Annotated in this window: 90 protein-coding genes, 1 tRNA gene and 2 pseudogenes; 39 read left to right on the top strand and 54 right to left on the bottom strand. The window is 61.7% G+C overall.

What is annotated here, in order from left to right; translation table 11 throughout:
• The first annotated feature begins 223 nt into the window (after nucleotides 1-223).
• The 6 genes from BX592_RS35305 to BX592_RS28270 all read left to right on the top strand — a co-directional run bounded on the left by BX592_RS35305 (nucleotide 224) and on the right by BX592_RS28270 (nucleotide 2,660).
• Nucleotides 224-454, top strand: coding sequence for a colicin E5-related ribonuclease (locus BX592_RS35305; protein WP_166676491.1), 231 nt, complete (start codon nucleotides 224-226; stop codon nucleotides 452-454).
• Nucleotides 455-461: 7 nt separating this feature from the next.
• On the top strand, nucleotides 462-818 hold the full coding sequence (locus tag BX592_RS35310; protein WP_134196589.1) for a hypothetical protein: 357 nt from the start codon (nucleotides 462-464) through the stop codon (nucleotides 816-818).
• Nucleotides 802-1,029 (top strand): hypothetical protein, encoded by a 228-nt coding sequence (locus BX592_RS28255; protein WP_134196590.1) that lies wholly within the window; start codon nucleotides 802-804, stop codon nucleotides 1,027-1,029. The genes BX592_RS35310 and BX592_RS28255 overlap by 17 nt, the downstream gene beginning before the upstream one ends.
• 375 nt (nucleotides 1,030-1,404) lie before the next feature.
• Entirely contained in the window at nucleotides 1,405-1,926 is a 522-nt protein-coding gene (locus BX592_RS28260) for a hypothetical protein (protein WP_134196591.1), read from the top strand.
• Between the two features lie 23 nt (nucleotides 1,927-1,949).
• Nucleotides 1,950-2,186 carry a hypothetical protein gene (locus BX592_RS28265; protein ID WP_134196592.1) on the top strand — a complete coding sequence of 79 codons (237 nt, stop codon included), beginning with the start codon at nucleotides 1,950-1,952 and terminating at the stop codon, nucleotides 2,184-2,186.
• A gap of 63 nt (nucleotides 2,187-2,249) precedes the next feature.
• Entirely contained in the window at nucleotides 2,250-2,660 is a 411-nt protein-coding gene (locus BX592_RS28270) for a hypothetical protein (RefSeq protein ID WP_134196593.1), read from the top strand.
• Here BX592_RS28270 and BX592_RS28275 read toward each other — a convergent pair.
• The gene (locus BX592_RS28275; protein WP_134196594.1) at nucleotides 2,657-3,544 is read right to left on the bottom strand and encodes a LysR family transcriptional regulator; all 888 of its coding nucleotides are present in this window, start codon (nucleotides 3,542-3,544) and stop codon (nucleotides 2,657-2,659) included. The two genes, BX592_RS28270 and BX592_RS28275, sit on opposite strands and share 4 nt — an antisense overlap.
• A 104-nt stretch (nucleotides 3,545-3,648) precedes the next feature.
• Here BX592_RS28275 and BX592_RS28280 point away from each other — a divergent pair, with 104 nt between their 5' ends.
• Nucleotides 3,649-4,563, top strand: coding sequence for an NAD-dependent epimerase/dehydratase family protein (locus BX592_RS28280; protein WP_134196595.1), 915 nt, complete (start codon nucleotides 3,649-3,651; stop codon nucleotides 4,561-4,563).
• 98 nt (nucleotides 4,564-4,661) lie between these two features.
• Nucleotides 4,662-4,844: a hypothetical protein gene (locus tag BX592_RS28285; RefSeq protein WP_134196596.1), complete on the top strand. Its 183-nt coding sequence runs from the start codon at nucleotides 4,662-4,664 to the stop codon at nucleotides 4,842-4,844.
• Between the two features lie 43 nt (nucleotides 4,845-4,887).
• Here the strand turns inward: BX592_RS28285 and BX592_RS28290 are convergent, their stop codons facing one another.
• From BX592_RS28290 to BX592_RS28305, 4 genes are all read right to left on the bottom strand, one after another.
• Entirely contained in the window at nucleotides 4,888-5,625 is a 738-nt protein-coding gene (locus BX592_RS28290; RefSeq protein ID WP_134196597.1) for a DUF899 domain-containing protein, read from the bottom strand.
• Nucleotides 5,626-5,710: 85 nt separating this feature from the next.
• On the bottom strand, nucleotides 5,711-6,139 hold the full coding sequence (locus tag BX592_RS28295; protein WP_134196598.1) for an SRPBCC family protein: 429 nt from the start codon (nucleotides 6,137-6,139) through the stop codon (nucleotides 5,711-5,713).
• Nucleotides 6,046-6,615: an ArsR/SmtB family transcription factor gene (locus tag BX592_RS28300; RefSeq protein ID WP_243849767.1), complete on the bottom strand. Its 570-nt coding sequence runs from the start codon at nucleotides 6,613-6,615 to the stop codon at nucleotides 6,046-6,048. The genes BX592_RS28295 and BX592_RS28300 overlap by 94 nt, the downstream gene beginning before the upstream one ends.
• 14 nt (nucleotides 6,616-6,629) lie before the next feature.
• On the bottom strand, nucleotides 6,630-8,036 hold the full coding sequence (locus tag BX592_RS28305) for an NCS2 family permease (RefSeq protein ID WP_377681536.1): 1,407 nt from the start codon (nucleotides 8,034-8,036) through the stop codon (nucleotides 6,630-6,632).
• A 445-nt stretch (nucleotides 8,037-8,481) separates the two neighbouring features.
• Between BX592_RS28305 and BX592_RS28310 the strand changes: the two genes are divergently transcribed.
• Together BX592_RS28310 and BX592_RS28315 are read left to right on the top strand one after the other, a co-directional pair.
• Nucleotides 8,482-9,579 (top strand): PRC-barrel domain containing protein, encoded by a 1,098-nt coding sequence (locus BX592_RS28310; RefSeq protein ID WP_134196599.1) that lies wholly within the window; start codon nucleotides 8,482-8,484, stop codon nucleotides 9,577-9,579.
• Nucleotides 9,576-10,880 carry an MFS transporter gene (locus tag BX592_RS28315; RefSeq protein WP_208327992.1) on the top strand — a complete coding sequence of 435 codons (1,305 nt, stop codon included), beginning with the start codon at nucleotides 9,576-9,578 and terminating at the stop codon, nucleotides 10,878-10,880. The genes BX592_RS28310 and BX592_RS28315 overlap by 4 nt, the downstream gene beginning before the upstream one ends.
• 46 nt (nucleotides 10,881-10,926) lie before the next feature.
• Here BX592_RS28315 and BX592_RS28320 read toward each other — a convergent pair whose 3' ends face one another.
• Together BX592_RS28320 and BX592_RS28325 are read right to left on the bottom strand one after the other, a co-directional pair.
• A complete protein-coding gene (locus tag BX592_RS28320) occupies nucleotides 10,927-11,154 on the bottom strand; it encodes a hypothetical protein (protein ID WP_134196601.1) in 228 nt (75 codons plus the stop codon).
• An 80-nt stretch (nucleotides 11,155-11,234) separates the two neighbouring features.
• Nucleotides 11,235-12,128 (bottom strand): LysR family transcriptional regulator ArgP, encoded by an 894-nt coding sequence (locus tag BX592_RS28325; protein ID WP_134196602.1) that lies wholly within the window; start codon nucleotides 12,126-12,128, stop codon nucleotides 11,235-11,237.
• 97 nt (nucleotides 12,129-12,225) lie between these two features.
• Between BX592_RS28325 and BX592_RS28330 the strand changes: the two genes are divergently transcribed.
• On the top strand, nucleotides 12,226-12,846 hold the full coding sequence (locus tag BX592_RS28330) for a LysE/ArgO family amino acid transporter (RefSeq protein ID WP_134196603.1): 621 nt from the start codon (nucleotides 12,226-12,228) through the stop codon (nucleotides 12,844-12,846).
• Between the two features lie 72 nt (nucleotides 12,847-12,918).
• Here the strand turns inward: BX592_RS28330 and BX592_RS28335 are convergent, their stop codons facing one another.
• The 8 genes from BX592_RS28335 to BX592_RS28370 all read right to left on the bottom strand — a co-directional run bounded on the left by BX592_RS28335 (nucleotide 12,919) and on the right by BX592_RS28370 (nucleotide 26,925).
• Nucleotides 12,919-13,884, bottom strand: a complete 966-nt coding sequence (locus BX592_RS28335; protein WP_134196604.1) for an endo alpha-1,4 polygalactosaminidase — start codon at nucleotides 13,882-13,884, stop codon at nucleotides 12,919-12,921.
• A gap of 2 nt (nucleotides 13,885-13,886) precedes the next feature.
• A complete protein-coding gene (gene pelG, locus BX592_RS28340; RefSeq protein ID WP_134196605.1) occupies nucleotides 13,887-15,260 on the bottom strand; it encodes an exopolysaccharide Pel transporter PelG in 1,374 nt (457 codons plus the stop codon).
• The gene (gene pelF, locus BX592_RS28345) at nucleotides 15,260-16,933 is read right to left on the bottom strand and encodes a GT4 family glycosyltransferase PelF (RefSeq protein WP_134196606.1); all 1,674 of its coding nucleotides are present in this window, start codon (nucleotides 16,931-16,933) and stop codon (nucleotides 15,260-15,262) included. The genes pelG and pelF overlap by 1 nt, the downstream gene beginning before the upstream one ends.
• Nucleotides 16,930-17,973 (bottom strand): tetratricopeptide repeat protein, encoded by a 1,044-nt coding sequence (locus BX592_RS28350; RefSeq protein ID WP_134196607.1) that lies wholly within the window; start codon nucleotides 17,971-17,973, stop codon nucleotides 16,930-16,932. Before BX592_RS28350 ends, pelF begins: the two co-directional genes overlap by 4 nt.
• Nucleotides 17,966-19,384 (bottom strand): PelD GGDEF domain-containing protein, encoded by a 1,419-nt coding sequence (locus tag BX592_RS28355; RefSeq protein WP_134196608.1) that lies wholly within the window; start codon nucleotides 19,382-19,384, stop codon nucleotides 17,966-17,968. The genes BX592_RS28350 and BX592_RS28355 overlap by 8 nt, the downstream gene beginning before the upstream one ends.
• Before the next feature lie 49 nt (nucleotides 19,385-19,433).
• Entirely contained in the window at nucleotides 19,434-20,009 is a 576-nt protein-coding gene (locus tag BX592_RS28360; protein ID WP_134196609.1) for a penicillin-binding protein activator LpoB, read from the bottom strand.
• 96 nt (nucleotides 20,010-20,105) lie between these two features.
• Nucleotides 20,106-24,098 (bottom strand): tetratricopeptide repeat protein, encoded by a 3,993-nt coding sequence (locus BX592_RS28365; protein ID WP_134196610.1) that lies wholly within the window; start codon nucleotides 24,096-24,098, stop codon nucleotides 20,106-20,108.
• A complete protein-coding gene (locus tag BX592_RS28370; RefSeq protein WP_377681535.1) occupies nucleotides 24,091-26,925 on the bottom strand; it encodes a polysaccharide deacetylase family protein in 2,835 nt (944 codons plus the stop codon). The genes BX592_RS28365 and BX592_RS28370 overlap by 8 nt, the downstream gene beginning before the upstream one ends.
• Nucleotides 26,926-27,549: 624 nt before the next feature.
• Here BX592_RS28370 and BX592_RS28375 point away from each other — a divergent pair.
• Entirely contained in the window at nucleotides 27,550-27,711 is a 162-nt protein-coding gene (locus BX592_RS28375) for a DUF1328 domain-containing protein (RefSeq protein ID WP_134196673.1), read from the top strand.
• A gap of 147 nt (nucleotides 27,712-27,858) precedes the next feature.
• Here the strand turns inward: BX592_RS28375 and BX592_RS28380 are convergent, their stop codons facing one another.
• Together BX592_RS28380 and BX592_RS28385 are read right to left on the bottom strand one after the other, a co-directional pair.
• On the bottom strand, nucleotides 27,859-28,062 hold the full coding sequence (locus BX592_RS28380; protein WP_134196611.1) for a hypothetical protein: 204 nt from the start codon (nucleotides 28,060-28,062) through the stop codon (nucleotides 27,859-27,861).
• Between the two features lie 212 nt (nucleotides 28,063-28,274).
• Nucleotides 28,275-28,967 (bottom strand): TetR/AcrR family transcriptional regulator, encoded by a 693-nt coding sequence (locus BX592_RS28385; protein ID WP_134196612.1) that lies wholly within the window; start codon nucleotides 28,965-28,967, stop codon nucleotides 28,275-28,277.
• 186 nt (nucleotides 28,968-29,153) lie between these two features.
• Here BX592_RS28385 and BX592_RS28390 point away from each other — a divergent pair, with 186 nt between their 5' ends.
• Nucleotides 29,154-29,540, top strand: coding sequence for a YybH family protein (locus BX592_RS28390; protein WP_134196613.1), 387 nt, complete (start codon nucleotides 29,154-29,156; stop codon nucleotides 29,538-29,540).
• 157 nt (nucleotides 29,541-29,697) lie between these two features.
• A complete protein-coding gene (locus tag BX592_RS28395; protein ID WP_166676492.1) occupies nucleotides 29,698-30,405 on the top strand; it encodes a TetR/AcrR family transcriptional regulator in 708 nt (235 codons plus the stop codon).
• Between the two features lie 61 nt (nucleotides 30,406-30,466).
• Here the strand turns inward: BX592_RS28395 and BX592_RS28400 are convergent, their stop codons facing one another.
• Nucleotides 30,467-30,961 (bottom strand): Lrp/AsnC family transcriptional regulator, encoded by a 495-nt coding sequence (locus tag BX592_RS28400; protein ID WP_134196615.1) that lies wholly within the window; start codon nucleotides 30,959-30,961, stop codon nucleotides 30,467-30,469.
• A gap of 194 nt (nucleotides 30,962-31,155) precedes the next feature.
• Complete coding sequence (locus tag BX592_RS28405; RefSeq protein WP_134196616.1) at nucleotides 31,156-32,907, bottom strand: acyl-CoA synthetase; 1,752 nt, start codon at nucleotides 32,905-32,907, stop codon at nucleotides 31,156-31,158.
• 434 nt (nucleotides 32,908-33,341) lie between these two features.
• On the opposite strand from BX592_RS28405, the gene BX592_RS28410 reads away from it, so the two are divergent.
• Nucleotides 33,342-33,614, top strand: a complete 273-nt coding sequence (locus BX592_RS28410) for a hypothetical protein (protein ID WP_134196617.1) — start codon at nucleotides 33,342-33,344, stop codon at nucleotides 33,612-33,614.
• A gap of 12 nt (nucleotides 33,615-33,626) precedes the next feature.
• Here the strand turns inward: BX592_RS28410 and BX592_RS28415 are convergent, their stop codons facing one another.
• The 12 genes from BX592_RS28415 to BX592_RS28470 form a co-directional block, all read right to left on the bottom strand.
• Nucleotides 33,627-34,181: a cupin domain-containing protein gene (locus tag BX592_RS28415; RefSeq protein WP_134196618.1), complete on the bottom strand. Its 555-nt coding sequence runs from the start codon at nucleotides 34,179-34,181 to the stop codon at nucleotides 33,627-33,629.
• Nucleotides 34,182-34,205: 24 nt separating this feature from the next.
• Nucleotides 34,206-34,529, bottom strand: a complete 324-nt coding sequence (locus BX592_RS28420; RefSeq protein ID WP_134196619.1) for a hypothetical protein — start codon at nucleotides 34,527-34,529, stop codon at nucleotides 34,206-34,208.
• 118 nt (nucleotides 34,530-34,647) lie between these two features.
• Nucleotides 34,648-35,973 carry a chloride channel protein gene (locus tag BX592_RS28425; protein ID WP_134196620.1) on the bottom strand — a complete coding sequence of 442 codons (1,326 nt, stop codon included), beginning with the start codon at nucleotides 35,971-35,973 and terminating at the stop codon, nucleotides 34,648-34,650.
• Between the two features lie 183 nt (nucleotides 35,974-36,156).
• Nucleotides 36,157-36,792, bottom strand: a complete 636-nt coding sequence (locus tag BX592_RS28430; protein ID WP_134196621.1) for a DAK2 domain-containing protein — start codon at nucleotides 36,790-36,792, stop codon at nucleotides 36,157-36,159.
• A 14-nt stretch (nucleotides 36,793-36,806) separates the two neighbouring features.
• Entirely contained in the window at nucleotides 36,807-37,817 is a 1,011-nt protein-coding gene (locus tag BX592_RS28435; RefSeq protein WP_134196622.1) for a dihydroxyacetone kinase subunit DhaK, read from the bottom strand.
• Between the two features lie 37 nt (nucleotides 37,818-37,854).
• On the bottom strand, nucleotides 37,855-38,856 hold the full coding sequence (locus BX592_RS28440) for an ABC transporter permease (RefSeq protein WP_134196623.1): 1,002 nt from the start codon (nucleotides 38,854-38,856) through the stop codon (nucleotides 37,855-37,857).
• The gene (locus BX592_RS28445) at nucleotides 38,853-40,406 is read right to left on the bottom strand and encodes a sugar ABC transporter ATP-binding protein (RefSeq protein ID WP_134196624.1); all 1,554 of its coding nucleotides are present in this window, start codon (nucleotides 40,404-40,406) and stop codon (nucleotides 38,853-38,855) included. The genes BX592_RS28440 and BX592_RS28445 overlap by 4 nt, the downstream gene beginning before the upstream one ends.
• 103 nt (nucleotides 40,407-40,509) lie before the next feature.
• Nucleotides 40,510-41,655, bottom strand: a complete 1,146-nt coding sequence (locus tag BX592_RS28450; protein WP_134196625.1) for a sugar ABC transporter substrate-binding protein — start codon at nucleotides 41,653-41,655, stop codon at nucleotides 40,510-40,512.
• Nucleotides 41,656-41,818: 163 nt separating this feature from the next.
• Nucleotides 41,819-42,529 carry a class II aldolase/adducin family protein gene (locus BX592_RS28455; RefSeq protein WP_279589211.1) on the bottom strand — a complete coding sequence of 237 codons (711 nt, stop codon included), beginning with the start codon at nucleotides 42,527-42,529 and terminating at the stop codon, nucleotides 41,819-41,821.
• The gene (gene mtnA / locus BX592_RS28460; protein WP_134196626.1) at nucleotides 42,526-43,596 is read right to left on the bottom strand and encodes an S-methyl-5-thioribose-1-phosphate isomerase; all 1,071 of its coding nucleotides are present in this window, start codon (nucleotides 43,594-43,596) and stop codon (nucleotides 42,526-42,528) included. The genes BX592_RS28455 and mtnA overlap by 4 nt, the downstream gene beginning before the upstream one ends.
• 59 nt (nucleotides 43,597-43,655) lie before the next feature.
• Complete coding sequence (mtnK, locus tag BX592_RS28465) at nucleotides 43,656-44,927, bottom strand: S-methyl-5-thioribose kinase (RefSeq protein WP_134196627.1); 1,272 nt, start codon at nucleotides 44,925-44,927, stop codon at nucleotides 43,656-43,658.
• A 72-nt stretch (nucleotides 44,928-44,999) separates the two neighbouring features.
• Nucleotides 45,000-45,695 (bottom strand): GntR family transcriptional regulator, encoded by a 696-nt coding sequence (locus BX592_RS28470; protein WP_243849770.1) that lies wholly within the window; start codon nucleotides 45,693-45,695, stop codon nucleotides 45,000-45,002.
• 217 nt (nucleotides 45,696-45,912) lie between these two features.
• Here BX592_RS28470 and BX592_RS28475 point away from each other — a divergent pair, with 217 nt between their 5' ends.
• On the top strand, nucleotides 45,913-46,332 hold the full coding sequence (locus BX592_RS28475; protein WP_134196629.1) for a secondary thiamine-phosphate synthase enzyme YjbQ: 420 nt from the start codon (nucleotides 45,913-45,915) through the stop codon (nucleotides 46,330-46,332).
• Nucleotides 46,333-46,346: 14 nt separating this feature from the next.
• On the opposite strand, the gene BX592_RS28480 is transcribed toward BX592_RS28475, so the two are convergent.
• The gene (locus tag BX592_RS28480) at nucleotides 46,347-46,541 is read right to left on the bottom strand and encodes a hypothetical protein (protein ID WP_134196630.1); all 195 of its coding nucleotides are present in this window, start codon (nucleotides 46,539-46,541) and stop codon (nucleotides 46,347-46,349) included.
• Between the two features lie 229 nt (nucleotides 46,542-46,770).
• Complete coding sequence (locus tag BX592_RS28485; RefSeq protein WP_134196631.1) at nucleotides 46,771-47,037, bottom strand: hypothetical protein; 267 nt, start codon at nucleotides 47,035-47,037, stop codon at nucleotides 46,771-46,773.
• Nucleotides 47,038-47,445: 408 nt separating this feature from the next.
• Between BX592_RS28485 and BX592_RS28490 the strand changes: the two genes are divergently transcribed.
• The 3 genes and pseudogenes from BX592_RS28490 to BX592_RS28500 all read left to right on the top strand — a co-directional run bounded on the left by BX592_RS28490 (nucleotide 47,446) and on the right by BX592_RS28500 (nucleotide 52,273).
• The gene (locus tag BX592_RS28490; protein ID WP_134196632.1) at nucleotides 47,446-49,416 is read left to right on the top strand and encodes a phospholipase D-like domain-containing protein; all 1,971 of its coding nucleotides are present in this window, start codon (nucleotides 47,446-47,448) and stop codon (nucleotides 49,414-49,416) included.
• 3 nt (nucleotides 49,417-49,419) lie between these two features.
• Nucleotides 49,420-50,697: an SEL1-like repeat protein gene (locus BX592_RS28495; RefSeq protein ID WP_134196633.1), complete on the top strand. Its 1,278-nt coding sequence runs from the start codon at nucleotides 49,420-49,422 to the stop codon at nucleotides 50,695-50,697.
• A gap of 299 nt (nucleotides 50,698-50,996) precedes the next feature.
• A pseudogene (locus tag BX592_RS28500) lies at nucleotides 50,997-52,273 on the top strand (SEL1-like repeat protein).
• A gap of 185 nt (nucleotides 52,274-52,458) precedes the next feature.
• On the opposite strand, the gene BX592_RS28505 reads toward BX592_RS28500, so the two are convergent.
• The 4 genes from BX592_RS28505 to acs form a co-directional block, all read right to left on the bottom strand.
• Nucleotides 52,459-52,549 (bottom strand) — tRNA-Ser (locus BX592_RS28505).
• 83 nt (nucleotides 52,550-52,632) lie between these two features.
• Nucleotides 52,633-54,651, bottom strand: coding sequence for a sodium:solute symporter family protein (locus BX592_RS28510; protein WP_134196634.1), 2,019 nt, complete (start codon nucleotides 54,649-54,651; stop codon nucleotides 52,633-52,635).
• Nucleotides 54,648-55,001: a DUF4212 domain-containing protein gene (locus tag BX592_RS28515; protein ID WP_134196635.1), complete on the bottom strand. Its 354-nt coding sequence runs from the start codon at nucleotides 54,999-55,001 to the stop codon at nucleotides 54,648-54,650. Before BX592_RS28515 ends, BX592_RS28510 begins: the two co-directional genes overlap by 4 nt.
• Before the next feature lie 153 nt (nucleotides 55,002-55,154).
• Nucleotides 55,155-57,137 carry an acetate--CoA ligase gene (gene acs / locus BX592_RS28520; protein ID WP_134196636.1) on the bottom strand — a complete coding sequence of 661 codons (1,983 nt, stop codon included), beginning with the start codon at nucleotides 57,135-57,137 and terminating at the stop codon, nucleotides 55,155-55,157.
• Nucleotides 57,138-58,033: 896 nt separating this feature from the next.
• Between acs and BX592_RS28525 the strand changes: the two genes are divergently transcribed.
• The 9 genes from BX592_RS28525 (at nucleotide 58,034) to BX592_RS28565 (ending at nucleotide 64,890) form a co-directional block, all read left to right on the top strand.
• On the top strand, nucleotides 58,034-58,588 hold the full coding sequence (locus tag BX592_RS28525) for a TIGR00645 family protein (protein ID WP_377681534.1): 555 nt from the start codon (nucleotides 58,034-58,036) through the stop codon (nucleotides 58,586-58,588).
• Nucleotides 58,589-58,644: 56 nt separating this feature from the next.
• Entirely contained in the window at nucleotides 58,645-60,168 is a 1,524-nt protein-coding gene (locus BX592_RS28530; protein ID WP_134196638.1) for a fumarate hydratase, read from the top strand.
• Nucleotides 60,126-60,404, top strand: a complete 279-nt coding sequence (locus BX592_RS28535; protein ID WP_134196639.1) for a hypothetical protein — start codon at nucleotides 60,126-60,128, stop codon at nucleotides 60,402-60,404. Before BX592_RS28530 ends, BX592_RS28535 begins: the two co-directional genes overlap by 43 nt.
• A complete protein-coding gene (gene bfr / locus BX592_RS28540) occupies nucleotides 60,379-60,861 on the top strand; it encodes a bacterioferritin (protein WP_134196640.1) in 483 nt (160 codons plus the stop codon). The genes BX592_RS28535 and bfr overlap by 26 nt, the downstream gene beginning before the upstream one ends.
• 279 nt (nucleotides 60,862-61,140) lie before the next feature.
• The gene (gene murI, locus BX592_RS28545; protein ID WP_134196641.1) at nucleotides 61,141-62,136 is read left to right on the top strand and encodes a glutamate racemase; all 996 of its coding nucleotides are present in this window, start codon (nucleotides 61,141-61,143) and stop codon (nucleotides 62,134-62,136) included.
• A 303-nt stretch (nucleotides 62,137-62,439) separates the two neighbouring features.
• The gene (locus BX592_RS28550; RefSeq protein WP_134196642.1) at nucleotides 62,440-62,676 is read left to right on the top strand and encodes a (2Fe-2S)-binding protein; all 237 of its coding nucleotides are present in this window, start codon (nucleotides 62,440-62,442) and stop codon (nucleotides 62,674-62,676) included.
• A gap of 207 nt (nucleotides 62,677-62,883) precedes the next feature.
• Nucleotides 62,884-63,636, top strand: a complete 753-nt coding sequence (locus BX592_RS28555; RefSeq protein WP_134196643.1) for an energy transducer TonB — start codon at nucleotides 62,884-62,886, stop codon at nucleotides 63,634-63,636.
• A gap of 62 nt (nucleotides 63,637-63,698) precedes the next feature.
• Nucleotides 63,699-64,457 carry a MotA/TolQ/ExbB proton channel family protein gene (locus tag BX592_RS28560; protein WP_134196644.1) on the top strand — a complete coding sequence of 253 codons (759 nt, stop codon included), beginning with the start codon at nucleotides 63,699-63,701 and terminating at the stop codon, nucleotides 64,455-64,457.
• A gap of 16 nt (nucleotides 64,458-64,473) precedes the next feature.
• Complete coding sequence (locus tag BX592_RS28565) at nucleotides 64,474-64,890, top strand: ExbD/TolR family protein (RefSeq protein WP_134196645.1); 417 nt, start codon at nucleotides 64,474-64,476, stop codon at nucleotides 64,888-64,890.
• Between the two features lie 479 nt (nucleotides 64,891-65,369).
• Here BX592_RS28565 and BX592_RS28570 read toward each other — a convergent pair whose 3' ends face one another.
• Nucleotides 65,370-66,347: a LysR family transcriptional regulator gene (locus BX592_RS28570; protein ID WP_134196646.1), complete on the bottom strand. Its 978-nt coding sequence runs from the start codon at nucleotides 66,345-66,347 to the stop codon at nucleotides 65,370-65,372.
• A gap of 123 nt (nucleotides 66,348-66,470) precedes the next feature.
• Between BX592_RS28570 and BX592_RS28575 the strand changes: the two genes are divergently transcribed.
• From BX592_RS28575 to hemP, 4 genes are all read left to right on the top strand, one after another.
• Nucleotides 66,471-67,343 (top strand): pirin family protein, encoded by an 873-nt coding sequence (locus BX592_RS28575; RefSeq protein ID WP_134196647.1) that lies wholly within the window; start codon nucleotides 66,471-66,473, stop codon nucleotides 67,341-67,343.
• Between the two features lie 181 nt (nucleotides 67,344-67,524).
• A complete protein-coding gene (locus BX592_RS28580; protein WP_134196648.1) occupies nucleotides 67,525-67,923 on the top strand; it encodes an OsmC family protein in 399 nt (132 codons plus the stop codon).
• Nucleotides 67,924-67,953: 30 nt separating this feature from the next.
• Nucleotides 67,954-68,448, top strand: a complete 495-nt coding sequence (locus BX592_RS28585) for an SRPBCC family protein (RefSeq protein ID WP_134196649.1) — start codon at nucleotides 67,954-67,956, stop codon at nucleotides 68,446-68,448.
• A gap of 237 nt (nucleotides 68,449-68,685) precedes the next feature.
• The gene (gene hemP, locus BX592_RS28590; RefSeq protein ID WP_134196650.1) at nucleotides 68,686-68,964 is read left to right on the top strand and encodes a hemin uptake protein HemP; all 279 of its coding nucleotides are present in this window, start codon (nucleotides 68,686-68,688) and stop codon (nucleotides 68,962-68,964) included.
• A 368-nt stretch (nucleotides 68,965-69,332) separates the two neighbouring features.
• Here hemP and BX592_RS28595 read toward each other — a convergent pair whose 3' ends face one another.
• The 6 genes from BX592_RS28595 to uvrB all read right to left on the bottom strand — a co-directional run bounded on the left by BX592_RS28595 (nucleotide 69,333) and on the right by uvrB (nucleotide 75,518).
• Nucleotides 69,333-69,749 carry a GlcG/HbpS family heme-binding protein gene (locus BX592_RS28595; protein WP_134196651.1) on the bottom strand — a complete coding sequence of 139 codons (417 nt, stop codon included), beginning with the start codon at nucleotides 69,747-69,749 and terminating at the stop codon, nucleotides 69,333-69,335.
• A gap of 31 nt (nucleotides 69,750-69,780) precedes the next feature.
• Nucleotides 69,781-71,187, bottom strand: a complete 1,407-nt coding sequence (locus tag BX592_RS28600) for a 4Fe-4S binding protein (RefSeq protein ID WP_134196652.1) — start codon at nucleotides 71,185-71,187, stop codon at nucleotides 69,781-69,783.
• A complete protein-coding gene (locus BX592_RS28605; protein ID WP_134196653.1) occupies nucleotides 71,184-72,029 on the bottom strand; it encodes an FTR1 family iron permease in 846 nt (281 codons plus the stop codon). Before BX592_RS28605 ends, BX592_RS28600 begins: the two co-directional genes overlap by 4 nt.
• A gap of 90 nt (nucleotides 72,030-72,119) precedes the next feature.
• Entirely contained in the window at nucleotides 72,120-72,437 is a 318-nt protein-coding gene (locus BX592_RS28610) for a cupredoxin domain-containing protein (protein ID WP_134196675.1), read from the bottom strand.
• Between the two features lie 143 nt (nucleotides 72,438-72,580).
• On the bottom strand, nucleotides 72,581-73,129 hold the full coding sequence (locus tag BX592_RS28615; protein WP_134196654.1) for an iron transporter: 549 nt from the start codon (nucleotides 73,127-73,129) through the stop codon (nucleotides 72,581-72,583).
• A gap of 295 nt (nucleotides 73,130-73,424) precedes the next feature.
• Nucleotides 73,425-75,518 (bottom strand): excinuclease ABC subunit UvrB, encoded by a 2,094-nt coding sequence (gene uvrB, locus BX592_RS28620; protein ID WP_134196655.1) that lies wholly within the window; start codon nucleotides 75,516-75,518, stop codon nucleotides 73,425-73,427.
• Nucleotides 75,519-75,937: 419 nt separating this feature from the next.
• On the opposite strand from uvrB, the gene BX592_RS28625 reads away from it, so the two are divergent.
• The gene (locus BX592_RS28625) at nucleotides 75,938-77,137 is read left to right on the top strand and encodes an amino acid aminotransferase (RefSeq protein ID WP_134196656.1); all 1,200 of its coding nucleotides are present in this window, start codon (nucleotides 75,938-75,940) and stop codon (nucleotides 77,135-77,137) included.
• A gap of 121 nt (nucleotides 77,138-77,258) precedes the next feature.
• Here the strand turns inward: BX592_RS28625 and BX592_RS28630 are convergent, their stop codons facing one another.
• Together BX592_RS28630 and BX592_RS28635 are read right to left on the bottom strand one after the other, a co-directional pair.
• Nucleotides 77,259-78,503, bottom strand: a complete 1,245-nt coding sequence (locus tag BX592_RS28630) for a DUF3734 domain-containing protein (protein ID WP_134196657.1) — start codon at nucleotides 78,501-78,503, stop codon at nucleotides 77,259-77,261.
• Nucleotides 78,504-78,518: 15 nt separating this feature from the next.
• Nucleotides 78,519-79,316, bottom strand: a complete 798-nt coding sequence (locus BX592_RS28635; protein WP_134196658.1) for a 3-hydroxybutyrate dehydrogenase — start codon at nucleotides 79,314-79,316, stop codon at nucleotides 78,519-78,521.
• 217 nt (nucleotides 79,317-79,533) lie between these two features.
• On the opposite strand from BX592_RS28635, the gene BX592_RS28640 reads away from it, so the two are divergent.
• Entirely contained in the window at nucleotides 79,534-80,505 is a 972-nt protein-coding gene (locus tag BX592_RS28640) for a potassium channel beta subunit family protein (protein WP_134196659.1), read from the top strand.
• 206 nt (nucleotides 80,506-80,711) lie between these two features.
• On the top strand, nucleotides 80,712-81,557 hold the full coding sequence (locus BX592_RS28645; protein WP_134196660.1) for a 23S rRNA (adenine(2030)-N(6))-methyltransferase RlmJ: 846 nt from the start codon (nucleotides 80,712-80,714) through the stop codon (nucleotides 81,555-81,557).
• Between the two features lie 121 nt (nucleotides 81,558-81,678).
• On the opposite strand, the gene BX592_RS28650 is transcribed toward BX592_RS28645, so the two are convergent.
• The 3 genes from BX592_RS28650 to cueR form a co-directional block, all read right to left on the bottom strand.
• Complete coding sequence (locus tag BX592_RS28650; protein ID WP_134196676.1) at nucleotides 81,679-82,032, bottom strand: hypothetical protein; 354 nt, start codon at nucleotides 82,030-82,032, stop codon at nucleotides 81,679-81,681.
• A gap of 183 nt (nucleotides 82,033-82,215) precedes the next feature.
• Entirely contained in the window at nucleotides 82,216-82,362 is a 147-nt protein-coding gene (locus tag BX592_RS28655) for a DUF3563 family protein (protein WP_134196661.1), read from the bottom strand.
• A 274-nt stretch (nucleotides 82,363-82,636) separates the two neighbouring features.
• Entirely contained in the window at nucleotides 82,637-83,071 is a 435-nt protein-coding gene (gene cueR / locus BX592_RS28660; protein ID WP_134196662.1) for a Cu(I)-responsive transcriptional regulator, read from the bottom strand.
• Nucleotides 83,072-83,199: 128 nt separating this feature from the next.
• Here cueR and BX592_RS28665 point away from each other — a divergent pair, with 128 nt between their 5' ends.
• Both BX592_RS28665 and BX592_RS28670 read left to right on the top strand, forming a co-directional pair.
• Nucleotides 83,200-83,409, top strand: a complete 210-nt coding sequence (locus tag BX592_RS28665; RefSeq protein WP_134196663.1) for a cation transporter — start codon at nucleotides 83,200-83,202, stop codon at nucleotides 83,407-83,409.
• Nucleotides 83,410-83,423: 14 nt separating this feature from the next.
• A complete protein-coding gene (locus BX592_RS28670) occupies nucleotides 83,424-84,422 on the top strand; it encodes a dTDP-4-dehydrorhamnose reductase family protein (protein ID WP_134196664.1) in 999 nt (332 codons plus the stop codon).
• Between the two features lie 112 nt (nucleotides 84,423-84,534).
• On the opposite strand, the gene BX592_RS28675 is transcribed toward BX592_RS28670, so the two are convergent.
• A complete protein-coding gene (locus tag BX592_RS28675) occupies nucleotides 84,535-87,684 on the bottom strand; it encodes an error-prone DNA polymerase (protein ID WP_134196665.1) in 3,150 nt (1,049 codons plus the stop codon).
• Between the two features lie 570 nt (nucleotides 87,685-88,254).
• Here BX592_RS28675 and BX592_RS35060 point away from each other — a divergent pair.
• Nucleotides 88,255-88,880: pseudogene (locus BX592_RS35060) on the top strand (AEC family transporter).
• A gap of 377 nt (nucleotides 88,881-89,257) precedes the next feature.
• On the top strand, nucleotides 89,258-90,286 hold the full coding sequence (locus BX592_RS28685; RefSeq protein WP_134196667.1) for a bile acid:sodium symporter family protein: 1,029 nt from the start codon (nucleotides 89,258-89,260) through the stop codon (nucleotides 90,284-90,286).
• 318 nt (nucleotides 90,287-90,604) lie between these two features.
• Here BX592_RS28685 and BX592_RS28690 read toward each other — a convergent pair whose 3' ends face one another.
• The 4 genes from BX592_RS28690 to imuA form a co-directional block, all read right to left on the bottom strand.
• On the bottom strand, nucleotides 90,605-91,537 hold the full coding sequence (locus BX592_RS28690; protein ID WP_134196668.1) for a LysR family transcriptional regulator: 933 nt from the start codon (nucleotides 91,535-91,537) through the stop codon (nucleotides 90,605-90,607).
• A gap of 159 nt (nucleotides 91,538-91,696) precedes the next feature.
• Nucleotides 91,697-91,819, bottom strand: coding sequence for a hypothetical protein (locus tag BX592_RS34945; protein WP_279589212.1), 123 nt, complete (start codon nucleotides 91,817-91,819; stop codon nucleotides 91,697-91,699).
• Nucleotides 91,820-91,906: 87 nt separating this feature from the next.
• Nucleotides 91,907-93,400, bottom strand: coding sequence for a Y-family DNA polymerase (locus BX592_RS28695; RefSeq protein WP_134196669.1), 1,494 nt, complete (start codon nucleotides 93,398-93,400; stop codon nucleotides 91,907-91,909).
• The gene (imuA, locus tag BX592_RS28700; protein ID WP_134196670.1) at nucleotides 93,330-94,037 is read right to left on the bottom strand and encodes a translesion DNA synthesis-associated protein ImuA; all 708 of its coding nucleotides are present in this window, start codon (nucleotides 94,035-94,037) and stop codon (nucleotides 93,330-93,332) included. The genes BX592_RS28695 and imuA overlap by 71 nt, the downstream gene beginning before the upstream one ends.
• Nucleotides 94,038-94,377: the final 340 nt, after the last annotated feature.

The raw sequence follows: 94,377 nt of genomic DNA on the forward strand, positions 1-94,377 counted from the left end.
GCCTGAGACGCCACCGTGCGTTTCTTCTTCATTGGCATATCCATGATTTTTATCGCTCATGATATGCCTCGCCCACGAAATCACGGATAGGTCCATCTTTCCCATACGGTGGGCTAACGTAGCGTTTGACGCTGGTACGTCTATCTTTGGAAAAGGTGGAACCCGCTGCAAAGCTAACAACGAAGTTCTGGTTTCGACGTACGAAACCAAGATACTGGGGCAAATGAAAAATCGAGGATGGACGCAGGAAAGTGTCGAACAAACTATTCAACACCCAGTGCGCGTTGTTCGAGTACGTGACATCCGATGGAAGAAAGACAGATCCGGAAGACGCGACGACCCTGCGACCGCATATGTTCGCGACGACGGACACTACGTCGTTAGAAACGACATTGACGGAACAATCGTTCAAGTGTCCGATCGCGCGAAGGCTGAATGGAAACCACCGTACTAAAGTAACCATGATCAACGAGTGTGAAATCTATAAGCATTACCTCGCTCGCGCGGTGACTGCCGATGGCGGTGAGACCTACTTGCACGCTTACGACGCGCCTAACTTCATTGCAGATTGCGAAACGTGGAACATTGCAATACTTGGCTTCGATACTTTTTGGATCGACGAGACAGGCATTCTGCCGTTCCTGGACGGCATAGCCGACTTTTCCCCGCGAGAAAAAGAGCCTTGGGCAGAGTACCGATCAACATGCAATCGCTTGTCGGCTGAGATCGTCAACCAACTCATCGAAGAAAAGGGCCGGGAGAAAACGTACTTTTCCTTCGTCCTTTTGGACGAGACGGAATATGAAAAACTCCCTTGAGATAGTGTGGTCATCCGCGATGGACGAATACGAAAATCTAACCCTCGAAATTCTGCTAGACGGCTATCCCGTAGTCCGGGTGAATGAAGAGCGCGGTCGGGATAACCTTGAAGCAGAACTCGGTGGTCCAGAACTGGACGGCCGAATGGCTCGGAAAGTATCGCTCGATGATCTCATCGACATCCGAAAGACGATGACCACTGGGAAATAGACCTTTCCTGCGAGCGCGACTACGTCGCGAACTCGATCGGACGGTGAATTTTATAAAAGACATCGACTACTACACCATGTTCTACACGAGCGAGTATCCGTTCTTTCCGCTCTCGCGATCTTGAACCAGGCGGCCGAACGGCTCGCAAAGTGTCTGTGGATCCACTCATAGACGCGCTCATCGACATCCGGAAAACAATGACCTCGGAAAAACAGGCCATCGCAAAAACGAGGACTTGTCGACCACTTGCGCAACATAAGCGCGTACGGCTCATAGGGAACCTTGTGAACACCCGATCGATACGAACCCGCACTTCTGACTTTCGCCGGGGAACCGGCCCAACCCACGTCAAAATTCGTCTTAAGTGAGCATGCAATGGCAATCGTCCGAGACTATCAAACGTTCGATCAGTTACAACGGATCTCCGATCAAATCGCGAACTGGAAAATTCACGACGCCCGTCGATATGGCGAAAAGGTCGAGTACGGTGACTGGCTGGAATTCCGAGTCGCCGGCTTTATAGATTTTGTCAACGCGTTGTCGCATGAAAACGGTGATTCCGAATACTATTTCGTCGACGTCCGGGCGCTGGCTCGCGACGACTTCATCCCGACTGCTGGAGACTTCCCCGCGATGAAGCTCGATACTCGCGTCAATGAGCGCGAGTATTTCAACGAACTCTACAGCTCCGTCAACTTCATCGAACACGTCGACTACGCGATGGGCTACACGAACGAGTATGCGTTCTTCCCGCTGTCGATGAACTGGCACATCTATGGACTCTACGATATTGAACTCGCTCGCATTCAGAGCCGGGCGTCATTCCCTGCGACGCCGTTCCCGCACGATTTCATTCCTCCGGACGAAGCGCACCGACTCATTCGGCTTCTTGATTAACGAAGGCATCACCGGACACGGACTTGGACAAACTTGAAATCGTGTGGTCATCCGCAATGCACGAATACGAAAAGCTCACGCTCGAAATTCTGCTGGACGGATACCCTGTGGTCCGCGTGAACGAAGAGCGCGGACGCGACAATCTTGAAGCAGAACTCGGTGGGCCGGAACGCAATGGTCGGATGGCTCGCAAGGTGTCTCTAGATCAACTGATCGAAGCACTCGTCGACATCCGGAAAACAATGACCCTCAAAAAATAGGCCTTCGCGAAAATGAGGACTTGCCGACCACTTGCGCAACATGAACACGCACTGCTCCGTTTCGTGATCTCGACGAACGCGCAGCTTTATCCCCGGCTCGCTGATCGATGGCTCGCCCAGGTCGATTCATGCAGCGTATTCGAAATCGACTCTCCCTACTTTCTCGCCATATGCCATGACGAAGCGACGGAAAGCAGTGGTTGCGATGCGTACACGCTGAGACGCGAATTTGTCGGCATCGACGAAGGAGTTGCGGTGCTTGTGTACGTCCAGATCATGAAAACACCTACCAACGATCTGATCGATATCTTCTCCGTCGATCGTCTGGACGGACAATCGCTCAAGCAGTATCCAAGACCAGGGCCCGAATTGATGATCATGGAACTCGGCAAAAGAATCGGCGGCGCCGATTGGCGTAGTGTCTACAAGGAGTCGGAATTTCCCTTTGGCGACCAGGCAGATAAGCAAACCTAAAGCCTCACCCTCCCCTGAATAAAATCCAGAAAACACTTCACCCGCCCCGCAAGCGAAGCGCTCTGGTAATACACCGCATGAATCGGCTGCCGCCGATCCAGCAGCGCATTGTCCAGCACCGCGACCAGCCTCCCTTCCCGCACATCCGCAGCAATCATAAAATCCGCGAGACACGCGATCCCCCACCCTTCAAGCGCAAGCTTACGCAACGTCTCCCCGCTCGACGCCGCAATCCCCGGCTCGATCTTCAATGAATCCCGCTCGCCATCCGGCAACGGCCAACGGTTCAGAAATTCCGGCGCAGTGAACCCGATCAACCGATGCTCACCCAACGCATCCACCGTTTTCGGCGCGCCCCGCTCCGCCACATAACCCGGACTCGCAACGATCCGCAACTTGCTGCTGCCCAACGCGCGCGCATGTAGCGTCGAGTCCTGCAGCTCGCCAATGCGGATTGCGATATCCACCCGCTGCTTCAACAGATCAACCGTCCGCTCGTTACTCGTCAACTCAAGCGAGATATCCGGATACATCGCCGAAAACGCCTTCATATGCGGCGCAATGCAATGCAGCATGAACGGCGACGCCGCGTCCACCCGCAGCCGCCCCGATGGCCGCTTGCGACGTCGCGCAACCGATTCCTCCGCCTCCTCCATCGCATCGAGTATCGCGCGCGCCTTCACGAGGTACAGTTCCCCTTCCTCGGTCAATTGCAGCCGCCGTGTCGTGCGCCGCACCAGCGCCGTATCCAGCTTCTTCTCCAGCCGCGATAGCGCGCGGCTCACGCCGGACACCGTCTGCTGCAGCTTCTCCGCGGCCGCCGTGATCGACCCGCTGTCGATCACCGTCACGAACACCAGCAATTCATCGGTCGAAGTCTTCATTGTTGATTTCAAATCAAGTTTGATTTGAGACTAACACGCTTTTTGCGAGAATCGCCGCGCCCCATACTGTGCTCATACCGTCTTTCCCTTTACTGGAGAACGTCTTGAACATCTTTATCACTGGCGCAAGCGGCTTTATTGGCGGCTCCATCGCCGCAGGCCTCGTCCGCGCGGGTCATCGCGTAACCGGCCTGATCCGCAAACCCGAACAGGCGTCCGAGCTCGAACGCCTCGGCATCGTCCCGGTCATCGGTTCACTCGACGATCGCGCGCTGCTGATCGCACAAGCGCAGGCCGCCGACGCGGTGATCAACGCCGCAAGCAGCGACCATCGCGGCGCCGTCGAAGCATTGATCGAAGGCCTCGCCGGTTCGAACAAGCCGTTCCTGCATACCAGCGGCTCGAGCATCGTCGGCGACGCGTCGGGCGGCGAAGCCGGCGCGGCTGCGATCTACCACGAAGACAAGCTGCCGGAACCGACCGCGGACAAAGCCGCACGCGTCGCGATCGATCGCCTCGTGCTCGACGCCGCGCAACGCGGCATCCGCTCCGCCGTGCTGTGCAATACGCTGATCTATGGTCACGGCGCGGTCAAAGGCAGCGCAAGCGTGCAGCTGCCGCGCCTGGTCCGGCAGGCGCAAAAAAGCGGCGTCGTGCGGCACGTCGGCAGCGGCGGCAATATCTGGTCGAACGTGCATATCGACGATGTCGTCGATCTTTATCGTCTCGCGCTCGATAAAACGCCTGCCGATACGTTCTATTTCGTTGAAAGCGGCGAAGCGTCGTTCCACGATATGAGCAAAGCGATCGCCGATGCGCTCGGCCTCGGCGCGCCGCAAGACTGGCCGCTCGAAGACGCGAAGCACGAATGGGGCTATGAAATGGCGTCGTACGGCCTCGGTTCGAACAGCCGCGTGCGCGGCACCCGCGCGCGTGAACTGCTTGGCTGGAAGCCGCGGCGCACGTCGGTGCTCGACTGGATCAGGCGCGACATGATGCAGTCGGAATCGCCTGTATAACAGCTTACGTCGCATCCGCGCGACGCGTTGCTGATTCGTAAGGTCACCTCGATAGAATCCTGATCAATCGATTCTCCCGGGCGGGCCCCGATTAGCCAATGCTGCTCGCGCTTAACTTCGACTGGCTGACCAATCTGCTTGCGATTCTCTTTCTCGTCGCTTGTCTTTACGACATGCGCTACGACGAGTATGGGACGCTCACGCTCGCGGCCGCCGCGATGGGCCTGATCGTGATGGCCATCCATCTGTTTCTGCGGCCCGCTTTCGAAATGTCGTTATAGCGTGGCGGCGCTTCACTGCGCCGCCGCGCCCGCGTTTCGGCATTCAGTGGCAACCACCATCCACACTGTGGTGCTCAGGCTGTTCGTCGTAACGGTCATGATGACGCATCCAGTCCATCATGCCGTGCGTTTCGTCGCGCCCCTTCGGCGTCAGGTCCAGCCAGGTGTAAGTGCCGATCATCGGTTCGCCACCTCGGCCATACGACGAGTACGTGTGGAAAATATCGCCGGTTTCGTCTTTATAGAACACACTCATACCCGGCAATTCGTCCATCTCCGAGTCGATTGTCGTGAAGTTATAAAACAGCTTGCCTTTCGCCCGTTGTTCAGGCGTAAACGACACGAAGTAGTCGTAGTTGAAATCGCTGCCCAATGACGATACCCAGCGAAACTTCCATCCCATCCGCTTTTTGAATGCATCGATCTTCTCGAGCGGCGCACGCGATACAGCCACATACGCGACGTCCCGCTGCGCAAGATGCACGAGCGCACCGTCGACATGATCGGAAAGGAATGAGCAGCCGGGGCAACCCTCCGCCCAATCGGGTCCCATCATGAAGTGGTAAACAATCAACTGGCTGCGTCCGTCGAACAGATCGGAGAGCGTTTTGCGCCCTTGCGCAGTATCGAACGTATAGGTCTTGTCGACCTTGACCCACGGCAATTCGCGCCGTTTCCTGCTGAGCGCGTCGCGTGCGTGGGTCAACGCCTTCTCTTCCGCCAGATGCGCGCGATGCGCGGCTAACCACTCTTCCTGCGAAACGATCTTATGCGGTTCCATCTGCTCCTCCATCGGAACGCGGCATACGCCGCTGTGTGAAATTCACCCGGCTCCTGTCGAGTAGCTTGCATGCATGTGATCCATATCACGCGAAGTACTGTTCGAGCACATCGAGCGCGCTGCTCCAGCCGCCGTGATGACTGTCGCGCGCCGCCTCGTCGAAGAACTGTTCATGTTTGAGCGTCAGCAGCGTGCCGTTGCCGTCGGGCCGTAAAGTCAATGTGACGAGCGACTCATGTTCCGGCGTGCCGCTCCACGCCCACGTGTACACCAGCTTCGCGTGCGGCTCGACTTCGCGAAACGTGCCGCTCACTTCGGGCTCTTCGCCTTCGGTCGTGCGCAACGCGATCCGGAAGCGCCCACCGACCTTCACGTCCATTTCCGCGAGCAATACGTTGCATCCATACGGGTGCATCCACTTCACGATATGCGCCGGCTCCGTCCACGCGGCGTAGACTTTCGCGGGCGCCGCGTTGATCCGGCGTTGGAGCGTAACGGCGGGTTGGTCGGCCATGAACTGTCCTCCACGTAGGCGGCGAGTTGCTCGAGCTGTTCGGACCAGAAGCGCTGGTATCGGCTTAGCCACTGCATCGCATCTTCCATCGGCCCCGCCGTCAGCCGGCACGCAACGCTGCGGCCGGTCTTGGTGCGCGCGATGAGACCGGCATCCGACAATACGTCGAGATGCTTCATCACCGCCGGTAACGACATCGCGAACGGCTGCGCGAGTTCACTGACCGTGAGGTCGTGCTGGCTCGACAGCCGCGCGAGCAGCGCGCGCCGCGTCGGATCGGCAAGCGCCGCAAAGGTGCGATCGAGCATCGGTTCGTCAAACTTAACCATGAGGTTAAGTATAGAAACGCATTGATCGATGTCAAGGGTGGGCTTCGGGGCCCGTCGCTGAGCTCTGGAGCATTGCGCATGCCCACTGATGGCGCTTTGAAATGAAGCGCGGTGCTGTTTCAGGAGTTGTTCCGATACCGCGCGCATAAAACAGCGGGCCGTCAGATCGCCCAGCCGCCCAGGTAGAACACCGCCAGAACGGTTGCGATCGCAACCGTCCCGACATTCAGTTTCCTGTATTCACCGCTGACGATCCGGCCGATCACGAGCGTGCAGAAGCCGAGCATGATGCCGGTCACGATATTCGCAGTCAGCACGATAAACACCGCGCAGACAAGGCCGGACATCGCATCGACCAGATCGTCCATATGCAGCTTGCTGACGCTCGATAGCATCAGCAGCCCGACGTACATCAGCGCGGGCGCGGTCGCATACGAAGGCACGAGCGCCGCGAGCGGCGAAAAGAACATTACGCCAAGAAACAGCAGACCGACCACCGCGGCCGCAAGGCCGGTCTTCGCACCGGCGGCGACGCCGACCGTCGATTCGATATACGCGGCGGCAGGCGCGCCGCCCATAAAGCCCGAGAAGATCGAACTCAGCGAGTCCGCGGTCAGCGCGCGGCCACCGTTGATGATGCGCCCGTTCTCGTCGAGCTGGCCGGCTTGACCCGCCACGGCGCGTATCGTGCCGGTCGCGTCGAACACCGCGGTCATCACGAGCGCGAGCACACTGGGCAGCACCGCGAGCGACAATGCGCCCTTCAGGTCCATCGCATCGATTAGCGACGCATGCCCCGGCGCGCTCAGCGACGGCACCGCGAACACGCCGCGAAACACGACCGCCGGGTCGAGCAGCATCGCGAGCGCCGAGATCGCGACGATCACAATCAGAATCGCGCCCGGCACGCGCCGGCGCACGAGCCCGAAAATCGCCGCGAGCCCGATCACCGACATCAGCACCGGCAGCGACGTGATGTGGCCGAGCGACACCGGCAATCCAGGCCCGGGGTTTTTCGTGACCAGCCCCACGTCATTGGCCGCGATCAACAGCAGGAACAGACCAATGCCAATGCCCGTGCCGTGCGCGACACCCGACGGCAGGTTGCGCAGAATCCACGAGCGCACGCCGGTCACCGAAATCGCGGTGAATACAATCCCCATCAGAAACACCGCGCCTAACGCGACAGTCGGATGCAACCCTTTGCCGAGCACCAGTCCGAACGCGGTAAACGCAGTCAGCGAGATCGCGCAGCCAATGGCAATCGGCAGGCGCGCCCAGACGCCCATCAGCAATGAGCCGAACGCCGTCGTCAGGCAAACGGCAACGAATACCGCACTGGTGTCGAAACCCGCCTTGCCGAACATGCCGGGCACCACGAACACCGAATACACCATCGCCAGAAAGGTCGTGATGCCGGCAACGATTTCACGGCGCTGCGTGCTACCGCGCGCGGACACGCCAAAGTAGCGATCGACGATGCCTTGTCCCGGCACAAACTCGCGAGCGGCGTCGCCGCTTTCAATGTCGGTGGCCGGCAAGGCCTGTGTCGCGGCCTGTGATTCCATCATCTGAGTGCCTCCTTTATCAGCAAGCTGAAACGGCCATGCGGGTAGCCGTCGTCAGGTTGGTCTCGTTGAGTTTTGTCGCGGGTCATGCGCAGGGCTGAAATACGCTGCCGCTCTCGTTCTGGTGTTGCGAAGGGTAGGTGAAGACAAATATGTCTCCTATCGCGACGAAGGCATGCCGGGCATGTCGCGACGCTTATATCGCCGAACCCGTGGGACGCCGGCGAGCGGCCCCGGTGTTTACACCTACGTGCGAAAAATGCGCAAAAAGTACGCGCCCAGGTCGCGTGCGCTTCCCGGTAAAGGCGGCCTTGCGCGCTGCGCGGGTTACACTCTGTCCGCGGCGCGCCTTTGACCTTGCATCCGGCGCGCCGCTTGCACGCTAACTGCACCGATCGCGGCGAGGCCCTCGAGCATCCCGCATCTCGCCATGGAGTCCTTGTTGATGAGCGGCGGTTTCCTACGTCCGGCTTTCCGTCTTCTGTTGCTGCTTGTCGCCGTGCTGGCGGCCGTCACGCTTTCGGGCTGCGCGTTGTTTGGCCCCACGGAGCAGGCGCCCGCGCCAATCACCGAGGCCGTGGCCAATCCCGTCGAGGCGCCTTCACCGCCGGTTGTCGAGACGGAGCCCGAGGAAACCGAGCCGACCGAGCCAGCGCAGCCGAAGAAGCCCAAGCGCGTGATCGTGCGTCCGCACAAGGTCGAACCGCCGCCGCCTCCACCGCCGCCGCCACCGCCGCCGCCGCCTCCTCCTCCGCCGCCGCTCATCGTGACGCACACGATCGACCGCGCGACGGTGCGTGGCCTGCTCGACAGCGAAGTGCAGCGGCCCGACGGCAAGGTGGTCGGACGCGCGGTCGATCTGACCGTCGACGCGCATAGCGCGCCGCGCGAGCTCGTCGTCAATTTGCAGGGCTTCATGGGCGTCGGCGACCGCAAGGCCAGCTTCCCGTGGAACGCGTTCCACTTCAATCCGACCGCGAAGCCCGCGCCGATCACGATCACGATGCCGCCGAACCAGATGGCGTCGGTCGGCCGCGCGAAGCCGTCGACGTCGCTCGCGACGCCGCTCGCCGGCGTGCCGCCTGCGCCTCCGGTGCCCGATGGTCAACTGCTACTGCTCGACGCCACGGTCGAGCGGCCGAACGGCGCGCAGGTCGGCCGCGTGATCGACGTGCTGATCGACGGTCATGCACAGCCGCAGGCGGTGGTGATCGACGTAAGCGGGATCATCAATCTCGACAGGCGTTCGATCGCCGCGAGTTGGTCCGCGCTGCACTTCGCACCGAAGGACAAATCGCTGCGTGCGCTGATCGATCTGAACGAAGCACAGATCAAGGCATCGCCATCTTACGAGAACGGCAAACCGATTGTTGCCGTGTCGCCGGCGCCGCCGGCGGCTCCCGCGACGGCTGCATCGGCGCCTGCCGCAAGTGGCGCCACGCCGGCGCCAGCGGCCTCGGGTGCACCGACTAATGTGCCCACCGCCGCGCCGCCCACCGCGTCATCCGCTGCGGGGGCCTCTCCCGCTCGCACTTCACGATGACGAGCCGGCTCATGGTCAACGCACGCAGTCTCCGCGCCCTCGACTGGCTGAATTTCTTCGTCGCGAACGTGCAGACGGGATTTGGGCCGTTCATCGCGTCGTACCTCGCGACGCACAAGTGGACCCAGGGCGAAATCGGCCTTGCGCTATCGGTCGGCACGATCAGCGCGATGGTGAGCCAGGTGCCGGGCGGCGCCGCCGTCGACGCGCTACGCAACAAGAAGGCCGCCGCCGCGTGGGCGATTATCGCGATCATCGTCAGCGCGGTGTTGCTGGCCTCGAGCCCGACCGTGCTGCCGGTGATGGCCGCCGAGGTGTTTCACGGCTTCGCCAGCTGCATGCTGGTGCCGGCCATGGCGGCGATCTCGTTTGCGCTGGTCGGGCGTGCGGATCTCGGTGACCGGCTCGGCCGCAACGCGCGCTGGGCTTCGATCGGCAGCGCGGTCGCAGCCGGGCTGATGGGGCTCACAGGCGAGTATTTTTCCGCACGCGCGGTGTTCTGGCTCACCGCGGCGCTCGCGCTGCCCGCGCTCGTCGCGCTCGCGATGATTCACCTGCCGAACGCGCCGCCGCGCGTTCCTCGTACACCGAGACCGCCGCGCCGCGATGCGGCGCAGCCAGCGCTGTCGCCAGCGCCAGCGCCGAGTGAAACGACCGTCGAACCCATCCAACGCGAGTCGATCTTCGATCTGCTGCGTGACAAGCGGATGCTGGTGTTCGCCGCTTGCGTCGTGTTGTTCCATCTGTCGAACGCGGCGATGCTCAATCTCGCCGCAGGCGAAGTGACCGCGGGCATGGGCGATAACGTTCAACTGGTGATCGCCGCGTGCATCATCGTGCCGCAGGCGATCGTCGCGATGCTGTCGCCCTGGGTCGGCCGGACGTCCGAGCGCTGGGGCCGGCGGCCGATCCTGCTGCTCGGCTTTTCCGCGTTGCCGATCCGCGCATTGCTGTTCGCCGGCGTGAGCAGCCCGTATCTGCTGGTGCCCGTGCAGATGCTCGACGGTATCAGTGCCGCGGTGTTCGGCGTGATGCTGCCACTGATCGCCGCCGACGTGGCCGGCGGCAAAGGCCGCTATAACCTGTGCATCGGACTGTTCGGACTGGCAGCGGGAATTGGCGCGACGCTCAGCACATCGCTGGCGGGCTTTATCGCGGACCGCTTCGGTAACGCGGTCAGCTTCTTCGGGCTGGCGGGCGCGGGTGCGCTCGCCGTGCTGCTGGTGTGGGCCGCGATGCCGGAGACGCGCAATGCGAGCCCGCAGCAGAAAACGGATGACGCGGTGCCGGAACCGCGGTGACCGACGCGGGCGGCGCGCGAGGCGGGGCGGCGCGCGCCGAACGCCGCTACGCCTTTTCCACCGCGCGCAAGCCGAGGTCCTTGGGCTTGCGCAACGCCGACGCGATCTTCTCGCATTCGGCGATGCCCACGCCGAGCGCCTGGAAATGCATCCGCCATTCGCGCACGATCGCCGACAGGTCTTTGACGATCTGCGCGGCCACGTGCTTCATCAGGCCGAACCGGCCCGCCGCCGACAATGCGTTATCGCGCGCGAATTTGTCATATTTGACCAATTAAAGGCGATAATTGGTCAAATATGGACATTTTTTGCATTGCATGAATAGCATCTAACCCATCCGCCGCCCACGCGACGTCAGTCAAGCAGTTGCGCCGCCTGCTTGCGCAACGCGAGACCGAATTCGTCGAGCCAACCGATCGACAACCGCCAGCTTTGCCAATAAAGATCGACGTCGAGATGCTTGCCCGGCAGCATGTCGAGCAGCTCACCACTCGCGAGATGCGGCGCCACCATCCGTTCGGGACACATGCCCCAGCCAAGTCCCGTGATGCACGCACGCAGGAAACCCGCAACGTGCGGAATCCAGTGTTTAGGCGGATCGAGATCCGCGCGCGTGACCTTGCGCATGTAGCGCTTCTGCAACTCGTCCTTTGGATTGAAGTCGACGCACGGTGCACGGCGCAGCGACTCGCGCGTCACGCCGTGCGCAAAATGCCGCGCATGAAACGCCGGCGTGCAAACCGCCAGGTAGCGCATCCGGCCAAGCCGCGTCGAGCGGCAACCCTGTATCGGCTCGGCTTGCGTGGTGACCGCGCCCTGCACGCTGCCGTCACGGATCAGTTGCGCGGTGTGATCCTGATCGTCGATCACGAGATCGAGCAGCATCTCGCGCTCCGTACAAAAGCCGGCAATCGCGTCAATGAACCATGTGCCGACGCTGTCGTCGTTCACCGCGACGCGCAGCGTCGGCCACGCTTGCAGCAATGCACCCGGTAGCGCGGGCAACGGCCCCGCCAGTTCCGCTTCAAGCAGCTGCACACGCTCGGTGTGGCGGCACAGCAATGCGCCCGAAGTGGTCGCGACGCAGGGTGTACCGCGTTTGACGAGCACGCTGCCGACGCGCTCCTCAAGCAGCTTCACGCGCTGCGATACCGCCGACGGCGTCACATTCAGCTCGCGTGCCGCTTTCTCAAACGAGCCGTGGCGGACCACGGCTGTCAGTGCATCCAGCAAGGCATAGTCGAGCATTAGCGTTCCTTAATCGACATTAACAGAATTAGGTTTTCTTATCTAACAGATTACCGCAGACTGCGACGCTCTTCCTGAACGTCGCATTGGAACCGCTATGAACTGGGCGTCCTTTTCACATGGTGCGGCGCTGTGCGCGTCGCTGATCGTCACCATTGGTGCGCAAAACGCATTCGTGCTTCGCCAGGGCATCATGCGCGCGCATGTCGGCAAGATCGTACTGCTGTGCGCGCTATCGGATTTTCTGCTGATCGGCGCGGGCGTGGGCGGCGCTTCAATACTCGTAACCCGTTATCCGGCGTTCATTCACGCGCTGCTGTATGTCGGCCTCGCATACCTCGCGTGGTTCGGCATCAGTGCATTGCGCCGCGCGCTACGGCCAGGTCATGCGGTGCTCGATCCGGGCGCATCCGGCGCGGCCGCACCAGCGCAGCGAGCCGTACCCATTATCCTGATGACACTCGCGTTCACGTGGCTGAACCCGCACGTCTATCTCGACACGTTTCTGCTGATCGGCACGGCTGGCGCACGCGAACCGGACGGTGCGCGTGGCGCATTCGCGCTCGGTGCGATGGCGGTCAGCGCAGCATGGTTCGTTGCGATCGGCTACGGTGCGCGCATGCTCGCGCCACTATTCAAGCGGGCGAGCGCATGGCGCGTTCTGGATGGTGCAATTGGAGGAATGGTGTTGCTGCTGGCCGTCGCCCAGTTCCGCTGACGATCAACGGACGACCGGGTGTCCGGGCGAGCGCCGCACGCCAATGCTGTGTGGTGCCAGCCTCTCGTCACGTCAGTGATTCGCGCTTTGCAACGCATCGAGCCGCGCGCGGCATGCAGCATCCGCGCCGACCCCTACCGTACGCAGCGCGCCGTCGGTTACATACGGTTCGATGCCTGCTGCGCAGATCTGTGCAGCGGTCTCGCGCCGGCATTGCGCATCGTCAGGCGCGCAATAATCAATCGAAATGACCGGTAACCGGTAACGCTCGCGAATCAAACGTGCCTGATCCAGCAGCCACGCGCGATCGCTCTCGGGCACGGCGCCGTAACGCTGGGACGCCTGGTTCCAATTGCCGTACAACGATTCGAACGCGATCGCCGCTACGTCGCCATGAATTTCCGGCAGCACCTCGAAGCCGCGATTCAGAATCAGTTGCGCGTCCGGATAACGTGCTTTGAGCGCACGAATCGTATTGATCAGGCCCGCTTGCTGCCGTGCGCGCATGGTGTCCGTCTTCGTGATCAACTGCCACGAATCGAGCGTATCGAGGAAAAAGCCGCGATAGCCGCGTGCCCATAGCGGCGCGATCACGCGATCGACAAAGAACCGCGGCCAGCCGGGCGCGCTCTGATCGATCACCGCGGATGCCCAATCGTTATTGCGTCCGACTAGCCACTTCCTCGGTATCGCAGCGAAGTAGTTGCGGTTTTTCGTGACTTCGCCGACGCTCACATAAGCAAACCAGTTCGTGCAACCTGAGGTTTCCCCGTCGAGGACGGTCGTTGCGGCGCGCGGATCAAAACCGCTATCCGCTTCGACGACCACGGTATCGAACCGCGACAGCTGTTCAACCGGCACCTGCTCGCCATAAAACCACGCGACTGTGCCGACGCCGTGCCGCGGCGCTCGCTGACACGCAACCGCGGCAAACGCGGGCCGTACGCACACCGTAGCGAGCAGCAGCGCCGCCGCGACGCACGACACCTGAACCCATGGCGGCCCGAGCCGCGCAAACAAATTAGCAAGCAAGGTCATCGTCAATTGCGCAGCATGTAGGTTTCGTATTCGAGTTTGCCGAGCTTGCGGTCCAGCATTTGCACCGCCGCGACCACCAGAATAAGTAGCGTCAATGCAAAACCATAGCCGTACCAATCGGGCGACAGCCACAACGTCATGCCCGTCAGCACGCCATTCAGCGCGACAAACGCGACGCACAGTTTCAGCACCGCCCGGCGCGCGTCCAGATAGAAGAACACGTTCATCAGCCCGAGCAGCAACACCTGCAAGCTCGCCGCGACCACATCGACAATCAGCAACGGCATATACAGCGTCGAAATATGCAGCGCATCGAGCACCCGGTGTCCGAACGCGAGAATCAGCAGCAGCACCACCGCCTGGATTTTCACGATCTCATAGAGGCCCGCGCGGATGCTCGCGACCATCATGTCGCGCATATCGTTGATATGGCGCAGTGTCGCGCCGCTCCGTACCGCGTTGTAGAACGCATCATAGTATTCGACGAAATCCGCCTCGATACGCACCAGAAAAGTGGCCATACCGGGCATCACACACAGGTAGGCAATAAACACCGGGATGTCGTAGATGACCGATGCATGCAGCGGGCCGATCACCGTCGACCCGGTGCCAGGCGCATACCAGAACATGAACTTGTCGAGCCACACACCAAGGTTGAACAGCAGACCGGCGAGCGCAAGACCCGGATACGCGAAGCGCCGTTGCAGCGCTTCGAACGAAATAAAGCGCGCGCTGCGGTAGTTGCGATAAATGAGCCCGGACAGACCGGCAAGTAGCACCACGTGTCCGGCGACAAAGCCGCCCAGCAGCCCGGTGATGCCGTGCCGGTTCAGCATCAGCGCGAATGCGACGGTGCAGCCATAGCCGACGAAAAACACGGCCAATATCTGCCGGTATTGCTTGACGCTCGACAGAAAAATCACCGCGATCCAGATATTGCTGATGACGACAAAGCCCGCCACCATCAGCAACCGGTAGAGCAACGGCTCGCCGCCGAAACCGAGCCACACCGCGAGAAAACCCAGCACGCCGGAAGCGCCGGTCGAGATCAGTACGACGCCGTTATAGTTCGATAGCACAAGGTCGTCACGCTTTTCGAACAGACGGTCCGAAATAAAGCGCGTAAACGACAGTTGCAGCGGACCGGTCAGTATCAGGCTGCACGCAATCAGATAAGTGACCGACACCTGAAACTGAACGATCGCGTACCTCGGGATCGTCAGATCGAGGCTCATCACGCCGATAATCAGAATGCCGAAAATCGACAGGATCAGCGGACCGGAGCTGATCAGCCCCGCGTAAGCGTATGCGCGCATCACGCCGCTCAGCGTGTCGCGCTTGAGGATCTTGCGTAGCTCGAAACCGATGCCTGCCATCAGCGATGCTCCTGCGCTTCGCGTTGCTTCGAACCGGTCGCTGCGTTTGCTGCACCGGCATGCATCGGACATCCGATCACGGCGCCTGCCGCACCGTTCGCGGCTGCGCGCGCCGGTCGCGTCGGCATCGCCATCAGCCGTTCGTATAGCGCACGATATTGATCGATCATTTGCGCCTTCGTATAAAACCGGCGCACGCGCGCGATGCCCGCTGCCTGCGCCGCATGCCAGCGTGGCGCGTCGCCGAGCAGTTCGACGACCGCCTGCGCGAACGCAGCCGGATTCGCAATCGGCACGACGAGGCCGGCGGCGCCGAGCGCACGGTCATCGTCACCATAGCCTTCGATCAGCTGGCGGCACGACCCGACATCAGTCGTAATCGACGGCACGCCGGCCGCGAATCCTTCGAGCACGACAAGCGGCAGCGCCTCGCTGATCGACGTCAGCGCGAGTGCATCGACTTGCGGCAGGATCGCGTCGATTCTTTGGAAGCCGAGAAACTTCACGTGATTCGCAAGGCCGAGACTTTGCGCGAGCGCGCGACATTCCTGCGCGTACGCCGGATCTTCTTCCTCGGGTCCGACGATCCAGCCTTCGATATCCGGCATCGTGCGCGACACGATGAACATCGCGCGAATAAACGTCTTGATGTCCTTGATCGGCACGACGCGGCCGATCAGCGCGACGACCTTGCCGCGCGCCGCGTGCGCCGGCTCGCGCGCACGTTCAGCGCGTTTGTCGACGAGCGGCGCCAGCGCGTCGACGTCGACGCCGTTCGGGATATTGCGCGTGCGCGCAGCATCGGCGCCATCGGCAACCTGCCGCTGGCGGTTCGTTTCATACAACGCGACGATGTCATCGGCCGCGTCGTACGCAAGCTTACCGAGCGCTTCGAAGAAGCGCACCCAAAGCTCGCGGAAATAGCTGATCTTCGCGATGTCGCGCTCGAACGCACCGCGGTTGTCGCGAATCCACTGGCTTTGCAGCAGGTCGATCTTGCGTTCCTTCGTGTAGATGCCATGCTCGGACACGAGCAGCGGCCGCCCGGTCCGATAGTGGAGCAGCGCACCGAGAAAACCCGCGTAGCCGGTCGATACCGTGTGATACACGCGTGCCGGCGGCAATTGCGCGGCGATCCGCGCGAGCTGCCACAGCGGCTTATGCATGATCCGCACGGTCCAGAAATAGTCGGTAAACGACGGGTCCGTGCAGTGCCGATGATATTGATCGACGATAAAGTCCCACGCTGCGCGGCTCGACGCGAACTGCGCTTCATTTAGCGGACCGTCGTCGCCGATCAGATGCACCATGTCCGCCATCAACGTGGCCGGATTCGCGCCATGCCGGTTGCGCCATGCGTCGTGCAGTTCGGCCGATTTCGCGAACGCTCGCGTGTCGCCGGGAATTTCGCGTGCCACTTGGGTTTCGGCAGGCGCCGCTTCATACAGGTAATGCGCTTCGAAATGCACGACGTTATCGGGCAGCGCATAAACAGCACCGTGATAGTCCTCTTCCCGGCTGCCGACAAACGCAATCGCAAAGCGCGTGTCCGGATACGACCTGATCATCAGGTCGACCCAGCTCGATACGCCACCGCGTACAAACGGGAACGTGCCTTCGAGCAGCAGGCACACATCGGCTTCGGCGGCGCGGCGCAAAAATGGCTGATTCATAGGGACCAGTAACGCACAACAGGTTTGAGCATCGGCAGCACGGATGCATGGCCGAGCGACGCGAGCAGTTCCGCGACGCGCGCGTAATCGCGTTGCAGGTACGCGGTTTCGGCAAGCCACGGCACGAGCCGCTCGCGCGGAAAGCCAAGCGCTTGCGCACGCGCCATATAACCGGCTGCTTCATCGGCTGCCCCGTGCGCGAGGGCAAGACGCCCGCGTATCAGCCACAGTGCCGCATCGCCATCGTCGATCTCGAGCGCGGCGCGCGCATAACGGTCCGCCTGCTCGAGCGTATGCGTGTAGACCGCCCCTTGCACGAGGTTCTGATAGACCAGCTCGAAATACAGCTCGGCCAGTTGCCGGTTGATCGAATGACGCTCGCTATCGGTCTGCGCAAGCTCGAGCTCCTGTGCAGTCTGGAAGATCTTCTGCATCACATCGTTTTCCGCCTGATCGAGCGTGCCGTACGCAATCAACCGCACGTCCTCGATCGGGTCGGCGAGCAGATCGCGCAGCAGCGTGCCGGTGGTGCGAGTCGGCATGCTCTGGATCGCGACGAGCGCGGATAGCCGGTCCGACGCATTCACCTGTGTGTTCGTAAGCCGTGCCTGCAGGCGCGCACCGCCGCCATGCGACACACGCGACATCAGATACGTGACGAACTCGGGCGCGCGGACCTGCTGCAGGTCTTCGTCGCTGCGTTTCGCGGGAAAAATCGCCGCCCATGCGCAACTGACCAGCAGCACGAGGCCGCCTGCGACCGGCACGAAGCTGCAGAACAGCCAGATAAACAGCAACGTGAAGCCGCGCGGCTCGCGATATCGCAGCGGCAGCATCGACCGGAACAGCACCGCCTGCAGTGCACCGCATATCGCATTGAGCAGCATCGCCGGCAGCAACGGTCCATCCGCGGTCGCTCCGGGTGCGAGCTGCCAGATCGCGAAACCCTGCGCAAGCGCGAGAACCGCCACCGCGAGCAACGCGCCGCAAGTTAACGCCGCGCGCCGCACAGATGCCGACGAAGCTGACCGGTCAGCCATCGATGCCGCTGCGCGTCAGCAGCCCTCGCAGTGCGGGACCCGGCGCGCCGGTGCCGAGGTGCAGCGTATGCACACCGATACGCGCGCCTTCGAGGTCGACGTTGAACTGCACGCGCAAGCTCGCTTCGATGCGCGCGAGGTAGCCGTCCACGCCGGTCTCGTCGGTGGCCGGCATCAGGTTGATCAGCACCGAGCGGCCGTCGGTCCGGATCGGCCACAGCAGATCGAGCGAGCGGCGCCGACGCATCACGTGCTCGAAGAACGAGTCGCCGGCATCGTCATGCGGAAACACCAGCGCGACCAGCGACGACGCAATGCCCGCCGAGCGCACGAGCCGCGCGAGCCGGCTCATGTCGAGGGCGAAATCGTACGGGCAGTCCGGCACGACCTGCAGGATGTCGCGCACCTGCTGCGCGTGTTCGACACCATCCGCGTAGTAGCCGAGCAGCACGAGCAGCAATTGCAGGTTATCGAAATTCAGCGATAGAAACGGCATGCGCCGGATCGCGAGCAACGCGAGCACGTCGCCGTCCGCGGCGACCAGTGGCGCGCAGACGAGCAGCGACGTTTGCGAGACCGGCTGTTCGTCGCTGCGCAGATGCGCGACACTCTTCGTGTCGAGTGCGCGCACAACCAGTTCATCGTGCGGATCGATCTCGAACGTATCGCCCAGACGCGCGAGCGCGGTCGTGTCGACCTTGCCTGCACGCACCGGATAAAGCGCTGCCACTTCGATCTGACAGGCCTGGGCAACAAATTCGAGCAATTCACGCGCGCCCGGCATCTCGCCCGCCGTATGCGTGCGCGGCACTTCGAGCCCGTGCGCGACCGATAGCCGCCGCAACTCGGTAATCGAGTCGCGCAGCGTGGTCGGCTTCGACAGCAGGTCTTTTTCGAGCCGTTCGTGGGACAGGCGCATCAGATAGTGGCTGTTCGTCATCGCCACCAGCCGGTCGTTCAGGTAACCGTTCAGCGAGTCGGCACGCTGCGCGCGGGCGCCCCAGATGTCGCCGAAATGACCGGCGATAATCGTCTGCAGCAGGCCGCCGGTGAAAAACATCGTGGGCCACGCGTCGCCGCCGCCGTGCGTGTGAACGAGCCAGACGCCGATCAGCAGCGCGCTCGCGTAAAGACCGAGCAATGTGCCGTAGCGCAGCGCGACGACCAGCGTCGCGAACCATAGCCACGGAAAGCCGGTCTTCAGCAACAGCGGATCGGACGGATCGAACCGCCAGCACAGCACGCAGACGATCAGCATGAACGCAGTCGTCTCGACGATCGCGAAGGGCCGCGTCACCGCTGGCGCGACGAAACGCCCCACCGCATTCAGATTGCCGAACGGATGGGTGTGCCGCGATTTCACCGTGTTCGCATGCGTGTCGCTGTCCGATGGGGAAGTGGCAGTATTCACGGCCGGCTCCTGATCGCCTGTCGAAAGCCCAGTGAGAGTGCGCGCCGCATTACGCGTGCGCGCGCAACGGCGCAAGCAGCTTGCCGATCAGCGATGTCGCGACGTTCGCGAGACTCGAGCGGCTCCATCCGCTGCGCGAGCCGGTCGCGCTCCATACCACCTGGCCGGACGCGACATCGACCAGTTCAAACGTGACGCCCGCGACCGGTTCGCCATCGACGCCCGCCTTGTAGCGCCACTCCTCGACCGCGCCAGTCAGCACGTATTTCACGTGTTGCTCGCGCGCCCATGCGAGCTTCTTCTCGCCAATCTCCCGCTGCGCGGTATCGAACATTGCGTTCGACGCTGCATCGGCCGGCGCGACGCGCACATCGGTCAGGCCGTTTTCGCGCAGCACATTCGCGGCAATCGCAGTCGCGCTGCTGCCGGCGGCCGGCGTCTCGGTGAAGTTCGCGAGCGACACGACCGCGACAGGATCGTTCGCGGCGAGCGCGGGCGTGGCCGCGGTCTGCGTAATCGAGCCGCACGCGGAAAGCAGCAGCACGGTTGCTGCCGCCGCGGCCAGCCACCGAAGCGGACGTACCCGCCCTTGTGCCGCATGCGCATGTTTGTCATTGGTGTTCATCGACCACTCCTTTTTCATTACGTTTGCGTTGTCGCCTTGTTCGTGTTGCCGTGGTGTGCCGATCATTGCGTCGACGCGCCACCCTACCCTGCACAATCAGTAATACCAGTTGTATCGCGCGCCCATCAGCGTGACCGGCGTGCCGAGATGGGACACGCGCTGATGCTGGAAGAACAACGCGAGGTGATCGCCGCCGAACACGCTGCCCGCGACTCCGACGTTGATGTCCGGCCCCCATCCCTGATTCGAATCGTGCAGGATGCCGACATCGAGAAACGGCCGCCAGCGATGCGTGTACTGTTCGAGCAGATCGTTGCCGAAGCCGAAGTACAGCCCGTATTGCGTGTACGTATCCGGCAGGAAATCGCCGGCCACCGCAGGCTGGTTGGCGGCGGGAATCAGCCGCGAGATCAGCGGGTCCGCGCTGCCGCTCGCGCCGTAACCGCCATGCACGCCGATCACGCGCACGGTGTAGTCCGGATATAGCGTGTGAAAGCGGTAGCTGATTTCGCCGGTCGACAGTACGCCGCTGCCGATATAGCTGCGCGCCTGGCTGTAGAAGCGGTCCGCTTCGACGCTACCGGTCATCGTGATGCGTTCGGTCACGCGGTACGTGAAGTCGCCGATCAGGTTGTCCTTCATGCCGCCGACCTGCAGCGTTTGCGTTTCGTCGGCAAGCTGATTGCGGCCGGCGCGCACGCCAAGCGTCAGCGCGGAGTTGCGGCCCGTCTGCGCCGCGAGCGCGAACGTATAAAAGCTATCGAGTGCGTCACGCCGGCCCGCTGTCACCTGCCACGCGGTGTCGCGTGTTTGCCGCCGCGCGTACACGCTAAGCGACCGGTCCACCGACGGCACGTTGACCAGCTGCGTGGTATCGGTCGAATGCTGGAAGTTCTGCACGCCGGTCACGCCGACCAGGTAGCGCTCCGCAATCTTGCGGCTCGCGGCGAGCGTCTGCTCGATATAGTCGAGCGGATGTTCGACATGGCTCGTCACGGTCGCGTCGATCGATTGCGGCCAGTCGAGCGCCGTTTCGGTCACACGCGTGTGCATCGCGGTATCGTCGGGTGCGCCTCCGAATGCCTCGAACGCAAGCTGTTGCGCGCGGTCCGGCTGGTCGATCGCGATCGTCGCGTCGATCCGGTCGCCAATCGGCAGCCGCGAGCGTTCCTGCGCGAGCAGGCGTTCGAGTTCGGGAAGATCGTTGTCGGCCAGCGCGATCGTCAAGCGCGCATCCGCGGGACGCGCGAGACTGAGCGCATATTGCTGCGCGAGCCAGCGCTTCGCGAGCAGATTGCTTTCGTGCGACACCGCCCACGCAATCGCCACTTCTTTCGCGACCGCTTCGCGCAGCCGGTTGTTCTGCGCGAGTTCCGCACCGCTTTGCGGCGCGGAACCCGGCAAGCCCGCCGCGCTGCCGAGCAGCGTGCGGCGCACGTAGGCGACGTCCGCCGGCGCCGCCGCCGTCGATAGCAGGCTGTCGAGCAAGGCCGTCGACGCGTCGGCCGTCGCGTAATCGCTGGACAATGCGACTTGCCGGCCGCGCAGATCCGCGAGCGTTTCTGCATCCTGCGCCGCGCGGCCGCGTAGCGCCGCACGCGGCACGCCGTGCAGCTTCGCGAGGGCCGCCGAATCCTGTTGCAGCTGCAACCACACCTTATGGCGGATCGACCATGCGAAGTCCGCATGACCGGCCATTTCCTGCGCCTCCGCATAGGTGAGCAGCCATAGCGGGTCGCGCGACAGTGAGCCCGCCTGACGCCGCAGATATTCGAGTGCCGCGACCGGCCGGTTCAGCCGCATTTCGGCGGCCGCGTACGGCCCCCACAGCGCGGCGCTGCGATCGACACTGCCCCGCCAGCGATTCAGCGCGCGCAGCAGATCCGCGTCGCTGCCGTAGTCGACGAGCGTCCACAGATACGCGGCCCGCATGTCCGACGTCGCATCCGGCAACTGAACCGCGCGCTCGAGGTCGGCGAGCGCGTCGAGCGGCCGGTCGGTCAGGCGTTCATATTCGGCGCGTACCGCCAGCACGGCGGGCGTCGCTTGCGCGGCGCGCCGCTCGTCAGGGGTCAGGCTCGAGAGCAACGCGGCGATGCGATCGAATGCCTGCGCATCGGTGTAGTAGAAAATTGCGTCCCGCAGCGCGCGCGTCGAGTGATCGCGCCGGTAGCGTAACTCGGCAACACGCCCCGCATCGATCGGATACGGGTCGTAGAAGTCCGTCATTTCGCCAAGTTCGTCGGGCGTTGCCGCGCCGTGCGCGAGCAAATGCCGGTACGCATCGTTCGCATCGGCATCGAGCTGCAGCAACCGCGCAAGTTCCGCGTAATCACGCCAGAAGTCTTCGCTTGCGTCGCTCGCGCCGGCACGCGCGCGCTTTAACGCCGCAAATGATCCCTGATAATCGCCCGCGCGGTATAACACGCTCGCGGTGCGCAGCGCCGCATTTGCGTCGTTCGGATCGCGTGCCTGCACGGCGCGATAAGCGGCAAGCGCCTGATCGTCATGACCCGCGCGTTCGGCCAGCGCGCCGATGCGCTGATCGAGCGCGTCCGCGTTCGTGCCGCGCGGCAGCGAACGCAGAAACGCCAGACCGTCGTCAGGACGGCCGAGGCGCTCGTACGTTGCCGTCACGTTGTCGATCAGCTTCAGGTCGCCGGGCGTGGCGCGCGCCTGATGAACAAGCGCGGCCAGATACGCTTCGTCGTCGTCGAGCATCGGCGCGATACGCAGCACGTTTTGCCAGCCGACCGGGTCGTCCGACAATTGCGCATAGTCGAGCCACGACTTCAGCGCGCGCGCCGGGTCGCGATTCCACTCGGCGGTCTGCGCGACACGTTTGACCCACAGCGCGGAGCGCGGATTGCGCTGCACCTGCTGCGCGGCGATCTGTTGCGCGCGCGCCAGATCGCCGGATTCGATAAACGCGTTGAAGACGACGTCGGCGACATCGGGATTCGAGCCGACAGAGGGCATAGCGGGTTGCACGGGGGCCGCGATACGCACGAGCCGCGCGCCATCGCGCGTGCCGAACGATACCGCTGCCGCGGGCCGCGCGACCGGCCCGTCACGATACGTGAACGACGCGTGCGACACCGCGCGCGCAGCACTCACATAGCTCGCGTAGGCAGCCGTTCGACCCGCCCGCGGCGCGGCTTGCGCGAGCGCGCGGGGCTCATGCGATTCAGCAGGCTGCGTCCGCGCAAAGCGGGCCAGCATGCGCGCATAGCGGTCGACGGCATCGGGCCGGTTCGCCGCGCGCGCGACGTTCAGCAATACGACCAGCGTAGCCGGATCGTCGGCCAGTGTGCCGAGATGCGCGTCCGCTGCCGCAAGCGCATCGGCCAGCAGATTGCCCGACTGCAGCGCACGAATCCCTTCGATAAAGCAGCGGCGCTGTTCGTCGCGCGTTTGCGCGGCGGTCTGCTTGCGAAACCAGGCGTCCGCTGCCGCGCGATAGTCGCCGACCTGCAGCGCGTAACGCGCGATCTGCGTATCCCACTCGTTGCGCCCTTGCGGATCGTGCCGCGACAAGCGCGTGTAGAGATCCGTCGCGAGGCGCGGCAAACCGGCCGACGCGGCGCGCTGCGCGAGCCATTCGAGATCGCGTGGCGCCCATTCGTCACGCGCAGCCTCGGTCAAGCGCTCGCGCAAGTCGGCCAGCGCCGCCGCGCGACGCGGGTCGGTTTCGGTCAGCGCGAAGGTCCGCTGCTCCGCCACGGCAAGACGCAGCATGGTTGCGGCGCGCCGCATATCGGCGCTATGCAGCGCGTCCATTCGCGCGGCGATGCGCTGCGCGTCATCCGTGCGGCCCAGATACAGGTATTGCGCGCCGAGCAGCGCCAGAAAATCCTCGTTGTCGGGCTGCACGCGCGACCACGCTTCGAGATAGGCGACCGAGAGATCGCTCGGCGCGCCGACCGATGCGACGCGCGCACGCATGCCGCCGCGCGGCGCGACAGCGTACATCGTGACGAGCACGACCGCCGCGAGTATCAGCACCAGCGATGTCGACGCGACCCGAGGACGCTTGCCTCTCGCCCCGGTGGTCGCGTCCGTTGCGTGATTGGCCGCCGGATTAGCCATTACACGCAACCTCGACGGCTCGATAGTCGATCTGCAACGCGGCTGCGGGCGGCATATCGAAACGCAGCCGCGCACCGTCGCGCCGCACGTCCACCGGACGACCGGCCACGCTTACGCTGCAACGCTGCGCGTTCGCGAGTTCGACAAACGGCTGATAGTAGCCGCCGAATTCGAACGACATGCGATGCGCATCGCGCTTGAAGTTGCGCACGAAGCCGTTAGCCTGTGCGATGTACGGCACCGTGCCCGCGGACGCAACGGCTGAGCGCGGCGCGGCGCCGTCGCGCGGTGCGTCGAACGCCACGCGTGCGGCGCCGTCCGCAATGTGGATATAGATGCCGTCGGGTCCCGCGGCATAGCCGGTCACGCCATCCGACGCGCGCAGATCCGGCGCATTCGTGCCGGGCCAATGCAGCTCGCGCACTTCGCCGTTGCCACGTACGATCCACGTGCCGGCCGTCCCGGATGCAGTGGATGCGGTGGCCGTGCCGTGCGCCGCACCCGGTGCGACACCGTACGCCGCACCGCTTGCGTCGCTTGCGCCCGCATCGGCGGCACGCACTTCACGCGCAACCGCAAAGCCGCGCCAGTCGAGCACCTTGTGTGCGTAGTCGGTGATCTGCACCGGCAACACCGGTTGCTTGAGCACGGTCGAAAAAATCTGGTCGAGTGCGCGCAGCGACGCGACCTTGGTGCCGCTGTACATGTGGTAGTACACATCGATCGGCTTGAAGCGCAGCGGCCGTTCGGTCATATCGAACGTCTCGAGTACCCGCGTGAAGCCATAGAACGGCCCGATCCAGTCGTTCGTATAGACGTTCTCGTCCTGGTTCGGCGCAAACACCTGGTAAGCGCCCGGCCCTTTCGAGATGCCGATCGGCGCGATGTTCGTCCAGCTATTCGCGCTCTTCGTGATGACCGTGTCGCCGCCGTTGATGTTGTCGACGCCCGCCGCATAGACCTTGCGCACGACAATCGCCGGAGGCTCGCAGTTGCCTGGCCATTGCAGCACTTCGGCCTTCTTTCCCGGCGGCGCGAGACGCGTGTTGATGTAGTCGATCGACCCGGTAATTTCGCGGTCGATATTGAATGTGTAGTTCGGGATGTTCAGCGAGAACGCCGTGTCTCCGCCTCCGCCGCGGTCACCGCGATCGACGCGCTCGCCGGTCGTCGCATCGACGTCCGCCCAGTCGAACGGATGCGAGTACGTGTGCGTGCCGATCGCGACATACGGCAGCGCGAACATCTTGCGCGCGATCGCTTCGAGGCGCGACGAAATCTGCGGATAGAGTCCTTGCGGGCCGACCTCGCCTTCGATCACCGACAGCGTCATCGGCACCTTGTAGCGCGTGAAGATCTGCTCGTACAGCGCTTCGCCCGAATAGTCGGGACCCGGAAACTCCGCGCGCGACGCAAAGCCGTCGCCGTCGACGTGCGTCATGAACAGGCGCCGGCCGTTCTCGGTGGTCAGGCTCGGCGCGGGCATCGGCGTGAGCCGCAGTGCCCGGGAGAAGAACTGGATCGGCTGGATCGCCCAGCGCTCCTGTCCGACGCCGCTCAGCGACACGACCGTATACGGGCTCAGCGAATAGCCGCCCCATGGCGTGATCGCGACCGGATCGAGCGTCGCTGCGCCGGACTTCACGCGCAACAGCGACTGGCTCGCGGCGCCGACGCGCACGCCGGTCAGATCGCGTGGCCCAAGTCTGGGCTCGGTTTCGAAGCCGATCATCGGGTCGCGCGACACCACACTGACCGGATCGGTAAACGGCCCCAGGACCGGCTGCAGATCGAGCGCCGCGCCTTCGTCCGCGGCCGCGTCGAAGCCGAACTGACCGATAAACGCGACCGGCACGTGCGCGGCAATCCGCTCGTCGACCCACGCGCGCCATGCTGCGGTATCGCGCGGCTCGTCGCCCTCGAGCCAGACGACCACGCCCGCGTAGCGGTCCGGCGTCACGTCGTCCGGCAACGTGTCGTTCATCTGCGCATACTGGACGTCGTAGCCGAGATAGTTCAGCGGCATCGCGACATCGCGCACACCCGGTGTTTCGTCGAGCGGCAGATCGGACGGCGGGTTCTGCACGACCAGAATGCGCCGCGGCAATACCTCGATCGCGCCGATGCCGACCACGTTGCGCGCGGTATTCGTTACGTACGGCGTGATGCCGCTCGCGACGACCTGGGCCGCGGTGGTGCGCGCGCATGCGCGGTCGTCGCTGGGGCAAAGCTCGATCGAAATAACCGGCACACCGGTGCGCTGCATGAATGAGCGCGCGGCCTCGATGCGCGCTGCGCGCTCGATGGCCGTCACGTCGGAGGTTCGCGTGCCGCCGCCGGGCGCGACACCGCGCACGAGCGACGGTCCGACCACCGCGTACAACGCTGCCGCGTGCGGCAGCGCGGCCCGCAACGCGTCGTCGCCGCCGACGATCAGGCGCGCGTCGGGATGAGCGGCGTGAATCGCGTCGATCGCCGCGATGGCCGCGGGTGTATCGAGCAGAAAGCCTCTATAACCGCGTTGCCACAGCGGCTCGATCTGCTGCGCGACGTGGTCGCCGCTCGCCGGATGTGTACGCGCAATCCAGACGGTATGGGCGAGCGGATGCGCGCCTGGTTCGAAAGCGCTCGCAGGATCGATGACCACCGCGTCGAAAGCCTGCAGAAGATTGACCGGAGGACGCGCGCCGTCGAAGAAGGCGATATTGGCCGTCGCCTTTTGCTGAGGCGAACCCGCGTCGCGCGCGCCGGTGGTCGGCTGTTGCGGCGACGCCGTAACGGTCGGTGCTTGCGCATGCACACACGGTGCGGCGCCCGCGACCAGCATCGCCAGTGCGAACAGCCAGCGCCCGGCGCCGCGCCGGCGTGATGCCGCGACAAACCGGCGCCTGGCCGGTGATAGCGGCGTCGCCGCCCCCGTATGAATCTCCGTTGACATGAAGGATATCCGTTCGCTTATTGCTTTTAACCGGTCCGCCCAATTAGCTGCTTATCGACGGTTTATGCGTCTTCTTGAATCTGATTCCACCGCACCGGTTTTTTCTTTTGCGACGCGTATATCTCGGCATCGAACTACAGACCAGCAACGAACGGACTTCACGAAGCGCTATTCCCTAGAATCGGCGCGCATTTTAGCGCGTTTCATGGAAAAGAAAAGGGGGTTTGTGCAGACAAAAGGATCTCAGTGAAACGAGCCAATTCAATTAAGCCTTATCGGTAAAGCCGCGCAAACGTTAAACCCGAATTCGCAGTCAAACGATAATCGATGCATTGCGATTTCTTGCCGATTGAGAATTCGGTAAAAATATCCGGAAAAATGACTAGAATGGACAACAAGATGGGCACAATGGTTGCTCTGCTTGAGGCGACGGCGCGCCGCAAGATCCCGGCGACGTCTGTCGCGAAATCCAGCGGTTCAGACAATTCAGCCACTCATCGATGGGAGGAACCCATGCTCCGATACGCTGCCATCTTCTTCGTGATCGCCATCATCGCGGCCGTGTTTGGCTTCGGTGGCATAGCGGCGGGCGCCGCGGAGATCGCGAAAGTGCTGTTCTTTATCTTTATCGTGATCTTCCTCGTGACGCTGCTGATGGGTATCGTCCGACGTTGACCATCGTTGCATTGCACGAGCCGGCGCGGGCGGCCGCAAATATTGCAAGCTTTGCGAATGCAATTGAAATAGTTGCGCTGCGTCCGTGCCCGGTGAAGCACCATTGGGTTGGACGATTCGGATAACCAATATGCCGGGCGTACGCGCTCAGGTTTGTGCACGCACCTCGAGCGCACGCAATGCTTCGTTCAACTTTTTTACCCGGCTGCGTTGCGACGGCACGGACGCCACCGACGTCAGGCTATCCACGCGCTTGCGCCAGTAAGAGAGCGGAATTCGGTCATTCAGTGAAATATGCGTAAGCACCTGTTCGAGATGCTGGATATCTGTTTCTAGTTGGTAGTGATTCATGGCCCTTCCCCGCAACGGCCAAGCGTGTTTTGTGACAGCTATACGATCGCCAGGCGCGTCCGACAAGCTTTCTTATATGAGCAAAAAGAATAGGCAGGAATGCTGGGCTGCCCCCGGACCGACAATATGACATCGTCACAAAAGGTCAGGCAATAGACTTGCGCGGTATGCGAGAAATCCTCAGAACTTATCTCCCAGCGCAAGCGCACCTGTCATGCGCGTGGCGCATAGCGACCCGCGTTGTCGTCACCGGCGGCGGCGATTTCACCTTCGGCGATACCCGCTGGCACGTCGTGGCCGACAAAGCCGAGGATGAGCCGCACCATTTCGTCTTCAAACCTGCGCGTGCCGAGATACTCGGGCCGCTCGAGCGCGGTCGCGAGCAGCACGCCGGAAATCGCGCGAAACAGCACGAAGCGGGCTTCGTCGACGGCAATGCGCTTGCCGAGTTCGGGGCTTTCGTTATGCAACGTGTTCGAGATCAGATCGAAGTAGCGTCGCATGCCTTCGCCGATCGGCGAACCGGATGCCGCGTCGCTCCACTCGGCGCGCAGGATGCCGTACAGGCGCGGCCGGTCGGCGATAAACGCGGCGACCGCGCGGATCATCCGGCGTGCATTGATGCCCATACCGAACGGCGCCGGATTGGCGAGCGCGTTGGTCATCAGGTCGGTGAGCCGCTCGAGCTCACGCCGCGCGAGCGCCTCGATCAGCCCTTCCTTATTGGGGAAGTACTGATACAGCGCCCCTATGCTGAACCCCGCAGTATCAGCCACGCGCTGCGTCGTCAGTCCTGATTTGCCATGAACTTCGAGCGTACGCGCAGCGGCTTCGAGAATGCTGTCGAGTGCGAACGACGCTCTGGCCTGCTTCGGCCGCCGGCGTTCCGAAGACGAATTGGACAAAGGAACTCCGTATGAAGAAACACGATTATCTTAGTTGAGTTGGCAACAGGTTTCAGCAAGCACTGTGTAATATCCGCCACGCATCCGTCGCCGTCGTAAGGTCCACATCGATCGACGCGAGACACGCGCGTTGAGTAGTGCGCTCTACAATCGATGGCGACTTGCAAACTTATTGAGGATAAACACATGAGCGACGATGAACGCGCGATCCAACACCTCGTGGACTCATGGCTCGCAGCTACCAAGGCCGGCGATCTCGACACCGTGCTGAGTCTGATCGCCGACGATGCGGTGTTCATGGTGCCCGGCCAGAATCCGTTCGGCAAAGCGGCCTTCATGACCGCGTCGCAGGGCCAGGCCTCCATGCGCATCGATGCCACGAGCCACATCGAAGAACTGCAGGTGCTCGGCGACTGGGCGTTCCTGCGCAACCATCTTGACGTGACCATCACGCCGCCCGGCCAGACGCAGCCGGTGCGCCGCACGGGCTATACGCTGACGATCCTGCGCAAGGAAGCGGACGGGAGATGGCTGTTGGCACGAGACGCGAATCTGCTGACCGCGCAGCCATGAGCCCGCTTTATGAGTCGCACCGGAAGTCGCCTATGTGTCAAACGAATGACGAAGTTCGTGTGGCAGCGCATGTTTATTGCCTTATAACGTTTTGTTTTAGACTTGCGGCATTCCGCGAACCTGAGTGATAATCAAATCTCGATTTTCAGGGGGGCTCGTGGTTCTATCGCCTAAATTCACCAGCCCGAAACTGGCTGCGAAGATTCTTGGCGCTCGTTCGGAACAACGCGTCGTCGATATTTTGAATACGGCTCAAGTCGTATTCGGCGAACACGGGTTCGACCGCGGCACGACCGCTGAAATCGCGCGCCGCCTGAACATTTCAGAAGCCACGATCTTCACTTACTTCGGCAGCAAGCGTGAGCTTTGCCAGGAATTGCTGTACACGTGGTACACCACGATCACCGCGCAAATGGAAGAGGGCTTTCCTCGCGAAGAAGGTCTGCGCAACAAGATCGAATATGTGGTGACGCGGCACCTGAACTATCTGCTGCAAGACACCAAAGGTTTCTGCGCACTGGTCCTCAGTGAAGGACGCTCGGTGCACGGCGAATTCGCCGAAGATCTCGCCGAACTGAAACGGCGTTACCTTGCGAGCTTCATGATTGCGCTGCGCGATGCGCAGGCGGCGGGCGAGCTCGATCCGGATATTCGTTTATCGATCGTGCGCGACATGCTGTTCGGCATGATGGAACACATCCTGTGGCGCAATATCGAAAGCGATCACGCGCCGGACATCCCCACCGTCGCGGCCGAAGTGACCCGGCTCATCATGAAGGCGATCGCGCCGAACGGCGATGAACTGCGGCGCCTTCAACAATTTCGCAACGAGGTCGCCGCGTCACTCAAACGCATCGACCCATAGCGCACCGCTTTGCGATCGCCGAGCCCTACGCGGGGTTGTCGAACCCTTGCGCGATATGCGCTCACACGCTCGGACTAGGGCCCCGCTCAAGATAGGTGGTCAACGCAATGTAACTGCGCGTGCCGGCAAAGCCTTCGATGGAATGAATACGTTCGAGTAGACGTTCGAGACTCTGCGTGTCTCGCGTGCGCACTTTCAACAGCATTGCGCTTTCGCCGGTGACGGTATGAATTTCCTCGATGTCCGGCAGCTCTTCAAGTTGCAGCAGTTGGCGGGTCACCATCCAGCTGGTCGTATCGACGTGCACGAATGCAAGCAGGGGCCGTCCGAGTTTTGCGGCATCCATCGTAACGACCGTCGCCTTGACGACGCCGTCCTGCCGCAAACGCTTCGCTCGTTCGTGCACCGCGGGCGCGGACAGATGCAGGCGTTTGCCGAGTTCGGCGTAAGTGAGGCGTGCGTCTTCCGATAACAACGCCAATAGTTTGCGGTCTGTAGCGTCAAGTGTCGTTCCCGCACACGATTTTTTGCGATCCTTATCGGTCCCTGAAGTCATCTAGCCTCACCCGAACAAATCAGAGGCTGGTTGAGCTTTAGTCAAGTTAAAAATGCAAACATCTACATCTTTTTAATGAGCTCCGCCCAACAAGCCGAATTTACCAGCTGCGCGGGGTTGAGTATAGCTCAAGTGAAAAAATGATGCCCACAATATGTCGACACTTTGTATGGCTTCAATCAAGTATCCGCACTTCACAGAACAACATTGTCCGGCGGTAATGCGCACGCCGCGCGCGCTGCGTATTCACGCAGTTCGCGCCTGATCACTTTCCCTGTTGCAGTCAGCGGCAGGTCGTCAACGAAATGAATGATGCGCGGATATTCGTGTGCCGCGAGGCGGGTCTTGACGTGCTGTTGCAAGTCGGCGCGCAGCGTTTCGTCCGGTGCGTAGCCGGCGTTCAGCACAATGAACGCGGTCACCGCTTCCGTCCGCTCAGGATCCGGTGTGCCGACGACGGCTGCCATGCGCACCGCCGGATGACGCAGCAGACAGTCTTCGATCGGCGCCGGACCGATCCGGTATGAGGCGCTGGTGATCACGTCATCATCGCGGCCGACAAAGCGGATGAACCCTTCGTCGTCCGCAACGCCGGTATCGCCGGTTATGAGCCACTCGCCGCGGTATTTGCCGCGGGTCGCTGCGTCGTTGCGCCAATAGCCGAGGAACATCACGGGGTCGGGCACGCGCACCGCGATATCGCCGGGCGTGCCCGCAGGCACCGGGCGGCCCGCGTCGTCGATGATGGCCACCCGATGGCCAGGCGCCGGCTTGCCGATCGAACCTGCGCGTGGCGCGAAAAGCGTCGCGCAGGACGACAGCACGACGTTGCACTCGGTCTGCCCGTAAAATTCGTTGATCGTCACGCCGAGCGCGCGCTCACCCCATTCGATCAGTTCAGCGCCAAGCGACTCGCCACCGCTCGCGACCGCGCGCAACGTGAAGCGCCAGCGCTGCGGATGCTCGACGGTACGCATCATTTTCAGCGCGGTCGGCGGCAAGAACGCGTGCGTGACCTCGTGCCGCTGCATCAGATCGAACGCGGCCCGCGGATCGAATTTTTCGAAGCGCCGCACGAGCACCGCGACGCCGTGGTGCAACGACGGCAACAGCACGTCGAACAGACCGCCAATCCACGCCCAGTCCGCGGGCGTCCACATCAGTTTCGCGCCTTCAGGAAAGAAGTCTTGCGACATCTCCACGCCAGGCAGATGCCCGAGCAGCACCCGATGCGCATGCAACGCGCCCTTCGGCTTGCCCGTCGTGCCCGACGTATAGATGATCACGGCCGGGTCGTCGGCCGACGTGAACGGCACATCAAAAGGTTGGCAGCTCGAACTCAGCGCAGCCCAGAAAGGACGCGCGTCAGCAGCGGCAGCGACCATCGCCGTCGCAACGGCGGTCGTTTCGTTTGCCATCGCGTCGCCCCGGGCATTTGATGCGCGTTGTTGCAAGCGCGCTGCCCCACTGGTTTGCGTGTCGACGCGATAAACCACGTGCAAGTCAGGCAGCGTATCGCGCAATGGCAGGATTTTCTGCAACCCGGCCTGATCGGTGACCAGTGCAATTGCGCCGCTATCGGCGAGACGGTACTGCAACGCATCGGGGCCAAACAATGCAAACAGCGGCACCGCAATCGCACCGCACTTGTAGACGGCCAGATGCGCGATGGCCGTTTCAACCGATTGCGACAGAAAGATGCCGACACGGTCTCCCTTTTGCACCCCGTCGCGTCGCAGCGCATGCGCGAAACCGTCCGACCAGCGCTTCAACTCGTCGAATGTATGGCGCGCGATGCGCCCATCCGGCGATTCGCATACAAGCGCGACGCGACCGCTGCCGTCCGCCCATTTGTCGCATGCGTCGACGCCGATGTTGTATTGCTCCGGTATTCGCCAGTCGAAGCGGGAAGCGGTTTGCTCGTAGGTCTCGAAACGGGTCAGCATGGTCTCCCCCGAATATTGTTCGCCGGACGTTTAGCCAGAGATGGTCAGGCGGATCTTACGCCGGGAATCCTTACGACCGCCTCACTTCGCAAGGACGCGTGTCGCCCGCACGCCTGCGCGCCCGGGACGGCTAACTCGCGCTGCGCCGCGCGGGCGCTTCCGCACCTCGCGCGACAAGCTGTTCATATGGGTTTCCTGACCATCGAGACAGGCCTGAGCACCATTCAATCCGTCGCCAAACCGGCCCCGCGCGGCGCCGGAAACGCGGCAGGACCGCGTGCCAGTATGATGACAGCCAACGGCACATTCGCAGCTTTGCGCCGACTCGCTGTGCACGGCCGCCGGTTCGCCGCCGTCAAAGTTTGTGCTTGGGCCTTTGTCCCTATTGCCGCCGATTTCCTGCGCCCTCACAATGCGCGAACCTTGGGGGGGATATGAAGAAACGCCTGCTGCTCGCCGGTGTGAGCGTGCTGACTGCCTGCACGGCAGTGTCGAATGTGGAGGTGCGGCCGAACGGCTCGTTAATGATTACGAGCCGTGCGCGCAACAGCTTTGCATCGTGGAACAGCATCCGCAATGCCGGGCTGAAGCACGCATCCGCCTACTGCCGCGACCAGAACAAACGGATGCATGCGATCTCGGTGCATACGAACGGCGTGCGCGGCGTCGATAACGAATCGATCGAGATTACGTTTGAATGCTTTTGATGCATGCGGACGTCAGACGTGCATCCAGAAATCGATCAACGGACCGCGGTCGCCGAGCACCGGGTCCGATGCCGGGAACGGCAACGCGTCCATCGCCGCGCACTCGTCGCGCGTCAGCGCATCGCGTCGAATATCCCACTGCTGACCCGCCGGATACGCGCCGACCACGCTGAACCGGCCACTCCCCGACTGCAGGCAGTGGCCGGTGCCGGCGGGCAGCAACATCACGTCGCCGCTACGCACGTGCACAACCCGTCCGCCGGGGCCGCCGATAATCACATCCGCTTCGCCCGAGACCACCGCGAGCACTTCATGCGCGGTCGAATGGAAATGGTGATAGTCGAAAATGCTGTCACGCCAGCGCGGCGGCCACTGGTGCGCATCGAATAGCGCCTCGAACGCGGCGGCCCGCTCGTCCGCGTCGATGAGCGTGTCGCCTTGCAGCGCCTGCCGGTACAGCACGATCGGCAATCTTCGATTATTCGGCACCCAGTCGTGAGGCGGCAGCTTGAACAGTTCGACATCGAGGTTCGTTGCGTCAGGTCGGATTGCGGGGTCCGCATGCATGGTTGGCTCCAGAAATCTTTCAAATCAGCCGGCACCGGTGCAAGCCGGGTTCCCGGCGAGGTCATCGCGTAGCGCGAAGTCGGACGGGCCGGGCGCGGGCACGCCCTTCGGCGGGTCCGATTCGCCGACCGGACTAGTGGAGTCGGTGTCGGTGTCGGTGTCGGTGTCGGTGTCGCGCTGGTCGTGCTTCGCCGGCGGCTCCTCTTTTTCAGGCAGCGGCTGATTGAGGCCGGGTTCAACGGGCGTCGGAATCGCGTCGCCAATCGGCTTCGATGTTTCGGTCGGAGACTCTTCGGAAGGATCGTGCGGCGTGTTGTCGTCGCCGGTACCGGGTCGGGTCGTGGCCATCGTGCGCTCCAGGAAGACTGGCTGGAACTGATGGTTCAGCAATGGGTGTACCCGGCGGGCGCCGCGCACGACCCGCTGTGCCCCCCGCTGTGCCGCCCTCCAGGCGCGTGCGCACCCGTTATACCGACGCGCGCTGCGTACGATCGCGTGCCGGCGGGTTGCCTGCGAGCATTTTGCACAGCCGGTGCGCGGCGATCGATCCCGCGACCGCAAGCACGATCGGCACCAGCACGCCGTGACTGAACCGCGTCATCTCCGCGATCAGCACCACCGCGGTGATCGGCATATTCATCGACGACGCGAGAAACGCGGCCGCGCCGATCAATGCACATGCGCCGCCCGGAAGAACGATGCCGAACAGACCGCACAGACCGCCGAGCACGATGCCGGCCAGCGCGCCGGTCGCGAGGCTCGGCGTCAGCACGCCGCCGTACGCGCCGACGCGCAGGCTGCTCGTCGTGATCGCGACTTTCAACACCAGCAGCGCGGCGGCGAGGCCGACCGTCAGATGACTATCGAAGCCAAGCTGTGCGGCGCTCTTGCCATTGCCGAGCAATTGCGGAAAGTAAATCGCGATCACGCCGATTGCCGTGAAATTCAGCACGCTGAATACAGGCAATTGCCAGCCTGCGTGCGGCGCCGATGCAGCGGCCTTTTTCGTGAGCCACTTGAAGCCGTACCCCGCGACGCCCAGAATCGGGCCCGCGATCACCGCCCATACGATCAGGCGCGTGCTGTCGGTCAGCGCAGGCACCACGTATTGCGCTTGGTCGCCAAGACCAATGCGCGCAATCAGCGCGGCGATCACCGATGCGGCGAGCGCCATTGCCGCGGCCGTGACGTTCAACGTGCCGAGCAGCACTTCGAGCACAAACACGCCGCCGCCTAGCGGCACGTTGTACACAGCCGCAAGACCGGCGCCGGCCCCGCAGGCGATCAGCCGCCGCACGTCAGCCGGCGTCAGCCGCGTGAGCTTCGCGAGCCACGCCGCGATCACCGCGCCGACCTCGCGTGGCGCGACTTCGCGTCCGAGCGGCGAGCCCAGCGCGACCGTGACGATTTGCAGCAGTGCGTGCACGAGCGTGGTGCGAGCAGGCATCGGTGCATCGGGTGACGCCAGCGTCTTCGAGATGCTGACGAGCGGCCGACCGAAGCGCTTCAACGCCCACCAGCCGAATCCCGCGATCGCGCCGCAAAACGCCATCACGACGACACGGCGCTGCGGCGACGCCGCGGTCACACCTTGCAGGAAGCTTTGTGTATCGACGAGCTTATCGAGGCTGTAACCGTACGCGACGTGCTGGATCGCATGCAGCAGCAGCGCGAGCAGCATGCCGCCCAGCCCCGCGCCGACCCCTGTCGCAACCGTCACGGCGGCAAGCCGCACCACCGCATGGACATCACGTGGCGGTGGCGAAGGCTCGCGGAGGGTTTCGGACGACATGGCGGAAAATCTGGCAAAGGGTGCGGCTGTTTCACTATAGGTTGATATCCTGGTGACTCGCACAACCGAATCAAAACTACCTGAACCTGCCGCTTTACCCTTTCATAAGCGCACTGCGCGGTTAACGACCGCATCGCAGGCTCCGGATTGCCGTTGCACGCCACGCCATGCAGCCATGTCGACTCAATGCACGGCGAACGCGCCCCGCAGTTCTTCGAGAAATCGCAAATAGGCGGTCGCGCCGGGATCCGGATGACCGATGCTGCGCTCCCGCACCCATGCCGCGCGGCCCTTTTGCGACTGCAACGCCGCGGTCGCGTCGACTTGCTCGCTCGCCTTGCCGATCATCGCGCTGAGCAGCACGTGCGCGTCGCCGTCGCGCTGCGATGCTTCGAGCACATCGAGGCTCGGCACCAGGGCATCGAGCACCGTCTTGTCGCCGACTTTGCTCTTGCCGCGTTCGACGATACGCGCGGCCACCGCGCGGCCGATCGCGAGCGCATCGTCGCGGCCGACGGTCTCTTTGCCTGCCGCGGTCTTCGCAGCCGCAAGCAGGCCGCCGCCGATCAGCGCGGCAAATGTCGACGGATTCGCGGTCGAAAACGCCTTGCCCGCGGCGAGCAGCAGATCGGCAACCGACGCGCTCGACGGCAACGCGGCCCACGCGGCCACCACCGCCTTCGAACCCGACTGCACCGTAATGCCGAGGTCGCCGTCGCCGAGCGCGGCATCGAGGTCGCGCAATTCGTCGGTATGGGCAGGCATCGCTTCGAGCGCGCGGCTGACCACGTCGCGCAGTTCGTTGCTGGAAACACTCATGAAAGTCTCCTCGATCAGCTCAGCAGCCAGTCGCGAAAGAATGGCGAACGCGCGGGCGCGGCCAGCAATGCTTCGAGCTCGTCGTCGAGCTGCATCACGGTGATCGATGCGCCGGCCATCTCGAGGCTCGTCACGTATTCGCCGACATACGAGCGCGCGATCTTGAGGCCATGATCGCCGATCACCTTCGCAGTACGGCGATACAGCAAGTACAGCTCTTCCAGCGGTGTCGCACCAAGCCCGTTGATCAGTACGGCAACGCGTGCGCCGTTCGGCGCCGCGAGGTCGCGCAGAATTTCACCCGTCAGCCGGTCCGCAATCGCATCGGCACTTTCCAGCGCGCCGCGATGCGTGCCCGGCTCGCCGTGAATGCCGATACCGATTTCCATCTGCCCGTCGGGCAGCGTAAAGGTCGGCTTGCCCGCGGCCGGCAAGATGGTCGGCGACAAGCCGACGCCCATCGTCCGGCATGCGCCGTTCGCCTTTGCGGTAATGCGTGCGACATCTTCGAGCGAATCGCCGCGTTCGGCTGCCGCGCCCGCGCATTTGAACGCGAACACCATCCCCGCGACGCCGCGCCGGTCGCTCGCGCGCTCGGACGGCGCCGATGCGACATCGTCGGTCAGCACGACGGTTTTGATATCGATGCCTTCGGCCTCGGCGAGATCCGCGGCGAGGTCGAAGTTCAGCACATCGCCGCCGTAGTTGCCGTACACGTACAGCACGCCCGGGCCGCCATTCACTGCCTTCGTCGCTTCGAAAATCTGCTCGGCGGACGGCGACGAGAACACATTGCCGACCGCGACACCGCTGCACAGCCCCGGCCCGACATAGCCGAGAAATCCCGGCAAATGGCCTGAGCCGCCGCCTGTCACGATGCCGACGTGCCCTGCTTTTGGCGCATCGGCGCGCACCAGTGCGCGCTGGTCGGCGGTGGCCGGTTTGATCCAGCCCGGATGAGCGACGAACAACGATTCGATGATTTCGTCGACGAACTGGTCCGGCTGGTTGATGATCTTTTTCACGCGTGCGTCTCCTCGGATGATCTGCCTGAAAAGTGGGTCAGTTCTTGCGCCGTTGACTCAGCGCATCGAGCATGACGGCGGCAAAAATCACGCCGCCTTGAATGAATTGCGTCCAGAACGGGTTCACGCCGAGCAGCGACAGCCCGACGTTGATCACGCCGATCAGCAGGACACCGATAAAGGTGCCGACGATCGAACCGCGCCCGCCGGCAAGCGACGTGCCGCCAATCACGATGCCGGCGATCACCTGCAGTTCGAGCCCGTTCGCGGCGGACGGCAGCGCCGAATTCAGGCGCCCGGCGAGCACGATGCCGGCGATCGCGGCGGTCACGCCGGCCAGCGTGTAGGTGATGAACATCACGCGTTGCACCGGGATGCCGGCGAGCCGCGCGGCTTCGCGATTGCCGCCGACCGCGAACACCTGATGGCCGAAGGTCGTCTTGCGCAACAGTATGTGACCGATCACGAACACGACGAGCATCACGATCATCGGCATCGGCAATCCGCCGATCGATTTCGCACCGAACGCGGTGAACGCGTTCGGAAAATCGAACTTGGTGCGGCCGTCGGAGATGGCGAGCGTGAGGCCGCGCGCCATCGCCATCATCGCGAGCGTGACAATGAATGGCACGAGCCGCAGCCACGCCACCGCAAAACCGTTCAACGCGCCGACGCCCGCGCCGACCGCGAGCGCGATCGCAAGCCCGGCGATGCCAAGGCCGATGTTGTCCGGCGTCGAACCGGCCATCAGCGTCGCCGCGACCATACCGGTCAACGCCACCAGCGAACCGACCGACAGGTCGATGCCGGATGTGATGATCACGAACGTGCCGCCGACTGCCGCGATGCCGACCACCGACACCTGCACCATGATGTTGGTGAGCGTGCTGGTCGTCAGAAATTCCGGCGAGGCGAACGACAACACGACGCAAATAATGACCAGTGCCGCGAACAGTGGCCCGATACCGCTGCGCAATTGCCGGATCACGCGGCTCGACCACGCTTGTGTATCGGTCTCTTTTGCTGCTGTCGAATTCATGCGCGTACTCCTGTCGTCGCCCACTGAATCACCGTCTCCGAATCCGCGTTGTCGCGCGGCAGTTCGGTGACGATCCGCCCGCGATACATCACCAGCACGCGGTCGGACATACCAAGCAGTTCCGGCAGTTCGGAACTCACCATCACAACCGCGGCGCCCGCGCGCGCCATCGCGATCATGTGTGCGTAGATCTCGGTCTTCGCGCCGACATCGATGCCGCGCGTCGGTTCGTCTAGCATGATCACCGCGGGCCCGGTTGCGCTCGCGCGGCCAAGAATCACTTTCTGCTGATTGCCGCCCGACAGGTTGCCGGTGATCGATGTGACCGACGGGGCACGCACCGCGAAACGGGCGCTCGCCTGTTGCGCAAGCTTGCGCTTGCGCGCGCTGCGCACGAAGCCGCCGGTCGCGAGCGCCTTCAGGCTAGATAGCGCGACGTTTTCTTCGATGCTCGCATCGAGCACGAGCCCTTCGAGCTTGCGGTCTTCCGCGGTATAGACGAGGCCGGCGCGCACGCCCGCCGCCGGTGAATGGATATCGACCTTGCGGCCGTGCACGTGAATCTCGCCTTGCGTGACCTTTTGCGCACCGAAAATCGCCTTCAGTAATTCGGTGCGTCCAGCGCCCGCGATGCCGGCGATACCGACAATCTCACCCGCGCGCACACTGAAGCTCGCATGCCGGACGACCGGCGGGCTCGCGAGGTCGCGTACGTCGAGCACAACGGGACCGTAATCGCGCGGCTCCCACGGATAGAACGAGTCGAGATTGCGCGCGACCATCGCCTGCACGAGGTCCTGTTCGGTCCATTGCGCCATCGGCCGTGCGTCGACGGTGGCGCCGTCGCGCATCACGACCGCGGAGTCCGCGAGTTCGAAAACCTCTTCCAGATGGTGCGAAATAAAGATGATCCCCATGCCCGCCTCACGCAAGCGCCGGACCACCCGATACAGGTTCGCGATATCGTCGTGCTGAAGCGCGGCGGTCGGCTCGTCCATCACGAGGATGCGTGCATCGCGTGCGAGCGCCTTCGCGACTTCGACGAGTTGCCGTTTATTGAGCGGCAGATCGCCCAGACGCATCGACGGCGCTACGTTGTCCAGCCCGACTTGCGCGAGCGCTTCACGCGCGCGACGCTCCGCCGCGCGCCGGTTCAGGAAACCGCCGCTGGCCGGCATCCGGCCCAGGAACAGGTTTTCGGCCACCGTCATATCGTTGACCAGCGACAGTTCCTGATAAATCACCGCGACGCCCGCATCGATCGCCGCATGCGTGCCGCGCGCAAGCGGTACGCCGTTGATCTCGATCGAGCCTTCGTCCGGCTCGTACGCGCCGGATAGCGTTTTGATCAACGACGACTTGCCCGCGCCGTTCTCGCCGACAATCGCCATCACATGCGCGGCATGCAGCGTGAGGCTCACACCACGCAGCGCCTTCACACCTGGAAAGCTTTTGACGATGCCTTCCATATGCAGCAGCGGTGGTTTGCCGTTCGCGCGCGGCTGAGCGCGGGCGGCGGTCTGATGCTGCGAACTCGTTCCGGCATTCATGAGGGGTTCCGTCCTGCGTTGAAGCGCGTGCGCCTTCGCATCGCGTTGTATTGCGTTGCATTTGCGCTGCATCGCGGCGCACGCGCGATCGTCACGCCGCCGCTTACTGGCTGACTTGCAGCGACCACAACCCGTACTTCTTGACCTCGTCCGAATCGATATTCGACTTATCGATCAGCAGCGTCGGCCATGCGTAGTTTTCCGGCACCTGCTTCTTCGCTTCGTAGTCGGAGATGAAGCTCAACGACTTGGCCGCCATCTGGATCGGGTTCTGCGAGATCGTCGCGTCCTGCTTGCCGGCGCGAATCGCCGACAAGGCCTGCGCGGTGCCGTCCGCGCCGATCACGAGAATGTGCTCCTTGTCGCCGAGCGGCTTGTAGCGGCCTGCGTTGTCGATCGCCTTTTCCGCACCGACTGTGTTGTCGTCGTTCGCGCCGAACACCGCGTCGATTTGCGGGAATTTCTGCAGGATGTTGGTCATCGCGTTCAACGATTTTTCCTGATCGAATCCGCCCTCCTGGCGCGCGACGACCTTGATATCCGGATACTTCGCGATTTCGTCGCTAAAGCCCTTTTCACGGTCGGTGGCGGCGGTCGTCCCGACGAGACCGATCAGATCGACCACGTTGCCCTTCGGCGAGCCGTAGCGTTCCTTCAGCTGATCGGCAATCCACTTCGCGCCGGTCGCGCCGAGCGCGACGTTATCGGACGCGACGAACGACGTCACCTTGCCGCCGTCCGAGCCGCGATCGAGTGTGAAGACCGGCACGCCCATCTGGTTTGCCTTTTGCACCGCGGGGATGATCGCCTTCGAATCGATCGGGTTCAACACGAGCGCGCTGACACCCTGGCTCAACAGATTGACCGCGTCGTTGACCTGCTGTTGTGCGTCGCCGTTCGCATTGGTTTGCACCAGCACAAAGCCCTGGGTCTTCGAGCCCTCTTCGACGCCGAGCTTCAGGCCGACGAAGAACGCGTTGTTCAGCGTCGATACGGAGAAGCCAATTTTCGTCTTGCCGGCGCCGCCCGCATTGGCTCCGCCACCGCTGCTGTCGCCGCCCGACGCGGCCGGTGCGGCGTTCGCCACTGCAGCGGGACTTGCAACCGCGTCGCTGGCAGCCGTGCTGGTTGAAGACGGCGACTCGCTCTTCGAACAGCCGCTCAAGACTGCAGCCGCGCACAGCAACATGGCGCCCATCGGCGCGCCCAACGTGGTCCAGCGATCGGATCTTCCTGTGTTCCAGGCCATGAGTGTCTCCATTGTTGAAGTTATATACGCCGTGCCGGGACCGCCGGTCTGGCGTTCGAACTGCGCAAAAACCGCTTGAAATCCGCTTGAAATCCGCGCTAGAACCGCGGCAAACGAAACGCGCTACAAGACTCCGGGTTCGACGCACGCCATGCGACAGGCGTCAGGGGCCGTCGTTGATGCCGCTCGCGCGGCGCAAACCATAGCTGCTGAACTTCTTCACCACTTCGGCAATTTCCTCGTCGGACAACAGCGGCGGCGGACCAAGCTGACTCGCCAGCAGATACTGCTTCGCCAGCACTTCGACTTCGTTCGCGAGCCACAGCGCCTTGGCCAGATCGTGTCCGACGGCGATCACACCGTGATGCGCGAGCAGACATGCGGTCCGTTCCTTCAACGCTTCGAGCGCATGGTCGGACAGCGCCTGACTGCCGAAGGTCGCGTAGGGCGCGCAGCGGATCGAATTGCCGCCCGCGGCCGCCACCATGTAGTGGTGCGCGGGAATGTCCTTGCGGTGAATCGCGATCGCCGTCGCCGCATTCGAATGCGTGTGCACGACCGCGCCGACTTCGCCACGCGCGCGCAGGATGTCGCGGTGAAAACGCCACTCGGACGACGGGCGGCGTTCCGAGAAAACAGGCGCGTCGGCTGCGACATCCAAAGGCAGCCACACGATCGCTTCCACGCTCAGTGCATTCGCGGGCACCCCGCTTGGCGTGATCAGGAGGCCGTCGCGACAGCGTGCGCTAACGTTGCCCGATGTGCCCTGATTGATCCCGAGACGCTCCATTTCGCAAGCGGTGTACACGATTTCAGCGCGCAGCGCGGTTTCCTGGTCTCGCGCACCGGATGCGCGACCGCTCGTGCCGCTCACGCCGCCGCTCCAAACAGCGCCGCGAGGTTCGCATCGAACGGCGTGCGAACAATGCCGCGTTCGGTGATATAGCCGGTCACCAGTTCATGCGGCGTCACATCGAACGCCGGATTGCGCACCTTGATGCCGGCTGGCGCAATTGGCTTTCCGCCCAACTGCGTGACTTCGTCGTCGCGCCGCTCCTCGATAACAATGCCGCGGCCGTTGGGCGTCTGGAAATCGAGCGTCGACGATGGGCATCCGACATAGAACGGCACATTGAAGTAACGCGCCGCGATCGCGACGCCTAACGTGCCGATCTTGTTAGCGAAGTCGCCATTTGCGGCGACGCGGTCCGCGCCGACGATCACGACGTCGATCAATCGTTGCGCCATCAACGACGCGGCCATGCTGTCGGTTATCAGCGTGACGTCGACGCCGGCTTGTTGCAACTCGTAGGCGGTGAGCCGGGCGCCTTGCAGCAGCGGTCGCGTTTCATCCGCATAGACACGAAACGCAATTCCTTCGCGATGCGCGGTGTAAATCGGCGCGGTGGCGGTGCCCAGACCGGTGGTCGCAAGTGCACCGGCATTGCAATGCGTGAGCACGCCGCAGCCGGCGGTGATCAGCGGTAAGCCATGCTGGCCGATGCCTTCGCATAGCGCTTCGTCTTCGCGATGAATGCGCGTGGCTTCTTCGACCAATGCGCGATACAGCGCAGGTGTGTCGGTGACCGGTGCGCGGTCCGCGACGCGCAGCATGCGCTTCAGACTCCAACTGAGGTTGACCGCGGTCGGACGCGCACTGTCGAGATAGACGGCCTGCTCTTTCAATGCGCCGCGAAATGCGTCGAGCGACAGATGCCGCGCGCGCTGCACCGCGACGCACAAGCCGTATGCAGCGGCGACACCAATCGCGGGCGCGCCGCGCACGCGCAATTCGTGAATCGCGCGCCAGACGGCCTGCGCGGTGCTCAGTGTTTCGACTACCGTCTCGTGAGGTAAGCGGGTCTGATCGAGAATCCGCAGACAGTCGTCGTCCCACGCAATCGTGGCCGGCAGATTCATAAAAGGCGACGGCGAAACCATACGTGCTCCGATGCCAATGGATGGATGAACGGAAAAATTCGTGTTGCTTGCATGCGTCGCTACGTCTGCGCGTAACGCGTCGCGTGAATCTCGCGCGCCAGTGCGACAACATCGCCAATGCCTGCAATCGCATGCCGCTCGACGAGCAGCCGTTCCGCGCAGCGCAGCGCGCGTACTTCGACGCTGGCGCGCAGCGCATCGTCGGCAATACTCGTGACGTCCGCGACTTTCGCCATGCCGACGATGCGCCGGATCATCTTGCAGCCCGCAAAGCCGAGTGACGCGGCGAAGAGGCGCTGCATAAACCGTGTGCGGAATGCTTGCTCGCATGCCCCGCTTCGGTCGTCGCCGATAAAGTGGCTTTTGCGGCGGCTTTCGTGCTCGCGCCACAGCGCGACAAACTGATCGGCAAAGCCAGTCCAGATTTGCGTCGCCTGTTCGAGCAGCCAGTCGCGATACGGCAGTTCGCCGTTTGCTCGCTTATCGCGGTCGTGCCAGTCGCGCGAGAAATACGCGAGCAACAGATTGGCGAGCACTGCGCCGATATCGAAACCCATGGGTCCGTAGAACGCGAACTCGGGATCGATCACATAGGTCTCGTCCTCGTTGACCATGATCGATCCGGTGTGCAGATCGCCGTGCAACAGCGTTTGCGCGTCGTTCATGAACGACCACTTCATTTCGCCGACCGCGACGCGCAGCGCCGGCGACCTCCATAGCCGCTCGATCTCCGCGCGCGAAAACGCCGGGCTATACGCATTCGATGGGTGATCCTCGAACGGATACGTAAACACGAGGTCTTCGGTGATCTTGCATAGCTCGCTGTTGGTCGCAGCGCTGACCGCCTGCTTCTTCACGTCGGGCGCGAGATACAGGTCGGAGCCAAAAAACAGCGTATGGGCGAGGTAAGTGGACAGATGGCCGGCGAGCTTCGGATAGACGACGCCGTCCATCAGCCCTTGTCGAAGGATGCGATGCGACGACAGGCGCTGCATCACCATCAGAAAGCGCTCGTTGTCAGCGTGATAGACGCGCGGCACATGCTGCGGACACAGCGCGCCGAAGCGCCGCAATGCGGCGACTTCCCGCTCCATCCGATGGCGCGTCAACGGCCAGCTCTTACCGACCAGCCGCAGAAACGGCGGCGCCTGCTTGACGACGACGCTTTTCTCCGGCGCCTTCGTGTTGCTCGCGAAGTACACGTAGTTCAGGTTGCCATCGCCGACTTCGGCGATATCGAGTTCGGCAGGCTCGTTCAACAGTGCATAGACGCCTGGCACACTGCGCAGATAAGCCGATAACTCGTCACAACTCATTGCTTCAAATTCCATGGACTGTCTCCTCCACGGTTGAACTGCAATGCCTGGTTTGCCGGCGATTTCGCCCGAATGGGTTACGTCGGTTTATCGCTTCTTGCGAACCAGGTCGAACTTGAAGATGCTCGTGTTGTAGTAGTCGTTGCTATAGCAAAGCGGCTCGCCGCTTTGATCGAAATCCACTTCATCCAGCAGTAGAAACAGGCCGAAGCCGTCGCCGAGTTCCGGCAGATCGCGCGGCGTCAGGATGGTCGGCTGGATCGACGTATGCGTGTGCGACAGCCGGCGACCGGTGCGCGCGAACATCGCGAACAGCGATTCGCCGAGATCGCCGCCGGCTGCATCGAACACGGCCTTCGGCACGGTGTCGATGCAATACGCGGCAATCGCGTCGTCCGCACATCGCACGCGTTCGATGCGTACGCATTCGTCGCCGACATTCAGACGCAGTTTGCCGGCAAGACTCTCGGAGGCGTTGATGTGCTCGATCTGAATCCGGCAGGTGGAGGGTACCGCGCCGACGCTGCGGATCATATCGGTGACAGACATCAGATCATCGAGACCGCCTTGCAGTTTCAACGAAATTTGTCTGATGAAGGTGCCGCGACCTTGGACACGTGAGAGCAAGCCATGCGAGATCATCTGCGCAACGGCTTCGCGAAGACTCGACCGACCCACTCCCAAAAGATCGCAGAGCTCCATTTCAGTGGGAATCTGATCACCGGGCTTAAGCGAGCGCTCGCGGATCATCGTCATCAGCGATTCCTGGATTTTCTCGCTCATCGAGTGTTCGACGGACAGGCGCATGGACGGGTCATGGAGTCGGCTAACGGAGCGAATATACATCAGATGTCTGATGTTTCAGTGGGTGTTTACCCGTGATTCGCATAAGTAAAGGCGCTGACTTGTGGGGAGGTTGCGATTGCTGCAAATGCACACCGCGCCCTATGCTGAGAAGATCAGACCGCGTGAGCGGCGCAGCATTTCAATGGAGGTTTCGATGCAACAGGCGCTTCATCATCTGCATGTGCGTGCGCGCACACGCGGACTCGTCGATATCACGAAGCAGGTGCGGGAGTTCGTTGCGGAGCAGGCGATCGAAGTCGGATTGCTGACGATCTTCTGTCGGCATACGTCGGCTTCATTGCTGATACAGGAGAATGCCGACCCGTCCGTGCGCAGAGATATCGAGCGGTACTTCGCAGCGATCGCTCCGGAAGATGCACATCGCTATGAACACGATACCGAGGGACTCGACGATATGCCCGCGCATTTGCGCGCAGCGCTGACGCAAGTGCAGTTGTCGATTCCGGTTGAAGAAAGCGCGTTAGTGCTCGGCACGTGGCAAGGGATTTACCTGTTCGAGCATCGGCGTGAGCCGTCGACGCGCGATATCGTGCTGCATCTGATCGGGACTTAGCGGGGAAGCACCGGTCACTCTTCGAGGCGTTTTAACTCGTCGTGAGCGAGCCGCTCAAGTTCCTTTAGTGTGAAGTCGTTGACGTTCACGCTGGCTTGAAAGTGGATCTGCACTTTGGCCGACTCACCTGCCGGATTCTGCAACACGACAAAGACCGTGTTCGGATGAACGTCGCGATTGATTGTGACTGTTGTGATTCTGAGTGTCATTCGCCCTTCCCCGTTTTGATCGTCTGTTTAGCTTACCCGAAGCTTTGATGCAATGAAATCTGTAAGGTGCGACAACCCTCTTTCTTTCGTCGAGTGTAAGCGACGTGCTTGTTGGTTATTCGTTAGCCACGCTTGAGGTGCGACAATTTGTCTCCCCCTCCGATGTCGCGGCTTCGCGTCGCCACGACATGATTGTCACCTCTGTTACGAATGCGGACATCAGGATCTTTTAGTGGATCTCACATGAATGTCGGTCAGCCGCAAGGTGTTCAGTATGCCATTCGTCAATCGACGTCACGGCCTTGTGCTCGACCATGCTCATCGCCATCAGCACGTCGATCTTCAGGCGCGAAAAGGTCAGATCTACGCCGGGAATACGGGCTTGCCGCGTACGCTCCTCAATGCCTTCAATTTTGGCTTCGCAATGCCATTGCGTGCCTGACGCGTCCGGAGCCATGTCGACAGTGACTCGAAAGCCTCGGTGATTGATTGCCATAAATCCTCCAGATTCCTAACAAATCGCAAGACAACTCGCCGCGATATGCGACAGAGGTGGCGAATATACATCGGGCAGAAAAGTTGTTCAGTGAGGTTGGCAAAAGCTATTAAGAGACTCGGGCAGCGGCTTTCAGATTGATATTCCAATGGAATTACGGAGAGCCTTCAACGACTGGACAATTCGCGCAGACTCGCTTCATTGGAAAAATCTGAATCGCCTCTGAGTTGCGAAGGTTCTGACATCCGTCGCCTACGCGTCCGCATCGGCGGACAACGCAACAGTAAAGAATTGTCAAAGCTTGTCGCGATACGTTCCCTTTTACGTAGAACTGCTTACACTGTGGTTTGCTTACGGAAGTCGGCTACGCGTCGACCTTATAAAAAGAGGATGTGTCAGCGTTTGACCATGACAACACAAAAGCCGATTAACGTACCCATTGCGCTGTCCCGCTGCAGAAGCGCGACGCTCACCCTTCCCTGGTTCGTACAACGGACCGAATACTGCCCGGCACCAGCGACATTCAAGCCGTTGGTGAATGGCGAAGAGGCCTTCGGCACGGTCTATGACGCATTGCTGAACGCGAGGCGTTCGGTCGATATCATCTGCTGGGGCTTTCAGCCATCGATGTATTTCAAACGGGGAAGCGGCAGCGCATCGGTGCCAATCGGGCAACTGCTTGCCCAACTTGGCGCGAATGGCATCAAGGTTCGTCTGCTGTGCTGGCAGGATGATCTGCATCTCGCCGAGTTCAGCGAGAACGGTGCACCGGGCAACAACCTCGCCACGTCGATCAAGCCGTTGCTACCCGACTGGTTTGTTTCGCTACCGGGCGTTTCGAATTTCGTTTCCAAGGACTATCAGGCCGGATGGGAACGCGAGTTCGACATTGAGTGGTACCGGCGCGCCAATCTGAACAACGTCACCCGCGCCAGGTATCGTGCCGCGAGTGACAGGGTCGTAGACTTCGCATTTCGAAAGGATGCGTTCAGGAATCTCGAGTTCGCAACGCGGGATTTCAGTCTGCACAACCGCGATGAAATCGACCATCGGATGAAGCTTCATAACGAAGCGGTGCGTCAGGGAGCCGCCACGGGATCGGTGGGTCGTGCGGCCATGGCGGCCTTTCCAACCCACCATCAGAAGATGGTGCTGATCGATTACGACATCCCGGACCGCGCAGTCGGCTTTGTCATGGGCCATAACATGCTCGATACGTACTGGGACCGCGACGACCACAGTTACGTACGCATGCATCCGCAGATGGGCCGCAACGGACTGCATCCGCGCCAGGATATCTCCAGCCGCGTAAGCGGCCCGGTGCTCGAGTATCTGAACGAAAACTTCTGCCAGGCGTGGGACGATGCGACAGGCCAGACTCTTACGCAGTCGCGCGCTGCGGTTGCAAGTCAGTTGACCTTGCGTCGGGACTTCGATACGCCCGTGATGGCGCAGGTACTTCGAACCCAATCGCAGCACGAAAAGCGCGACATCGCCAGCATGTATCTACAGGCGGTCAATAACGCCACCAGGTTCATCTATATCGAGAACCAGTATTTCCGCTGGTCGGAGCTAGCGGAAAAGATCACGCAGGTGGCGGCGGCGCTGGTCAGCGCCGGGCGTGACCCGGGCAAGCACGGTCCTATCTATCTGTTTGTCGTGACCAACTCGAATGAGGAGGCGATCGGTCCGGGCACCGTCAACACCTATCACATGCTTAATGCGCTCGGCAAAGCCGACCGCGTACCGGCGATAGCGCGTCTGGAGCGCCGCGACGTCCTGCAAGCCCAGTTGTCGACAGCTCAAGACCGACTCGCACAGGCGAATCGGGAAATGAATCAGGTTATGAAGGGGAATTACGACTACAGCAAGTTCCCGAATGTCGCGGCCATTCAGCAGGATCAGCTAGCCCATCAGGCCGAGGTCGCGTCTATCCGGCAACAGATTGACGACAACGAGAAAAACCCGATTGCGCCGATCGAAATTCCGGGACTCAAGGTGCAGATCTGTACGCTTGTGGCACCCGACTCGCCGCCTGAAAAGTGGGACTACGTTTACGTGCATAGCAAGCTGATGATTGTGGACGACGTATTTATGACCTTGGGCTCCGCCAACATCAATCTGCGCAGCATGGCGGTGGATAGTGAGCTGAACATCTGCCACGAGAATATGGCTGTCACGCAGCCATTGCGGAGACGGTTGTGGGATTTGCATACCAGAGGATTCGAGGGTGGCGCATCGGACCAGCCGGTAGAAGCCTTTAATGCCTGGTCAAAAATCGTTATCCGGAACGCTCAGAATCAGAAAAGAGGTCTCGCACCTATCGCCTCGCTGGTCGGCTTTTCATATACCTCCGGCAGGCGCAGTACCGACGATTGAATCATGAACCGGACCACATTGATAATCGCGCTCGCAATGCTCGCGGGCGCCTGCTCTAAAAAGGACGACACCGTGCCTTCGCAATCCGACTGGAACGCCCTGCGCGCCAACCTCGCGTTCACCTGCACCCACGAAGCCGATCACCTGCCGGCACTCAATGCAGATGCCGATCAGCTCTTCAAGTATGGCCGCTTCCTGGAGAAGAAATATGGCCCGAAAGACTACAGCGCGGTGGCGCGCTATTACCGGATCGCGGCAGCACACGGCCACTACAAGGCCAACAACAATCTGCAGAAACTCGTCTCCACAGGACTTGCGCCTTCGCCCCATGCAGCGCACGAAACGATCGACCTCGCTGAACAGCTAATCGCCGCGGGTGTGCCCGGCGGCTACTACGACATGGCGCACTATCTTGAACTGGGCTACGGCGTTAAGCAGGATAACGAAAAAGCGCTTCGATACTTCCGCAAGGCCGCTGATCTGGGCAGTCCGGAAGCGCAGTTTTATGTGGGCGACCTGCTGTCACCACGGGACAAGGCACCAGCAATTTCCCGCCAGATGACGACATGCGCCACCGAGCAGGGATACGGTAAGGCCGCCAGTTACCTTGGCGTCGATCTGATGACTGACAAACTCTACCCCGATGCCCTCCGTGCCTTCCAGAAAGGTGTCGAGGCAGGCGACACCCTATCTGCTTCGTTTTTGGAAGACGGATTCGATACCGACGAGTCCGACAAGCTCAACTACCTTGCGTTGCCGCGCGACCCTGAACGGAAGCGCAGATACAGGGCCATCTGGGAATATTTGAACGACAATGACGGCCTCAACCCGAAGGTGCCCGATATCGACCAGATCGTGCCGCTGCCGCCTGCAAAGCTGCCGCCGTGGGACGGCACCTTCCAGTGGCAGAAGGAACGGGACGCAGCGAAGCCGCCACAGGAGCCCGACAACGAACTGGTCGAACGTCTTGCTCGCGAGAAAAACCTCGACCCCGCGACGGGCCTTCCTCTGGAGCCGGCCAAAGGTGCCAACGCCGGGCGCGTACCGCTGGGGACCGTCGCACGCACCGGCGAGATCTGTCCGCAGACCGGTGTGTGGTGCGATCTGCAGTCAGGCGGCGTGCGCCGCGAGACGATGCGCCTGCTCATAAAGGGCGAGACGATGCCACAGCTCCGCACGAACCATCCTCGCCCCGTTCCCGGCCTCGATGCGCTGCTTGGCATGCGTGTAAGCCACACCGATGCGACCTGGAGCCTTCTGGCTTACCCCGACCAGACATAGCGCGTTCGTGATTCCCCTAGACCCGCTGTGGCGGGATTCTTCTTTCGAGCGGCCGACACGCTTACGCTTCAGTTTGGTCCCTTAGTCCCAGTGACAAACAGAAAAGCGCCGGTAAAGCGTGTCACGGAACGGACACTTCACATTCAATACCCTGGAAGGTTGAGCGGCACTAGCCAGGCAGACGAAGAAGCGAACCGTGGCATCGAAAAGGTCTGCGACAGAAGAGCGGTGTCGCGCCCATTGCCCCGCTCGTCGGCTTTTCATATACCTCCACCAAGCGCAGTACTGACGATTGAACCATGAACCGGACCGCATTGATAATCGCGCTCGCATTGCTCGCGGGCGCCTGCTCTAAAAAGGACAATACTGTGCCTTCCCAATCCGACTGGAGCGCTGTGCGCGCCAACCTCGCGTTCACCTGCACCCACGAAGCCGATCACCTGCCGGCACTCAATGCAGATGCCGACCAGCTCTTCAAGTATGGCCGCTTCCTGGAGAAGAAATATGGCCCGAAGGACTACAGCGCGGTGGCGCGCTATTACCGGATCGCGGCAGCACACGGCCACTACAAGGCCAACAACAATCTGCAGAAACTCGTCTCCACAGGACTTGCGCCTTCGCCCCATGCAGCGCACGAAACGATCGACCTCGCTGAACAGCTAATCGCCGCGGGTGTGCCCGGCGGCTACTACGACATGGCGCACTATCTTGAACTGGGCTACGGTGTTAAGCAGGATAACGAAAAAGCGCTCCGGTACTTCCGCAAGGCCGCTGACCTGGGCAGTCCGGAAGCGCAGTTTTATGTCGGCGACCTGCTGTCACCACGGGACAAGCCACCAGCAATTTCCCGCCAGATGACGACATGCGCCACCGAGCAGGGATACGGTAAGGCCGCCAGTTACCTTGGCATCGATCTGATGACTGACAAACTCTATCCCGATGCTCTCCGTGCCTTCCAGAAAGGTGTTGAGGCAGGCGATTCACAATCGGCTTCGTTTCTGGAGGGCGGATTCAATGCCGACGAATCCAACAAGCTCTATTACCTTGCGTTGCCTCGCGATCCTGAACGAGCGCGCAGATACGAGGCCATCTGGGAATATTTGAACGACAATGACGGCCTCAACCCGAAGGTGCCCGATATCGACCAGATCGTGCCGCTGCCGCCTGCGAAGCTGCCGCCGTGGGACGGCACCTTCCAGTGGCAGAAGGAACGGGACGCAGCGAAGCCGCCACAGGAGCCCGACAACGAACTGGTCGAACGTCTTGCTCGCGAGAAAAACCTCGACCCCGTGACGGGCCTTCCTCTGGAGCCGGCCAAAGGTGCCAACGCCGGGCGCGTACCGCTGGGGACCGTCGCACGCACCGGCGAGATCTGTCCGCAGACCGGTGTGTGGTGCGATCTGCAGTCAGGCGGCGTGCGCCGCGAGACGATGCGCCTGCTCATAAAGGGCGAGAGGATGCCACAGCTCCGCACGAACCATCCTAGCCCGTTCCCGGCCTCGATGCGCTGCTTGGCATGCGTGTAAGCCACACCGATGCGACCTGGAGCCTTCTCGCTTACCCCGACCAGACATAGCGCGTTCGTGACTCCGCATAGGCCACTTTGACCAGCCCTTCATTCGAGGGGCAGTCGCAAATCAGAACGATGAGGTTCCAACTTCAGCATGCGCGGATCGTCGAGCGCACCGTGAGTCGTTTTGTGAGGCGGATAAACAAAAATCCCGCAAGTCGCTGGACTTGCGGGATTTTCTTTAACCGTTCTGGCGGAGAGAGGGGGATTCGAACCCCCGATAGGCTATTAACCTATACACGCTTTCCAGGCGTGCGACTTAAACCGCTCATCCATCTCTCCGGCGGGGACGCGCATTATAGCAAACTCCTGGACGCGCGCCCATCTCCCGGATGGCCGATGGTGACAAGAAACCAAACGCCCGCTCAAGGATGCCGGATATAGTCCACCAGCGCCCTCGTATAAGCATCCGGCTTCCGATCAACCAGACTCACGACAATCGCCACCACAAACCCCGCCGGCACCCCGAACACGCCCGAACTGATCGGCTCAATCCCAAACCACTTCGGCCCCGCGAACCCGGTCATCTGCGTGAAGTACGGATACGTCGACACGATGTAATACACACACACGCTCAGCCCCGCCACCATCCCCGCTACCGCACCCAGCCGCGTCGTGCGCTTCCAGAACACGCCCAGCACCAGCACCGGAAACAGACTCGACGCCGCGAGCGAAAACGCCGCCCCCACCAGAAACAGAATATTCCCCGTATTCAACGACGCCACATACGACGCAAACAATGCGACGCCCAACAGCAGAATTTTCGATATCGTGACCCGCCGCTGACTCGACGCCTGCGGATCGACCATGTGGTAGTAGACATCGTGTGACAGCGCATTCGCGATCGTCAGCAATAGCCCGTCCGCCGTCGAAAGCGCCGCGGCCAGCGCGCCCGCCGCAATCAAACCGGACATCACATACGGCAGTCCGGCAATCTCCGGCGCCGCCAGCACAACCATATCCGGCTGCATCTGAATCTCGCTCCAGCGCACGATGCCATCGCCATTCAGATCCGGGATACTGATCAGATAAGGTTCGACCTTGCGCCACTGCATCACCCATTGCGGCAGATCCGAAAAGCGATCGCCCACCAGGTTCGTCAGAATGTCGTACTTGATCAGCACCGCAAGCACCGGCACCGTCAGATAGAAAAGCGCAACGAAAAACAGCGTCCATCCGACCGAGCGCCGCGCGGACGCAACCGATGTCGTCGTGTTATAGCGCGTCAGAATATGCGGCAGGCTCGCGGTTCCCAACGACAGGCACAGCAGCAGCGATAGAAAATTGCGCTTGTGCACTCGGCGTTCTTCTTCGCTCTTATCCGGAAACGGTTCGTGCATCGGCACCGGCGCCGCGGCCAACGCGAGCAGTTCATCGCGTTTCCGCGCCCACACGATTCGCGCCGCGGCCGCATCGCGCGGAAATCGCTCGAGTCTGCGCTCGATATTCGCAATCTCGCGCAATGGCCCGTTGTGTCGACGCAAGTCATCGAGTTGCTGCATCAGCTCGCGCTTCTGGGCGTCGAACGATTGCGGCAACGCGTCGATCTGCGCCTGCATCTGCATCGCTTGCCGTCGATACACAGCGCGCACCGCCTGCTCCTGCGGCGCATTGCGCACGTCGCGCTCGAGCGCTTCGACGCGCTCCATCACGCGCCCGTAGTTCACTTGCGGCACCCAGCCGAGCCCGTCCTTATGCGCGATCATCGCAACCGGTATCAGGATCGCCGCGATCAGGATGATGTATTGCGCGACCTGCGTCCACGTCACCGCGCGCATCCCGCCCAGAAACGAGCACACCAGAATGCCCGCCAGTCCGCAGAAAATCCCGATCGCAAAGTCGACGCCAATGAAGCGCGTCGCAATGAGCCCCACACCCTGAATCTGCGCAACCAGATAGACGAATGAACAGAGAATCGCCGCGAGTGCCGCGAGTCCGCGCACGAGGTTGCTCGAAAAACGCGTGCCGAGAAAATCGGGAATGGTGTAGCGCGCGAGCTTTCTTACGTACGGCGCGAGCAGAAACGCGACCAGACAATAGCCGCCCGTCCACCCCATCATGTACGCCAGCCCGTCGTAGCCGGTCGCGTAGAGCGATCCGGCAAGACCGATAAACGACGCGGCCGAGAGCCAGTCCGCCGCGGTCGCCATCCCGTTGAACGCGGACGGCACGCGTCGACCGGCCACGTAGTATTCGACCAGATCGGACGTGCGCGACAGCAAGCCGATCACCGCATACACCGCGATCGGCACAAACAGAAAGACATAGCCGACCCACATGCCGGGCCCGAACGCCGCTTCGATGCGCCATGCAATGTAAATGAAGAGCAGAAAGCCGAGCGTGTAGATCGAATACGAACGGATCAGCCGATGCGCGAGCTTCATCGGTTACCTTGCCGCGCGGCGGCATCGGCTTCGAATGCGCGTTGCAACGCGCGATCGGCGAATTGCATCGAAACGATATACACGACGATCAACGCGAGATAAACGAGAATCGCGCCTTGCGCGCCGACATAGAACGGCAGACTGAAGCCGAACAGCCGCACGCCCGTCAACCCGGCCGATGCGATCGGCACGATAAACGACACGCTAAAGCCGATCGCCATCAATATGGCAATCAGGATCAGATTGAAACGCCAGTACCGCCGATGCGCACGCGCCATCTCTTCCGAGACCGGTGGTGGTTCGGGTAGCGGATTGATCGTGTGTCGGGAAGAAGTGTGCGGCGCGGCCATGCGCCTATTTAACAAAAAGCCGTTGCGCACGCAATCAGGATTGTCCGCGCAACGGCCTCTTGTACCGCAGTCATACTGCGGTCGTGTTGTTGCTGTACTGCATTTGGCTTAGGCGGATCTAGCGACCGCCTGTCTGCCTTCAGCCCTTACCCTTTAGCGAGATTCGCCGAGTTGATCGAGAATCGCCGGATTCTCAAGCGTCGACACGTCCTGCGTGATCTCCTCGCCCTTCGCCAACGAGCGCAACAGTCGCCGCATGATCTTGCCCGAACGCGTCTTCGGCAGATTGTCGCCAAAGCGGATGTCCTTCGGCTTCGCGATCGGCCCGATCTCCTTGCCGACCCAGTTGCGCAGGTCGTTCGCGATCTGCTTCGCCTCGTCGCCTTCCGGACGCGTACGCTTCAACACGACGAACGCACAAACCGCTTCGCCGGTCGTATCGTCCGGACGTCCGACCACCGCGGCTTCCGCGACCAGCGGATTCGCAACCAGCGCCGATTCGATCTCCATCGTGCCCAGCCGGTGACCCGACACGTTCAGCACGTCGTCGATACGGCCCATGATCGTGAAGTAGCCGGTTTCCTTGTCGCGGATGCTGCCATCGCCGGCGAGATACAGCTTGCCGCCCAGTTCCTCGGGGAAGTAGCTCTTCCTGAAGCGCTCGGCGTCACCCCAGATCGTGCGGATCATCGATGGCCATGGGCGCTTCACGACCAGAATGCCGCCCTGCCCGTTCGGCACGTCCTGCCCGGTTTCATCGACCACCGCGGCCATGATGCCCGGCAGCGGCAACGTGCACGAACCCGGCACCAGCGGCGTCGCGCCCGGCACCGGCGTGATCATATGGCCGCCGGTTTCCGTCTGCCACCACGTATCGACGATCGGGCAGCGCGAGCCGCCGACCTGCTCGTAGTACCACATCCACGCTTCCGGATTGATCGGTTCGCCGACCGTGCCGAGCACGCGCAGCGACGACAGGTCGTAGCTCTTCGGATGCACCTTCGGGTCCGCGTCGGCCACCTTGATCAGCGAACGGATCGCGGTCGGCGCCGTGTAGAACAGCGTGACCTTGTGTTTCGCGATCATCTCCCAGAAGCGGCCCGCGTTCGGATAAGTCGGCACGCCTTCGAACACCACCTGCGTCGCGCCGAGCGCCAGCGGCCCATAGGTGATGTAGCTGTGGCCGGTGACCCAGCCGATGTCCGCTGTACACCAGAAGATGTCGGTGGGCTTCCAGTCGAACGCCCACTTGACCGTTTGCGCCGCCCACAGCAGATAACCGCCGGTGCTGTGCTGCACGCCCTTCGGTTTGCCGGTCGAACCGGAAGTGTAAAGAATAAACAGCGGATGCTCGGCGCTGACCCATTCCGGTGCGCACTGGTCGCTTTCGCTTTGCGTGATCTCATGCATCCACAGGTCGCGGCCTGAGTTCCATGCAACCTTGCCGCCGGTGCGGCGATACACGATCACGCTCTTCACCGCTTCGCAGCCGCCCATCGTCAGCGCTTCGTCAGCGATGTTCTTCAGCGGCAGCGCCTTGCCGCCGCGCATCTGCTCGTCAGCGGTGATCAGCGCAATTGCGCCAACGTCGACCAGACGCTCATTCAGCGATTTCGACGAGAAGCCACCGAACACCACCGAGTGCGTCGCGCCGATCCGCGCACACGCCTGCATCGCGACGATGCCTTCGATCGACATCGGCATATAGATGACAACCCGATCGCCCTTCTTGATGCCGCGTTTTTTCAACGCATTCGCAAAGCGCGATACACGCTGCAGCATGTCCGTGTAGGTGACGCGCGTGACCGTGCCGTCATCGGCTTCGAAGATCACCGCGACGCGATCGCCATTGCCCGCTTCGATGTGCCGGTCAAGGCTGTTGTACGACGCATTCAGTTCGCCGTCTTCGAACCACTTGTAAAACGGCGCATTCGACTCGTCGAGCACCTTCGTGAACGGCTTGTGCCAACTAAGCGTCTCGCGCGCCAGACGTGCCCAGAACCCTTCGTAATCGCGTTCCGCTTCGGCGACCAGCGCACGGTACGCGTCCATGCCGGATATCGAGGCCGCCTTCATCGTTTCGGCGGACGGGGGAAACACGCGGCGTTCCTGAAGAACGGATTCAATCGCTGACATCGACTACCCCTTGGTGAAGATGAAACGTAAACCTTTGTGCTGGCGTGACGCGCTACGGCTTACCGTGCGTTTCACGCTCTCGCGCATTGTCGTCATCGCGCCGTAGCGGCGCCTGTCTCCCAACCCCCGGCGCAACGAAGAGGCGTCGCGATCGACATCGCTCGCATGCCCGAAAACGAACACATATGCGGCGATGCAACACTGGCACACTTCATGTGCACTTCATATAACACCTTAGTGGCGAACGGCATGCCACCGCTTTTGTTCCGCCGTGTTTGCCACGGTTTTACACGTTACAGGCAAATTAAGCGCCGCAACTTACCGTGCACTTACGCGGCTTCGCGCATTCGGGTCATCCCCTATACGGAGCGTCGTGCATTTGGCCCAAAACCGTCTAAAGCCGTGTTTCGCGGATCATGCAAGCGGTTCGCAAGACCAAAGCGGAATAACACCGTCGCCCGACCTTCGAGCGCATCGCTTCGAAGCGCGCTCTCGTAATGCTAACTGAACTGGTCATGCCCATTCCAGCGCTGGCGCAACGCGCATGCCGGATCGGCCCGACGAGCGTTCAAGGCTTCCCGCATTGCCGCATCCACTTTCTTCATCTCAATCGCAGCGCTTGCGGCAACCATCGATCCGGTCGATGTCGTATCGCATCGGCGGTAGAGACGCTGGTTTGCAAGGCGCCGCTCGCGAGCGAGTCCCGCGGCCATTATCCCGACAGCCGCGACGCCGGCGGGTGTCGCGGTACAATGTCGCGCCTGGGCGCCTGGCGCATGCCCCGAAGAAGTCCGACGCAGCCCGCAAGCAACCGTTACCGCCGCCTTCCTCCGCGATTCTGACCGCCTATGTCCTCCTCGAACCTCGATCCCGGCCGCCGTCCGACACGCCGTCGCATGGGCCCGCTGCCGTCCGTCATCTTCATGAGCCGCTGGCTGCAGGTGCCGCTGTATCTGGGCCTCATCGTTGCGCAAGCGGTCTATGTGGTGCTTTTCCTGAAGGAAGTCTGGCACCTCGTCACGTCGGCGATGAAGTTCGACGAAACCAGCACGATGCTCGTCGTGCTGAGCCTGATCGACGTGGTGATGATCTCGAATCTGTTGATCATGGTGATCGTCGGCGGCTACGAGACTTTCGTGTCGCGCCTCGGTGTCGAGGGTCACCCCGACGAGCCCGAATGGCTCGACCATGTGAATGCGGGCGTACTGAAGGTCAAACTGTCGATGGCGCTGATCAGCATCTCATCGATCCATCTGCTAAAGACCTTTATCGATCCCGACCTGCGCAGTGAACACGCGATCATGTGGCAGGTGATCATCCATCTCGCGTTCCTGCTGTCGGCGGTCGCGATGGCGTGGGTCGACCGCCTGACGACGCATACGCATCCGCGGCACTTTCACGAGCCGCCAGCCCCGCAACCGATTTCCCCGCCGTTGAAGGCGCATGAGTGATCGCGTAGCCCTTCGCGATCACAACATAAAGCGCTAATGTCCCCACTGAGCCAGCCATGACCGTTATCAAACAGGAAGACCTGATTCAAAGCATCGCCGATTCCCTGCAGTACATCAGCTACTACCATCCGCAGGACTATATTCAGGCGCTGGGCCGCGCGTACGAACTCGAAGAAAGCCCTGCCGCGAAGGACGCGATCGCACAGATCCTGACCAATAGCCGCATGTGCGCCGAAGGTCACCGGCCGATCTGCCAGGACACCGGCATCGTCACCGTATTCGTGAAGATCGGCATGGACGTGCGCTGGGATGGCGCGACGATGGGCGTCACCGATATGATCAACGAAGGCGTGCGCCGCGGTTACCTGCATCCGGACAACGTGCTGCGCGCATCGATCGTGAGCCCGCCCGAGGGTGCGCGCAAGAACACGAAGGACAACACGCCGGCGGTGATCCACTACGAGATCGTGCCGGGCGACAAGGTCGACGTGCAGGTGGCCGCGAAAGGCGGCGGCTCGGAGAACAAGTCGAAGTTCGCGATGCTCAACCCGTCCGATTCGATCGTCGATTGGGTGCTCAAGACCGTGCCGACGATGGGCGCCGGGTGGTGTCCGCCGGGCATGCTCGGCATCGGCATCGGCGGCACCGCGGAGAAGGCGATGCTGATGGCCAAGGAATCGCTGATGGATGCGATCGACATCCAGGAGATCATCGCTCGCGGCCCGCAAGACTGGATCGAGGAACTTCGTGTCGAGTTGCATGAGAAGGTGAATGCGCTCGGCATCGGCGCGCAGGGCCTGGGCGGACTTGCGACGGTGCTCGATGTGAAGATCATGGCGGCGCCGACGCACGCGGCCAGCAAGCCAATCGCGATCATCCCGAACTGCGCGGCGACACGCCACGCGCATTTCACGCTCGATGGTTCGGGCGTCGCGAAGCTCGAAGCGCCGTCGCTCGATACGTGGCCGAAGGTGCAATGGACCGCGAACACCGAAACAAGCCAACGCGTCGATCTGAACACGCTCACGCCAGCGGAAGTCGCCAGCTGGAAGCCGGGCCAGACGCTGCTGCTGTCCGGCAAGATGCTGACCGGGCGCGACGCCGCGCACAAGCGCATCGCTGATATGCTCGCGAAGGGCGAGAAGCTGCCGGTCGACTTCACGAACCGGGTGATCTACTACGTCGGCCCGGTCGATCCGGTGCGCGACGAAGCGGTCGGCCCTGCCGGCCCGACGACGTCGACGCGGATGGACAAGTTCACCGACATGATGCTCGCGCAGACCGGCCTGATCTCGATGATCGGCAAGGCCGAGCGCGGCCCGGTGGCAATCGAGGCGATCAAGAAGCACAAGGCCGCGTATCTGATGGCGGTAGGCGGCGCCGCGTACCTGGTGTCGAAGGCGATCCGCAGCGCGAAGGTGCTCGCATTCGAAGACCTCGGCATGGAAGCGATCTATGAATTCGATGTGCAGGACATGCCGGTGACGGTCGCAGTCGATGCGAACGGCACATCGGTGCATCAGACCGGACCGAAGGAATGGCAGGCGAAGATCGGCAAGATTCCGGTCGCCACCGTTTAACTTTTATCCACTGTTTAAAGAAGCAAAGCCGGGGCATGGTCCCGGCTTTTTTATCGTTCGTGGCGCGTCGCAATTCAAGTCGCGACGCAATCGGCGCGATCAACCGCGAGAACGATTCTCAACAACCACATCTGTTCTTGGCATTTTGGAACCGGACGTTTATTGTTGTGGAAAATCAAATCAGCCAGGTCTCCAAGAGGAAATACCATCATGCAAGGCGACAAGAAGGTCATTGAATATCTGAACGCGCAGTTGAAGAACGAACTGACTGCGATCAACCAGTATTTTCTGCATGCGCGGATGTTCAATCATTGGGGCCTCGACAAGCTCGGCAAGCACGAATATGACGAGTCGATCGGCGAAATGAAGCATGCCGACAAGCTTATCGAACGTATTTTCATGCTCGACGCGCTGCCGAATCTGCAAGATCTGCACAAGCTGCTGATCGGCGAGGAAACCAAGGAGATTCTCGAGTGCGATCTGAAACTCGAGCAAGGCTCCCAAACTACTTGCAAGGAAGCCATCGCCTATTGCGAGTCCGTGCGCGATTTTGTGTCGCGTGAAATCTTCGTGTCGATCCTCGAAGACACTGAAGAACATATCGACTGGCTCGAAACGCAACTCGACCTGATCGACAAGGTCGGCATTCAGAACTACCAGCAATCCGGTATGGGCGACTCGATGGAGTCGTGAACGTCACGCCGCGTTCGATACGCGGCGCGTGGTGTGTGCTGTATGTGTTCTGGTTGTGCGTTGCTGGCGCCTTGCGTGTGCCTCGTGTGTGCCTCATGTGTGCCTGTTACACTGCCGGCCATTTGTATCGCGGACGCGCGGTTGAATCATGCTGCGGCTGACCATGCCGCTGCTGACTGTGCGTCAAGCCGCACGTCGACCCTGTCAACGGCACCACGCATCGGAATCGCGCGCGCGCAGCGCGCCGCGTGAATATCGTCCTGAGCGCTTCCTCTTGTTATGACCGCCTCATTGTCCGTTTCGTCTAATGCAAATGCCACGCCGGCCGCCGCGCATGCGCCCGTCGGCATTTTCGACTCGGGCCTGGGCGGACTCTCGGTGTTGCGGGCAGTGCGAGCGCAACTGCCCGAGCAACAGGTGATCTACGTCGCGGACTCGCTGTACGCGCCGTATGGTGAACGCGACGACGACTTTATCTCGGACCGCACGCTGGCGATCGGCGAATGGCTGATCGCGCAAGGTGCAAAGGCGCTGGTCGTCGCTTGCAATACGGCCACCGCGCAGTCGATCGCGCTTGCGCGCGAACGGCTGCCCATTCCGGTTATCGGCGTCGAGCCGGGTATCAAACCAGCGGCGCTGCTGTCGAAGACGCACGTCGCCGGTGTGCTCGCGACCCAGGTCACACTTCGTAGCGCGAAGTTTCTCGCGTTGCACGAACGCTATGCGGCCGAGTGCAAGTTCCTGTGTCAGCCGGGCCATGGTCTCGTGGAAGCGATCGAACGGTGCGACCTCGATTCTGCCGAACTGCGTGCGCTGCTGAACGGCTATTTGCAACCGATGCTCGATGCCGGCGCCGACACGCTGGTGCTTGGCTGCACGCACTATCCGTTTCTCGATGCGGCGATCCGCGATCTTGTCGGCGACCGGCTTGCGCTGATTGATACTAGCGTCGCGATCGCGCGTCAGTTGGAGCGTGTGCTCGAACAAAACCATTTGCGTGCGGGTTCCGGCGAGAGGGCCGGTACGCCGCGCTTATGCTCGACCAGCGACGGCGCGCATCTGCGGCAGTTGTCGAGAACGCTGCTCGATATCGATACGGTGGTCGAGCGCGTGGTCATCCCGTCTCGCCGGACGATCGCGCTCGACGCTGCTGCAAGCGCTCGTGCAGGTACTTATTCGGCCGCGCAGGTCGACCCGCTGTCATCCGGCAGATCGCCCGGTGTTGTGCTCGCCGCGCTTGAATCCACGTCGCGCCCCGAACCAGGGACTGCCTGATCGGCCGCCAGCAATGTGGCCGCGGCATTTGAGCGACGAAGTGCTGGCCGCCCTTCTCCTTTTGTGTCGATCCGAAGCGCCGTTTTTCTACCCCGCGCCTGTCCCGCGGCCTCGCCCTCGTTCTTTCAGCCGCCCCAGCGCGCCCTTCTGACGGCGCCCGTGCGTGTGCCACGCCCCTCCAGCCAGCGAGCGAAAACCCTGCCAGAAGGCTGGTTTTGTTACAAAAATCCCCACGAAGCGCTTGCCAAACCGCGTCAACAAAATGATAATAATTCGCATTAACGTTGCCTATCGCGATCCACCATGATTGTCTGCGTGTGCAAATCTGTTTCTGACCGGAAAATCCGGGCGTCGATCGCCGAAGGCATCGATACCTTCGACGAGCTGCAGTTCGAACTCGGCGTCGCCATTTGCTGCGGCAAGTGCGAAGAATCCGTGCGCGATGTGATGGCTCAAAGCGGCGTCTGCGCAAGCCGTTGCGGCGTCGAGCCGCAAGTCCAGGCGGTGCCGCTGACCTTCTACGAGCGCAAGGCCGCGTAATAAATATGCCTGCGCGGCAGTAGTCTGCGCGCTTCACCGCCGTCAGCAAGCCAACGGTAAGTCAGCCAGCGACACGATTCCTCGAGGAGTTCGAGATGGAATTGCTGATCGGTTTTGTCATAACACTGTTCATTTCGCTGCTGATACTTCGCAAATGACGTTGCTCCGCCTGACGTGCTGCGTTGGCAGCGCGCCGCTCCGCTAAATATGCAGGCTTCATCTCCTACCACGGCGGGTTTCCCGCCGGCCGGCGCTGTACGGTTCAATCCGCGTGTCGTCACGGCGATCGCGGTGGTTTTGCTCGTGCACGCGGCGTTGATCGTGATCGCGCTGACGATGCGTGAGAAGCCGCTACCGAAACCGGTCGAATTGCGTTCGATCACGGCCGAACTGCTGAGCCCGCCTGCCCCACCGGTGGCCGCGCCCGCGGCAATCCAGTCGACTCCGACGCCGCCGCCGAAACCCACGCCGCCCGTGCATCACGAGAAGCCGAAGGTTCAGCCGCGCCCGACGCATGTAGTCAAGTCCACTCCAGCCCCGACGCCGCTGCCCGAAGCAGCCGCGCCATCGCAACACGAAATTGCCGCGCCCGAGCCGGCGCCGCCTGCTCCGCCCGCGCCCGCCGCGCCGGCCGAACCTGCCGCCCCCGCAGCTGGGAAGCCGACGCTCGCGTTGTCCGCACCGAAGAGTGTGTCGCATCTGGATTGCAGCATCACCGCGCCGGACTATCCGGCCCTGTCGCGCCGACGCGGCGAAAGCGGCACCGCGTACGTGCGCTTCGTGGTCGGATTGACCGGCAAGATTGAAAACATCGAGTTGAAGAAGAGCAGCGGCTTCGACCGGCTCGACGACGCCGCGATGTCGGCGATGCGTTCCAGTTCGTGCAAGCCGTATCTGGAAAACGGCCAGCCGATCCGCGCGACCTATACCCAGCCGTTCGAGTTCGGCCTGAAAGACTGAACCCGACTGAACCGACTCCACCGTCAAGTAGCCGACGCAGTTTTTAAAAAGAAGGAATCGCAATGCAAAACTACGGTATGGCCCACGTTTGGGCGCAAGGAGATCTCGTGACGCGCGGCATCGCGCTCGCGCTCCTGATCATGTCGGTGCTGTCGTGGACCGTGATTGTCGTCAAAAGCCTCGGCGTGATGCGCCTGAACCGGTTGACGAAAAATGCCGAGCGCGCGTTCTGGCATTCGGACGATTTCGCCGACGGCATCAGCAAGCTCGGCGGTCGCGCGTCGACGCCGCAGGACAACCCGTTTCTCGCGCTCGCGCTGTCGGGCCAGGAAGCAGCCGATCACCATCATCAGACGCAGCCGCATCTGCATGACCGGATGGATGTCTCCGACTGGATCACGCGCTGCCTGAAAGACACGATGGACGATTGCGTCGCGCGCATGCAAAGCGGCCTCGCCGTGCTAGCGTCGATTGGCAGCACCGCGCCGTTTGTCGGCCTGTTCGGCACCGTGTGGGGCATTTACCACGCGCTGTTGACGATCGGCGCAACCGGTCAGTCATCGATCGATCAGGTCGCGGGCCCGGTTGGCGAAGCGCTGATCATGACCGCAGCAGGCCTGTTCGTCGCGATTCCCGCGGTGCTCGGCTACAACGCGCTAACGCGCGCCAACAAGGCGATCGTCACGAAGCTGAACCGCTTCGCACACGGCCTGCATGCGTTCTTCGTGACGGGCGCCCGCCTGTCGTCGTCCAGGCGCGGCGCGGACGGCCTGCGTCTCGCGACGCCGCGTCGTCCCGCGCACGCCGCCAACGCGAACTGATTGACGAGGCACTTCGATGGCAATGAGCCCTTTCGCCGGCGATGACGACGACGGCCTGATGAACGAAATCAACATGACGCCGCTCGTCGACGTCATGTTGGTTCTCCTGATCGTCTTCATGGTGACCATTCCGGTGATCCGCCATGCGGTGAAGATCGATCTGCCGCATGCGAGCAGCCAGAAGGAAGATACGAAGCCGGCGCAAGTCACGGTATCGATCGACGCGGACGGCAACGTGATGTGGGATGAGAAGAAAATCTCCGACGACGAACTGCGCGCGAAGATCGCCGCGGCGGCCCAGCAAACGCCGCAACCGGAGCTGCATCTGAATGCGGACCGTAAGGTTGCATATGAAAGAGTCGCGGATGTGATGTCCGCCGCGCAAGCGGGCGGGCTGACAAAAATCGGTTTCGTCACGCAGCCCAAGCCCTGAGAATGATCGGCGGCACGCATGATGCGGTCGCACTGACCATTCACTGCTATCGTTGTAATCCCAACCACACCGGACACCGGAACGCTTGCTTCAAACGTCGACGTCATGCGGTAGACGCGCACAAAGTAAAAGGCCTTCATCGTCGGATGAAGGCCTTTTTTCATTGCGCACGCGGCGCATTCGGGCGGCGGGATCACTTGCCATCGGAAGAGTAGCTCGCATCACCGCATGCGACAGCCGTGGTCGACACGGACAGCGCGGTCAGCCCTATCAGGCTCGCTATGATAGCGGCCATGAGTCTTCGCATAGGAAGCTCCCTTGCGAATGGGATTTCAATATAGGCCCGCCAGCGCGCGCATTCAAGCAAACGGCGATTGAAAGTAGTGATCGGCCAGCACGCTCGAATGTCTAAATCAACCCCGGCGCGATGCAGCACGGCCGTGCGATTGCCGCTCCGCGATAAGGATGCCTGGCAGTACCTATAGCGCTTCGGCTTGCGCTTGCTCCTGCGCGACGCTCGCAGGACATTCACGCGTGATGTATTTGCCCATATCCGGATCGAGCATTTCAACCAGGTAGTCGACGAAGGTCCGCACCGCCGGCACCATCCCCTGTCGAGACAGAAACACCGCATACAGTTGCGGCGACGGTAGTGTCCAGCCCGGCATCACCGGCGACAGCAGCCCGGAACGCAGCGCGGCTCCATACATCATTTCCGGCAACGCAGCGATGCCAACTCCAGCGAGTGCTGCCTCGCGCACCGTGACGAGATCGGCCGTGACCAGACGAGGCTCGTGCTCGTGGATGTGCCGTGTGCCATCCGGCGCAATCAGGTTGAATGCGTGACGGCCGTCGATAGTCGGCGTATCGAGCGTTTCGAAGCGGTCCAGGTCTGATGGTTGTAGCGGCAATGCGTTCTGCCCCAACAGGCTCGGCGCGCCGACCAGCATCTGCTGCGTGCGCCAAAGAGGCCGCACGATGATGTTCAGGTTATCGGGTGGGTCCGAACGCACGCGTAGCGCCACATCGATCGAGTCTTCGAACAGATCGACTACGCGGTTCGTCACGCGCATCACCACGCGGACTTCCGGGTAACGATGCATGAACTCGGGCAGAATCTGCGACAGAATCGTCTGCGACACGGTGACAGGCACGCTGACGCGCACCGTGCCGCGCGGCGACGAGCGCAGCTGCTGAACCACGTTCACGGCTGCCTGCGCCTCCGCCAGCATCGCCTGACAGTGCTGATAGAACAGATGGCCGGCTTCGGTGAGCGCGAGCTTGCGCGTCGAGCGCTGTAGCAGGCGCACGCCGAGCGAACCTTCCAGTTCGGTCAGACGGCGCGACAGACGCGACTTCGAGATGCCGAGTACACGCTCGGCAGCGGAAAATCCGCCATGTTCGACGACCTGCGAAAAGTACATCAGGTCGTTCAGGTTATGCGAATCGATCTTCATGTCATCGTTCCACTAGCAGAACAATCCATTGCGGCATGGCCACTTCAACCGCGAAAAGTGGTCCATATAATAGCCCTACTGTTTCAAAAACAACGTGATTCCCCATTTTCCGAGGTGATTTTGATGAGCACGACCCGCACGATAGAACGCACGTATCCCGCCGTTCGCACAACCGAAGGCGGCGGTTTTATCGTCCATCGCCCCTTTCCGACCCGCATGCTGATGGACTTCGACCCGTTCCTGCTGCTCGATGAAATGGGTCCGGTCGACTACGCGCCAGGCGAAGCGAAGGGCGCGCCCGATCATCCGCACCGCGGCTTCGAAACGGTGACATATGTGCTCGAAGGTCAGTTCGGCCATAAGGACTCGGCGGGACACTCCGGCACACTGCATGCGGGCGATGTGCAGTGGATGACCGCCGGCGCGGGCGTCGTGCATAGCGAAATGCCTGATCCTTCGTTTGTGGCAACCGGCGGCCGCGTGCATGGATTGCAACTCTGGGTGAATCTGCCGCGCAGTGACAAGATGATCGAGCCGCGCTACCAGGAAATTCCGTCGACGCGCATTCCGGTGGCGACGTCAGTGGACGGAAAGGTACGTGTCAAGGTGATTGCAGGCGATGCGCTGGGCGCGAAAGCGGTGATTGAAACGCGCACGCCGATTCTCTACCAGCATTTCACGCTGCAACCCGGCGCCCAGATCGTGCATCCGGTGCCGCGCGAGTATCGCGTGTTCGCGTATGGCTTGTCCGGCACCGGCTTGTATGGCGAAGGCCAGCAGGCGATCGACGCGCAGAAGATGGTCGTGTTCGGCAACGACGGCGACAGCATCGCGCTCGCGGCCGGCGACGCCCCGCTCGATGTGCTGCTGTTCGGCGGCGTGCCGCTCAACGAACCGGTGGTGCGCTATGGCCCGTTCGTGATGAATACCGAAGACGAAATCCGCCAGGCCGTGATCGATTACCAGGCGGGTCGCATGGGCCGTATCACGCACTGATCGCGCGTGGCTTGTGGCTTGTTGCTCGCCGATTGCGCGTGCGTTGGCTTGGCTCTGTCACCCGGACCACGATGTTCCGCGAGATTTCGGTCACAATAGCGATTGACCGCAATTCACTGGCAACTCACACGCGCGCGGCCTCTTGCGCCGCGCGCCGCATTTCATCCGCACAGGAGCATACATGGCAGAGTCCAACGTTACCGCACACATCGGCTCGACCAACTTCAAGGTTCTTTTCGACGACGGCGCGCACACCTGGATCGCCGATGAACCGGAGTCGCTGGGCGGCGGGGACCGCGGGCCGACACCGGTCGGGCTGCTGCTGTCGAGTCTCGGCGCATGCACGTCGATTACGCTGAAGATGTATGCGCAACGTAAAGGCTGGCCACTTGAAGACGTGCGCGTCACGCTATCGATCGAAACCGGCGAGCAAGGATCGACCATCGATCGCCAGATTTCACTCGAAGGCAATTTATCCGACGAGCAGCGGGAGCGATTGCTGCAAATCGCCAATGCCTGTCCGGTGCACAAGATCCTGACGCGGCCGATCGCGATTCGTACGGGTTTGACCGTCGTTTGATGACATTGCGCGCTTACGGGAACTGTCGCTTTGAACTTTGAACACCTGGTGCAGATCAACGATCCGCTGAACCCGCTCGTCGAAGATATGACGCGCGACCAGCTGTGGGATGGCCTCGTGCTGCGCGCTGAACAACCGCAGCTATTCGTGCTGGGCCTGGACAGCTGCACGATTCTGTCGCGCACCGAGAGCACGCTCGAGCGCGAACTTCATTACGGCCATGCAATCGTGCGCGACCATGTGACGATGCTGCCGAAGGAAAGTGTGCGCTACGACATCATGGCGACCGCGTCGCACGTCGGCGGCTCGCTGACGATGTCGATCGAACAGCCCGACCCGGTGCAGCTCTTTCTGCGCTTCGAATATCGGACCACGCTGCCGACCACCGAAGAGCGGCCGGCGGATAACGACGTTCGTCAGACGCAAGAGATCGTCAAGTCCGCGTATCGCGAGTCGGACATCGATACCGTGCGGCTGATTCGCGAATACATCCTTGGCTTGAACGCGCCGGATCAGCTGCACTGATATCGGCCGTCGGTGGATGTGATAGGCGCGTGGGGCCGCTTCGATAGTCGCTTCGATAGTCGCTTCGATAGTCGCTTCGATTGTCCATAGCGAGCCCCATTCGCGAGCCACCAACCCGATCCTCGGCCCTTCGATCAAACCTATCAGAACGCCGTTCCGATGAATTGAATTACATGTAAATAGGAATAGTTATCATTTAGAATCATCTCCATCGAATTGAACAAACCGATGGCACGAATGACGAATCTGACGCGCTCTTCCACGCTCAGCTTGCGCCGCCCGGCGTCGCAAGCCCTGACTACCAGCCGTGCGAGCAAAGCCAGCACACTGGCAGCGACGCCGTCCGGGGACCGGCCGGAACGCACGAATAGCGTGTCGGCCGATATTCCGGATGCGGAGCGCGTGATCCGTAGCGACACGCTGCTGCAGGGCCGCAGCCATGTCAGCATCTCGCACAACGGCGAAACGTATCAGCTGCGCGCGACGCGTTTGGGCAAACTGATTCTGACGAAGTAACGAACAACGTCCGCTGCGGCGCGAGAGTGCTGAAAGCGCGACAGTGAGTCACACCGGGTATTGTGGGGACCACCTCTGCGAGAGGTGTTGGGCTTTAGCCAGCCACGACGGCTTGCACGCGAGATCTAGACCCCTTCGTGCAGATATCAAGCCAGCCGTCGAAGCCAGCCAGGCCGTTTTTTTGGTTCTCACTCCAGCAACGCGCTCAAGTGGCCATTGGGTCCGGGCGCTGTGCATTGCAATGAACTGGCAGAAGCCGTGCGGATGGAGACATCGCACGGCTTTTCCGCTTTTGGGCGACCTTCGACGCCGCTACCCGAACCACTCAGCGTCCCGCGCGGGGGAACCGCGAGTCGCCGTTCAATGCGTCATTGCGCGCCGGCCTGGTCCAGCGCCGCGATGCCTGCGCGAGCAATCGACGCATCCTGATCGGACTTCACGCCCGACACACCAATCGATCCGACCACCTCGCCGTTCACAATGATCGGCACACCGCCCTCGACCATTGCCACCAGCGGCGCGCTCAGAAACGCGGTGCGTCCCTGCTTGATGATGTCTTCATAGACCTTGGTTTCGCGGCGCCCGAGCAATGCGGTACGGCCCTTGCCGATCGCCATTTCGACGGTGCTTGCCGCGACGCCATCCATCCGGTGCAGATACAGCAGATGACCGCCGTCGTCGAAAATCGCCACCGTCACGTGCCACTGATTCGCGGCTGCATGCGCTTCGGCTGCGGCAGCCATCTTTCTGACGTCATCGTCGGTTAGAACAAGTTTGCTTCTCACGGGTGTCTCCCTCCGGTTATCTGGCGCGCGGTTAGTGCGCCCAGCCCCAGAACATCAGCCACCACGCGCTATCGACGACCGCCAGTGCAGCGACGAACCATACCATTGTGAACCCGCGCTGCAAAAACCGCGCGCTGTAACGGCGCGTCACAAGCCACGCGAGCCACGTGCTCCACAGGTTCGCAATCGCGAGGATCACGAGCCGCACATCCGCCGCCCAGAACAGCGGCACATGCTCCGCGCGCAACAACGACAGCGTGGTTGCCGACAGGCCGAGAAATACGCCCGTGCCCGCAATCGGGATCAGCGCCTGCGCGATGTGATGCAGCCGCCTGACGTCGAAGCGGCCGAGCGAGCGGGCCGCGCCCGCCATCAACGCAAGCAGCACGGTGCCGTACATGAGCCCTGTCACGAGGATGTAGCCGATCACCATCGTGCCGTCGAGCCACGAAAAGACGTCGTTCTGCTCCGGATAATGCGTGAACAGGAACCACGGAACGTGATCGGTTTCCAGCGGCCAGGTGATGTCGCGATCGATCAGCCACGTCGCGAGGAACTGCTTGATGCCGATGAACCACGGCGACACGGTCCAGTGAAATGCGCCGATCGCGATACCCAGCAGCCCGTACACGATCAGCGCGGTATCCCATGCGTTCGCCTGCTTGTCGCCGAGATCGACGACTTCCGACGAAGGTTTGCGCCAGGTGAGCGCGATCGCATCGCGATGGCCAGCGCAGCGCCCGCACATATGGCACGGGGCCGCACCTTTCATGTTGCGCAGTGGCACGAGCGGCGCGCAGTTGATCGGAATCACGCGATGGCCGTGCTCGCCCTGTTTGTACGAACGGCGCCACGCGTCTTCGTCGACCTTGTAGTGAAACGGCGCGAGGCGCGCCAGAAGCGCAAAAACCCCGTTGACGGGGCACAGGTACTTGCACCAGATGCGCTTCTCGCGTCCGTACAGCAAGCCGATGATCATCGCCGCGAACGTCGATCCGCCGAGTACGAGCAGCACCGCCTTCGGATACTGATAGACGCTCACCATCTGTCCGTAGATGGTCGTGATGCCGAACGCAACGAACGGCCAGCCGCCCCAGCGCATCCAGTGCGGAATCGCGCGGCCGCGCCCGAACTTGCTCGCAAACTCCGCGAGCGCGCCTTCGGGGCACAGCACGCCGCACCACACGCGCCCGAGCATCACCATCGACAGCAACACGAACGGCCACCAGATGCCCCAGAACACGAACTGCGCGGCGAGCGTGAGGTTGTTCCACAGATGCGCGGTGTCGCCAGGCAACGGCGTGAACGCCGGGACCAGAATCAGAAACGCGTACACCGCGACGACGACCCACTGAATGCCGCGAATCGCCGCACCGTTGCGCTGCATCCATAAGCCGACTCCGGCAAGCCGGCCGCGGCCGCTGACCACGCTGCTCATGCGGCGCGCCCTGCCTGTCGATGCGCAACCGGACGCTGTGCGCGGCGCATCAGCAGATACACGACCGCCCAGTACGCCGCATATGCGAGCAGATTCATCAGCGCCGGATGCGCGCGATAGCCGGTGAGCGTCGCGACGAGCGAGCCGAAGGTGCTCGAATCATCGAGAATGGCCGACGTGTTCCACACCTGGTCGATGAGGGTCGGCAGGATTTCCTTGTCGATCAGTTTGTCGACGCCCGTCTGGAACAGACCCGCGCCGAGGAACAGCAGCATGATTTCGGTAATGCGGAAAAAGAGCCGCCACGAGAAGATCTTGCCGCCGAGCTGAAGCACATAGAACGTCGCAAGAGCAAGCGCGAGACCGATCAGAGCGGCAAATACCTGGCTCACCGCGACATGCCCCGATTGCCCGAAGCCGACGCCGTACAGAAAGATGACCGTCTCGCTCCCCTCGCGCGCGATCGCCAGCGTGACAAGCAGTGTGATGCCCCACCAGTTCGCGTCCTGCGTGCTCTTCTGCAGCGATTGTTCCATGTCGCGTTTGAGCGTGCGGCCATGCTTCTTCATCCACAGCACCATCTGCACGATCAGCACGCAGGCGATCAGCACGATCGCGGTCTGGAAATAGTCCTGCGCATCGCCGGACAGCACCTCGGTGAAGCCGACCAGCGCGGCGCCCAGCGCGATCGCCGCGAGCACGCCCGCGCCGACGCCCGCCCACAGGTAAGGCAAGCCGCGCCGCGCATTCTGATCGCCGTTCTTCAACCATGCATACAGGATGCCGACGACCAGCAGCGCCTCGACGCTCTCCCGCCACACCACGAACATCACCTGACCCATCGATACCTCCAACCGCATTGCGGAGAACGCGTACGCGTTTCTGATCCTTGCCTGAGTGAACCGCCGACCGACCGCCCGAGCACAGCCCCGTTATTTCGCGACAATCACGCCCTGCGCCTGCTGATGAAAATCGTCAAAGAACTTGTACTCGCCCGGCGACAGCGGTGCGATCACGACGAACGACGATGCGCCCGGCGCCAGCACCTTCTCCTTGCGCAATTCGACGCTTTCGAACTCAGCCGCGCCCTTGCCGACGTTGTGCACCTCGATCTTGATGCGCTGACCAGCCGGCACCTCGATGCGGGGCGGGTTCAACTTGCCATCGCTCATCTCGAGCGTGAACGTCGGCAAGTCGGCCGCGTGCGCAACCTCGACGAAAGCGGCCGAGCAAGCCACCGACACTGCCATTGCGAAAAGCGCAATCCTGTTGTTAAGTCTCATGCATCATCCCTGAAGCTTCACTTAAGAACGTGCCGCGCGCATCGCACGTTCGCCGATCGACCCGCTCACCCGAACCGCGCTTCAACTCCGCGGCTCTCCATGCAATCCGTTCAATACCCACCCTTCTTGCCGATGCCCGCGAACGTGAAGTCGTAGTCGAGCGTGAACGGCTTGAACCACGGACCCACGCCGGTTTCCTTGTCGACGTGGCGGCCGAACGCCATATGGCCCATTTGCATCGGCGGTTCGACGATCAGCTTCAGGTGGTACTTGCCCGGTCCCGACAGCTTCACGTTGTCGCCATAGTGCGGGCCATCGTTTGCGACCATCGCCATCAGATCGCCCTTCTGCGACCAGCTCGAACCGTTTTTCGTCAGTTCGTAATGCACCTGCAGGTACGGCATCCAGTCGCCTTCCGCGAAGCCGGTCGGATTGTTCTTGACCGCATGGATATCGGCTTCCAGGTGGATGTCCGAATCCGATGCCTTGCGCATCATTCCTTCAGGGTCCATCGTGATCGGCTGCAGATACACGGCGCCGATCTCCATACCGCCCTGAATCTGCTGTTTGCCGATCGGGTACTCGGCAGCCGCGGCAGGCACTGCGATTGCCATCGCGGCGGCAAGCATGCCGCCGCACAAAATTGACGAAATGCGCATCGAAACTCCTTTGTTTTTTTAACTGAAGCGAGCCGTTAGACCCGCTACCGCCACTCACTTCAAGCCTTCACAACCTGACTGCGAAAGCAGTAAAGAACGGTAATGCGAACCATTCTCAATACTTGTGGCGAGTGTATCACTCTTCCGGTTTCGGGACAAATGCCAGATATGCAGGAAACCCCGTCGCGTCAGGGGTTTACGGGAAGCTTGTGATCATTGCGCCGACGGAAATCAGCAGGGTCGACTCGATGTCGCACATCGCCCATGTGGCGCAAGGGAACGCAATGTTGCATGGTCAATCGGTACCGGTCAGATGGTCGCCGACGTTCGCGCCGAACACACGTTCGCGCAGCAACGCGAGTTGATCGCGTGCTTGCGCGGCCTTTTCGAATTCGAGATTTTTCGCGTAATCCATCATCTGTTTTTCGAGGCGCTTGATTTCCTTCGCAAGCTGCTTTTCGGACATATCTTCGAACTTCGCGCGCTGTTGCTGCTCGCGCAGTTCGGTGCGCGCTTCGTCGGCGTTGTACACGCCGTCGATGATGTCCTTGATCCGCTTGACGACCCCGCGCGGCACGATCCCTCTCTCCGCGTTGTACGCGATCTGCTTTGCACGCCGCCGCTCGGTTTCGTCGATCGCGCGGCGCATTGAGTCGGTCATATTGTCCGCGTACAGAATCGCCTTGCCGTTCACGTTACGCGCGGCGCGGCCGATCGTCTGGATCAGCGAGCGCTCGGCGCGCAGGAAGCCTTCCTTGTCCGCATCGAGAATCGCGACCAGTGACACTTCCGGGATATCGAGGCCTTCGCGCAGCAGGTTGATGCCGACCAGCACGTCGAAGGTGCCAAGACGCAGGTCGCGGATGATTTCGACGCGTTCGACCGTGTCGATGTCGCTGTGCAGATAACGCACCTTCACGCCGTGGTCCGCGAGGAATTCGGTCAGTTGCTCGGCCATGCGCTTGGTCAGCACCGTGACCAGCACACGTTCGCCTGCCTTCACACGCTCGTTGATTTCGCCGAGCACATCGTCGACCTGGCTGCGCGCCGGTCGAACTTCGATTTCCGGGTCGACGAGGCCCGTCGGACGCACAACCTGCTCGGCGACTTGCCCGGAAGTCTTCTTTTCGTAGTCGGCGGGTGTCGCCGATACGAACACGACCTGACGCATCTTGCGTTCGAATTCGTTGAACTTCAGCGGCCGGTTGTCGAGCGCCGACGGCAGACGGAAACCATAGTCGACGAGGTTCTCCTTGCGTGCGCGGTCGCCGTTGTACATCCCGTTCAACTGACCGATCAGCACGTGCGATTCGTCGAGCAGCATCAGCGCGTCGGGCGGCAAATAGTCGACCAGCGTCGGTGGCGGCTCGCCCGGCAATGCGCCGGAAAAGTGCCGCGAGTAGTTCTCGATGCCTTTGCAGAAACCGAGTTCCTGCAGCATCTCGAGATCGAAACGCGTGCGCTGTTCGAGGCGCTGCGCTTCGACGAGCTTGCCCTGCGAGTGAAAAAACTCGAGCCGTTCGCGCAATTCGGCCTTGATCGTCTCAACCGCGCGCATCACGGTTTCGCGCGGTGTCACGTAGTGCGACGACGGGTACACAGTGAAGCGCGGGATTTTCTGGCGCACGCGACCCGTCAACGGATCGAACAGTTGCAGCGTGTCGATTTCATCGTCGAACAGTTCGATGCGCACCGCCATCTCTGCGTGCTCGGCCGGAAACACATCGATGGTGTCGCCGCGCACACGGAACGTGCCGCGCTGAAAATCCGCCTCGTTTCGCGTGTACTGCATCGCGATCAGCCGGGCGATCACTTCACGCTGCCCGAGCCGATCGCCGGTTCTGAGCGTGAGAATCATCTGGTGGTACTCGGACGGATTGCCGATACCGTAAATCGCCGACACCGTCGCGACGATCACCACGTCGCGTCGCTCCATCAGGCTCTTGGTAGCCGACAGGCGCATCTGCTCGATATGCTCGTTGATCGACGAGTCTTTCTCGATGAACAGGTCGCGCTGCGGCACATACGCTTCCGGCTGGTAATAGTCGTAGTACGACACGAAGTACTCGACCGCGTTGCGCGGAAAGAACTCGCGAAACTCCGCGTACAACTGCGCCGCGAGTGTCTTGTTCGGCGCGAACACGATGGCCGGGCGGCCGAGCCGCGCGATCGTGTTCGCCATCGTGTAGGTCTTGCCGGAGCCGGTCACGCCCAGCAGCGTCTGGAACGACAAGCCGTCCTCGATGCCGTCGACAAGCGTCTCGATCGCGGTCGGTTGGTCGCCGGATGGCGCATACGGCTGATAGAGCCTAAATGGCGAGCCTTCGAACGAGATGAACTTGGATTCATCCAGCGCATCGTTGACTTCACTCAGGTGATGTTCGGACATGGGACGGCATCCTGGGCCGGAAGCAAACGACTATTTTAGCGATTTGCGAAGCGGCGGGGCTGGGCGTGGGGACGCGGATTACGTGTAACGGTGTCCAGACCACGAGCAGATCGACGCAGCTTTCCGGCGCTTTATCGATTGGGCGCGCCTTCGCGATCCGGCACTCAAAAATATCGCGCATCGCGGGATGCGGCTCGGTGCGACCCGATTGCGGTCGGATTGCAGCCCGTTCGCCGCCCGTCGGCGCACGTCACATATGTGGCCATCGCGCCGCATTCCAACAGATTTGCGCCGAAAAGCCTGCGCGGATTCGCTACAATGGCACGTTGCGCGTGGCGATCCGCGTCCGGCCGCCATTGCCGGAACTGTTTCAGAAGCCTTTCCGTCGCCGTTATTCTCTTCACTACTGCCGATCCATCATGTCTCTCTTTTCCGCCGTCGAACTTGCTCCCCGCGACCCGATCCTGGGCCTGAACGAAGCCTTTAACGCCGATCCGCGCCCGACCAAGGTCAATCTGGGCGTCGGCGTCTACACGAACGAAGAAGGCAAGATTCCGCTGCTGCGTGCAGTGCGCGAAGCGGAAAAGGCGCGTATCGAAGCAGCGCTGCCGCGCGGCTATCTGCCGATCGAAGGCATCGCCGCTTATGACGCGGCGGTGCAGCAACTGCTGCTCGGCAAGGACTCGCCGCTTATCGCGGCCGGCCGCGTGGTGACGGCACAAGCGCTCGGCGGCACCGGCGCACTGAAAATCGGCGCGGATTTCCTCAAGCGTCTGAACCCCGCGGCGAAGGTCGCGATCAGCGACCCGAGCTGGGAGAACCACCGCGCGCTCTTCGAAAGCGCCGGCTTCGAAGTGCTTTCGTACCCGTATTACGACGCAAAGACGAACGGCGTCAACTTCGAAGCGATGCTGACGGCGCTCAACGGTTACGCGCCGGGCACGATCATCGTGCTGCACGCGTGCTGCCACAACCCGACCGGCGTCGATCTGACGGCCGACCAGTGGCGTCAGGTCGTCGAAGTCGTGAAGGCGCGCCAGCTGGTGCCGTTCCTCGATATCGCGTACCAGGGCTTTGGCGACGGCATCGACGCGGACGCAGCCGCGGTGCGTCTGTTCGCACAGTCGGAACTGAACGTGTTCGTGTCGTCGTCGTTCTCGAAGTCGTTCTCGCTGTATGGCGAGCGCGTCGGCGCACTGTCGGTCATCACGAGCAGCAAGGAAGAAACCACGCGCGTGCTGTCACAACTGAAGCGCGTGATCCGCACCAACTATTCGAATCCGCCGACGCACGGCGGCTCGGTCGTCGCGGCGGTGCTCGGTTCGCCGGAACTGCGTGCGACGTGGGAAGCCGAACTCGGCGAAATGCGTGACCGTATTCGCTCGATGCGCAACGGCCTGGTCGCGCGTCTGCAGGCAGCAGGCGTGAACCGCGATTTCAGCTTCGTGAACGTGCAGCGCGGCATGTTCTCGTATTCGGGCCTGACCTCAGCGCAGGTCGATCGTCTGCGTGAAGAGTTCGGCATCTATGCGGTCGGCACGGGGCGTATTTGCGTCGCGGCGCTGAATACGCGCAATCTGGATGTGGTCGCGAACGCGATTGCGCACGTGTTGAAATAACGCGGTACCGCGGCGGCGAACGGACGTTTCGGTCTGCCCACACGGGCGCGAGAGAGCAAAGCGAAAGCGGCACGGTTCACCCGTGCCGCTTTTTTATGTTGTGCCGAGCCGGCCGCAATGATCAGCGTGTATCGCGATGGATATCGTGCGTCACGAAGCCCGAATCGTTGTCCGGCATATCGAGCCAGCCGGGTTGAGCAAGCGATGCGCGGATGTCATCAAGCCCGCTTTGCCAGTGCTCATGCATCGTCGACAAGCCGAACTGATAGTCCTTGTAGTGCCCTTCATATTCCTTGTTCCGGTAGATCAGATGGATCACGTTGTAGCGCTTCGAGCACGACAGCTCTTCAGCCAGCTTGCACCACGGATCATCGCGATGTTCGGGCGCGACACGGTCTAGCAGTTCGCGCAGCACATGCCGGAAGCGCTGCGTACGCTGCATCATGTCCGTAACCATACGTGTGCGGCTCGAATACTGGATGTCCTTCACCCGCCCTTGCACATCGGTGATGTTGTCCGGCACCGGGCCGATCGCGCTCCACAAGTCCACCTGGAACGCGAGCGTGTCGCGACGCGGCGTGGTCTGCGCGACCTGATTGAGCGGCGTGTTCGACATCAGTCCGCCATCCCAGTAGTACTGGCCGTCGATCTCGACCGCGCCGAAGCCGGGGGGCAGCGCGCCGGACGCCATAAAGTGCTCGGCCTTCAGCGTCGTACCCGGATGCGAGTTGTCGAAGTAAGCGAAGTTACCGGTGCCGACGTTGACCGCACCGATCGACACACGCGTTTCGCCGGAATTGATGCGATCGAAGTCGCAAAGCTGCTCGAGCGTCGCTTTGAGCGGCGCCGTATCGTAATAGCTGGCGAGTTGCGGCGGCCCGGACACGGTCGGCAGCGGCGGCGGGAAACGCGGCACGAAAAAGCCCTTCTGCCCGTCGACGATCGCACCCACTGCCTGCATCGCGGTGAACGCTTTGCGAACCGCGTCAGTGGAATTGAAGAACGCGTGTTCGACGAATGGCGGCAACGGCGGCCCGAATGCCGGCTGGCAGATGGTTTCCCAGAATTCTCGCAGCCGCTCGATGCGATGCTCGGGCGCATTGCCGGCGATGATCGCCGTGTTCAATGCGCCGATCGAAATGCCGGCGATCCAGTTCGGCAGCACGCCTGCCTCGTGGAGTCCCTGATACACGCCGGCCTGGTACGCGCCGAGCGCGCCGCCACCTTGCAGCATCAGCGCGACCGTCTCGTATTGCGGTAGTTCGAGGTGCTTACTCGCGCGCGTGCCGGTTGCGGCACCCGCATGCGGACCGTTACCCTCGCCGGCCGCGCCTGCGCGAGCCTCCTTGACGTTGCGTTGCGCCATTCGTGCTCTCCATATTTATTGCATGTACCAGCCGTGGCTCACGATAAACGACTGGCCGGTCAACGCCGCGGTCGGAAACGCGGACAAGAACAACACCGTCTGCGCGACATCTTCGACGGTGGTAAACACACCGTCCACCGTGCCTCCAAGCATCACGCGCTTGACGACTTCCTCTTCGCTGATACCAAGCTCCTTTGCCTGTTCGGGAATCTGCTTGTCGACGAGCGGCGTGCGCACAAAGCCAGGACAAACGACATGCGAACGCACGTTGTGCTTTGCGCCTTCCTTCGCGAGCACGCGTGCGAGACCGAGCAGCGCATGCTTGGCAGCCACGTACGCGGACTTCAGCGGCGAAGCTTCATGCGAATGCACGGAGCCCATATAGATCACGACGCCGCCGCGATCGTCCTTGTACATGTGCTTGAGCGCCGCCTTCGTAGTAAGGAACGCACCATCGACGTGAATGGCCTGCATCTTCTTCCAGTCGGAAAACGCGTAGCTCTCGATCGGGTTAACGATCTGGATGCCGGCGTTTGAAATCAGGATGTCCACGGAACCGAACTCCGCCGCGACCTTGTCGATACCCTGATTGACCGCGTCTTCGTTCGTGACATCCATTGCGACGCCAATCGCCTTACCGCCCGCTTTCGTGATTTCATCGGCGACCGCGTTCGCGCCTTGCTGGTTCAGGTCGGCAATCGCGACCGCGGCGCCCGCTTCCGACAGCGTCAATGCAATCTGTTTGCCGATGCCGCTAGCCGCACCCGTGACGACCGCGACCTTGCCTTTCAGACTCGTATTCAGTGACGACATCCGGAACCTCCTTGCAATAGATGAGTAATGAAACCATGAGGCGCGTGCGCGGTGAAGCTAGCCGAATGGCATATCCCGTTCGGACGAATGTTGCACCGCGGTCAGCGCTGCTATTGTGCATGAAGCGGAACGCGCAAAGCACCGATCACGTGGCGGTCGGAATCGGATTAAGCTAAGCGGTTTTCACGCAGTCTTGGACAACCAACAGGGGAATTGCATGAACTATCGTCGTCTTGGCCGCTCCGGCCTGCAGGTCAGCGAACTGTCGATCGGCTCGTGGGTCACTTACGGCAACCAGGTGGACCGTCGCGTCGCGCGTGAATCGCTCGCCGCGGCGCGCGATGCGGGCATCAATTTTTTCGACAACGCGGAAGTCTATGCAGGCGGCCAGTCGGAAGAAATCATGGGGTATGCGCTCAAGGAACTCGGCTGGCCGCGCGTTAGCTATGTGGTCTCGACGAAGTTCTTCTGGGGCCTCAATGAAGCACCGAATCAGTATCACACGCTTAACCGAAAATATTTGCTGAACGCGATCGACCAGTCGCTGACGCGCCTGCAACTCGACTACGTCGATCTGGTGTTTTGCCATCGGCCCGATCCACATACGCCGGTCGAGGAAACCGTATGGGCGATGAGCGACATGATCACGCGCGGCAAAGCGCTGTACTGGGGCACGTCCGAATGGAGCGCGGACGAGATTCGCGCGGCTTACGAAATCGCCGAGCGGCATCATCTTCACAAACCGGTGATGGAGCAACCGCAATACAACCTGTTCTGCCGCAAACGCGTTGAAGAAGAATACAGCCGGCTTTACGAAGACATCGGCCTCGGCTTGACGACGTGGAGCCCGCTCGCGTCGGGCCTGTTGACTGGCAAGTACCGCAATGGCGTGCCCGCCGGCAGCCGCGCGGAACTGCAAGGTTACGACTGGCTGCGCAATTCGCTGACCGATGCCGGCAAGAACGCCATCGTCGGCAAGCTTGGCGACGTCGCAGACGAACTCGGCTGCACGCTCGCGCAACTGGCGATCGCGTGGATCCTGACGAACCCGAACGTCAGCACGGTGATCACCGGCGCGTCGCGCGTCGAACAGATCGGCGAGAACATGAAGGCGCAAGACGTCGCCGCGAAAATCACGCCTGAGATCAAGCAACGTATCGAAGCGATCGTCGGCGATTCGTTCAATTGAAATTGATCGGGCGGAGCATGATCGGCTAGCGCCGGTTCCAGGCGTCGCCTGGTTCAGCACAACGATTAAGTGGACCGCGATGCGGCGTCGCGTACTACAATACGCGCCCGCGTTGCGAGAACCGGCAACGCGTGATTCATGCGTTACCGGTCGGAACGGCCGGCACGTGCCTAATATGTTTTTGGACACCCGCCCCGGATTCCACCATGCTCAGTTATCGACACGCTTTCCACGCGGGCAATCACGCCGACGTTCTGAAACACGCGGTACTCGTGCAGTTGCTGCGTTATCTCGGCCAGAAAGACAAGGCTTACTGGTACATCGACACGCATGCGGGCGCCGGTGTTTATGCGCTAAAAGAAGGCTATGCGGCGAAATCCGGCGAATTCACCAGCGGCATTGAGAAGCTGTGGAAACGCGACGACCTGCCGCCAGTGCTGGCCGATTATGTCGAGGAAGTCTCCGCGCTCAATCCGGATGGCCAGCTTCGCTACTATCCGGGCTCACCGTATCTCGCGTGGCGTCTGATGCGCGCGCAGGACCGGATGCGCCTGTTTGAACTGCACAGCACCGAAATCGAAGTGCTTCGCCACAATTTCCGCGACGCCGGCCGGCGGGCGATGCTTTTTGCAGGCGATGGAATCGATGGCATCAAACCGCTACTGCCACCGGCGCCCAGGCGCGCACTGGTGCTGATCGATCCGTCTTATGAAGACAAGCGCGATTACGCGCGCACGCTGGCTTGCATCGAAGACAGCCTGAAGCGCTTTTCGACCGGCACCTACGCGATCTGGTATCCGCAGGTCGCGCGCCCGGAATCGCAACGGTTCGCGGATCAGCTCAAGCGGCTGCAGGAAAAGAACTGGTTGCATGTCACGCTGACCGTCTGCAGCCCGCCGGCCGATGGATTCGGGCTGTTTGGCAGTGGCATGTTCATCTTGAACCCACCGTACACACTGCCTCAGGCGATGAAGGACTCGATGCCTTGGCTGGTCAAAACATTGGGACAGGACAAAGCGGCGCAATTCAAGGTCGAATTCCGGGGGGACTGACCGGACTTCAAGCGGGGGTTTAAAGCGCGGACCTCAGACGCGGACCTAAAGCGCGAATCTCGGGCGCGAATCTCAAGCACAGATCTTAAGCGCGAATGTCGAACGCCGGCCCAAGGTCGTACTACTGCGGCTGCGGCGCGGGACGTGGCGGCTGCGGGCGCGGCCCGCCCGAATGAGGCGGCTTTGCACCGTTGGTCGGCAAATTGATGTATGGCGCCACGTAGATCGGCGTCGACGAATTGTACGGCGCGAGTTGTTCAGGCTGGGCGGCCGGCGCCGCTTGCACAATCGGCTGTTGGGAAAGAGGCGCGGTCTGCAACACCATGCCGCTTTGCCCGTCGCTGATGCCGTGTTGCGTATCGAGAATCAGCGGCTGTCCGCCTGCTGCGAACGCAGTCGAAGCCGTGAACGCCGACACCGATAACACCGAGGCCGCGGCGGTAATCACCAAACGAGTCGAACGGACCTTGAGCATAAGCGCTGAGCAGATCAGATTGCGATGGACGGTTGCGGTCAATGCAAACTCAAAAACCGCTTTACCTTACCGCAGTGGCAACGTTCAGACTAGTGAATATTAAGTGTACGGGTGCCAGAAACGACAAAGCCCCGCATGGCGGGGCTTTCTTCGCGGCGGCGAATGCTTCGCCGACAGGCTGACTTACAGCGAATAACCATTCGTTTCGAGTTCGCGGATCCGCTGCTCGAGTTGGACGATATCGGTCGACTCGGCGAGATACGCCTCGCGGCGGCTCTGTTCAGCAGTTTCGAACCAGTTGCTCAGTTTTTCGACGACAAACGCGATCATGATGCTTCTCCAAGGATCAGTATGAATCCCCGGTGGGTCGGACATCAGGGATTTCCCGTGAAAGGGTTAACCCGCATTATGACCGGTCGATGCGTTTGCGCCAGTGAAATGCCTGAATTCTGTGCATTCGAATCTGGAATAATGCGCCGCTTTTGTCAGCGTAAATGATTGATTTTGATCGAACTTTGACGTCCGCGGGAGCCGCCGGAAGGCTGGCGCGCCCGTGCGCACCAAATTTGTGCAAATAACCGCGATGAGCGTCATTGGACAGCGCCTATTCGTCGTGAGCGTGGCATCCGCTGTTGCTAGCCGGCTTCGAGCCGGTATTGGCGAGGCTTTCGATGATCGGACAATCGGGCCGGTCGTCACCATGGCAGTGATCGGCAAGATGAGCGAGCGTGTCACGCATTTGCGTCAGTTCGGCAATCCGCCGGTCGAGTTCGGTGACATGTTCAAGGGCAATCGCCTTGACCTCCGCGCTCGCCCGCGATCGATCGTGCCACAGAGCGAGCAGACGCCGGATATCGTCGACCAGGAAGCCAAGGCGCCGCGCCTGGCGGATAAAGCGCAGCGAGTGGACTTCCTGCGTCCCGTACACGCGGTACCCAGCCGGCGTGCGCGCCTTGGCCGCCAGCAAACCGACGCTTTCGTAATAGCGGATCATCTTCGCCGTAACGCCCGACGCGCGCGCTGCTTCGCCGATATTCATGCCGCTTGCCCTCTTTGATTCCGTGCCGTCCGATCCTACACCTTCCCATGCTGGGAAGCTCCACATGCCAGTTGGGGATCGGCAGGCATAATCCAACCATCCGTATCTCTTTGCAAAAGGAACCTGAAATGACCATCGAATTCAACGTGGAAGGGATGAGCTGCCAGCATTGCGTGTCGGCCGTCACCAACGCGATTCGCGAGCGCGACGCGGCGGCGCGCGTGCAGGTCGATCTCGCGGCGGGCAAGGTCACGGTCGAATCAGCCGCGCCGGTCGACTCGCTGAAGGACGCGATCGACGACGCAGGCTACACAGTCGTCGCCGTCGCGAACCGATGACGAGCGAGCCGCGTATGGTCAAGATCGCGCTGATCGGCGCATCCGGGCTGCTGGGTCGCGCGATCGCCCAGCGTCTGTCGCGGCAGACAGGCTGGCAGGTCGTACAAACTGCGTTTGCGCGCGCTCAGGCGCCACAGGTCGTACTCGATATTCGTGACGCGCAAGCCGTTGACCGCTTTATCGACGCGCAAGCGCCCGACGCAATCGTGATCGCCGCGGCCGAGCGCCGTCCGGACGTTTGCGAAAACGATCCCGCGCTGGCGCGCGCATTGAACGTCGATGCCGTGCGTGCAATCGCTCGCGCGGCGCACAGACATCGCGCGTGGGTGCTGTCTGTTTCAACGGATTATGTGTTCGACGGCACCCAGCCCCCCTATCCTCACGATGCGCGGCCCACGCCAATCAATGCGTATGGCCGCAGCAAGCTGGAAGGCGAACAGGCGCTCCTCGAGTCGACCAGTATGGGCTGCGTTTTGCGCTTGCCGTTGCTGTATGGGCCGATCATCAACTGGCAGGAGTCGGCGGTAACGAGCCTCGTGCCGGCGATCGCCGCATCGGCCCGCGCGCGCGCGGCTGCCTCCACGCAGATGCAGCCGGTCGCCGAGCGGCACGCTAGTCCGTCGCCCGCGAATCGAAGTCCGCGGCCCGCCGTGATGGATGCATGGGCAACCCGTTATCCGACCTTCACACCTGACGTCGCGTGTGTGATTGAGCAAATGCTCGAACGGCACGTGGGTGGTGCACCCGTGTGCGGCATCACGCAATGGTCGGGCGACGAGCCGATGACGAAATACGATATTGCGCGGCGGCTCGCCGACGCGCTGCAGATCGATGCGCGACTCACGCCGCAATACACGCCGGCCGATGCGACGCCGCGTCCACGTGACTGCCATCTGGATTCGAGCGTGCTTGAAGCGCTCGGCATTGGCCAGCGCACGCCGTTTGATGTCGCGATCCGGCAGGTTCTGTCCGATTTTCCGTGGCGCGGCGAAGCGGCACAGACCGCGGGATAACGCGCGCGATTTTCTCTAAAGCTGCCCGCATGCGTGGGCAGCGCCGCAACCAGCCCGCCCGCGTTCCTGAATGCGGAAACAACCGCGCCTCTCGCAACACGCCAGGCACGGTTCAGCAAAAATCCCGACTCGTCGACTGCAATCCACCCAGCAGATGCGACATATCGACAAGCCGCTGCGCAACGAGGTGCCGTACCTCGCCCTGACATTGCCAGACGCCGTACACCGCCAATAGCGACGCGCCCAGCAACTCCTTGCGCTGCGCTTCGACGAGCTTCGGCCATACGATCACATTGACATTGCCGGTTTCGTCTTCGATCGTCACGAAGATCACGCCTTTCGCGGTGCCCGGCTGCTGCCGCACCGTGACGATCCCGCAGCCGCGCGCGAGCCGGCCGCTGCGATATGTGTTGAGCGTGGCGGCCGGCATCAGCCGGTGTTCGAGCAACTGCGGTCTCAATAGCTCGAGCGGATGGCGCCCAAGTGTCAGGCCCGCGGACCGGTAGTCCGCGACAATGTCCTGTGCTTCCGAAGGCGCGCCTAGTTGAGGCGTCTCGTCGCTGACCGCGGCGGCGGCCAGCATGTCCTTGTCGGGCACCGCGGCGACCGATTGCCACAACGCCTCGCGTCGATTGCCGGCGAGCGTCGCCAGCGCATTCGCATCGGCGAGCACATGCAGATCGCGACGATCGAGCTGGGCCCGATGCGCAAGATCGTGCACGCTGCGGAATGGCCGCACCGCGCGTGAAATCTCGATGCGCTCCGCGGCGCCATCCTTCATTCCGCGCAACAGCGACAGACCGAGCCGCACGGCAGGACGCGCCTCTTCGTCGAGCCGCTCGAGCGATGCGTCCCAGCCGCTCACCGTGACATCGACCGGCAGCACCTTGACGCCGTGCCGCCTCGCGTCCTGCACCAGTTGCGACGGCGAGTAAAAGCCCATCGGCTGGCTGTTGAGCATCGCCGCGAGAAACGCCTCGGGTTCATGACACTTCAGCCAGCTGCTCGTGTACACGAGCAGCGCGAAGCTTGCCGCATGGCTCTCCGGAAAACCATATTCGCCGAAGCCCTTGATCTGCTCGAAAATCGCTTCCGCAAAATCCTTCTCATAACCGCGCGCGAGCATCCCGTCGACGATACGGTCGTAGTAACGCTGCAGGGTGCCTTTGCGCTTCCATGCGGCCATCGCACGGCGCAATTCATCGGCTTCGCCGGGCGTGAAGCCGGCTGCCAGAATCGCAACCTGCATCACCTGCTCCTGAAAAATCGGCACGCCGAGCGTGCGGCCCAGCGCGGCTTTCAATGCATCGCTGGGATAGGTGACGGGCTCGAATCCTTGCCGGCGTCTCAGATACGGATGCACGGCGCCGCCCTGAATCGGCCCAGGCCGCACGATCGCGACTTCAATCACGAGATCGTAGAACTGCGCCGGCCGCAAGCGCGGCAACATGCTCATTTGCGCACGCGATTCGATCTGGAACACACCGACCGTATCGGCGCGCGAAATCATCTCGTACGTCTTCTTGTCTTCCGGTGGAATCGACTGCATCTCGAAGTCCTCGCCGCGCCGCTGCGCGACGAAGTCGAGCGCGCGACGAATAGCCGACAGCATGCCGAGCGCGAGCACATCGACCTTCAGCAAGCCGAGCGATTCGAGATCGTCCTTGTCCCATTCGATGACCGAGCGGTCCGCCATCGCCGCATTCTCAACCGGCACGAGCCGCGTGAGCTTGCCACGGCTGATCACGAAACCGCCCGAATGCTGCGACAGATGCCGCGGAAAGTTGAGCAGCTGTGACGCCAGTTTTGCCCATAGCTGAATGAGTGGCGTCTGCGGATCGAGTCCCGACTCTTCGAAGCGCGCAAGCAGATCGCGGCTCGAGTCGAACCAGTGATGCGACTTCGCGACCTTGTCGACGATCTGCGAATCGATACCGAGTGCCTTGCCCGTTTCGCGCAGTGCGCCGCGCGGCCGGTAGGTCGAGACCGCCGCCGCAATCGCCGCGCGATCGCGGCCATACTTGTTGTAGATGTACTGAATGACTTCTTCGCGCCGTTGATGCTCGAAGTCGACATCGATGTCCGGCGGCTCGCCGCGCTCTTTTGAAATGAACCGCTCGAACAGCATGTTGCCGCGAGCCGGGTCCACTTCGGTGACACCGAGGCAATAGCAGACCGCGGAGTTAGCCGCCGAGCCGCGCCCCTGACACAGAATGTCCTGGCTGCGCGCATAGCGCACGATGTCGTAGACCGTGAGGAAGTACGGTTCGTATTGCAGATCGGCGATCAGTGCGAGTTCGTGCTCGAGCTGTTGCTGAACCTCGTACGGAATGCCGGACGGAAAGCGCCGCTGCGCGCCCTTGTATGTTTCATGCCGTAAATAGGCAGTCGGTGTGAAGCCTGCGGGAACAAGTTCGTCCGGATATTCGTAGCGCAGCGTCTGGAGCGAAAACGAGCAGCGCGCGAGCACGCTGATCGTCTCGCGTACCGTATGTTCGGGATAAAGATTGGCGATGCGCACTCGCGAACGCAAATGCTGTTCCGCATTCGGCGCAAGTGCGTAGCCGCACTCATGAACCGGCTTGCCGATGCGAATTGCGGTCAGCGTGTCCTGTAACGGCTTGCGCGAGCGCACGTGCATCACGACATGCCCGAGCGCCACGACCGGTACCTGCAGGCGATCTGCGACGTATTCGACCGAGCCGCGGTGAATATCGTCCATCGCGCGCTGATGCAGCACGAGGCCAACCCATGCGCGCTCCGGGAACGTTTCGTCGAGCCATTGGATTTGTGCTTCGAGCGCTTCCTCTTTCGCAGGGAATGCGGGCACCAGGATCGCGAGGCAGTCCGGCATGCCGCGCAAATGCGCTTGCTCGCGATCGGGCCGCGATAGATCGTGTGGCGTCAGCCGGTATTCGCCCTTCGGCGCGCGCTTGCGCGCAAGCGTGATCAGTTCCGACAGATTGCCGTAGCCCTCGCGGTTCTGTGCCAGCAGGATCAGCCCGAAGGCCGGCGCCCCGTCGGCATTGCACAGCTGGAAATACGAGCCGATAACGAGCGGCAGGCCTGTTTCTTTCGCTGCGACGTGCGCGCGCACGATACCGGCAAGCGAGCATTCGTCGGTGATCGCGAGTCCAGCATAACCGAGTTGCGCCGCGCGCTGCGCCAGTTCCTCCGCATGCGATGCGCCGTGCAGGAAAGTGAAATTGGAAAAGCAGAACAGCTCGGCGTAGGCCGGCAATGGGTTCAGCGTCGTATCCATCGCACGTCATCCGAATGGCCGCCCGGCAGGCAAATTCATAGGCCAGCCGCCACCATGTAACTCATTGGGCAATGCGAGATGGCCAGTATCAGGCACGCGCTGTTCCCCGAGGCCGACCTGTGAGGATCGCCACAGCGACGGAGAATTCGTCCCCGCATGGATAGGAGTGAGTGACATGGGCGCCAGAAATACCTGTATATCCATACAGTATCCTACACCGAAATTGCGGCTGGCGAACCGACACTTTTTCTGTTCGTACGACGCTCGTGCGTGCGCTCTGTCGTCCCCTCCGACGTCCTCTTTTCGCTGCTACGGCGATATTCGTTGACCATCGCGACAAGTCCAGCAAATTTATCGTGCGAACGGCTTCTTTCAACGTCGCTCACCTCCGCCCGACGTCGAACATCGAACGACGGCTGAAGCCAGTTCGTAAGCAATTCAAACTTATTCGTTTTGCTCTTTGCTTCAGACCTTCCGGCTGCAACGGCCTCACAAAGATAGAGGCATCAATGGAGACAGCGCAGCCTCGCCGAAAGCGCACTCGCGGCGCTGGTTTGCGCATTTCCCAGCATGGCCTATTCCGGCTTGCCCGTGCTCGAAGCGGTCGTCGGACAGCAAGGGATTCTCGCGGTAGTCATCGGCAATCTCGTCATGAGTATCGTGATGATTCCGCTCACGCTGGTGCTCGTGCAGATCGGGCAAGGCGGTAACAATGACGGGCAAGGTACCGGTGCGCTCATCGCAAAGAGCCTGCTCGACGCGGTGAAGCATCCGGTCGTGTGGCTGCCGTTGATCGGCGCAATTCTTGCCCTCTGCGGCGTTCATGCACCGTCGCTGTTCGAGCTGTCATTCAATCTGATTGGCAATCCGCGGCAGGCGTGGCGCTCTCCACGCTGGGTCTGCTGCTTTATGGACAGCGCCTGCGTATCGATCGCGCTATTGCGCTGAACTCATTGCTGAAAGATGTCGCGCAGCCGGCGGCCATGTTGGGCCTGGCTTTGCTGCTCGGCGTGCACGGCGCGCCCGCGCGCGAATTGTTCCTGACTGGAGCGATTCCGACCGCTACGGCCGCTTCGATGCTGGCACTGCGCTATCGCGTCTATGCAGATGAAGCGGCTGCTTCGACGCTCGTCGGGACAATCGCGTCGGTGGCCACCATCACAGTCGCGACCGCGCTTGCTGCACGGTTAGTCTGATCGCAACCGTTCGGCGTCGTGCGCACGAGCACGCGCGGACATCCCGACATCTTCCGTTTCAATCAATGCGGCCGGCTATCTCAAGAGGGTGCGCCGGATACGCTTGCCCGCGCTCCGGATTGCACGTCGATTAACGCAATTCACATGGTCCGCCGGACGCCGCTGTGCATTGCCCGCGACGCTATCACCGCGATAGGAATGTAAAACAGACTGCGTTAACCATTTCGCCACGCCTAACGATCCGCCCGTCACGTTGATTGATTGAAGATTGCCCGCGCCTTAACTTACGCGCATACACCAGTTCGTCTTCCCCTTCGTCGCTTTCGCGCCGGGCAACGGGACGGTGAAATGGCAACCAATCGTTTGCAGGAAAGGATATGACACTGCGCAAACTGCTTCCGGACAAGTTTACATTGGCACTGGTATGTACTGTTGCGTTCGCTTCGCTGTTTCCCTGTCGCGGATCGGCGGCCACCGTTTTTAATGGCCTGACCGACGCTGCTATCGCTTTGCTGTTCTTTCTTCATGGCGCAAAGCTTTCCCGTGACGCAGTCCTGGCCGGCGCGACAAACTGGAAGCTTCATGCCGCGGTCTTTGGTAGCACTTTCGTCCTGTTTCCGCTGCTTGGAATCGCACTGCATCCAGTACTAGGACACTTTGTGAATCCCTGGTTGTATCTTGGCATTCTCTTTCTTTGCACGCTGCCTTCGACGGTGCAATCGTCTATTGCGTTCACGTCAATGGCAAAGGGAAATGTGCCGGCGGCAGTCTGCAGCGCATCTGCATCGAGTCTGCTCGGCATCTTCATTACGCCCGCGCTGGTAAGCCTGATTATTGGCAATCACGCAAGCGGCGGCTCAGCGCTTGCCACCATCGGCGCCATCGTTCTGCAACTCTTCGTGCCATTTGTCGCTGGCCAACTGATGCGTCCGCTCATCGGTCGCTGGATAGATACGCGCAAAGAACTGCTGCGCTTTGTCGACCAGGGATCGATTGTGCTGATCGTCTATGTGGCATTCAGCGAGGCGGTGAACGAAGGCATCTGGCATCAGCTTTCCGCAGGCTCCCTGCTTGGCATCATCGTCGTCAACGCGATATTGCTCGCGATCGCTCTCTTATTGACGACATACGGCAGCAAGTGGCTGGGCTTTTGCGATGAGGACCGCATCACCATTGTCTTTTGCGGCTCGAAGAAAAGCATGGCGTCCGGGATATCGATGGCCAAGATACTGTTTGGCACCCATGCTGGTCTGATCGTGTTGCCGATCATGCTGTTTCACCAGATTCAATTGATGACCTGCTCTGTCCTCGCGCAGCGCTGGGGTTCGCAGACGAACGCTGAATCCCTTAAGGCTGGATCCCCGCGGGGCGTCACTCATGCGAAAGCGACGAGCGCGGTGCAATAGCGAAGCAACGCTGCGTGTCGAGGATTTTTTAAGGAAAACGAGTACATGATGAACCCGAAATCAATTGCTAAAGAGGGAACTGAAAAGGATCTGTCACGGAAGAGCGGTAAGCAAGGAAATGCAGTCGAGGTAAAGGGACAACCTGGTTTCGGGCAGCGGTCGCGGTGGGGCGAACATTCCAATTACGACTGGATGGACCACTTTAGCCTCCCCGATTCGCCGTTGTGGTAATGGATGCAAATTCCGGAACCTTCGTTGGTGGCAGGTCGAAATTCTCACGCCGCGGCGATCTCCTTCGATCGCCGATCCGATCACCGGTCAGGATCCAGTCTGATTTCGACTCCTTGCCCGCGCGATGGCCCGGCAAGCTACGCCAAGCTTCAGCAATGTTGGGTCGCGCTCGCGAATGCTCGAAAAGATCAAGCCGATTTTCTGCTTCATCCTGAAGCGGTCGCTCAACGGAATAAAACGGACCTTGTCGTTCAGAAGTCCTCGAACTCTCCCCGGCAAAAGGGTATATCCGACACCGCCGCTCACAAGACTGGTCAACGAAAATACATCACCGACTGTCATGATGACCGTCGGTGTCGCACCGGCCAGATGAAAAGCGTGATGAAATCCGTGATACGTTGCGAACCCTTCATCCAGCGACACAAAAGGTTCGTGAGAGCAGGTTTGCAGATCGATGGATTCGAGATCGGCGTATCGTGAACCGGCAGGCGCTGCAAAGTAAATTTCATCTTCAAACAGCTGAATCGACTGAAATTCCGCACCAAGCTCGGGGACGGCCAGCAGCGCTGCGTCCAGCGTCCCTTGGGTCAATCGTTCGATCAGCTCGGTGTTGGAGCCGAGCGTCAGGTCAACCTCTAACTCTGTTCCGCGGGCCTTGAGTTCCGCGATGATTGCCGGAACGGTCCCCAGGGTCAGCGAGTAGAGAGAGCCTAATCGCAGCACGGAGGACGAATAGCCAGCAACCTCGCGTGCCGTGCGAATGCCGACGGACATGGCTGTCAACACTTCGCGCGCGGTACTGGCCAGCGCTCTTGCGGCATCGGTTGGTATCAGTTGCCTTCCCTGATGATCGAACAGCTTGCACCGCATGCCTTTCTCCAACGAGTGCAACGCGCGGTGAACACTGACCGTACTGACGTCGAGCAATTCCGCGGCTTTACCCAGGCTGCCCCCCTCCATGAAGGCCAACAGAACCTCAAGCCGACGAAAGCTGATCTCCTCGTCGATTCTCTCACCCATGCTTTTTTACTCCGAAGTGGGGACGTTGCTCATTATGCTGCGGGCGCGGGATTGGTGCGGGGATGTGTTGGTCAGGTTCGTTGGTACGGTCGATCGTAATGATGGTGCGCGTGAACTCGCACTTGGGACGTGGCCAGTCTGTGCTTTGCATCGAATCTGTCAGCCGGGATGATGGTCATATTCATGAACCGGTGTGCCGATGCGCATTACCGTCGACGTGTGCTGCAACGGATTGCGCGAATGAATCGTGCGCACGACACGGCGCAATGCGATCGCAGGCACCTGCAAACGCTCCATGACGCGGTCGCGCCGGGCCGGTCAACGTTCATCGCATTCCCGCGTTGTATTTCGCGTCTGCTGCGTGTCCGTTCAACCGAACAGACCGTGCAGAAACCAGCGCTGCTCTACCTCGGCCGCGCGGCTGCTGACGCGCTCGAGATAAATCCAGTAACAGCTGCGGTCCTCGGCTTGCGCGACGTAGTAATCGCGCGTGATCAATCCGCCGTCGAACCAGCCGGCTTCGATGCGCTCGGCCGGCGACACCATCCGCAGCGGCGAGCCGTAAAACGGCCGGTTCTGACGCATGAGCAGGCGCACAGGTGTCTCCAGCATCCATGTCGGACGCGGCAACCCCTCCGGCAATGCGATCTTCTTTTCCGGGTCGCCCACCGGCACCCAGCGGTTCGCGATCTCCGGACGGTAATCGGCTGTCGGCGCAGGGCGTAACACGTTTTCTGCGCCTAGACGCGCGATCAGCAATTCAAGCAGGCGCGCGTGGTCTTCCGGCGTGCCGCCGGGCTCCGGGAAGAGATTATCGGTAGTGGGTTGTGCCGATGCGATTTTTGTCACGTCGAGCCGCAATGCAATGGCCGGCGCGGGCAGTTCCGCGCGATGCAATCGCTCCTTGATGAGCCGCAGCAGATGATCCTCACGCCATGCCGGTTCGCCGAGCGCGATTTCGATCGGAGTCGGCTCCAGTGCCTGTCTGCCCCGCTCGTGTTCGAAAGAGAGCGTCACAGCGGCCGCCGCCAATTGCTTCGCGCATAGCCAGCCGCATAGTTGTGCGAGCAACCGATGAGCGGCAAACACCGCGCCGTCTGCATGCTCGAGCCGATCAGGTAATTCGATGCGCGCGGCGAAAACAGGTGGCAGTTCGAGCCAGTCGAAGAGTTCCGGCGCCAAACCGAATGCGCGATCCAGCGAATCCAGCAGATGCTCGCCGCAACGACGTTGCAAACCGGCGCGCGGCAGACGACGCACGTCGGCAATCGATTCACAACCGAGCCCCGTGAACCAGTCGGCAAATGGGCGGATCTCCGGCACGGCATGCATCGGCAATGACGCCAGTACGCGTTCAAGTGATTTGAGTTGCAACACTCTTCGGCTACCTTGCTTCGCCAGTAACCAGGCGCCCTGGCCAGTCGGCGCGGCGCTAATGCGCGCGGTGAGCCCCAATGTATCGAGAAGCGTCTTCGCCTGCCGGCACAGCGACAGCACACCACCGAAGAGCCGCAGGCTCGCACCGACTTCGACGATAATCGTTGCCTCGTCGAGTAATGCGACATCGGGTGAGAACTTCATCAGCGCGATGCCGACGTCACGCTGTACCGCGTTTTCGCGCGCGATGTCGCGTTCGTACAGATGCGTCTGCGCAGACAATGTATTCGCGCCGGCGCGCTTCATGCCGGGACGCACGCCGGCCGCCCGGGCGGCACGATCGACGACGATCACCACGCCTTTCTCCAGCACGGCGCTGCCATGCGCCGCTCCGGACGCACCCTCACTCTCTCCCTTACGCAGCCACGTCGGCTGGAAGACTTCGAGGGGCAGCTTCGGCAAGTGGACGGCGAGAAAGACGCGCATAACGGGAATACAGAACAGGCGTGGGTTGCAGGGAAATCGACAGAGGCTCCGCGCGCAGAGGGCCTCGTCGCTTCACAATGTCGACCATCAGGCCTTCTGCGGCCGGCCTTAGCGCTAACCGCAATAGTGCTGGCGATGAATCTTGCGCGGCCGCGAGCGGTCGGACCATGACGAACAGCGTTTCGGAGGATTGGGCCGCCAGATGCAAACGCCGCAACGACGATGCTTTCGCATGCTGCGCCCACAGCAGCACCGCACCGCAACTGCCGGTCTGCAGAATCTGCTCGGCAGACCATAATGCGTCGGTGATTTTCGTCGCCCTGATCTGCAGCAGTCGTTCGAGTGACAGCCCGATGTGGTTCAACCCAGGTCCGTCCGGGATATGCGGCGGGTTAATCAGTACGATTGGCCGTTCATCGAGCAGGCTGAACGCAGGCCGCAGAAGTCGTATCTCGCCGACTCCCGGTTGCTCGACCAGCAAATCGATCAGTTCACCTGCCGGCCAACCGCCGCCCGGTAATTCCACAGACAGCACCGGGTAGCCCGTGTCGACCGTCTTCCCGCGCCCATGAGCAAGCTGGGAAGCTCGCCAGAGCGCCGGGTGGATCTCTTCGGCAGGGATAGCGGAGACGGGCATCGATCGTAGGAAAAACCTGTATATTTATACAGTATCCTACACTCGATTCAGACGCGCTGAAGGGGCATTTTTGAGATAGTCGGGAGGTTTGTCTGATGGAAAAGACGATGATTCGAACGCGTTTCGGAGAACGTGTCAGCGAGAAAGGATTGGTGGAAAACAGTTGATCAATTGATCGGCGCAATTGGACAGTGAAGGTCTGCACAACAGAGCCAGTGAATTTTTGGGGTGCTAACGATGAACGGCTTACCGTGCGGACGGAGGGTCAGTGTTTTCGGGCCGTAAACGCCGAAACCCCGCCTGGTGGCGGGGTTTGCGGTGTGCTGCTGGGGAGCCTGAC

It is taken from the genome of Paraburkholderia rhizosphaerae, assembly GCF_004366595.1.
Taxonomy (GTDB): domain Bacteria; phylum Pseudomonadota; class Gammaproteobacteria; order Burkholderiales; family Burkholderiaceae; genus Paraburkholderia; species Paraburkholderia rhizosphaerae.

Excerpts from the sequence above, each read along its gene's own strand:
- BX592_RS35305 (WP_166676491.1), top strand. The coding sequence starts at position 224 with ATGAAAAATCGAGGATGGACGCAGGAAAGTGTCGAACAAACTATTCAA.
- BX592_RS35310 (WP_134196589.1), top strand. The coding sequence starts at position 462 with ATGATCAACGAGTGTGAAATCTATAAGCATTACCTCGCTCGCGCGGTG.
- BX592_RS28255 (WP_134196590.1), top strand. The coding sequence starts at position 802 with ATGAAAAACTCCCTTGAGATAGTGTGGTCATCCGCGATGGACGAATAC.
- BX592_RS28260 (WP_134196591.1), top strand. The coding sequence starts at position 1,405 with ATGGCAATCGTCCGAGACTATCAAACGTTCGATCAGTTACAACGGATC.
- BX592_RS28275 (WP_134196594.1), bottom strand. The coding sequence starts at position 3,544 with ATGAAGACTTCGACCGATGAATTGCTGGTGTTCGTGACGGTGATCGAC.
- BX592_RS28285 (WP_134196596.1), top strand. The coding sequence starts at position 4,662 with ATGCTGCTCGCGCTTAACTTCGACTGGCTGACCAATCTGCTTGCGATT.
- BX592_RS28290 (WP_134196597.1), bottom strand. The coding sequence starts at position 5,625 with ATGGAACCGCATAAGATCGTTTCGCAGGAAGAGTGGTTAGCCGCGCAT.
- BX592_RS28295 (WP_134196598.1), bottom strand. The coding sequence starts at position 6,139 with ATGGCCGACCAACCCGCCGTTACGCTCCAACGCCGGATCAACGCGGCG.
- BX592_RS28300 (WP_243849767.1), bottom strand. The coding sequence starts at position 6,615 with ATGCGCGCGGTATCGGAACAACTCCTGAAACAGCACCGCGCTTCATTT.
- BX592_RS28305 (WP_377681536.1), bottom strand. The coding sequence starts at position 8,036 with ATGGAATCACAGGCCGCGACACAGGCCTTGCCGGCCACCGACATTGAA.
- BX592_RS28310 (WP_134196599.1), top strand. The coding sequence starts at position 8,482 with ATGAGCGGCGGTTTCCTACGTCCGGCTTTCCGTCTTCTGTTGCTGCTT.
- BX592_RS28315 (WP_208327992.1), top strand. The coding sequence starts at position 9,576 with ATGACGAGCCGGCTCATGGTCAACGCACGCAGTCTCCGCGCCCTCGAC.
- BX592_RS28325 (WP_134196602.1), bottom strand. The coding sequence starts at position 12,128 with ATGCTCGACTATGCCTTGCTGGATGCACTGACAGCCGTGGTCCGCCAC.
- BX592_RS28330 (WP_134196603.1), top strand. The coding sequence starts at position 12,226 with ATGAACTGGGCGTCCTTTTCACATGGTGCGGCGCTGTGCGCGTCGCTG.
- BX592_RS28335 (WP_134196604.1), bottom strand. The coding sequence starts at position 13,884 with ATGACCTTGCTTGCTAATTTGTTTGCGCGGCTCGGGCCGCCATGGGTT.
- pelG (WP_134196605.1), bottom strand. The coding sequence starts at position 15,260 with ATGGCAGGCATCGGTTTCGAGCTACGCAAGATCCTCAAGCGCGACACG.
- pelF (WP_134196606.1), bottom strand. The coding sequence starts at position 16,933 with ATGAATCAGCCATTTTTGCGCCGCGCCGCCGAAGCCGATGTGTGCCTG.
- BX592_RS28350 (WP_134196607.1), bottom strand. The coding sequence starts at position 17,973 with ATGGCTGACCGGTCAGCTTCGTCGGCATCTGTGCGGCGCGCGGCGTTA.
- BX592_RS28360 (WP_134196609.1), bottom strand. The coding sequence starts at position 20,009 with ATGAACACCAATGACAAACATGCGCATGCGGCACAAGGGCGGGTACGT.
- BX592_RS28365 (WP_134196610.1), bottom strand. The coding sequence starts at position 24,098 with ATGGCTAATCCGGCGGCCAATCACGCAACGGACGCGACCACCGGGGCG.
- BX592_RS28370 (WP_377681535.1), bottom strand. The coding sequence starts at position 26,925 with ATGCTGGTCGCGGGCGCCGCACCGTGTGTGCATGCGCAAGCACCGACC.
- BX592_RS28375 (WP_134196673.1), top strand. The coding sequence starts at position 27,550 with ATGCTCCGATACGCTGCCATCTTCTTCGTGATCGCCATCATCGCGGCC.
- BX592_RS28380 (WP_134196611.1), bottom strand. The coding sequence starts at position 28,062 with ATGAATCACTACCAACTAGAAACAGATATCCAGCATCTCGAACAGGTG.
- BX592_RS28390 (WP_134196613.1), top strand. The coding sequence starts at position 29,154 with ATGAGCGACGATGAACGCGCGATCCAACACCTCGTGGACTCATGGCTC.
- BX592_RS28400 (WP_134196615.1), bottom strand. The coding sequence starts at position 30,961 with ATGACTTCAGGGACCGATAAGGATCGCAAAAAATCGTGTGCGGGAACG.
- BX592_RS28405 (WP_134196616.1), bottom strand. The coding sequence starts at position 32,907 with ATGCTGACCCGTTTCGAGACCTACGAGCAAACCGCTTCCCGCTTCGAC.
- BX592_RS28410 (WP_134196617.1), top strand. The coding sequence starts at position 33,342 with ATGAAGAAACGCCTGCTGCTCGCCGGTGTGAGCGTGCTGACTGCCTGC.
- BX592_RS28415 (WP_134196618.1), bottom strand. The coding sequence starts at position 34,181 with ATGCATGCGGACCCCGCAATCCGACCTGACGCAACGAACCTCGATGTC.
- BX592_RS28420 (WP_134196619.1), bottom strand. The coding sequence starts at position 34,529 with ATGGCCACGACCCGACCCGGTACCGGCGACGACAACACGCCGCACGAT.
- BX592_RS28425 (WP_134196620.1), bottom strand. The coding sequence starts at position 35,973 with ATGTCGTCCGAAACCCTCCGCGAGCCTTCGCCACCGCCACGTGATGTC.
- BX592_RS28430 (WP_134196621.1), bottom strand. The coding sequence starts at position 36,792 with ATGAGTGTTTCCAGCAACGAACTGCGCGACGTGGTCAGCCGCGCGCTC.
- BX592_RS28440 (WP_134196623.1), bottom strand. The coding sequence starts at position 38,856 with ATGAATTCGACAGCAGCAAAAGAGACCGATACACAAGCGTGGTCGAGC.
- BX592_RS28445 (WP_134196624.1), bottom strand. The coding sequence starts at position 40,406 with ATGAATGCCGGAACGAGTTCGCAGCATCAGACCGCCGCCCGCGCTCAG.
- BX592_RS28450 (WP_134196625.1), bottom strand. The coding sequence starts at position 41,655 with ATGGCCTGGAACACAGGAAGATCCGATCGCTGGACCACGTTGGGCGCG.
- mtnA (WP_134196626.1), bottom strand. The coding sequence starts at position 43,596 with ATGGTTTCGCCGTCGCCTTTTATGAATCTGCCGGCCACGATTGCGTGG.
- mtnK (WP_134196627.1), bottom strand. The coding sequence starts at position 44,927 with ATGGAATTTGAAGCAATGAGTTGTGACGAGTTATCGGCTTATCTGCGC.
- BX592_RS28470 (WP_243849770.1), bottom strand. The coding sequence starts at position 45,695 with ATGAGCGAGAAAATCCAGGAATCGCTGATGACGATGATCCGCGAGCGC.
- BX592_RS28475 (WP_134196629.1), top strand. The coding sequence starts at position 45,913 with ATGCAACAGGCGCTTCATCATCTGCATGTGCGTGCGCGCACACGCGGA.
- BX592_RS28480 (WP_134196630.1), bottom strand. The coding sequence starts at position 46,541 with ATGACACTCAGAATCACAACAGTCACAATCAATCGCGACGTTCATCCG.
- BX592_RS28485 (WP_134196631.1), bottom strand. The coding sequence starts at position 47,037 with ATGGCAATCAATCACCGAGGCTTTCGAGTCACTGTCGACATGGCTCCG.
- BX592_RS28490 (WP_134196632.1), top strand. The coding sequence starts at position 47,446 with ATGACAACACAAAAGCCGATTAACGTACCCATTGCGCTGTCCCGCTGC.
- BX592_RS28495 (WP_134196633.1), top strand. The coding sequence starts at position 49,420 with ATGAACCGGACCACATTGATAATCGCGCTCGCAATGCTCGCGGGCGCC.
- BX592_RS28510 (WP_134196634.1), bottom strand. The coding sequence starts at position 54,651 with ATGAAGCTCGCGCATCGGCTGATCCGTTCGTATTCGATCTACACGCTC.
- BX592_RS28515 (WP_134196635.1), bottom strand. The coding sequence starts at position 55,001 with ATGGCCGCGCCGCACACTTCTTCCCGACACACGATCAATCCGCTACCC.
- acs (WP_134196636.1), bottom strand. The coding sequence starts at position 57,137 with ATGTCAGCGATTGAATCCGTTCTTCAGGAACGCCGCGTGTTTCCCCCG.
- BX592_RS28525 (WP_377681534.1), top strand. The coding sequence starts at position 58,034 with ATGGGCCCGCTGCCGTCCGTCATCTTCATGAGCCGCTGGCTGCAGGTG.
- BX592_RS28530 (WP_134196638.1), top strand. The coding sequence starts at position 58,645 with ATGACCGTTATCAAACAGGAAGACCTGATTCAAAGCATCGCCGATTCC.
- BX592_RS28535 (WP_134196639.1), top strand. The coding sequence starts at position 60,126 with ATGGCAGGCGAAGATCGGCAAGATTCCGGTCGCCACCGTTTAACTTTT.
- bfr (WP_134196640.1), top strand. The coding sequence starts at position 60,379 with ATGCAAGGCGACAAGAAGGTCATTGAATATCTGAACGCGCAGTTGAAG.
- murI (WP_134196641.1), top strand. The coding sequence starts at position 61,141 with ATGACCGCCTCATTGTCCGTTTCGTCTAATGCAAATGCCACGCCGGCC.
- BX592_RS28550 (WP_134196642.1), top strand. The coding sequence starts at position 62,440 with ATGATTGTCTGCGTGTGCAAATCTGTTTCTGACCGGAAAATCCGGGCG.
- BX592_RS28555 (WP_134196643.1), top strand. The coding sequence starts at position 62,884 with ATGCAGGCTTCATCTCCTACCACGGCGGGTTTCCCGCCGGCCGGCGCT.
- BX592_RS28560 (WP_134196644.1), top strand. The coding sequence starts at position 63,699 with ATGCAAAACTACGGTATGGCCCACGTTTGGGCGCAAGGAGATCTCGTG.
- BX592_RS28565 (WP_134196645.1), top strand. The coding sequence starts at position 64,474 with ATGGCAATGAGCCCTTTCGCCGGCGATGACGACGACGGCCTGATGAAC.
- BX592_RS28570 (WP_134196646.1), bottom strand. The coding sequence starts at position 66,347 with ATGAAGATCGATTCGCATAACCTGAACGACCTGATGTACTTTTCGCAG.
- BX592_RS28575 (WP_134196647.1), top strand. The coding sequence starts at position 66,471 with ATGAGCACGACCCGCACGATAGAACGCACGTATCCCGCCGTTCGCACA.
- BX592_RS28580 (WP_134196648.1), top strand. The coding sequence starts at position 67,525 with ATGGCAGAGTCCAACGTTACCGCACACATCGGCTCGACCAACTTCAAG.
- hemP (WP_134196650.1), top strand. The coding sequence starts at position 68,686 with ATGACGAATCTGACGCGCTCTTCCACGCTCAGCTTGCGCCGCCCGGCG.
- BX592_RS28600 (WP_134196652.1), bottom strand. The coding sequence starts at position 71,187 with ATGAGCAGCGTGGTCAGCGGCCGCGGCCGGCTTGCCGGAGTCGGCTTA.
- BX592_RS28605 (WP_134196653.1), bottom strand. The coding sequence starts at position 72,029 with ATGGGTCAGGTGATGTTCGTGGTGTGGCGGGAGAGCGTCGAGGCGCTG.
- BX592_RS28610 (WP_134196675.1), bottom strand. The coding sequence starts at position 72,437 with ATGGCAGTGTCGGTGGCTTGCTCGGCCGCTTTCGTCGAGGTTGCGCAC.
- BX592_RS28615 (WP_134196654.1), bottom strand. The coding sequence starts at position 73,129 with ATGCGCATTTCGTCAATTTTGTGCGGCGGCATGCTTGCCGCCGCGATG.
- uvrB (WP_134196655.1), bottom strand. The coding sequence starts at position 75,518 with ATGTCCGAACATCACCTGAGTGAAGTCAACGATGCGCTGGATGAATCC.
- BX592_RS28625 (WP_134196656.1), top strand. The coding sequence starts at position 75,938 with ATGTCTCTCTTTTCCGCCGTCGAACTTGCTCCCCGCGACCCGATCCTG.
- BX592_RS28630 (WP_134196657.1), bottom strand. The coding sequence starts at position 78,503 with ATGGCGCAACGCAACGTCAAGGAGGCTCGCGCAGGCGCGGCCGGCGAG.
- BX592_RS28635 (WP_134196658.1), bottom strand. The coding sequence starts at position 79,316 with ATGTCGTCACTGAATACGAGTCTGAAAGGCAAGGTCGCGGTCGTCACG.
- BX592_RS28640 (WP_134196659.1), top strand. The coding sequence starts at position 79,534 with ATGAACTATCGTCGTCTTGGCCGCTCCGGCCTGCAGGTCAGCGAACTG.
- BX592_RS28645 (WP_134196660.1), top strand. The coding sequence starts at position 80,712 with ATGCTCAGTTATCGACACGCTTTCCACGCGGGCAATCACGCCGACGTT.
- BX592_RS28650 (WP_134196676.1), bottom strand. The coding sequence starts at position 82,032 with ATGCTCAAGGTCCGTTCGACTCGTTTGGTGATTACCGCCGCGGCCTCG.
- BX592_RS28655 (WP_134196661.1), bottom strand. The coding sequence starts at position 82,362 with ATGATCGCGTTTGTCGTCGAAAAACTGAGCAACTGGTTCGAAACTGCT.
- cueR (WP_134196662.1), bottom strand. The coding sequence starts at position 83,071 with ATGAATATCGGCGAAGCAGCGCGCGCGTCGGGCGTTACGGCGAAGATG.
- BX592_RS28665 (WP_134196663.1), top strand. The coding sequence starts at position 83,200 with ATGACCATCGAATTCAACGTGGAAGGGATGAGCTGCCAGCATTGCGTG.
- BX592_RS28670 (WP_134196664.1), top strand. The coding sequence starts at position 83,424 with ATGGTCAAGATCGCGCTGATCGGCGCATCCGGGCTGCTGGGTCGCGCG.
- BX592_RS28675 (WP_134196665.1), bottom strand. The coding sequence starts at position 87,684 with ATGGATACGACGCTGAACCCATTGCCGGCCTACGCCGAGCTGTTCTGC.
- BX592_RS28685 (WP_134196667.1), top strand. The coding sequence starts at position 89,258 with ATGACACTGCGCAAACTGCTTCCGGACAAGTTTACATTGGCACTGGTA.
- BX592_RS28690 (WP_134196668.1), bottom strand. The coding sequence starts at position 91,537 with ATGGGTGAGAGAATCGACGAGGAGATCAGCTTTCGTCGGCTTGAGGTT.
- BX592_RS28695 (WP_134196669.1), bottom strand. The coding sequence starts at position 93,400 with ATGCGCGTCTTTCTCGCCGTCCACTTGCCGAAGCTGCCCCTCGAAGTC.
- imuA (WP_134196670.1), bottom strand. The coding sequence starts at position 94,037 with ATGCCCGTCTCCGCTATCCCTGCCGAAGAGATCCACCCGGCGCTCTGG.